Annotated in this window: 106 protein-coding genes, 2 tRNA genes and 2 pseudogenes (2 of these 110 only partly in view); 51 read left to right on the top strand and 59 right to left on the bottom strand. The window is 58.8% G+C overall.

What is annotated here, in order from left to right; genetic code table 11:
* Positions 1-162: the 3' portion of a chromate efflux transporter gene (gene chrA, locus GH722_05800; protein ID MRG71271.1), read on the top strand. 1,155 nt of this gene lie to the left of the window's left edge; only the last 162 of its 1,317 coding nucleotides appear in the window; its start codon lies off the left edge, out of view; it ends in the stop codon at positions 160-162.
* A 62-nt stretch (positions 163-224) separates the two neighbouring features.
* Here chrA and atpC read toward each other — a convergent pair whose 3' ends face one another.
* From atpC to GH722_05760, 8 genes are all read right to left on the bottom strand, one after another.
* Entirely contained in the window at positions 225-596 is a 372-nt protein-coding gene (gene atpC, locus GH722_05795) for an ATP synthase F1 subunit epsilon (GenBank protein ID MRG71270.1), read from the bottom strand.
* 12 nt (positions 597-608) lie between these two features.
* Complete coding sequence (atpD, locus tag GH722_05790) at positions 609-2,030, bottom strand: F0F1 ATP synthase subunit beta (protein ID MRG71269.1); 1,422 nt, start codon at positions 2,028-2,030, stop codon at positions 609-611.
* A gap of 23 nt (positions 2,031-2,053) precedes the next feature.
* Positions 2,054-2,950 carry a F0F1 ATP synthase subunit gamma gene (locus GH722_05785; GenBank protein ID MRG71268.1) on the bottom strand — a complete coding sequence of 299 codons (897 nt, stop codon included), beginning with the start codon at positions 2,948-2,950 and terminating at the stop codon, positions 2,054-2,056.
* A 29-nt stretch (positions 2,951-2,979) separates the two neighbouring features.
* Positions 2,980-4,509 (bottom strand): F0F1 ATP synthase subunit alpha, encoded by a 1,530-nt coding sequence (locus GH722_05780; protein MRG71267.1) that lies wholly within the window; start codon positions 4,507-4,509, stop codon positions 2,980-2,982.
* Positions 4,509-5,165 (bottom strand): F0F1 ATP synthase subunit delta, encoded by a 657-nt coding sequence (locus GH722_05775; GenBank protein ID MRG71266.1) that lies wholly within the window; start codon positions 5,163-5,165, stop codon positions 4,509-4,511. The genes GH722_05780 and GH722_05775 overlap by 1 nt, the downstream gene beginning before the upstream one ends.
* A 183-nt stretch (positions 5,166-5,348) precedes the next feature.
* The gene (locus GH722_05770) at positions 5,349-5,978 is read right to left on the bottom strand and encodes a DNA-3-methyladenine glycosylase I (GenBank protein MRG71265.1); all 630 of its coding nucleotides are present in this window, start codon (positions 5,976-5,978) and stop codon (positions 5,349-5,351) included.
* 69 nt (positions 5,979-6,047) lie between these two features.
* Positions 6,048-7,175, bottom strand: coding sequence for a cell division protein ZapE (zapE, locus tag GH722_05765; GenBank protein ID MRG71264.1), 1,128 nt, complete (start codon positions 7,173-7,175; stop codon positions 6,048-6,050).
* Positions 7,172-7,918, bottom strand: a complete 747-nt coding sequence (locus GH722_05760) for an SDR family oxidoreductase (protein MRG71263.1) — start codon at positions 7,916-7,918, stop codon at positions 7,172-7,174. The genes zapE and GH722_05760 overlap by 4 nt, the downstream gene beginning before the upstream one ends.
* A gap of 149 nt (positions 7,919-8,067) precedes the next feature.
* On the opposite strand from GH722_05760, the gene GH722_05755 reads away from it, so the two are divergent.
* Both GH722_05755 and GH722_05750 read left to right on the top strand, forming a co-directional pair.
* Positions 8,068-8,274, top strand: a complete 207-nt coding sequence (locus GH722_05755; protein ID MRG71262.1) for a hypothetical protein — start codon at positions 8,068-8,070, stop codon at positions 8,272-8,274.
* A gap of 88 nt (positions 8,275-8,362) precedes the next feature.
* Entirely contained in the window at positions 8,363-8,710 is a 348-nt protein-coding gene (locus GH722_05750; GenBank protein MRG71261.1) for a hypothetical protein, read from the top strand.
* Positions 8,711-8,766: 56 nt separating this feature from the next.
* Here GH722_05750 and GH722_05745 read toward each other — a convergent pair whose 3' ends face one another.
* Genes GH722_05745 through GH722_05725 form a run of 5 tightly spaced genes read right to left on the bottom strand, consistent with a single transcriptional unit; the run spans position 8,767 to position 11,048 of the window.
* Entirely contained in the window at positions 8,767-9,252 is a 486-nt protein-coding gene (locus tag GH722_05745; protein MRG71260.1) for a F0F1 ATP synthase subunit B, read from the bottom strand.
* A 2-nt stretch (positions 9,253-9,254) separates the two neighbouring features.
* Positions 9,255-9,749 carry a F0F1 ATP synthase subunit B' gene (locus tag GH722_05740; protein MRG71259.1) on the bottom strand — a complete coding sequence of 165 codons (495 nt, stop codon included), beginning with the start codon at positions 9,747-9,749 and terminating at the stop codon, positions 9,255-9,257.
* Positions 9,750-9,796: 47 nt separating this feature from the next.
* Positions 9,797-10,021, bottom strand: coding sequence for a F0F1 ATP synthase subunit C (locus tag GH722_05735; protein MRG71258.1), 225 nt, complete (start codon positions 10,019-10,021; stop codon positions 9,797-9,799).
* A 45-nt stretch (positions 10,022-10,066) separates the two neighbouring features.
* Positions 10,067-10,798: a F0F1 ATP synthase subunit A gene (locus GH722_05730; GenBank protein ID MRG71257.1), complete on the bottom strand. Its 732-nt coding sequence runs from the start codon at positions 10,796-10,798 to the stop codon at positions 10,067-10,069.
* 16 nt (positions 10,799-10,814) lie between these two features.
* Positions 10,815-11,048 carry an ATP synthase I gene (locus GH722_05725; GenBank protein MRG71256.1) on the bottom strand — a complete coding sequence of 78 codons (234 nt, stop codon included), beginning with the start codon at positions 11,046-11,048 and terminating at the stop codon, positions 10,815-10,817.
* A gap of 275 nt (positions 11,049-11,323) precedes the next feature.
* Between GH722_05725 and GH722_05720 the strand changes: the two genes are divergently transcribed.
* Genes GH722_05720 through GH722_05710 form a run of 3 tightly spaced genes read left to right on the top strand, consistent with a single transcriptional unit; the run spans position 11,324 to position 15,313 of the window.
* Positions 11,324-12,595 carry a hypothetical protein gene (locus GH722_05720; GenBank protein ID MRG71255.1) on the top strand — a complete coding sequence of 424 codons (1,272 nt, stop codon included), beginning with the start codon at positions 11,324-11,326 and terminating at the stop codon, positions 12,593-12,595.
* Positions 12,592-13,896: a pentapeptide repeat-containing protein gene (locus GH722_05715; GenBank protein ID MRG71254.1), complete on the top strand. Its 1,305-nt coding sequence runs from the start codon at positions 12,592-12,594 to the stop codon at positions 13,894-13,896. The genes GH722_05720 and GH722_05715 overlap by 4 nt, the downstream gene beginning before the upstream one ends.
* A gap of 13 nt (positions 13,897-13,909) precedes the next feature.
* On the top strand, positions 13,910-15,313 hold the full coding sequence (locus GH722_05710; GenBank protein ID MRG71253.1) for an FAD-dependent oxidoreductase: 1,404 nt from the start codon (positions 13,910-13,912) through the stop codon (positions 15,311-15,313).
* On the opposite strand, the gene GH722_05705 is transcribed toward GH722_05710, so the two are convergent.
* The 9 genes from GH722_05705 to GH722_05665 all read right to left on the bottom strand — a co-directional run bounded on the left by GH722_05705 (position 15,310) and on the right by GH722_05665 (position 26,005).
* Positions 15,310-16,089 (bottom strand): RNA methyltransferase, encoded by a 780-nt coding sequence (locus GH722_05705; GenBank protein ID MRG71252.1) that lies wholly within the window; start codon positions 16,087-16,089, stop codon positions 15,310-15,312. The two genes, GH722_05710 and GH722_05705, sit on opposite strands and share 4 nt — an antisense overlap.
* On the bottom strand, positions 16,089-17,735 hold the full coding sequence (locus GH722_05700; GenBank protein MRG71251.1) for a citramalate synthase: 1,647 nt from the start codon (positions 17,733-17,735) through the stop codon (positions 16,089-16,091). Before GH722_05700 ends, GH722_05705 begins: the two co-directional genes overlap by 1 nt.
* A gap of 138 nt (positions 17,736-17,873) precedes the next feature.
* On the bottom strand, positions 17,874-18,659 hold the full coding sequence (locus GH722_05695) for an aldolase (protein MRG71250.1): 786 nt from the start codon (positions 18,657-18,659) through the stop codon (positions 17,874-17,876).
* A 98-nt stretch (positions 18,660-18,757) separates the two neighbouring features.
* Positions 18,758-20,254, bottom strand: coding sequence for an AMP-binding protein (locus GH722_05690; protein ID MRG71249.1), 1,497 nt, complete (start codon positions 20,252-20,254; stop codon positions 18,758-18,760).
* Positions 20,251-21,012, bottom strand: coding sequence for an enoyl-CoA hydratase/isomerase family protein (locus GH722_05685; protein MRG71248.1), 762 nt, complete (start codon positions 21,010-21,012; stop codon positions 20,251-20,253). The genes GH722_05690 and GH722_05685 overlap by 4 nt, the downstream gene beginning before the upstream one ends.
* A gap of 4 nt (positions 21,013-21,016) precedes the next feature.
* Positions 21,017-22,330, bottom strand: coding sequence for a TRAP transporter large permease subunit (locus GH722_05680; GenBank protein ID MRG71247.1), 1,314 nt, complete (start codon positions 22,328-22,330; stop codon positions 21,017-21,019).
* A 4-nt stretch (positions 22,331-22,334) separates the two neighbouring features.
* Complete coding sequence (locus GH722_05675) at positions 22,335-22,949, bottom strand: TRAP transporter small permease subunit (GenBank protein ID MRG71246.1); 615 nt, start codon at positions 22,947-22,949, stop codon at positions 22,335-22,337.
* A gap of 111 nt (positions 22,950-23,060) precedes the next feature.
* Complete coding sequence (locus GH722_05670; protein ID MRG71245.1) at positions 23,061-24,047, bottom strand: C4-dicarboxylate ABC transporter substrate-binding protein; 987 nt, start codon at positions 24,045-24,047, stop codon at positions 23,061-23,063.
* A 248-nt stretch (positions 24,048-24,295) separates the two neighbouring features.
* A complete protein-coding gene (locus GH722_05665; GenBank protein ID MRG71244.1) occupies positions 24,296-26,005 on the bottom strand; it encodes a thiamine pyrophosphate-binding protein in 1,710 nt (569 codons plus the stop codon).
* A gap of 112 nt (positions 26,006-26,117) precedes the next feature.
* On the opposite strand from GH722_05665, the gene GH722_05660 reads away from it, so the two are divergent.
* Both GH722_05660 and GH722_05655 read left to right on the top strand, forming a co-directional pair.
* Positions 26,118-26,831, top strand: a complete 714-nt coding sequence (locus tag GH722_05660) for an FCD domain-containing protein (GenBank protein MRG71243.1) — start codon at positions 26,118-26,120, stop codon at positions 26,829-26,831.
* The gene (locus tag GH722_05655) at positions 26,828-27,568 is read left to right on the top strand and encodes an aspartate/glutamate racemase family protein (GenBank protein ID MRG71242.1); all 741 of its coding nucleotides are present in this window, start codon (positions 26,828-26,830) and stop codon (positions 27,566-27,568) included. The genes GH722_05660 and GH722_05655 overlap by 4 nt, the downstream gene beginning before the upstream one ends.
* 33 nt (positions 27,569-27,601) lie before the next feature.
* On the opposite strand, the gene GH722_05650 is transcribed toward GH722_05655, so the two are convergent.
* Together GH722_05650 and GH722_05645 are read right to left on the bottom strand one after the other, a co-directional pair.
* Positions 27,602-29,500, bottom strand: coding sequence for a bifunctional glutathionylspermidine amidase/synthase (locus GH722_05650; GenBank protein ID MRG71241.1), 1,899 nt, complete (start codon positions 29,498-29,500; stop codon positions 27,602-27,604).
* 92 nt (positions 29,501-29,592) lie between these two features.
* Positions 29,593-31,194 (bottom strand): choline dehydrogenase, encoded by a 1,602-nt coding sequence (locus GH722_05645; GenBank protein ID MRG71240.1) that lies wholly within the window; start codon positions 31,192-31,194, stop codon positions 29,593-29,595.
* A 575-nt stretch (positions 31,195-31,769) separates the two neighbouring features.
* Between GH722_05645 and GH722_05640 the strand changes: the two genes are divergently transcribed.
* The 7 genes from GH722_05640 (at position 31,770) to GH722_05610 (ending at position 38,902) form a co-directional block, all read left to right on the top strand.
* Entirely contained in the window at positions 31,770-32,873 is a 1,104-nt protein-coding gene (locus tag GH722_05640; GenBank protein MRG71239.1) for a C4-dicarboxylate ABC transporter substrate-binding protein, read from the top strand.
* Positions 32,874-33,037: 164 nt separating this feature from the next.
* Positions 33,038-33,637, top strand: coding sequence for a TRAP transporter small permease subunit (locus tag GH722_05635; protein MRG71238.1), 600 nt, complete (start codon positions 33,038-33,040; stop codon positions 33,635-33,637).
* 1 nt (position 33,638) lies between these two features.
* Positions 33,639-34,973 (top strand): TRAP transporter large permease subunit, encoded by a 1,335-nt coding sequence (locus GH722_05630; protein ID MRG71237.1) that lies wholly within the window; start codon positions 33,639-33,641, stop codon positions 34,971-34,973.
* A 13-nt stretch (positions 34,974-34,986) separates the two neighbouring features.
* Positions 34,987-35,787 carry a helix-turn-helix domain-containing protein gene (locus GH722_05625; protein ID MRG71236.1) on the top strand — a complete coding sequence of 267 codons (801 nt, stop codon included), beginning with the start codon at positions 34,987-34,989 and terminating at the stop codon, positions 35,785-35,787.
* A 21-nt stretch (positions 35,788-35,808) separates the two neighbouring features.
* Positions 35,809-37,113 carry a histidinol dehydrogenase gene (hisD, locus tag GH722_05620; GenBank protein MRG71235.1) on the top strand — a complete coding sequence of 435 codons (1,305 nt, stop codon included), beginning with the start codon at positions 35,809-35,811 and terminating at the stop codon, positions 37,111-37,113.
* A 6-nt stretch (positions 37,114-37,119) separates the two neighbouring features.
* A complete protein-coding gene (locus GH722_05615; GenBank protein ID MRG71234.1) occupies positions 37,120-37,881 on the top strand; it encodes an SDR family oxidoreductase in 762 nt (253 codons plus the stop codon).
* Between the two features lie 28 nt (positions 37,882-37,909).
* Positions 37,910-38,902, top strand: a complete 993-nt coding sequence (locus GH722_05610) for an alcohol dehydrogenase catalytic domain-containing protein (protein MRG71233.1) — start codon at positions 37,910-37,912, stop codon at positions 38,900-38,902.
* An 18-nt stretch (positions 38,903-38,920) separates the two neighbouring features.
* Here the strand turns inward: GH722_05610 and GH722_05605 are convergent, their stop codons facing one another.
* The 3 genes from GH722_05605 to GH722_05595 form a co-directional block, all read right to left on the bottom strand.
* Entirely contained in the window at positions 38,921-39,622 is a 702-nt protein-coding gene (locus tag GH722_05605) for an RES domain-containing protein (protein ID MRG71232.1), read from the bottom strand.
* Positions 39,619-40,038: a DUF2384 domain-containing protein gene (locus GH722_05600; protein ID MRG71231.1), complete on the bottom strand. Its 420-nt coding sequence runs from the start codon at positions 40,036-40,038 to the stop codon at positions 39,619-39,621. The genes GH722_05605 and GH722_05600 overlap by 4 nt, the downstream gene beginning before the upstream one ends.
* A 175-nt stretch (positions 40,039-40,213) precedes the next feature.
* Positions 40,214-40,288: transfer RNA gene (locus tag GH722_05595), tRNA-Gly, on the bottom strand.
* 154 nt (positions 40,289-40,442) lie between these two features.
* Here GH722_05595 and GH722_05590 point away from each other — a divergent pair.
* The 5 genes from GH722_05590 to GH722_05570 all read left to right on the top strand — a co-directional run bounded on the left by GH722_05590 (position 40,443) and on the right by GH722_05570 (position 43,341).
* The gene (locus GH722_05590) at positions 40,443-40,979 is read left to right on the top strand and encodes a prolyl-tRNA synthetase associated domain-containing protein (protein MRG71230.1); all 537 of its coding nucleotides are present in this window, start codon (positions 40,443-40,445) and stop codon (positions 40,977-40,979) included.
* Positions 40,980-41,063: 84 nt separating this feature from the next.
* Positions 41,064-42,020: a thioredoxin gene (gene trxA, locus GH722_05585; GenBank protein ID MRG71229.1), complete on the top strand. Its 957-nt coding sequence runs from the start codon at positions 41,064-41,066 to the stop codon at positions 42,018-42,020.
* A 13-nt stretch (positions 42,021-42,033) separates the two neighbouring features.
* A complete protein-coding gene (locus tag GH722_05580) occupies positions 42,034-42,705 on the top strand; it encodes a peptidase S16 (protein ID MRG71228.1) in 672 nt (223 codons plus the stop codon).
* Between the two features lie 17 nt (positions 42,706-42,722).
* On the top strand, positions 42,723-42,950 hold the full coding sequence (locus GH722_05575) for a Trm112 family protein (GenBank protein MRG71227.1): 228 nt from the start codon (positions 42,723-42,725) through the stop codon (positions 42,948-42,950).
* 7 nt (positions 42,951-42,957) lie between these two features.
* Positions 42,958-43,341, top strand: coding sequence for a DUF971 domain-containing protein (locus GH722_05570; GenBank protein ID MRG71226.1), 384 nt, complete (start codon positions 42,958-42,960; stop codon positions 43,339-43,341).
* A 180-nt stretch (positions 43,342-43,521) separates the two neighbouring features.
* Here the strand turns inward: GH722_05570 and GH722_05565 are convergent, their stop codons facing one another.
* From GH722_05565 to ilvE, 3 genes are read right to left on the bottom strand one after another with little or no spacing between them, the layout of a single operon-like run.
* Positions 43,522-45,600 carry a hydantoinase/oxoprolinase family protein gene (locus GH722_05565; GenBank protein MRG71225.1) on the bottom strand — a complete coding sequence of 693 codons (2,079 nt, stop codon included), beginning with the start codon at positions 45,598-45,600 and terminating at the stop codon, positions 43,522-43,524.
* Positions 45,597-47,231 carry a hydantoinase B/oxoprolinase family protein gene (locus GH722_05560; protein MRG71224.1) on the bottom strand — a complete coding sequence of 545 codons (1,635 nt, stop codon included), beginning with the start codon at positions 47,229-47,231 and terminating at the stop codon, positions 45,597-45,599. The genes GH722_05565 and GH722_05560 overlap by 4 nt, the downstream gene beginning before the upstream one ends.
* Positions 47,232-47,236: 5 nt before the next feature.
* Positions 47,237-48,193, bottom strand: a complete 957-nt coding sequence (gene ilvE, locus GH722_05555; protein MRG71223.1) for a branched-chain-amino-acid transaminase — start codon at positions 48,191-48,193, stop codon at positions 47,237-47,239.
* Positions 48,194-48,248: 55 nt separating this feature from the next.
* Between ilvE and GH722_05550 the strand changes: the two genes are divergently transcribed.
* Positions 48,249-49,037: an aldolase gene (locus GH722_05550; protein MRG71222.1), complete on the top strand. Its 789-nt coding sequence runs from the start codon at positions 48,249-48,251 to the stop codon at positions 49,035-49,037.
* Between the two features lie 6 nt (positions 49,038-49,043).
* Here the strand turns inward: GH722_05550 and GH722_05545 are convergent, their stop codons facing one another.
* The 5 genes from GH722_05545 to GH722_05525 all read right to left on the bottom strand — a co-directional run bounded on the left by GH722_05545 (position 49,044) and on the right by GH722_05525 (position 55,042).
* A complete protein-coding gene (locus GH722_05545) occupies positions 49,044-49,877 on the bottom strand; it encodes an ABC transporter permease subunit (protein ID MRG71221.1) in 834 nt (277 codons plus the stop codon).
* Positions 49,874-50,650 carry an ATP-binding cassette domain-containing protein gene (locus GH722_05540; GenBank protein MRG71220.1) on the bottom strand — a complete coding sequence of 259 codons (777 nt, stop codon included), beginning with the start codon at positions 50,648-50,650 and terminating at the stop codon, positions 49,874-49,876. The genes GH722_05545 and GH722_05540 overlap by 4 nt, the downstream gene beginning before the upstream one ends.
* 73 nt (positions 50,651-50,723) lie before the next feature.
* The gene (locus GH722_05535; protein MRG71219.1) at positions 50,724-51,812 is read right to left on the bottom strand and encodes a hypothetical protein; all 1,089 of its coding nucleotides are present in this window, start codon (positions 51,810-51,812) and stop codon (positions 50,724-50,726) included.
* A 228-nt stretch (positions 51,813-52,040) separates the two neighbouring features.
* Complete coding sequence (locus GH722_05530) at positions 52,041-52,685, bottom strand: ribulose-phosphate 3-epimerase (protein ID MRG71218.1); 645 nt, start codon at positions 52,683-52,685, stop codon at positions 52,041-52,043.
* A gap of 83 nt (positions 52,686-52,768) precedes the next feature.
* Positions 52,769-55,042 carry an NADP-dependent malic enzyme gene (locus GH722_05525; GenBank protein MRG71217.1) on the bottom strand — a complete coding sequence of 758 codons (2,274 nt, stop codon included), beginning with the start codon at positions 55,040-55,042 and terminating at the stop codon, positions 52,769-52,771.
* A 173-nt stretch (positions 55,043-55,215) separates the two neighbouring features.
* Here GH722_05525 and GH722_05520 point away from each other — a divergent pair, with 173 nt between their 5' ends.
* A complete protein-coding gene (locus GH722_05520) occupies positions 55,216-55,503 on the top strand; it encodes a cupin (GenBank protein ID MRG71216.1) in 288 nt (95 codons plus the stop codon).
* Between the two features lie 127 nt (positions 55,504-55,630).
* Here the strand turns inward: GH722_05520 and GH722_05515 are convergent.
* The 9 genes and pseudogenes from GH722_05515 to GH722_05475 form a co-directional block, all read right to left on the bottom strand.
* A pseudogene (locus GH722_05515) lies at positions 55,631-56,216 on the bottom strand (DDE-type integrase/transposase/recombinase).
* 84 nt (positions 56,217-56,300) lie between these two features.
* Complete coding sequence (locus tag GH722_05510; GenBank protein ID MRG71215.1) at positions 56,301-57,536, bottom strand: hypothetical protein; 1,236 nt, start codon at positions 57,534-57,536, stop codon at positions 56,301-56,303.
* A 27-nt stretch (positions 57,537-57,563) separates the two neighbouring features.
* On the bottom strand, positions 57,564-58,034 hold the full coding sequence (locus GH722_05505; GenBank protein ID MRG71214.1) for a DUF4411 family protein: 471 nt from the start codon (positions 58,032-58,034) through the stop codon (positions 57,564-57,566).
* Positions 58,031-59,164, bottom strand: coding sequence for an ImmA/IrrE family metallo-endopeptidase (locus tag GH722_05500; GenBank protein MRG71213.1), 1,134 nt, complete (start codon positions 59,162-59,164; stop codon positions 58,031-58,033). The genes GH722_05505 and GH722_05500 overlap by 4 nt, the downstream gene beginning before the upstream one ends.
* On the bottom strand, positions 59,164-59,739 hold the full coding sequence (locus tag GH722_05495; protein MRG71212.1) for a recombinase family protein: 576 nt from the start codon (positions 59,737-59,739) through the stop codon (positions 59,164-59,166). Before GH722_05495 ends, GH722_05500 begins: the two co-directional genes overlap by 1 nt.
* Before the next feature lie 225 nt (positions 59,740-59,964).
* Positions 59,965-60,263: pseudogene (locus GH722_05490) on the bottom strand (DDE-type integrase/transposase/recombinase).
* Positions 60,264-60,388: 125 nt separating this feature from the next.
* Positions 60,389-60,476: transfer RNA gene (locus tag GH722_05485), tRNA-Ser, on the bottom strand.
* Between the two features lie 102 nt (positions 60,477-60,578).
* Complete coding sequence (locus tag GH722_05480) at positions 60,579-61,232, bottom strand: dienelactone hydrolase family protein (protein ID MRG71211.1); 654 nt, start codon at positions 61,230-61,232, stop codon at positions 60,579-60,581.
* Between the two features lie 144 nt (positions 61,233-61,376).
* Positions 61,377-62,825, bottom strand: a complete 1,449-nt coding sequence (locus GH722_05475) for a potassium transporter TrkH (protein MRG71210.1) — start codon at positions 62,823-62,825, stop codon at positions 61,377-61,379.
* 186 nt (positions 62,826-63,011) lie between these two features.
* Here GH722_05475 and GH722_05470 point away from each other — a divergent pair, with 186 nt between their 5' ends.
* Both GH722_05470 and GH722_05465 read left to right on the top strand, forming a co-directional pair.
* Entirely contained in the window at positions 63,012-64,358 is a 1,347-nt protein-coding gene (locus tag GH722_05470) for an HlyD family efflux transporter periplasmic adaptor subunit (protein ID MRG71209.1), read from the top strand.
* Positions 64,355-67,483, top strand: coding sequence for an MMPL family transporter (locus GH722_05465; protein ID MRG71208.1), 3,129 nt, complete (start codon positions 64,355-64,357; stop codon positions 67,481-67,483). The genes GH722_05470 and GH722_05465 overlap by 4 nt, the downstream gene beginning before the upstream one ends.
* Here GH722_05465 and GH722_05460 read toward each other — a convergent pair.
* Positions 67,474-68,226 (bottom strand): glycerophosphoryl diester phosphodiesterase, encoded by a 753-nt coding sequence (locus GH722_05460; protein MRG71207.1) that lies wholly within the window; start codon positions 68,224-68,226, stop codon positions 67,474-67,476. The genes GH722_05465 and GH722_05460 overlap by 10 nt on opposite strands.
* Before the next feature lie 334 nt (positions 68,227-68,560).
* Here GH722_05460 and coxB point away from each other — a divergent pair, with 334 nt between their 5' ends.
* The 10 genes from coxB (at position 68,561) to GH722_05410 (ending at position 79,368) form a co-directional block, all read left to right on the top strand.
* The gene (gene coxB / locus GH722_05455) at positions 68,561-69,451 is read left to right on the top strand and encodes a cytochrome c oxidase subunit II (protein MRG71206.1); all 891 of its coding nucleotides are present in this window, start codon (positions 68,561-68,563) and stop codon (positions 69,449-69,451) included.
* A gap of 19 nt (positions 69,452-69,470) precedes the next feature.
* A complete protein-coding gene (gene ctaD / locus GH722_05450; protein ID MRG71205.1) occupies positions 69,471-71,075 on the top strand; it encodes a cytochrome c oxidase subunit I in 1,605 nt (534 codons plus the stop codon).
* Positions 71,076-71,090: 15 nt separating this feature from the next.
* Positions 71,091-72,038, top strand: a complete 948-nt coding sequence (locus GH722_05445; protein MRG71204.1) for a protoheme IX farnesyltransferase — start codon at positions 71,091-71,093, stop codon at positions 72,036-72,038.
* 133 nt (positions 72,039-72,171) lie between these two features.
* The gene (locus GH722_05440) at positions 72,172-72,792 is read left to right on the top strand and encodes a cytochrome c oxidase assembly protein (GenBank protein MRG71203.1); all 621 of its coding nucleotides are present in this window, start codon (positions 72,172-72,174) and stop codon (positions 72,790-72,792) included.
* A 41-nt stretch (positions 72,793-72,833) separates the two neighbouring features.
* On the top strand, positions 72,834-73,628 hold the full coding sequence (locus GH722_05435) for a cytochrome c oxidase subunit 3 (GenBank protein ID MRG71202.1): 795 nt from the start codon (positions 72,834-72,836) through the stop codon (positions 73,626-73,628).
* A 94-nt stretch (positions 73,629-73,722) separates the two neighbouring features.
* Positions 73,723-74,460, top strand: a complete 738-nt coding sequence (locus GH722_05430) for an SURF1 family protein (GenBank protein ID MRG71201.1) — start codon at positions 73,723-73,725, stop codon at positions 74,458-74,460.
* Positions 74,457-75,950 carry a carboxypeptidase M32 gene (locus GH722_05425; protein MRG71200.1) on the top strand — a complete coding sequence of 498 codons (1,494 nt, stop codon included), beginning with the start codon at positions 74,457-74,459 and terminating at the stop codon, positions 75,948-75,950. The genes GH722_05430 and GH722_05425 overlap by 4 nt, the downstream gene beginning before the upstream one ends.
* An 87-nt stretch (positions 75,951-76,037) precedes the next feature.
* Positions 76,038-77,441 (top strand): threonine synthase, encoded by a 1,404-nt coding sequence (locus tag GH722_05420; GenBank protein ID MRG71199.1) that lies wholly within the window; start codon positions 76,038-76,040, stop codon positions 77,439-77,441.
* On the top strand, positions 77,438-78,694 hold the full coding sequence (locus tag GH722_05415; GenBank protein ID MRG71198.1) for an insulinase family protein: 1,257 nt from the start codon (positions 77,438-77,440) through the stop codon (positions 78,692-78,694). Before GH722_05420 ends, GH722_05415 begins: the two co-directional genes overlap by 4 nt.
* Complete coding sequence (locus GH722_05410; protein MRG71197.1) at positions 78,694-79,368, top strand: arylsulfatase; 675 nt, start codon at positions 78,694-78,696, stop codon at positions 79,366-79,368. The genes GH722_05415 and GH722_05410 overlap by 1 nt, the downstream gene beginning before the upstream one ends.
* On the opposite strand, the gene GH722_05405 is transcribed toward GH722_05410, so the two are convergent.
* Positions 79,361-80,266, bottom strand: coding sequence for a hypothetical protein (locus tag GH722_05405; GenBank protein ID MRG71196.1), 906 nt, complete (start codon positions 80,264-80,266; stop codon positions 79,361-79,363). The two genes, GH722_05410 and GH722_05405, sit on opposite strands and share 8 nt — an antisense overlap.
* Before the next feature lie 111 nt (positions 80,267-80,377).
* Between GH722_05405 and GH722_05400 the strand changes: the two genes are divergently transcribed.
* From GH722_05400 to GH722_05390, 3 genes are read left to right on the top strand one after another with little or no spacing between them, the layout of a single operon-like run.
* Positions 80,378-81,820, top strand: a complete 1,443-nt coding sequence (locus tag GH722_05400) for a PAS domain-containing protein (GenBank protein ID MRG71195.1) — start codon at positions 80,378-80,380, stop codon at positions 81,818-81,820.
* 59 nt (positions 81,821-81,879) lie between these two features.
* A complete protein-coding gene (locus GH722_05395; protein MRG71194.1) occupies positions 81,880-82,761 on the top strand; it encodes an EamA family transporter in 882 nt (293 codons plus the stop codon).
* A gap of 48 nt (positions 82,762-82,809) precedes the next feature.
* Positions 82,810-84,048, top strand: a complete 1,239-nt coding sequence (locus GH722_05390; protein ID MRG71193.1) for a M24 family metallopeptidase — start codon at positions 82,810-82,812, stop codon at positions 84,046-84,048.
* A 9-nt stretch (positions 84,049-84,057) separates the two neighbouring features.
* Here the strand turns inward: GH722_05390 and GH722_05385 are convergent, their stop codons facing one another.
* The 3 genes from GH722_05385 to GH722_05375 are packed head-to-tail and all read right to left on the bottom strand — an operon-like array spanning position 84,058 to position 87,570.
* Positions 84,058-84,936: a DUF3445 domain-containing protein gene (locus GH722_05385; protein MRG71192.1), complete on the bottom strand. Its 879-nt coding sequence runs from the start codon at positions 84,934-84,936 to the stop codon at positions 84,058-84,060.
* Entirely contained in the window at positions 84,933-85,811 is an 879-nt protein-coding gene (locus tag GH722_05380) for a DUF1848 family protein (protein MRG71191.1), read from the bottom strand. The genes GH722_05385 and GH722_05380 overlap by 4 nt, the downstream gene beginning before the upstream one ends.
* A gap of 58 nt (positions 85,812-85,869) precedes the next feature.
* Positions 85,870-87,570 carry an EAL domain-containing protein gene (locus GH722_05375; protein MRG71190.1) on the bottom strand — a complete coding sequence of 567 codons (1,701 nt, stop codon included), beginning with the start codon at positions 87,568-87,570 and terminating at the stop codon, positions 85,870-85,872.
* 392 nt (positions 87,571-87,962) lie between these two features.
* Between GH722_05375 and GH722_05370 the strand changes: the two genes are divergently transcribed.
* The 3 genes from GH722_05370 (at position 87,963) to GH722_05360 (ending at position 90,630) form a co-directional block, all read left to right on the top strand.
* Positions 87,963-88,175, top strand: coding sequence for a hypothetical protein (locus tag GH722_05370; protein ID MRG71189.1), 213 nt, complete (start codon positions 87,963-87,965; stop codon positions 88,173-88,175).
* A gap of 65 nt (positions 88,176-88,240) precedes the next feature.
* Positions 88,241-88,906, top strand: coding sequence for a response regulator (locus tag GH722_05365; GenBank protein MRG71188.1), 666 nt, complete (start codon positions 88,241-88,243; stop codon positions 88,904-88,906).
* Positions 88,907-88,908: 2 nt separating this feature from the next.
* Entirely contained in the window at positions 88,909-90,630 is a 1,722-nt protein-coding gene (locus tag GH722_05360) for a 2Fe-2S iron-sulfur cluster binding domain-containing protein (protein MRG71187.1), read from the top strand.
* A 14-nt stretch (positions 90,631-90,644) separates the two neighbouring features.
* On the opposite strand, the gene GH722_05355 is transcribed toward GH722_05360, so the two are convergent.
* Positions 90,645-91,220: a YqgE/AlgH family protein gene (locus GH722_05355; GenBank protein ID MRG71186.1), complete on the bottom strand. Its 576-nt coding sequence runs from the start codon at positions 91,218-91,220 to the stop codon at positions 90,645-90,647.
* Between the two features lie 129 nt (positions 91,221-91,349).
* On the opposite strand from GH722_05355, the gene GH722_05350 reads away from it, so the two are divergent.
* Complete coding sequence (locus tag GH722_05350) at positions 91,350-93,455, top strand: copper resistance protein (protein ID MRG71185.1); 2,106 nt, start codon at positions 91,350-91,352, stop codon at positions 93,453-93,455.
* An 83-nt stretch (positions 93,456-93,538) separates the two neighbouring features.
* Positions 93,539-94,018 (top strand): redoxin family protein, encoded by a 480-nt coding sequence (locus GH722_05345; GenBank protein ID MRG71184.1) that lies wholly within the window; start codon positions 93,539-93,541, stop codon positions 94,016-94,018.
* Positions 94,019-94,128: 110 nt separating this feature from the next.
* Here the strand turns inward: GH722_05345 and phoB are convergent, their stop codons facing one another.
* The 5 genes from phoB to pstC are packed head-to-tail and all read right to left on the bottom strand — an operon-like array spanning position 94,129 to position 99,073.
* Positions 94,129-94,818, bottom strand: coding sequence for a phosphate regulon transcriptional regulatory protein PhoB (gene phoB, locus GH722_05340; GenBank protein MRG71183.1), 690 nt, complete (start codon positions 94,816-94,818; stop codon positions 94,129-94,131).
* A 13-nt stretch (positions 94,819-94,831) separates the two neighbouring features.
* Positions 94,832-95,548: a phosphate signaling complex protein PhoU gene (phoU, locus tag GH722_05335; GenBank protein ID MRG71182.1), complete on the bottom strand. Its 717-nt coding sequence runs from the start codon at positions 95,546-95,548 to the stop codon at positions 94,832-94,834.
* 5 nt (positions 95,549-95,553) lie between these two features.
* Entirely contained in the window at positions 95,554-96,372 is an 819-nt protein-coding gene (locus GH722_05330; protein MRG71181.1) for a phosphate ABC transporter ATP-binding protein, read from the bottom strand.
* A gap of 24 nt (positions 96,373-96,396) precedes the next feature.
* Positions 96,397-97,695: a phosphate ABC transporter permease PstA gene (pstA, locus tag GH722_05325; protein ID MRG71180.1), complete on the bottom strand. Its 1,299-nt coding sequence runs from the start codon at positions 97,693-97,695 to the stop codon at positions 96,397-96,399.
* Complete coding sequence (gene pstC / locus GH722_05320) at positions 97,688-99,073, bottom strand: phosphate ABC transporter permease subunit PstC (protein ID MRG71179.1); 1,386 nt, start codon at positions 99,071-99,073, stop codon at positions 97,688-97,690. The genes pstA and pstC overlap by 8 nt, the downstream gene beginning before the upstream one ends.
* A gap of 150 nt (positions 99,074-99,223) precedes the next feature.
* Between pstC and GH722_05315 the strand changes: the two genes are divergently transcribed.
* Complete coding sequence (locus tag GH722_05315; protein ID MRG71178.1) at positions 99,224-100,198, top strand: TAXI family TRAP transporter solute-binding subunit; 975 nt, start codon at positions 99,224-99,226, stop codon at positions 100,196-100,198.
* Positions 100,199-100,209: 11 nt separating this feature from the next.
* On the opposite strand, the gene GH722_05310 is transcribed toward GH722_05315, so the two are convergent.
* Positions 100,210-101,580, bottom strand: coding sequence for an adenylate/guanylate cyclase domain-containing protein (locus tag GH722_05310; GenBank protein ID MRG71177.1), 1,371 nt, complete (start codon positions 101,578-101,580; stop codon positions 100,210-100,212).
* Positions 101,581-101,597: 17 nt separating this feature from the next.
* Here GH722_05310 and GH722_05305 point away from each other — a divergent pair, with 17 nt between their 5' ends.
* The 8 genes from GH722_05305 (at position 101,598) to GH722_05270 (ending at position 111,358) form a co-directional block, all read left to right on the top strand.
* Positions 101,598-102,800: an aminotransferase class V-fold PLP-dependent enzyme gene (locus tag GH722_05305; GenBank protein ID MRG71176.1), complete on the top strand. Its 1,203-nt coding sequence runs from the start codon at positions 101,598-101,600 to the stop codon at positions 102,798-102,800.
* Positions 102,801-102,908: 108 nt separating this feature from the next.
* Positions 102,909-103,733 (top strand): mechanosensitive ion channel, encoded by an 825-nt coding sequence (locus GH722_05300; GenBank protein MRG71175.1) that lies wholly within the window; start codon positions 102,909-102,911, stop codon positions 103,731-103,733.
* A gap of 131 nt (positions 103,734-103,864) precedes the next feature.
* Complete coding sequence (locus GH722_05295) at positions 103,865-105,703, top strand: ABC transporter substrate-binding protein (GenBank protein MRG71174.1); 1,839 nt, start codon at positions 103,865-103,867, stop codon at positions 105,701-105,703.
* A gap of 134 nt (positions 105,704-105,837) precedes the next feature.
* The gene (yejB, locus tag GH722_05290; GenBank protein ID MRG71173.1) at positions 105,838-106,947 is read left to right on the top strand and encodes a microcin C ABC transporter permease YejB; all 1,110 of its coding nucleotides are present in this window, start codon (positions 105,838-105,840) and stop codon (positions 106,945-106,947) included.
* A 1-nt stretch (position 106,948) separates the two neighbouring features.
* On the top strand, positions 106,949-108,010 hold the full coding sequence (locus GH722_05285; GenBank protein MRG71172.1) for an ABC transporter permease subunit: 1,062 nt from the start codon (positions 106,949-106,951) through the stop codon (positions 108,008-108,010).
* Positions 108,007-109,632 (top strand): dipeptide ABC transporter ATP-binding protein, encoded by a 1,626-nt coding sequence (locus tag GH722_05280; protein ID MRG71171.1) that lies wholly within the window; start codon positions 108,007-108,009, stop codon positions 109,630-109,632. Before GH722_05285 ends, GH722_05280 begins: the two co-directional genes overlap by 4 nt.
* Before the next feature lie 25 nt (positions 109,633-109,657).
* Positions 109,658-110,500 carry an S-formylglutathione hydrolase gene (fghA, locus tag GH722_05275; GenBank protein ID MRG71170.1) on the top strand — a complete coding sequence of 281 codons (843 nt, stop codon included), beginning with the start codon at positions 109,658-109,660 and terminating at the stop codon, positions 110,498-110,500.
* Positions 110,501-110,503: 3 nt separating this feature from the next.
* Positions 110,504-111,358: an amidinotransferase gene (locus GH722_05270; GenBank protein MRG71169.1), complete on the top strand. Its 855-nt coding sequence runs from the start codon at positions 110,504-110,506 to the stop codon at positions 111,356-111,358.
* Positions 111,359-111,365: 7 nt separating this feature from the next.
* Here GH722_05270 and GH722_05265 read toward each other — a convergent pair whose 3' ends face one another.
* The 3 genes in view from GH722_05265 to GH722_05255 are tightly spaced (at most 48 nt apart) and all read right to left on the bottom strand, a layout consistent with a single transcriptional unit that may run on beyond the window.
* Positions 111,366-112,097, bottom strand: coding sequence for a cyclic nucleotide-binding domain-containing protein (locus GH722_05265; protein MRG71168.1), 732 nt, complete (start codon positions 112,095-112,097; stop codon positions 111,366-111,368).
* A 48-nt stretch (positions 112,098-112,145) separates the two neighbouring features.
* Positions 112,146-113,660: a hypothetical protein gene (locus GH722_05260; protein ID MRG71167.1), complete on the bottom strand. Its 1,515-nt coding sequence runs from the start codon at positions 113,658-113,660 to the stop codon at positions 112,146-112,148.
* Between the two features lie 7 nt (positions 113,661-113,667).
* On the bottom strand, positions 113,668-114,073 hold the 3' portion of the coding sequence (locus GH722_05255; protein MRG71166.1) for a dihydrofolate reductase. It continues 110 nt past the right edge of the window; 406 of the gene's 516 nt are visible here — the last part of the coding sequence; its start codon lies off the right edge, out of view; the stop codon is at positions 113,668-113,670.

Genomic DNA, 114,073 nt, shown 5'->3' with positions numbered 1-114,073 from the left:
CTGAAGCTGCTGGTCCCCGATTTGGGCAGCATTGATCTGGCCATGCTCTCAATCGCCCTTGTCGCCTGTTTCATGATCCTTGTGCGACATATGGGCATTATCACCACACTGGTCGTTGCCGCTTGTCTGGGCCTCGCCTGGCGTTACTGGCTGGGTGCCTGAAAGCCCAACGAAAAACGGCGCCCCGTGGGAGCGCCGTTTTGTCTTCAATTCTGTGAAGCCACTCAGTGTGCGAGGGCAACCCGCATGGCTTCGGCCACTTTGCGGCCCTGATCGTCATCATCTTCGTCCGCCTGTTTCTGGCGGGCGTCGGCAAGTTCGACTGTCAGGTCGCTGAGCGGCATCGCTTCTTCAGCAAGCACGGTGCAGCGTTCCGGTGTGACTTCGGCGAAGCCACCGGCGACGAAGATCTTTTCCTTCACCTTGCCGCCTTCGTGGATATCGATCACACCCGGTCGCACTGTACCAATCAGCAGTGAGTGGCCCGGTAACACACCGATATCGCCGTCACCGCCGGGTACCACGACCATTTCGACCGGCTCTGACATGAGCAGGCGTTCGGGTGAAACCAGTTCGAATTCGAGTGTGTCGGCCATAGCGATCGCTCCTTAAGCGGCTTCCGCCATCTTCTTGGCTTTGGCAATGGCGTCATCGATGGTGCCGACCATGTAGAATGCCGATTCCGGCAGATGGTCATACTCACCTTCAACAATGCCCTTGAAGCCACGAATGGTTTCTTCCAGCGAGACCAGCACGCCCGGTGAACCGGTGAACACTTCGGCCACATGGAACGGCTGTGACAGGAAGCGCTGGATCTTGCGGGCGCGGGCAACGGTCAGTTTGTCTTCTTCCGACAGTTCGTCCATGCCCAGAATGGCAATGATGTCCTGCAGCGACTTGTAGCCCTGCAGCACCTGCTGGACCTTCGTTGCAACACTGTAATGCTCTTCACCGATGATCCGCGGATCAAGCATGCGCGAGGTGGAGTCGAGCGGATCAACAGCCGGGTAAATACCCAGTTCTGCGATCTGACGCGACAGCACCGTGGTGGCATCGAGGTGAGCAAAGGATGTGGCAGGAGCCGGATCGGTCAAGTCATCGGCCGGCACGTAAATGGCCTGCACCGAGGTGATCGAACCCTTCTTCGTCGAGGTAATACGTTCCTGCAGGGCACCCATATCAGTCGCCAGTGTCGGCTGATAGCCCACAGCGGACGGGATACGACCCAGAAGTGCGGACACTTCGGAACCGGCCTGCGTGAAACGGAAGATGTTATCGACGAAGAACAGCACGTCCTGGCCTTCTTCATCACGGAAATATTCAGCCAGTGTCAGACCGGAAAGGGCGACACGGGCACGGGCTCCCGGCGGCTCGTTCATCTGGCCATAAACCAGGGCGGCTTTTGATTCGCCGTCCGGAACGATAACGCCGGATTCCATCATTTCGTGGTACAGATCGTTCCCTTCACGGGTACGTTCGCCGACACCGGCAAACACGGAATAACCACCGTGGCCTTTAGCGACGTTGTTGATCAGTTCCATGATAAGCACGGTCTTGCCAACGCCCGCACCGCCGAACAGGCCGATCTTGCCGCCCTTTGCGTAAGGGGCGATCAGGTCAACAACCTTAATGCCGGTGGAGAGAATTTCCGTTTCCGTCGACTGCTCATCGAATGTCGGAGCTGAACGGTGAATCGGGAGGGTCTTGTCGGTATCAATCGGACCACGTTCGTCGATCGGCTCGCCGATGACGTTGATGATACGGCCAAGCGTACCCGGACCGACCGGCACCTGAATCGGTGAACCGTTATCGGTGACTTCCTGACCGCGGACCAGACCTTCGGTCGCATCCATGGCGATGGTACGGACCATGTTTTCGCCGAGATGCTGGGCGACTTCGAGAACCAGCCGCTTGCCGTCGTTGGTGGTTTCAAGCGCGTTCATGATCGCCGGCAGTTCGCCGCCAGCGAATCGCACGTCCACGACCGCCCCTGTTACCTGGGAGATGGTGCCAACGTTATTTTTTGCCATCGTGTTGCTCCGATTGCCGTTCGTTAGAGCGCTTCCGCGCCCGAGATGATTTCAATAAGTTCTTTGGTAATCACAGCCTGACGTGTCCGGTTGTAGGTCATCGTCAGTCCGTCAATCATGTCGCCCGCGTTCCGCGTTGCGTTGTCCATGGCGGTCATACGCGCACCATGTTCAGACGCTGAGCTTTCCAGCAGAGCCTGGAAAACCTGCGTGCGGATGTTGCGCGGCAGCAGTTCTTCCAGAATTTCCGTTTCGTCCGGCTCGTAAGTGTAGATCGCGCCTGACGCCGTTGCCGGTGAGGCTTCTTCTGCCTCCTCCGCTTCGGTTCCGGTAAAGGGAATCAGCTGCTGACGGGTGATGATCTGGCTGATGGCTGACTTGAACCGGTTGAAGACGACCGTGCAGACATCAAACTCGCCTGCCTCGAACATCTCAACGATCTTGTCTGCAACCTGGACAGCCTCACTGTAGACCACGACACGGCGACCGAGACCGGAGATAACCCCGGCAAGATCGTTCGGGAAGCGGCGCTTCAGGATGTCATGACCCTTGCGGCCAACGCAGAGGATCTTCACGGTCTTGCCGTCAGCCTTGAGCTGATTGGCGAGACGTGTGGTTTCACGAATGATCGAGCCGTTGAATGCGCCGCAAAGTCCGCGGTCACCGGTAAAGGCAACCAGCAGCTGGACCTTGTCGTCGCCGGTGCCGGCCAGCAGGCCCGGTGCACCTTCAACGCCGTCGAAAGAGCCGGCCAGTGACCCCAGCATACGATCCATCCGGACAGCATAGGGCCTTGCAGCCTCAGCGCCTTCCTGAGCGCGGCGCAGCTTGGCAGCTGCGACCATTTTCATTGCCGAGGTGATCTTCTGCGTCGATTTGACGCTGTTGATCCGTGCTCGTAGGTCTTTGAGATTAGCCATGAATCAGGCCTTCATTACCTTGTCCGGGATCAGGCGAACTTCTTGGAAAAATCTTCCAGGAAGGCGGCAAGCTTCTTGTCGAGCTCATCCGTAAGGGCTTTTTCCTTGCGGATACCCTCAAGAATGTCGCTGCCTTTGGCCCGCAGATCGTCGAGATACTGCTTCTCAAAGCGGTTGATGTCAGACACCGCGATCTTGTCGAGGTAGCCCTTCACACCGGCATAGATTGCGCAAACCTGCTCTTCAACCGGAAGCGGCGTGTACTGCGGCTGCTTCAGGAGTTCGGTCAGACGCTCGCCACGGGCCAGAAGCTTCTGGGTGGCCGGGTCAAGATCGGAGGCGAACTGCGCGAAGGCAGCCATTTCACGATACTGGGCAAGTTCCAGCTTAATGGAACCGGCAACCTGTTTCATGGCCTTGATCTGCGCGGCTGAACCAACGCGGGACACGGACAGACCGACGTTCACAGCCGGGCGAATGCCCTTATAGAACAGATCGGTTTCCAGGAAGATCTGACCATCGGTGATCGAAATCACGTTGGTCGGAATATAGGCAGACACGTCACCAGCCTGGGTTTCAATCACCGGCAGGGCGGTCAGTGAGCCGAGACCGGCTTCTTCACCCATTTTCGCGGCGCGTTCCAGCAGACGGCTGTGGAGATAGAAAACGTCACCCGGATAGGCTTCACGTCCCGGAGGACGACGCAGCAGCAGGGACATCTGACGATAGGCAACAGCCTGCTTTGACAGATCATCATAGAAGATAACCGCGTGGCGGCCGCTGTCGCGGAAGAATTCGCCCATGGTGCAGCCGGTATAGGGTGCGAGGAACTGCAGCGGTGCAGGATCCGACGCGGTAGCAGCCACAACGATGGAATATTTCATGGCGTCATAGTCGGTCAGCGTCTTGACGAGCTGAGCAACCGTGGAACGCTTCTGACCGACGGCGACATAGATGCAATAGAGCTTCGAGCTCTCATCCTTGCCTTCATTGACGGCCTTCTGGTTCAGGATGGTGTCGATGATGACGGCGGTCTTGCCGGTCTGACGGTCACCAATGATCAGCTCACGCTGGCCACGACCAACCGGGATCAGGCTGTCAATTGCCTTGAGGCCGGTCTGCATCGGCTCATGAACCGATTTACGCGGGATAATGCCCGGTGCCTTGACTTCAACGCGCTGGCGGGTGGCACCTTCAATCGGGCCCTTGCCGTCGATCGGGTTGCCGAGGCCGTCAACGACGCGGCCAAGAAGGCCTTCGCCAACCGGAACGTCAACGATGGCGCCGGTCCGCTTGACGGTGTCGCCTTCCTTAATGCCCCGGTCATCGCCGAAGATAACGATACCGACATTGTCGCTTTCCAGGTTGAGCGCCATACCTTTGACGCCGCCCGGGAATTCAACCATTTCACCGGCACGGACCTGATCCAGGCCGTACACACGGGCGATGCCGTCACCGACTGACAGTACCTGGCCAACTTCGGCTACTTCGGCTTCCTGACCGAAATTTGCAATCTGGTCTTTCAGAATGGCGGAGATTTCCGCGGCGCGGATGTCCATCATCCAACCCCTTTCATGGCGAGTCGCATTTGTTGAAGTTTGGTGCGTATCGATGTGTCGATCATGCGTGATCCAACACGAATAACCAGTCCGCCCAGCAAGCCGGGATCAACACTGGTTTCGACCGCAACCTTGCCGCCGGCCTCACCCTTGAGGGCGTTGGCGACAGCCGTTTCCTGAGCCTTTGTCAGTTTAACGGCAGAGGTGACCTGTGCGGTCACTTCGCCCCGACGGCTCGCAAGTAGTTTGAGGTAGGCGTCGCACATGTCGGCCAGCGCAAAAAGGCGGCCATTACGGGCGACTACCCCGATGAAATTTGTGACGAGTTCCGTTGCACCGGCTTTCGACAGGACGGCGGACATGGCTTTGCCCTGTTCGTCCCGGTCGCTGAGCGGAGAGCGGACCAGTCTGGTCAGATCAGCCGAATCTGTCAGCATCTGCTGCAAACCGCGCAAATCGTCTGCGACCTCGTCCAGTTTCTTGCCGGTGTCGGCAAGATCATACAATGCTGTGGCGTAACGCCCTGCGATCTCCGAAGACACGAATGCTTGCCCTCTCGGTTTCTCTGACGACCGTCCCCGGACGGCCTTTTTTCTGAACGCACCCAACGCCGTCCCCGAAACAAGTTTCGACGAAGTGCGCGGGGTAACTATCATCTAGCCGGGGGGCGCGCAAGTCGCACAGCCGCGATTTTTCGCTGCCGGCGAAGGCTTTTTCACCACGGCCGATGGATTGTGGCCCGGCTTCTCTCCGATGGAACCGGAGAGGACTGGTTTTCTGCGTGTCAGGGCGATGATCGCAGGGCGGCAAAAATGGTGTGGAACGAGGCCGGAATTTCTTCAGGAACCGGCCTGCAGGGACCGGCGTGCGGCCAGCAGATCATCGCGGCGATGACAGCCTTCAAGATGGTCGTTGACCAGTCCCATTGCCTGCATGAAGGCATAGGCCGTGGTTGGTCCGACAAAGCTCCAGCCGCGTTTCTTGAGGGCCTTGGACAGGGCAACGGATTCCGGAGATTTGCCGATGACGGACATGGAAGCGTGATCGATCACCGGGGGGCGACTTGCTGGGTCAGGCTCAAATGACCAGAAGAAGGCCGACAGCGACCCGGCTTCCTCCACCAGCTCGATGGCACGCTTTGCATTATTGATGGTCGATTCAATTTTGCCGCGGTGACGGACGATACCCGCATCCCCCAGCAGGCGCTCAACATCCTGTTCGTTGAATTCAGCGATCCTGCGGAATTCAAAATTCGCGAAACCAGCCCGGAAATTCTCCCGTTTGCGCAGAATGGTGATCCAGCTCAGGCCGGACTGAAATCCTTCAAGGCAGATTTTCTCGAACAGGGTACGGTCATCAGTGATCGGATTGCCCCATTCATTGTCGTGATAGCCCTGATAAAAATCGTCATCACCGCACCACCAGCAGCGGCTGACACCATCGCTGCCAACATTCAGGCCCTTGGTCATCTTTCTTCCCCCGTTATTTCCGAACTGATTAGCATGAGGCGCTGACAGGGTCTGTCAGCAGCAACAGGATCAGGTAGCGTGCGGCGCTGCGATGTAATCATCGGCCTGCATCTCGATCAGCCGTGAGGCCGTACGTTGAAATTCAAAGGCGGTATCACCGGCGGGATGCAGATCGACGGGGCTGGCATCGGCGGCACAGATGAATTTGCAATGTGCTTCATAGAGCGCATCAACCAGATGAACGAAACGCCGGGCCTCGTTCCGGTTTTCCGGCCCGAGTTTTGGTATGCCATCCATGATCACGGTATCGAAATGCTGTGCCAGCACCAGATAATCAGCCGCTCCCAGTGCCTTTGCGCAGAGATCTTCGAAGGAAACGAAGGCGACGTTGCGGGCGGCGCGGGGAATCTGAAGTTTACGTCCCTGAACTTCCAGCGTCACCGGCTCACCCTGTTCCGTGTCGGTCAGGTCGAAAAAGGTTCGCTCCAGCTCCTGCGTGGCCTCCGGGCTTAGCGGCGAGTGATAGACCTGCCGGCCCTGAATGCGTCCGAGACGATGATCCGAACCGTCATCAATCTCCATCACGGTCATATGCTGCTTCACCACATCGATGAAGGGCAGGAAGCGATCACGTTGCAGGCCATCCTTGTAGAGGTTGTCCGGCATGACATTCGAGGTGGCGACGACCACAACCCCGGCCTCGAACAGGGCGGTGAACAACCGTCCCAGAATCATCGCATCCGTGATGTTGTTGACCTGAAATTCGTCAAAGCAGAGCAGCCAGGCCTTGTCGACGATCACCCGGGCCAGTGCCGGCATGGGATCGCGATCAGCTTCAACCTTACCCGCCTTGGCGGCCTGCCGGAACCGGTGCAGCCGGTCATGGACTTCCAGCATGAAGGCATGAAAATGAACACGCTGTTTATGCTCGACCGGGGCCGTTTCGAAAAACATGTCCATCAGCATGGATTTTCCGCGTCCGACCCCGCCCCACAGATAGAGACCTTTCGGCGCGGTTTGCTGCTTGCGGCGATCAAACCAGGCTTTCCAGCTGGATTGTCCCGTGGCGGGGACATAGCCGTTCAGCGCATCATGCATTTTCTGGAAAGCAAGAACGGCAGCTTTCTGCCCGCTGTCCGGCTGTATCTCGCCACTGTCGAGCAGTGCCTGATAGCGATGTTGCGGATCGTCTGTCATCGACCGCCCGAAACCTTGATGTTCGACCCGGTGCAATAACTGGCTGCGTCAGACAGCAGCCACAGGGTTGCTTCGGCGATCTCGTCCGGCAGTCCGGGCCGTTTCATGGGAATGGCCGGGGCCTTCTCGGTCAGCCGCTCGGGTCGGCCGGCATCGGCATGAATATCGGTTTCGACCATGCCGGGGGATACGGCATTGACGCGGATCCCCTGTTCGGCGACTTCCCGGGCGAGACCTACGGTCATGCTGTTGACCGCGCCCTTGGTGGCGGCGTAGTGGACATATTCATGCGGTGAGCCAAGTTCTGCGGCAACAGAAGAGATCAGCACGATATTGCCGCCTTTGCCTCCGCGCTCCGTACTCATCCGGCGGACGGCCTCACGACAGCCTAAAATCAGGCCAAAAATATTGATGTCGAGGGTCCGGCGCAGCATCTCCGCGTCGATATCCGCCAGTTCTGTAAAGGCCCCGGTGACCCCGGCATTGCCGACAAAGGCATCAAGCCGCCCGAAATGGCTGTCTATGGCGGCAAAGGTTTCCAGCACGCCGGCTTCTGTGCCGGCATCTGCTTTCAGGGCCAGACCCCGTCGCCCGGCGGCCTCGATATCGGCGACGACGGACGCGGCTGCTTCATCGCGACCGGCATAGGTCAGACAAACGTCATATCCGCGCCTGGCGCCCTGTCGGGCAATTGAGGCCCCGATTCCACGCGCTGCGCCGGTTACCAGCATGACAGGTGCCATGAAGGGCCCTCCCGGTTGTTTCAGTCGATTCTGGCGGCAGTCTAATGCCTGAAGCGGGCAACGCAACGAAGCTTGAATCAGGTGTCAGAGTGCGTATCTGTCGAAATCGGGTCAGTAACGGCTGACCTGCAACGGGGAAGGAAACCACAATGAATGATGATCAGTTCGGAATGTCGGTCAGGATGTTTCTCAAGAAAGTCGGCATTACTTCGCAGCGCGAGATCGAAACTGCCGTCCGGGCAGCCATTGACTCCGGCAGGCTGCAAGGTAACGAAAAGCTGGCGGCCAGCATGCATCTGACGGTCAATGGTGTGGAGCTTGATTGCCGGATTGACGGAGAGATTGCGCTCGAATGACATCGGCTGATGCTCGGGATTCGCCAGATACTATGATTTCTGCGGGTTCTGCGATATCCTGATACCAACGCCGAGGCAGGAGGATGCTATGCATATCATCTTGAAGGGGTTATCGGGATTGGCGGGTGCGGCCTTGTTTGCGATTTCCGCGACCGCCTTTGCGGCGCCGGATTGTACCTGCCGCTACAGCGGGGCCGACTTTAATGTCGGTTCCTGTACCTGCATGGTCATCTCCGGAGAGCTGAAACGGGCCTGCTGTGGCCGCGTGCTGAACAATACATCCTGGAATTTCAATGCCGGGCAATGTCCGGTATCGGACGCACCGCAATCAACTGTTCCGGTTACGGACAGGGCTGCGGTCAAAGCGGATATGAAACAGCAGGCGGCGTTGCCGGACCGACAGATCGCAGACGGAACTGGAAAACCCGGGCAATAAAAAAGGCCCCTGCTGTCGCAAGGGCCTGATTTATGTCTTTACCGCTTGTGGCGCACTTAGTTGAGCCGGTTGGGTAAATCCTTGATAGCGGCGGTAATCAGTGCCGATGACTGCTTGGCGTCAAGCTGTTCGACAATCAGCTTTTCGGTTGCGGACAGGGCAATGTCGGCTGCCTGATCACGAACCTGCTTGATGGCCTGCTGTTCGGCCTGGGCCAGACGATCCATGGCCTGCTGTTCGCGGCGCTTGATCGACTCTTCAAGCTTCTGTGCACCCTGTTTGGCCATGCGTTCGGCTTCTTCCTTGGCATGGGCAACAATGGCCTCAGCTTCCTTCATCGCTTCGCGCTGCTTGGCCTTGTAGCTGGCCAGCAGATCACTGGCTTCCTCGCGGAGGCGCTCGGCCTCTTCGATTTCCTGCCGGATCTTGACGGAGCGACTGTCCAGTGCCGTGGCTACTTTCGCCGGTACCTTGAGGTACAGGAGAACACCAACGAACAGGACGAAGGCAACGGCAACCCAGAATGTGGGATCAGAAAACATTCTCAGCCCCTTTCCTGCAGAGTTGCATCGACGGCCTTACCGAGGGCTTCGTCTTCCGGTTTGGTACCAATCAGACGTTCGGTCGCAGACCGTGCGACGTCGACAGCCACATCACGAAGAGAATTCATTGCTTCGTCACGTGCAGCGGCAATCCGGCTTTCGCCTTCTTCGAGCTGTTTTGCGATCTTGGCAGCGACTTCAGCTTCGCGCTTGTCAGCCTTCTTCTGCAGTTTGGCGTTGGTGTCAGCTATCTCTGCCTGGGCGCTGGAACGCGCTTCGGCAAGGGCGGCCTCATAGGCCTTCAGGGCTTCTTCCGCTTCCTCACGCAGTTTGGCGGCGCGGTCGAGATCATGAGAGATCTTGTCCTGGCGTGCTTCCAGAACCTGACCGATCCGCGGCAAGGCCACCTTCCACATCAGGATAAACATCACACCAAAGGTGATGAGCAGCCAGATGAGCTGAGGCGCAAACGGTGTCGCCGGATCTAGTTGCGGCATAGGACGTTCCTGTCATGCGCAATCCGGCCGGAGCCGGATCGCCGGTATCAGGTGAACAGAATGACGAGTGCGATAACCAGCGCGAAAAGCGCGATGGCTTCAACGAGGGCGAAGCCCAGCATGGTCATTGGGAACACGGCGGACTGAGCAGCCGGGTTGCGGCCAACAGCCTGAATGAAGGAGGCGAAGATCGAGCCAATGCCGATCCCGGATCCGATAACGCCGATAACCGCGAGGCCAGCGCCGAGCATCTTTGCAGCTTCAAGTTCCATAATAGATTTCCTTTTTTCGAAGGGTGGTTTCCAGCGCTCTGCGTTTTAGTGGAGGTGCAGGGCGTCGTTCAGATACAGGCATGTCAGAATGGTGAAGACATATGCCTGCAGGAAAGCGATGACGAATTCGAGGCCGGTCAGTGCGGTCACGAAGGCCAGCGGCAGAACACCGGCGACACCAAGTGAGGCAACAAACCCGGCAAACACCTTAAGCAGGGTGTGCCCGGCCGTCATATTCGCGAAAAGCCGGACCGAAAGACTGATCGGTCGCGAGAGATAGGAAATGATCTCGATCGGAACCAGCAACGGGGCCATTGCAATGGGAACCCCCGGCGGCATGAAGAACGAGAAGAAGTGCAGGCCATGTTTTGCAACAGCAATCACGGTCACACCGACAAACACCACCAGCGCCATGGCAAAGGTCACGGCAATATGGCTGGTGAAGGTAAAGCTGTAGGGCATCATGCCGAGCAGGTTGCCAAACAGGATGAACATGAACAGGGAGAAGATGAAGGGGAAATATTTCGCGCCTTCGGTACCAACGGTGTCGCGGATCAGATTGGCGACGAACACATAGCTGAGTTCGGCCATGGACTGCCAGCGACCCGGTACCATCTCGCCTTTACGCATGCCGCCGACCAGAAAAACGGTCGCAAGCAGCACGGAAATGACCATGAATGCGGATGAGTTTGTGAAAGACGCATCGAACGATCCGAGATCAATCGGAACAAGGGTTTTGATCTCGAACTGTGCGAGCGGGCTATGATTTTCCGCCATCGATTACACTCTTTCCCTACGCATCTGGCGCATCCTCTTTGGACGCGGCCTTTTTATACCCAACGGTACCGCCAAACCCGGCGGCAAATCTGTATACATTCATGATTCCGGCAACGCCACCCATGACGACGCCAACAATCATGATCCAGGGGCTGGTTTCCAGCCATTTGTCCAGTCCCCACCCGGCTGCCGCACCGACGGCCAGAGCAGAAACAAGTTCCAGACCCATACGAAGCGCCAGACCAAGCATGCCATATTTTGGCGGCTGGCCGGGTTTTCCGCTGTCAAACGGTGAGCGGTTATCCCCGCGCGCCGCCTTCAGGCGTCTGTCAAACTCCGAAAGATCTTCGCCATCCCTGTCGGTCACGGCTGACCCTTTCAGACCCTGTGAATCGCGGCGCAATCTATTGGGGTGATTCCCGCGAGTCAAGCGACCGACAGGCCTGCGGAGATAATTTCCGCCTGTGATCGTTCAGAGGGCCGATCTTCGGAAACTACGTATTTCAGGGGATATATCCAAAGCTTATGTTCAGGGCCGAATTTGGAGTAGCCAGAATGGCCCGGATAGATCCGCAGGAACTTGCCACAACGGTGAAGTTGCACTACCGCTTCATCAAGGGGCTAAACGGCGGACGTCGGGCAATGATGATGTTGCGCAACGTCACGAAATACCGCCTGCCGAAGATCAATTTCTCAAACTCCATTCTGGCCGGTTCCAGCTTTGGCGGCTGCAATCTGGAAGAGGCGGATTTCTCCGCTTCCGACCTGTTCGGCGTGGATTTCTCGCGCGCGAATCTTCGTAATGCGATTCTTGTTAAGGCTGATCTGCGGGGAGCAACTTTTCTTGGCTGCGATTTTTCCGGTGCCGACCTGAGTGGAGCAGATATGCGTCCGGGTGCCCTGATGGACGCGAAAATGAAGCTCAGCAAGGCGGATATGACGGAGGATGAAGCCGAGCGTGCAGCCGTCATCAAGGAACAGATTTCCAAAGGGCAGGGACCGCTGGGCAGTTTCGATGCAGCAGAGAAGACGACTGAATATTCAGTAGATCTCAGCAATACCAAACTTGTCGGGGCGAATCTGAGCGGCGCGAAATTACAGAATGCAAATCTGGCCAATGCGGATCTGGCTAATGCCAATCTGGAAGGTGCCCGGCTTGATAATGTCAATATGAGCGGTGCATTGCTGTATCAGACAAAACTTGGCGGGGCATCACTGGCGGGTGTGGAGCTTCCGGCAAGTCTCGATGATCTGAAGCAGGATCTGGCGATGAAGGTCATCCGTCATAACCGCTGGATCACGACCAACGGGCGGGATGGTGAGCGGGCTGATTTCAGCGGCATGGATCTGACGGGTGTTTCTCTCAGGGGTCTTAACCTTTGCGGTGCAAAACTGGTTGAGACGACCCTGCGGAACGCTGATCTGACCGCAGCGAAACTTATTCTGGCCGACCTCAGCGGATCAATCCTGAGTGGTGCCGTTCTGGAACGGGCAGAACTGGATGGTGCAAACCTCACACAATGCACAATGGCCAAGACCAATTTCCGCCGGGCCCGGCTGCGTCCCGCAGAACTGGCGCCGGGGGATGCCAATACTCCGGCGCGGATGTGGAGTGCCAATCTCTCCGGCGTGGATGTCATGGGTGCGGACCTCAGCGAGGCCGATCTGACATCAGCCAGACTCGATGGCGTGGATTTCGCGCAATCCCATTTCAGGGATACCCGGTTTGATGGCTGTATTCTGACAGAACAACAGTCAGAAGCGCTTCTGGCTCATGGCGGTATCATCACGGCATGAGAGGCGCTATAGTCCGCTCGCCGGGTGAACTGACCGGCGAAGATACACTGCCCGGAAGTGCGATGAGTACGATTCAACCAGATGAAATCGCCGTCATTCTGAAACGGCATCAGGCTTTTCTGCTGGGAAAACCCGGCGGCCAAAGGGCAAATCTGACATTGCGTGATCTGTCCGGCGTCCGGTTCGGGCGGGTTAATCTGGCATCGGCAAATCTGTCCGGGGCCAAGCTTGACGGGTGTAATTTTGTCGGCGCAAACCTGTCCGGTTGCGATCTGTTCGGGGCTGATCTGAGCAAGGCTGATCTGCGGAACGCCAATCTGTCAAAATCCGACCTTCGGGGGGCGCTGCTCTATCGGGCTGACCTGACGGGCGCCAATCTGGCCTCGGCGGATATGCGTCCCGGAGCCCTGATGGACGCAAAGTCAAAACTGACCAAAAAGCAGATGACCGATGAGGAGCGCATGCGGGCACAGATGGTCGCTGCAGAGATCGGTCGCACGAATATGGCCAGTGCGACCCTGAACGCGGCGAATATGTCGAGCGCGGATATGTACAAGGCCAATCTGCATGAGGCGAAACTGGCCAATGCGAATCTGACATCGGCCAGACTGAAGGATGCGGATATCAGCAGCGCCGATCTTTCCGGTGCGAATTTCGAAGGGGCAGAACTGACGGGCGCAAACCTGAAGGGTGCGCTGATGGTCGGTACGAACCTGCATAATGCAGACCTGACAAATGTCGAGATGCCGGCGATGTCAGAGGAACTGGCTGAAGATGTGCAGAAACTGCTCAGCGATCACATGTACTGGATCAATTCAGATGGGCGTAAAGGAAAATGCGCCGACTTTTCCGGTCGTGACCTGAAGGAAATATCTCTGGAAGGCGCTAATCTCAGCGGTGCGAAATTTCGCGGTGCCAAGCTGAAATTTGCCAATCTGTCCGGCACCATCCTGATGTTCTGCGATTTCACAGAAGCCGATTTGTCGGGGGCGGACTTCAGCAAGTCGATCATGAATGGTGCGAACCTGACCGGTGCCCGTCTGGCGCGGGCGAAACTGCATGATACCTGCCTGAAACCGGCTGAGCTGGGGTCGGCGGCAGATGCCATCCAGGAGCTCTGGCCGGCAAATCTCCGGCGGGCAGATTTCACCGGTGCCGATCTTACCGGTGCCGATTTTGAATCCGCACATATGGATGATGTCATTCTGCGGCAGGCAACGGTAACACGGGCCAGCTTCAAGGATTGCCGGCTGAGTGAAGAACAGTCGAAATTCGTGCGCGCGGGTGGTGCTACAGTCTGATAGTCTCAGCGGTATGTCTGAAATCATTCATGAAATCCCTGCTTTTGACATAACGGTTCCGGTCATCGTCATCGGGGCGGGTGCCTGTGGCTCGATTGCCGCACTGGCAGCTCGCGACCGGGGTGCAGAGGTTCTGGTGCTTGACCGGGACAGCTCTCCCGGTGGCTCGACTGCCCTGTCGTCCGGTTTCATTCCGGCCTGTGAAACCCGGTGGCAGACGGCCATTGGCGAGACCGATTCTGTTGCCATTATGTCCGCTGACATTCAGCGCAAGGCGAAAGGCAGGGCCGATCCTGTTTTGACCGACCTTGTTGCCCGGACTTCCGGCCCGACACTGGAATGGCTGGCTGACCGGCACAACATCCCCTTTGTGCTGCTCGAAGGTTTCAAATATCCCGGTCATACGGCGCTGCGCATGCATGCGCATGCGGAACAGACAGGTCGCGGCCTGATTACCGCACTGCATGGTGCCCTGTCGGCCGCAGAAATCGACATCATGACGGACGCCCATGTAACCGCCCTGTATGCGGAGAGGGATGGACAGGTTCGCGGGGTCAGGGTTGCCAGACCGGATGGGTCGGTAGAGGCCATCGGCTGCGACGCACTGGTGCTGGCCTGCAACGGATATGGCGGCAGCAGGGAGATGCTGGAAAAGCATATTCCGGAGATGGTTTCCGCAATCTATTTCGGCCATGTCGGCAATCAGGGCGATGCGGTAAAATGGGGAGCGGGCCTTGGTGCCGGGCTGGCGGATATGGGGGCCTATCAGGGACATGGCTCTGTCGCCTGGCCGCACGCGGTTCTGATCAGCTGGGCGCTGATGATGGAAGGCGGCATTCAGGTCAATCTGGCGGGCAAGCGGTTTTCCAACGAGAATCAGGGTTACTCCGAGCAGGCCGTCGATGTTCTGGCCCAACCGGAAGGTATCGCCTGGGATATTTACGACCAGCGTCTCCATGATCTCGGCATGACCTTCGATGATTATCGTCAGGCGGAAAAGGCCGGGGCGGTCCGCAGGGCCGATGACCCGGTGGCGCTGGCTGCGCTGACGGACCTGCCTGCCGAGGCTTTGCAGAAAACCCTGGATGAGGTTGCCAGATTGCAGGCGGGTGAGGGAGAGGATGCTTTCGGTCGTGATTTCACGCAAAAGCCGCCGCTTTCAGGGCCGTTCTACGCAATCCGGGTGACCGGCACGCTGTTCCATACGCAGGGTGGGCTGACGGTTGATGACCGGACGCGGGCCATGCGGCCCGACGGCTCGTTACTGCCCAATCTGTTTGCCGGTGGCGGCGCGGCACGCGGTGTCTCCGGCCCGGCGGTCTGGGGTTATCTTTCAGGGAATGGTCTGCTGACCGCTGTGGCCCTTGGCCGCATCGCCGGTGAAGCCGCCGCTGAACTGGTGACGACGGGCCGTTAATCGGTTTTCCGGTAACGTCCGCCATATTTGACCAGCCCGACGATCACGCCGCGCAAGGTGCGGACTTCCTGTTCCGTCATGTTGGCGCGCAGGAAAATATTCCGGATGTTGCGGGTCATGGTCGGGCGTTTCTCGACAGGCAGCAGAAAACCGCAATCATCGAGTTCCCGTTCCAGATGTTCGAACAGGCCGATCAGCTCTTCGCGGTTGGCCGGGCGGGTATCGCCCATGACCTGCTCAACCGGCGCCTTCTCGACACCGGCCTGATACCATTCATAGCCGACTAGCAGAACAGCCTGTGCCAGATTGAGCGAGGAAAAAGCCGGATTCAGCGGGGCTTCCACCACCACATCAGCCAGCGCCACATCGTCGTTATGCAGCCCCTTGCGTTCTGCCCCGAACAGAATGCCGATCTGCTGGCCGCTATCAACCCGGGATCGCATGTCGGTTGCCGCCGCACGCGGGGTCATGACCACCTGGGTCATGGCGCGGGGGCGGGCCGTGGTGGCATAGACCCCCTGAAGGTCAGCAATGGCTTCGGCTGTTGTCTCGAACACCTTTACCTCGACACCTTTCTCCAGCGCACCGGAGGAGGATGCCACGGCCTTTTCGCTGGGCCAGCCGTCACGGGGGCGGACCAGCCGGAGATCTGTCAGCCCGTTGTTCAGCATGGCACGGGCGCACATGCCGATATTTTCCCCCAGCTGCGGATCGATCAGGATAATCGCCGGGCCGCCGGACCCTGCCGCCGCAGATTTGCCGTCAGTCCCTGCCATCAGTCGAAAGTCCGCCGGGGCGAAGTATCTTTCAGATGCTCGGTCGCGACTCCGTCCTTGAACAGTTTGTAGGTAATGGAGTCGCGCAACGCGTTGAATGAGGCTGAAATGATGTTGGTGGAAACACCGATGGTCGACCAGCTATGGGCCGACCGGCCACGGCCACTGGCACTTTCGATGCGGACGCGCGTTACCGCCTCGGTGCCGTCATTCGGGGTCAGAATACGTACCTTGTAGTCGACAAGACGCAGGTCGGTCAGTGTGGGATAGCAATCAATCAGCACCTTGCGCATGGCCCCGTCGATGGCATTGACCGGACCATTACCTTCGGCGACGCTCATGAATTCATCATCGCCGACCTGCAATTTGACGGTTGCTTCCGACAGGGTGACTTCTTCCGCACGGGCGTTCCAGCGACGTTCATCAATGACCCTGAAGCTGGAGAGCTGGAAATAGGTCGGCATGTCGCCCAGCAGACGCCGGGCCAGCAGTTCGAAACTGGCTTCTGCACCATCATAGGCATAGCCCTGGGCCTCGCGTTCCTTCACCACTTCAACCAGTCGCGTCACCCGCTTGTCCTTCGGGTCGATCTCCACCCCGATCTCGCGGAACCGGGCGAGGATATTTGACCGCCCGGCCTGATCCGAGACAACAATATGACGGTTGTTGCCGACCACAGACGGGTCAATATGTTCGTAGGTCCGGGGATCTTTCTCAACCGCGGAGACATGCAGCCCGCCTTTATGGGCAAAGGCGCTTTCGCCAACGAAAGGTGCACCGCGATTGGGCGCACGGTTCAGCCGCTCGTCCAGCATGCGCGAAATATGGGTCAGTTTCGCAACGCCCGCATCGCTGATGCCGACATCCATACCCATTTTCAGCTTCAGGTTGGCAATCAGCGTGATGATATCGGCATTGCCGCAGCGCTCTCCCAACCCGTTCAGGGTGCCCTGAACCTGTCGCGCCCCGGCGCGCACGGCGGCCAGTGAGTTGGCGATCGCATTACCGGTGTCGTTATGACAGTGAATGCCAAGATGGCTGCCGGGAATATGCTGACAGACCTCGCCGACAATCCGTTCGATTTCGTCCGGCAGGGTGCCGCCATTGGTATCGCAGAGCACGACCCAGCGGGCGCCGTTATCATGGGCGGCCTTCAGGCAGGACAGGGCATAGTCCGGGTTGTTCTTGTAGCCATCGAAGAAATGCTCGGCATCATACATCACCTGTTCCATCCGGCCCGTGGCATGGCGGACGGAATCGGCGATCATCTCGACATTTTCCTCACGCGGGATTTCCAGAGCCACATCGACATGGAAATCCCAGGACTTGCCGACGAAGCAGACGGAACGGGCACCGGTGGTCAGCAGGGCCTGAAATCCGGGATCATTCTCGACGGAGCGCCCGGGACGCCGGGTCATGCCAAAGGCAACCAGCTTTGCGGTCGACAGTTCCGGCGGTTCGGCGAAGAAGGCATCATCTGTCGGGTTGGCACCGGGCCAGCCACCTTCGACGTAATCTACACCAAGGGCATCCAGTTCCAGGGCAATGGCCTGTTTGTCGACGGTGGTGAAATCCACCCCCTGCATCTGCTGGCCGTCGCGCAGTGTGGTGTCGAACAGATAGACGTAATTTTCATTGCCCGCCATCGCGGTGCTCCCGGTGTTGCTCAGGGTCAGTCGGCGAAGGGCGCGATTTCAAACCCATCCCGCCGGGAACCGCAAGGATTCTGTCGGCTGAACCGTAAATCCGGGAAAATGTCCGGTATTTTCCCGGAGCCGCCGGCCTCAGGCCTGAAAGCGGCTGAGGAAATTCATGCGGTCACGTCCGGCACTCATCATCAGGGAATGATCGCCGCCCGCCAGACAGAAGCGGACTCCCATCCCGATATATTTTTCCATCAGCGGATGAGCATAAACGCCACCCATACCCGGATATTTGTTATGCCGGGCACAGGCCTCGATCACGGTTTTCAGGGCGGCCTCGATCTTCGGATCACCCAGTTTTCCGGCAATCCCCATGGTGGCCGCCAGATCGTTGCAGCCCACCATGACACAATCAATGCCGGGCACGGCAGCGATGGCGTCGGCATTTTCGACGGCTTCCGGTGTTTCAATCATCACCGTGACGAAGGTCAGGTCATTCAGAATCCGCGTCGCTTCATCCATCGGTGTCGGCTGATAGCCGAGCTGTGGCGACAGGCCGGTCAGTGACCGCAGACCGAGCGGCGGGAACCGGCAGTTGGTGACAACGGCCTGTGCTTCTTCGACCGTATTTACATGCGGTACCACGACACCCATCGCACCACCGTCGAGAACGCGGGAAGCATGGAAGGATTGATGACCGGGTACGCGGACAATCGGTGTCACCCCGGTCGGCAGGGCGGCAACGCAGAGCGCCGAGACGGTATCCACGTCCATGCTGCTATGTTCGGTGTCGATGAACAGCCAGTCGAAACCGCATTCCTTAGCCATCAGCGCGATACCCGGCTGACGCATGGCCGAGGCGGTCAGTGAGAAGACACAGCCTCCGGCTTCCAGCTTCTTCTTCATGGTATTTTCAAATGCGGGCATTGGTCGCTCCTCCCCTGTAATGCAGATATGTCCGGACAGGATAGCCCTATTCCGGAGGGATGGTCACGGGCGGTCTGCATCTGACCGTCACGGGAGGGTCAGAATATCTCCGCGTCGCTGGTATCGCGCGGCAAACCACCCTTCCTGATCCGTTCTGACGGTGTGAGGTCAAAGGCTTCGACCCGGCGGATATAGCGGGGCATCTGGAAGGCGGCGAGGCGTTCCGCACACCAGGCCTTCAGTTCGGTCAGGTCCAGTGTGGTGCCTGTGGCGGTGCGCAGGAATGCCATGATATCCTCTTCACCCAGGGCACCGGGAACGCCGATGACGGCACTTTCCGCGATGGCGGGGTGGTCGTTCAGCACGCGCTCAACTTCCCAGGCGGAGACGTTCTCTCCCTTATGGCGGATCATGTCTTTTGACCGGCCCGAGAAGAAATAATTCCCGTCTTTATCCCGCCAGGCGATATCACCGGTATGGAGGCCATCGGATTGTAGTAGTTCCGCCGTTGCCTCCGGGTTACCCAGATAGCCGGGGGTCATCAGTGTTGGCGGGTCAGTCCGGAGCACAATCTCGCCCCGTTCACCGTCTGGCACGACGCGACCTTCCGGGTCGCGCAGGGTTATGGTAACGCCGGGGGCTGCCTTGCCGATGGAGCCCGCAACACCGTCATGATTGATGGTCGAGAAGCTTGAAGCTTCGGTCATGCCATAGACTTCGACCAGCCGGACACCAAAACGTTCGCGAAAGGCGGCATCGACTTCCGGGCGTGCCCCGGCACCGAAGGCCAGCTCCAGCCCGTGATCCCGGTCCTTCGGGTCCGGCGGCAGTTTCAGCAGGATATCCAGCACGCCGCCCAGATAATGCGCCCGGCTGACGCGTCCGTCGCGAACCTCGTCCCAGAACCGGCTGGCGGAAAACCGGGGAACCATCACCAGCGTCGCCTGCTGTTCCAGCGCCAGTGCCAGCATCTGCGCACCGCCGACATGGATCAGCGGTTCCCAGAAATGAAACCGGTGGCCGGGTTGTGCACCGGATGCCATGGCGGCAAAGCGGCTGGCCGATAACAGCATCCGTTCGGTCACGATGACACCCTTGGGCGCGCCGGTGGTGCCGGAGGTAAACAGGATGGTGCGGGTGCTCTCTCCGGTCAGACCTTCACCTGTGGGCGGGGTGGTGCCGGCAGCCGTGGCCATCAGGTCTGCCAGCGTCAGGACGGGACGGCTGAAGCCGGTTTCCCTGATATCGGCGGCATGGTCATCGTCAGCGACGCCAAGGACCGGGTCTGTCACCTGAATGATGTGACGGATTGCCGGGCCTTTCAGCTTCGGGTTCAGGGGAACCCAGACAGCGCCGCTGAGGGCCAGGGCAAAGATCAGCGCGACATGGTCAGGATGGTTGTCGAGCATGAGCGCGACCGCATCACCGGCCTGCACCCCTGCGGCCCGCAGACCGGCGGCCAGAGCCTGCGCCTGTTGACAGACTTCATCAGTGGTGATTGCGCGCCCCTGCCAGTCCAGCAGGACATGATCGGGCCGGGTGGCTGCCGCGCTGATCAGCAGCGCGGCATGGGTTTCTGCGCGTTCCCCGCTCACGCCTTTTTCTTGGTGACGAACCCGGCTGTTTCACGCTGTGGTTCGCCGGATTCATAGGCTTCACGATGGTAGCGCCGGGCGGCCTCGAACGCCGCATCGAAACCGGGCTGGGTCATCTCGGCCAGCCAGCGTTTGGTCAGGCCGAAAGCTGTGCCCGGCAGGTTGCCCATTTCATCGGCAAGGCGCAGTGCCGTCGGCATGACCTGACCCTGTTCGACGAGATGATGGACAATGCCGGCATTCGTGGCTTCATCGGCCATCATCAGGCGACCGGAAAGCGCTAGTTCCGTTGTCCGTGACAGGCCGAACATGGCATTCATGATCCACGGCCCGGTAATGCTGGCGATACCGGATTTCACTTCCGGCTGGCCCAGTCGTACCCCCGGATGGGCGACGCGGATATCCATCATCAGACAGGCCTGAAAGGCCGAGCCTGCGGAGACACCGTTCAGGGCTGCGATCACCGGTTTCGGGAAGGTCCGGAAAGCGGTGTAGAGGGTGCGCCATTCCTCAATCCATTCGACGGCGGAATCCGGATCAAGATCCTTGGCTTCATTAAGGTCCTGACCGGCACAGAAGGCGCGGTCTCCGGCACCGGTGAAGATCAGTGCCCTGATGGCATTGTCCTTTGCGAAGCCCGCCATTGCGGTCAGAATTTCTTCCCGCATCCGTGTATTCCAGGCGTTCATCACCTCCGGTCTGTTCAGGGTGATGATGGCTGTCGTGCCACGGGTCTCGGTCTTGATAAAGTCAGGCATATAGTCAGGTTCCCGGTCTGGTTCGCATATTGTCCGGCAGCCAGGTGGCAATTTCCGGGAAGATGACAAGGATCACGACCATGATGCACATCAGGAAGAACAACGGCAGGGCGCAGCGCGCGATATAGCCGATCTGATGTTCCGTCATGCCTTGCAATACGAACAGGTTGAAGCCGATGGGTGGCGTGATTTGCGCCATTTCCACCACGACGACGATGAAGATGCCGAACCAGATAACATCGATTCCGGCGGCCCGGATCATCGGCTCGACCACCGCCATGGTCAGCACCACCGACGAGATACCGTCGAGGAAACAGCCGATGATGATGTAGAAAATGGTCAGCGCGAAGATCAGCACATAAGGCGACAGATGCAGGGAATCAATCCAGGCGGCGAGCGCCCGGGGCAGCCCGGTAAAGCCCATCGACAGGGACAGGAAGGCTGCACCTGACAGGATAAGCGCGATCATGCAGGAGGTGCGGGTGGCCCCCAGCAGGCTTTCCCGGAAGGTCGCAAAATTGAGCGATCCCTGCAGGGCAGCCAGTACCATCGCCCCGATGACGCCGATAGAGGCGGCCTCTGTCGCGGTGGCGATACCCATATACATCGAGCCGATGACAAAGATCACCAGACAGATGACCGGAATCAGGAAGCGGGCCTCGCTGATCCGGTGCATCAGTGTCATTGACGGTTCGGCGGGCGGGACTTCCTTGCGGTAGACAACCGACCAGTAGGCCACATAACCCATGAACAGGGCGGCCAGAATCAGGCCGGGAAACACACCCGCCATGAACAGTTTGGAGATCGATTCATTGATGGTAACGCCATAGACAATAAGCGTCAGGGACGGCGGGATCATCAGGCCGAGAGTGGCTGATCCGGCGAGGGTGCCGATAATCATCCGTTCCGGATAGCCGCGGCTCCGCAGTTCCGGGATCGACATCTTGCCGACCGTGGTCAGGGTGGCGGCAGAAGAGCCGGACACCGCAGCAAAGATCGTGCAGCCGACCACATTGGTATGCAGCAGGCGACCGGGAAGCGGGGCCATCCAGGGGGCCAGCCCCCGGAACATGTCTTCGCTCAGCCGGGTCCGGTAGAGAATTTCACCCATCCAGATGAACAGCGGCAGGGCGGTCAGCGACCAGCTGGAGGATGAGGTCCAGATGGTCGTGATCATGGCATCGCCAGCCGGACGGTTGGTGAACAGTTCCATGCCGATCAGGGCCACGCCGAGCAGTGACAGCCCGACCCAGACGCCGGAACCGAGCAGGAAGAACAGCGTGAAGAGGAAAATCGTTGTGAGCAGTGCCTGTTCCATCGATCTATTCCCCCTTGTTTTCAGCAACGCGTTCGGCAGACAGGTCGGTTTCACCGACGAAGATCACGCGGATAAGATGATCCAGCAGGGCAACTGCCAGAATGGTTGTTCCGATGGCCATCGGAACCTGGGGGATCCAGACCGGTGTCGCATCCTGCCCCTGACTGATGTCATGCAGTTTATGCGACCAGTAGGTGGCGCGGATGGCGTACCAGGCAAAGTAGGCAGCGAAGAAGAAGCCGATGCCGAAGCACCAGATATCACCGATCCGGCGGGGCAGTCCGTGCAGCTTGCTGAGGACCAGGCTGACCCGGATATGGGCGCCATTGTTGAGGGTATAGGCCATCGCGAAAAAGGACGCCGCCGCCATTGAATAACCGGCATAATCGGTCGATCCGGGGAACTGGTAGGCCATGTTGGTGAGAACCCAGTCTGCCGCACCCTCACCGAAGAGGCTGCGCATGAGCTGGGCCAGATCGAGCATCCAGCGGGAGATCATCTGGACGACGATGATCGTCAGGATGATGAGCAGGAAGCCGGCAGCCAGAAAACCGCAAAATTTGTAGATGAAGTCCAGAATCGGGCGCAGCGTCCGACCGACTGAGCGCAATGCAGACATGTATTCCCCCTTGGAATGACATCAACGGCGTCGGACCCCCTCCTTCGCCCGGCAGATCGGCCCGCAGGGTTTGAGACCTGCGGGCCGGTTAACCTGATGCAGTATCAGAAACTACATCTTCTTGTAGGCATCGACGACGGACTTGCCGGATGCACCGGCTTTTTCCAGCCATTCGGCAGCCATGGTCTCACCGATTTTCTGCAACTCGCCTTTCAGCTTGTCGCCGGCAACAGCCACAGTCATGCCGTTTGCCTTGAGCTCACCCTTGTACCAGTCCGTGAGCTTTTCGGATTCGATCGTGCCCGAGCGTTCGGCCAGTTCGGCAACACCAAGAACGATGTTCCGGGTCTCTTCGTCGAGGGCGTTCCAGGCGTCCTTGTTGGCAAAGATGTAGTTGCGCGGCAGCCAGGCGTTCACTTCATAGAAGTGACTGACATGTTCCCAGATTTTCCGGTCATAACCGGTTGAGCCGGAGGAGATCATGCTTTCGGCAACGCCGGTGGCGAAAGCCTGCGAGATTTCAGCAGCTTCAACCTGAACCGGAGCCATACCCATCAGAGCGGCAATACGTGCCGTTGCGGTTGAGTAGGAACGGAACTTGACGCCCTTCGCATCGGCAACCGAATTGACTTCCTTGTTGAAATAGAAGCCCTGCGGCGGCCAGGGAACGGAATAGAGCAGAACCAGGTTCTGTTCATCCATCAGCTTGGCGAGTTCCGGCTTCGCTGCTTTCCACAAATTCGCCGCATCTGCGAAGGAAGTGGCGAGGAACGGAATCGAATCGACACCGAACATCGGGTTTTCGTTTTCGTGGGCGCTCAGCAGGCGCTCACCGATCGGTGCCTGACCGGTCTGAACAGCACGCTTGATTTCGTTACCCTTGAACAGTGAACCCGACGGATGGACGGTGATCACAAGCTTGCCGCCGGTGGCTGTTTTCACGGCGTCGGCGAAGGCAACGGCAGTCTGGGTGTGGAAGTTACCGGCCGCATAGGCGACAGGCATATCCCATTTCGTCTGGGCTTGCGCCGCTACGGCGAAGCTGGCAACCGACAGACCAACAATGGCTGCCGTCGTGGTTTTGATGAAAGTCGACATGAAGGGGACCCCCTTTTCCTGTTGTGTGCCAGAACGCCGGGGCGTCCTGCTCCCTGTGTCATCCTGCTGGATGACACCTAACGTTGGCAATTTATCGATAAATTGTCAACGAAGCTCTTCTCGCCGGTCCAACCGGCTGATTTTAACCGTGAATCACGCCTTCCCGGCGTAATTTTTCATATCCTGATCAGCATATCAGGGCGATCTCCGGAAACGCTAGCCGATTCGCCGGACTTTTTTTATCGTCATCAGGCAATCCATTCGCTGACTGGTGCTGCGGCATCCTGTAGTGGCTGGCTGATGACATCAACCAGTGACGGCCCGTCATGGGCCAGCGCGGCGGTCAGGGCAGCATCCAGTTCCCCCGGCTGTTCCACGCGCCATGACTTGATGCCATAGGCCGATGCCACGGCAGCATGGTCGGTGCGGTTGAAGTCAACCGAGAAGAAGCGTTTGCCGAAACCGGATTTCTGGCCGGCCTTGATCCAGCCGAAGACGCTGTTGGAGAAGACAATGAAGGTAATCGGCATGTTGCGACGGACCACGGTTTCAAATTCACCGGCGGTGAAGGCAAAGCTGCCATCGCCCATGATGGAAACAGTTTTTGCATCGGGACGTCCGATATGCGCCCCCATGGAAGCCGACAGCGCATAGCCCAGCGCGCCATGCGCCCGGTTGGTGATATAGCGCCGGCCGGGTTTTTTCATGGTCAGATAGGCAGACATGTAGGGGCAGGGGGTGCCGGGATCGGCGACAACCACGGAATTGTCCGGCAGCAGGCGGTTCAGGGCATCAACCACCCGTTCGGGCAGGATCGGGGTGGCGTCGGATGTGGCCAGTTCGCGAAACCGGGTCTGCCGGGCGGTCTGTACTTTCGCGGCGACGGCACCGCCGTTGAAGCCGCCGGGCATATCCCGGTCACCCAGACCATCCAGCAGCATGTTGAAGGCGGCCAGCGCCAGACGGGCGTCACCGACAAGGGCGACATCTGTGTCAAAGCTGGCACCGATGACCATCGGGTCGGAATCAATATGGATGATCTTTGCCCCGGCCTTCGGGATCGACCAGCGTTCAGTAGTGACCGAACCGGCACGGCAGCCGATGAAGATCACCAGATCAGCGGCGGCAACTGCTGCCGTGGCCGCATCACAACCACCGTTCGAGCCGACAACACCAAGGCAGTTCGGATGGGTCTCGGCGATCACCCCCTTGCCGCTGACCGAGGTGGCAACCGGCAGGTCGAGGCGTTCAACGAAACGCTGCAACTCGTCCATGGCACCGGAGATCACCGGTCCGCCGCCGCAGATGATCATCGGTGAGGATGATTTCAGCAGCAGTTCAATGGCAATGGCCACATTCGCCGGGTCTGGCGCGGACGCCCAGGCCGGGTAGCTCTGATGCGCCGGGTCGGCCCAGAGTTCGTCCGGCGGCGTCTCTGCCCGCTGTACATCAATCGGAAAAGCCAGATGGGCCGCACCGGGGCGGCCGGTTGTCATGGCGCGAAAGGCGGTGCGGACCATGCGGGGCAGGGTTGCGGCGTTATCCAGCACACCGTTCCATTTGGTCAGTGGCCGGAACAGGGCCTTCTGGTCCAGTTCGGTCAGCGGATACCGTCCGGTCGAGGTGGTGGAGACATCGGAATTGATCGCCAGAATCGGAACAGAGGATTCATTCGCCTCAACCAGGCCCGGTGCAATATAGGTGGCACCACCACCGCTTGGCCCCTCACAGACGCCAATGCGATTGGTAACCCGGGCATAGCCGTCCGCCATGTAGGCCGCACAGCGTTCGTCACGGGTCAGGATATGGTCGATGCCGTGATCCAGCCGGAACAGGGCATCATAGAACGGCAGCGATGTATCGCCGCAGAGACCGAAGATATGCTTCACGCCATAGGCCTTCAGCATATGAACCATGGCTTCCGCGCCGGTAAGGCTGTTCGGGCGTTCCTGAGACATTTTCACCGTGTTCCATTCTGTATTTTAAACTGTATACAATACTAAGCAGCTTCGTTAAAATCGGTCAAGGGCGCTGATCGACAGGGTGCCGTTGCAGGAAAGAAGCCGGAAGATGACAGCGAGCAGCGTTAATCGCGTCTATGAGACGGTCAAGGACATGTCCGTAGGGTTTGAGATGCGTCCCGGTGAGCGTATCAACGAGGTGCTGCTGTCCGAGCAGCTGGGTGCAAGCCGTACGCCGCTGCGGGAAGCCCTGAACCGGCTGGTGGCAGAAAACCTGCTGTCGTTCGAACGCGGGCGGGGGTTCTTCTGCCGCGATCTGAACCCGCAGGAAATTCTGGACCTGTATGAGTTGCGCCGGGTGATCGAGGAAGCAGCCGTGCGCCGGATCGCAGAGACCGGCCCGGCGGAGCGGCTGGCCGGGCTGATGCAGTTTCTGAAGGAAACCGGTCCGGATGAAGGTGACCGGGATGTCCGGGAACTGGTCCGGCTGGATGAACATTTTCATGAGGCGCTGGTTGATTGCGCGGGAAATGCGGAGATGACCCGCACCCTGCGTGGCCTGAACGAGCGCATCAGATTCGTCCGCTGGATCGATATGGAGAACCGCCGCCGGGAGACCCAGGGCGAACATCTGGCGCTGTTGCAGGCATTGCTGGACGGCAACCGTGACCTTGCCCTGCAACGCCTCGGCAGTCATATCGGCAAACGGCAGGACCAGATCATGGAGGTTGTGCGGGAAAGCCTGGCGCGGATTTATCTGCAGCCGGGATCGCTGAATCAGAAATCCGGGTCCGGTGACCTGGCAACGCGGGAGAGCAAATGATGAAAGTGCATGGCGGCAAGACAATCTACGGCGCAGCCGTGGGAATCCTGATGCTGGAAACCCGGTTTCCCCGGATTGTCGGGGATATGGGCAATGCGGCGACCTGGCCGTTTCCGGTCTTCTACCGCACGGTTCGCGGGGCAACCCCGGATCTGGTGGTGCGCAAGGGCGCGGCCGGCCTGAAAGACGCCTTCATCGAGACGGCAAAATCGCTGGTCGAGGAAGGCGTGGACGGTATCACCACGACCTGCGGGTTTCTGTCGCTGTTTCAGCAGGATCTGGCGGCGGCTGTCGGCGTGCCGGTTGCCGCCTCGTCACTCTCCCAGATATCGCTGGTGCAGCGTTTCCTGCCGCCGGACAAGCGGGTCGGGGTGATCACGATTTCCAGGGAAAGCCTGACCGAACAGCATTTGATCAATGCCGGTGCGCCGGTCGATGTGCCGGTTGTCGGCACAGAATCAGGGCGCGAATTTACCCGCGTCATCCTTGATGACGAGCCGGATCTGGATGTGGATCTCGCCCGCCTTGATCTGCGTGATGCCGGGCGTGAACTGATGACGAAGCATCCGGATGTCGGTGCCATTGTGCTGGAATGCACCAACATGGCCCCCTATGCCGCCGACCTGCGGGCCGAACTCGGCGTGCCGGTCTACAGCATCTATACGCTTGTCAGCTGGTTCCAGGGCGGTCTGCTGCCGGCACGTTTCTCCGGCGCCATGCACGATTCCAGATACTGACCCTTATGGCGGTGACCGGCGATCTGGCGCCGGTCAGAGCTCCAGAAACTCATCATCCGGGACGACGCGGAGCGCCAGAACATCACTGTGCTGGTTGATGATCAGCGACGGATCGACGCGGACGCCGGCTGCGGCATAGCTGCCGGCAGCGGTGAAGGTCTGGATCTGGACATTGTGGTTACCGGCTTTCGGCAGCGGATGCAGTTCCTGAAATATCTGATCCCGCTCCTCAAACTTGCCGGATGATTCTGCCAGCAGATCGTCATGCCGGTTGAAGATGGCGATATTTGCCCCGCAGCGCCCGACGATAGGTTTCGACACATAGCCGGTCCGGCGCAGATCATCAGTCAGCTCGTAGAAGGTGTCGAGCAGGAACCGGCTGCTGGGAAACATCGATTTGATGACCGGCAGGATTGCCTTGTTGCTGGTAATCAGCGTCCAGAGCGGTTCATACACCATCACCTCCTGGCGCAGCAGCACATCGACCAGCCGTGGTTTGCGGGTTGCGTGATCAAGCGTACGATGCAGCCGCAGGTTTTCCGCATCTTCCTCCAGCTGGTCGCGAATCTGGTCGAGTGCGGTCTCCCAGGCCCAGGTCTTCCAGACCCAGTTGATCGGCAGACCGTCGGCATCGCAGACCATGGTGCCGTCACCCCATTGCAGGCTGTCCGTCCCGGTGATGATCTTGCAGGTGACGCCGGCAGCTTCCAGCGCCTCCTTCATGAACAGGGCATGGTAGGTTTCCTCAAGGTCATCGTCCTGCATGATATGCAGAACGTCATCGACAGCTGCGGCTTCCCAGGCCGAGATCAGGGCATCCTTCAGACCCTCGCCGGGGCACCAGCCCAGGTTACAGCCGAACTGCTGCGCCCAGAGTGCCTGGATTTGGCCTGACTCAAGATAACAGGAGGCTGAATCGACGTTATACTCGTAGGCTTTGACGCCGCGTGGCGAGACAGCAAAATCGAACCGGCCGGTGATGACCTCGTTCCGCCGGCTGTTCCATGACTGGTGGATGCGCGGCCACAATGCGGGCGGAAGATTGAATTTAGTCAGCAGCCGGTCATCTTCCAGCACATGGTTGGTCGCATGCAGAAACATCCGGTGCAGTTCGTTTGTCGCCCGCCGCAGTTCGTTATGCGCGGTCTCGCTGATGCAGTAATAATCCAGTAACTCGCTGTCATCGGTGGCCAGCCGGTGCCCTTTCATCAACTCGACATAGGCGGCGTACTTGGGGTCCGAGATATCCAGCCAGGGCTCAGAAAGCTTGCCATTGTCCGGTACTGTCCGGCGCAGAACCCGGAACAGCGCCGGATTATCTTCCAGTTCTTTTTCAGCATGGGCATCGTCCGCCGTCTGGATCACCCAGCCAAGCAGGGTGGTATCGTCAAAACTGCAGTCGACATGATAACCGCCATCAGACCCGCGATGCAGACGCAGTTCGCGTGACCAGGTCTGTCCGTCCGGCCAGACCGCATGATCGACGTTCTGTTCGATAATGCGTACAGCGTTATCCAGCACTTCCGTCACCACCGCGACATGGCCGGTGACCTCAAACTCGCCGCCTTCAGCCCAGATCAGCAGGGCACCCGGTTCCGGCGGTCGCTTCGCCCCGTTCCGGAACGAATGCAGCGGCAACAGACTGTCATCGGCAATCATCCTTACCGTTCGCAGCCGGAAGATGTCGTAGGCCATAGCGATATCGTCAAAAATGTAGCCCTTGTTCAGGTACATCCAGCGACGGGCCAGTTCCACACACTGCCATTTGTGGCCCATATAGACATCATCGATCTGGCTCCGGAAGGACTGTCGTGTCGGCAGTTCAGTCCGGTCAACGCTGTCATAGTCGGAGGAATAGACGGGAACATTGCCGGGGCCGATACCGAGAAGGGCACCGAACGGGGCGGACCGGGGATAGTGATGATTGGACATGCTGGCTTTCGGCTAAGCAACGACGACAGAACGTCGATCATAGAGTATCGCCATTTTTGAGAAAGCGGCATTCTGTCCCTTCGGACTGCCGGTTACCTCTTTGCATCCCCGAGGATCATCTCAGCGGCTTTTTCGCCGATCATGATGGCCGGGGCGTTGGTATTGCCCGACGTGATGGTGGGCATGATCGAGGCATCTGCGACGCGCAGGCCGTCGATACCCCTGACGCGCAGGCGCGGATCGACGACGGCATGGTCGTCGGTGCCCATGCGGCAGGTGCCGACGGGGTGATAGATGGTCTGGGCAATGCGGCGTGCGGCGGCGAGATACTGCTCGTCGGTCTGCACATCCGGACCGGGCAGCCATTCTTCGGAAATCGCTTCTGACAAGGCTTTGGTCGCGGCAAATTTCCGGCTGAGCTTCATGCCGTCAACCGCGGCCTGCTGGTCAGTATGGGTGGCCAGATAATTCGGGTGGATCTTTGGATAATCATGCGCATCCGGCGAGGTGACGTCCAGATGACCCCGGCTTTCCGGCCGCAGCTGGCAGGTCGATGAGGTGAAGGCGGAAAACTTGTGCAGCCCTTCGCCGGGCTTGTCGGCACTCAGCGGCTGGACATGGAACTGGATGTCCGGCGTGGCAACTTCCGGCCGGGATTTGACGAAGGCACAGACCTGACTGGCCCCCATGGTCAGCGGACCGCGCCGGTGCAGCAGGAATTCCAGCCCCATCATCGCCTTTTTGACCGGGTTGTTGACCTGATCGTTCAGGGTAATCGGCTGCTTCGTCTTGAACACCATGCGAACCTGCAGATGGTCTTGCAGGTTGCTGCCGACATCACGGGATTCTGCGGCTGGTGTGATACCCAGTTCCTGAAGTTTACTGCCCGGACCGATGCCGGAAAGGGTCAGTATCTGCGGCGAGCCGATGGCCCCGGCAGACAGCACCACCTCGCCGCGTGCCCGGGCCTCCCGCAGCTTGCCCTTCACATCATAGCGAACCCCGACGGCCCGATTGTTTTCAATCAGAATCCGGTGGGTATGGGCATGGGTCTCGACGGTCAGGTTTTCGCGGCCCTTTGCCGGGCGCAGATAACCGACGGCGGTGGAACAGCGCAGTCCGTCGCGGGCGGTCAGCTGGAAATAACCGGCCCCTTCCTGTTCCTCGCCATTGAAGTCGTCGCGGGCGGGATAGCCAAGTTCGACCGCAGCGTCGATAAAGCGGTCGCAGATTTCACGCCGGATACGCATGTCGGAAACCGCCAGCGGCCCGCCCGTGCCATGCATTTCGTCGGGGCCGCGTTCCTGGTCTTCGGCGCGTTTGAACAGCGGCAATACGTCGTCCCAGCCCCAGCCGACATTCCCCATCTGGCGCCAGCCATCGAAATCCTGTGGCTGACCACGGACATAGAGCAGGCCGTTGATGGCGCTGGACCCGCCAAGCGTCTTGCCGCGCGGCCAGTCTAGTGCCCGCCCGCCAAGGCCCGGGTCTGGTTCTGTCTTGTAGCGCCAGTCGGTCAGCGGATTGTGCATGGTCTTGAAGTAACCGACGGGAATGTGAATCCACGGATACCAGTCCTTGCCCCCGGCTTCGAGCAGCAGGACACGGTTTTTCGGGTCAGCCGACAGCCGGTTGGCCAGCACGCATCCGGCAGAGCCGGCGCCGATGACGATGTAATCGTAGGATTCGGTCATGTTGCAGCCTCGTTATCGCCAGACAGCCGGTCAAGCCACCCATTTTTGTGCAGAGCAGCAGGAAAAAACCATCCTATGCTGCATCTGCGTTATAATCATACAAAACAATGACTCCAGACGCATCACTATATCAAAGATTTGCATTTGAAAATTATATTTGCAATAATGAGATTGTGATGCTCATTAATGAGACAGTGAGAATCTTCGATAAACGAAGACGCGGAGGAAACATGGGGGATAGCAGGGGTGCTGTCTGGTGGCGCGGTCGTGAGTACCAGCCCGGTGGCTAGGGTTCATCAGAACCCGGCATCGTGGCGGTTGCCCGTGCGGGAAACTCTTCGGGAAAGTTTTCTTTGCCCGGATGCAGTGATGCTGCATCCGGCTTTTCGTGTTTTCGACATGCCGGCGGAGTGCCGGACCAGTTCTGCTACCAGGTGCGGCACAGATCGCGCCAGGCAGATCGCAGTGGATGCCTGTCATGCCACTGTACGACCACGCCCCTCAGGCACCGGCATTGCCGGATTGGCATTTCAGGGGCCAGAACCCACTGGGAGGATACATAGACAATGTCGATTATGACCAGACTGCTGGGCGGTGCCGCCGCCACAGCAATGACAGCCGCAATCGTTCTGACGCCTGCGGTTGCTGAAACCATCAAGATCCGGGTCCAGTCGGTGATTCCGACGAAAGCCGATGAAGTGACGATGCTGAAGGACTATGCCGACACGGTTGCTGCGCTGACCAATGGTGAAGTCCAGATTGAAGTGCTGCCGGCCGGCGCCGTTGTCGGTGTGCAGCAGACGCTTGAGGCCGTTGATCAGGGACTGATCGAAGGCGGATTTGCCTGGACGCATTACTGGTCCGGCCTGCATCCCGCCGCCACCCTGTTCGGATCACCGACGGCCGGTGCCGGTCTCGGGATCGACAATATCGCCTGGGTAAGCTGGTACATGTATGGCGGTGGCCGTGGCCTGTATGAAGAACTCTGGAAAGAAATGGGCGTCAACGTGAAGGGGTTCATGTTGCAGCCGGTCGGACCGGAAGCGCTGGGCTGGTTCAAGGAGCCGATCGAGACGATGGCTGATTTCCGTAAATATCGTTTCCGCACACCACCGGGCATCCCCGGCCAGACCTACAAGGATATCGGTATCGCCGCAGTTGCCATGGGCGGCGGTGATATTCTGCCGGCACTGGAAAAAGGCGTCATCGACGCGGCTGAATGGTGCTGCCCGAAGCCGGACAGCGTGTTCGGTTTCCAGAAAGTACTGAAACACTACTATCTGCAGGGTCTGCATCAGGTGGTCGTCAATGCCGACATGTATCTGAATGGTGATGTCTGGGCCAAGCTGACCCCGCACCAGCAGAAAGCCATGGAAGTGGCCGCCGATGCCTCGCTGATGAAGGCGATGTCCTATCGCATCTATGAAAACGGCAAGGCCCTGAAGGATCTCGTCGATAATCATGGTGTCATCCTGCATGACACGCCAAAGGACTACTTCACCGAATATATGGCTGCGGTGAACAATTCCATGGATCGCTACAAGAAGGAAAATGCCTTCTTCCTGAAGGTCTGGAACTCCATGAAGGAATTCGCGGATATCGCCGTTCCCTACTGGGCCGGTTCACAGACCACCAATGCGAATCTTGGCAATGCCTACGCCAATCAGCTGAAGAAATAATAATATCAGCAGGGTTCCGGGGCGGCTGTTTGAGGTCGCCCCGCAATCCCTCATTCCAGACCCGTTTCACATGACCGGATGACAAGCCGGGTTTCTGTGAAATATCCGGGACGGGTCCGGAATGAGGCGATGAAGTTCTCAGGAAGGCGGCAAGGGGGAGGAATATGGCGGATCTGAAACTTGATGAATTTGCCGATGAGCTGATTGCTGAACGGCGATCCGGTGACGGCAACATGCCGGATGACATGGCGCCCTGGATGGCGTCAACGATCACCGGGATCGACAGGTTCTCGAAATGGACGGGCTATGTCATCTGCTGGCTGGTCATCCCCCTGTTTCTGGCCATGGTCTACGAAATTTTCATGCGCTACGTCTTTGTGGCACCGACCCTCTGGGCTTATGACATCAGCCGCTTTCTTTATGGTGGCATGTTCATGCTGGGGGCCGGGTACGCCTTGTCAAAGGGCGTCCATATCCGCGCCGATTTCATTTACCGGAACTGGGAGCCGCGCAATCAGGGGCGGGTCGACCTGTTCCTTTATATCGTCTTTTATTTCCCCGGTCTGGTTGCTTTCCTGATCACGGCGATGGATTTCGCCTGGAAGGCATGGGAGCGCGGCGAGAAGGGCATGGATACAGCCTGGATGCCGCATGTCGGCCCGATCAAGACAGCCCTGCCGCTCGGTGTGGCCTTTCTCCTCATCCAAGGCGTTTCGGAAGTGCTGAAAAGCTACTACGCCGCCAAAAACAACCGGTGGCCCTGATATGCTGTTCGATTTTCTCTCTCCGGAGATTCTCGGCCTGGTCCTGATCGGGGTCATGCTGTTTGCCATTTTCGTCGGATTTCCGATCTCCTTTACGCTGATCTTCCTCGGCTTCGTGTTTGGCTATCTCGGTTTCGGCAAGGTCGTCTTCTATCTGATGACCTTCCAGTTCTATTCGGTGATGTCTGAACAGACACTGGCGGCTGTCCCGCTGTTCATCTTCATGGGGATCATGATGGAACAGGCGGGACTGATGGAACGCCTGTTCCAGGCGGTGCAGCTGATGCTGTCGCGGGTGCGCGGCTCACTCTATGTGGCGGTGCTGTTCGTCTCGACCATCTTTGCGGCGGCGACCGGTATCGTCGGTGCGTCGGTGACGATTCTCGGGATCATGGCGGCCAAGACCATGAACCGCTCCGGTTATGACGTAAAGCTGGCGGCGGGGACGATTACCGCCGGCGGTACGCTGGGCATCCTGATTCCGCCCTCGATCATGCTGGTGGTCATGGGGCCGGTGATGGAAGTGCCGGTCACCGATCTGTTCGCGGCGGCAATCATTCCCGGCATCATGCTGGCTTTCATGTATATGGCCTATGCGCTGATCCGCTGCTGGCTGAACCCGGCACTGGGTCCGGCACTGGCGATGGAAGACCGGGCCGAAAACATGGGTGTCATCTGGCGCGAATTCCTGCTTGGGCTGGTGCCGCCGGCCGCCCTGGTTGCCTTTGCGCTGGGCAGTATTCTGTTCGGTCTCGCGACACCGACCGAAGGGGCGGGCTGCGGGGCGCTGGGGGCAATGTTGCTGACGCTCGCCTATCGCAAGATGACGCGCAAAAAGCTGTTCGATGCGCTGGTCAAGACGCTCGAAATATCGGCCCTGATTCTGTTTCTGGTCGCGGCGTCAAATTTCTTCGGGGCTGTTTTCTCACGGCTTGGTACGCCGACCATGCTGACCGAGTTCCTGCTTGATCTGGAACTGAACCGCTATGTGATCCTGTTTATTATCATGGCGCTGATTTTCCTGCTGGGCTGGCCGCTCGAATGGGTGCCGATTGTTCTCATCATCGTGCCAATTCTGATTCCGCTGGTGGAAAAGCTTGGTTTCAACCTGACCTGGTTCGGCATTCTGGTTGCGGTAAATCTCCAGACCGCCTGGCTGTCGCCACCGGTGGCGCTGTCGGCTTATTTTCTGAAAGGGGTCGTGCCGGAATGGCCGCTGAAGGATATCTATCTCGGGATGATGCAGTTCATGGGCATTCAGTTGCTCGGCCTTATACTGATCATCATCTTCCCGGCGATCGCACTCTGGTTGCCGGAATATATCTACGGCAACTGAGGGTCATAAAAACATGCCGGACGGTCCGGATAAGATATCACGCTCGATCAGGGCACTGGAACTGGTTGAAATGGTTTCCGCAGCAGGTCACCCCGTCTCGGTCCCCGAGATTGTTCAGGGGACAGGTCTGCCGCGGGCAACCGTGCATCGCCTGGTCAGCATGCTGGAACGTGAAGGCTTTCTGCAACGCGATATGGTCGGTCGCGGCTTTATCGAAGGTCACCGTCTGATCCGCCTCGGCAATTCGGTGATCGGTGGCTCCGGGGCCCGGGCGCTGCGCCACCGGATCATGACCGACCTGTCGGCAGAGCTGGGGGAGACCTGCAACCTCGCCGTGCCGGAAGGCGGAGAGATGGTCTATTTTGACCGGGTCGAGGCGAAATGGCAGCTTGGCGTCCGTTTTGCCATTGGCAGCCGGGTGCCGCTGCATTGTACGGCCAGCGGAAAGCTCTACCTCAGTTCACTGCCGCCGGATCAGCGCCGCCGGATGATTCGCCGGCTCGACCTGCATCCCTTTACCGCACAGACGATCACTTCTGCCGACAGGCTGGAAGCCGCGCTGGACGTGATCGCGGAGACCGGGATCGGAACGGACGATCAGGAACTGCTCGACAGCATGATCGCGGCATCGGTGCCGGTCCTTGATGGCAGCGGCCGCCTGTGCGCCACCCTGTCTGTTCATGCGGCGGTGATGCGGATGGACATTGAACAGGCTGTGGCCTGCGCCCCTGCATTGCGCCGGGCAGCGGCGGAACTGTCGATGCTGAATATGGATATTGTTGCAACCGGTCTGCCGGACGGGGCGGCTGGTTAATCCCTCACCAGGAGACGAAGAATGGCCATCACCTACATAAAGAAGGCGGAAAAAACCTCGGCTACCGGCGAAGATGACACCCGGCGTATCGTCGGGGAGATGCTGGCTGAGATTGAGGCAAAAGGAGAATCGGCCGCCAGAATCTACAGTCACAAGCTGGACGGCTATGACGGTGAGGTCATTGCCACCCGTGAGATGATTGAAGCCGCATCGGCACAGGTGCCGCAGCAACTGAAGGATGATCTGCGTTTCGCCCATGACCGCATCCGGGGATTTGCCGAACGGCAGAAAGCCAGCATGTCGGAATTCGAGGCCGAATTGTCGCCGGGCCTGTGGGCCGGTCAGAAGCTGATTCCGATGGATTGTGCGGGCTGTTATGTCCCCGGCGGACGTTATGCCCATGTCGCCTCCGCGATCATGAGTATCACCACCGCCAAGGTTGCGGGCGTGCGCAATATTATTGCCTGTTCGGCCCCGAAACCCGGACAGGGGATCAATCCGGCGATCCTCTACACCATGGATATGTGCGGGGCCGACCATATCCTTGCGATGGGGGGCGTGCAGGGGATTGCCGCCATGACCTTTGGCCTGTTCACCGGTCACAAGGCGAATATTCTGGTTGGTCCGGGCAACCGGTTTGTGGCAGAGGCCAAGCGCATGCTGTTTGGCCGGGTCGGGATTGACCTGTTTGCCGGTCCGACGGAAATTGCCATCATCGCCGATGACAGCGCGGACGCGGAAGTGGTTGCGGTTGATCTGGTCGGACAGGCCGAGCACGGCCCGGATTCCCCGGCCTGGCTGGTCACCACCTCGCGCCGGCTGGCAGATGATGTGGCATCCCGCATGGACCGGCTGATTGCGGCCCTGCCGGATGTACAGGCAAAGGCGGCCGAAGCGGCCTGGCGTGATTATGGTGAAATTGTCCTCTGTGATTCTGATGAAGAGGCGGCGACCGTTTCCGATAATTACGCCCCCGAACATCTGGAGGTCCAGACCACCAATCTCGACTGGTATGTGGCGCGACTGCGCAATTACGGCTCGTTGTTTGTGGGCGAGGAAACGACGGTTGCTTTCGGGGATAAATGCTCCGGCACCAATCATATCCTGCCAACCAAGGGTGCGGGCCATTACACGGGCGGGCTGTCGGTGCACAAGTTCATCAAGGTGGTCACCACCCAGCGCATGACGCAGGAGGCCAACCGTGATGTGGCGGCCGTAACTGCCCGGATATCCCGGCTGGAAGGCATGGAAGCCCATGCCCGCACCGGCGATGTGCGGCTTGATAAATATTTCCCGGATGAGACCTTCACCACCAGCGCGGTCTGACCTGCGATGGCAACCCTGTTTGATCTGAAGGGAAGGCGGGTGCTGGTTACCGGGGCGGCATCCGGCATTGGCCGGCATTTTGCTGACGTACTGGCAGCGGCGGGTGCTTCGGTGGTGCTGCTGGCCCGGCGCCGGGACCGGCTGGAACAGGCGGCGGCGGAAATCACGGTTGCCGGGGGCAAGGCGGCAGTGTTGGAGGGGGATCTGCTGGATCGCAACAGCCTGCCCGGTCTTGCGGCAGGTGCGGCCGATGCCTTCGGCCCGATTGATATTCTCATCAACGCGGCGGGGATCAATCATCGCCAGCCGGTTGAGGACATCACCTGGGAAAGCTGGGATTCGACGATCAACCTCAATCTCGCCGCGCCGTTTTTTCTGGCCCGGCTGCTGGTGCCGGGCATGCAGAAACAGGGCTGGGGGCGGGTCATCAACTTCGCTTCGTTGCAGACTGAACGGGCGTTTGCCAATGGTCTGGCCTATGGCGCTTCAAAGGGTGGCGTTGGCCAGCTGACCCGTGCCATGGCAGAAGCCTGGAGCCGTGACGGCATCGGCTGCAATGCCATTGCACCAGGCTTTTTCCCGACGGAGCTGACCGGCCCGGTCTTTGATGATGCGGCGATGTCAGAGCGGCTGGCCAGTCAGACGGCGATTGGCCGCAATGGCCGGATGGCCGACCTCGACGGCACCATTCTCTATCTCACATCACCGGCCTCCGACTATGTGACTGGCCAGATCATCTATGTGGATGGTGGCTTTACGGCGAAATAACCCCTGATAACCAGAGGACAGGCTGACCATGAAAGCGCTGGTTTACACAGATACCCTTGAAGTCACCTATCGTGACGAGCCGGAACCGGACCCGGCAGCAGGGGATGCGGTTGTCCGTATTGATGCGGTGGGGGTTTGTGGATCTGACATGCATGCCTATCACGGTATGGATGCACGAAGGGTGCCGCCGCTGATCCTCGGTCATGAAGCCGCCGGGCTGGTGCAGTCCGGCCGGATGCAGGGCCAGATGGCCATTCTCAATCCGCTGATCACCTGTGGTGTCTGTAACCATTGTCTTGGCGGTCGCCCGAATCTCTGCGGCCAGCGCGAGCTGATCGGCATGCGCCTTCCCGGTGCCTTCGCACAATATATCTCAATCCCTGAACAGAACCTGATTGCGATGCCCGGGGGCATGGACCCGGTGAAGGCGGCGGTTACGGAGCCTGCGGCAACCTCACTGCATGCGGTTCTGCTGGCTGAGCGTATTCTCAGCCGTCCCGTCAGTGAATGCCGGGCGCTGATTCTCGGTGGTGGCTCGATCGGCCTGCTGGCCGCCCTGTTTCTGCATCACAAGGGCTGTCGCGACATCATGCTGGGCGACACCAACGCGCTGCGCCGCCAGACTGTCGACGCCGAAGGCTGTGCCGCTGTCTACAACCCGCTCGAGGGACCGCAGCCGGAAGATGACGCTTACGATCTGGTCATTGATGCGGTCGGCAGCAGACATACCCGCGCTGCCGCCTCACAGAAGGTGGCGTCCGGCGGGGTCATCAGCCATGTCGGTCTGCTGGATAATGACGGCGGCCTCGATACCCGCCGCCTGACCCTGCAGGAAGTCACCTTCATCGGCAACTACACCTACACCCCCGTCGACCTCCGCGCCGCCCTGACAGCGATCCACCGGGGCGACCTGGGTGATCTGAACTGGGTGGAAACACGTCCGCTGAGTGAAGGCGCGGGCGCCTTCGCTGATCTGCATGAAGGACGCTCTGCCGCAGCGAAGATTGTGTTGCTGCCGTGAGGATCAAATGTGGCGTAATCAGGTAACTTCCGGAACCCGGTCGCCGGTCCAGGTGAATATCCGGGTTGCTCCCTGTCTGATGTTCTGAATTACCGATGGTCTCAGGGCAACGAGGCAGCGGCCTTCCGGATGACGTGCGGAAGGGTAGAGAATACCGTTTGAATTTGCCTCCTGCCGCAGTGACCGGGCGAGGGCTTGCCCCGCAGGATAGGCGATGGCGGGGTCGGAGTTGAGGCAGGGGATTTCGGGCAGACCTGTGAGGTCATGCATCTGTGATGTGAAGCCGGAGAGCAGTTCCCGGTAGGCTGTGATGTTTTCATAAATGCCAACTGCATCCAGTTCCCGTGTCAGATGCCAGATGACCTCTGCCTGTGCGGTCTCGGATGCATAGCTTCCCCAGGCCGCATACCAGGCCCCCCTTTCCGCTCCGTTGAACCGGTTGCCGGTCGGACGGGTATAGCAGAAGGCAGCATTGATGTAGGTCCAGCCAAAGCCGTCGGCTTCTGTGCGCAGTTCATTTCTGCGGAGGCCGGGGGGCCGCGGCATTATGCCGGCCTGCCGGGCGGATGTCCGGCTTTCCAGCTCTTCCAGAATGGCGCGATCAGCGTCCGAGTCTGCCAGCGGACCGAGCGCGGGTTCTTTGATATAGGCAGTGGAAATCAACCGTATTGTGTCGGGTTCCGTGAAACTGACGGACGGAATTGCCGAAAGATCGGTCATATACCACCCCGTAAGGCGTCAATATGCTGACGGACGCTCGACAGACCGGGAATGCCGTGGGCGATCATGAAGCTGACAGGCGATGACCCCTCAAAGAATGGCCCCTTGTTCGGCAGTTTTGGCCAGCCGTTCTGCAGGGGGCCGTTGAACAACAGGCGAAGGCCCTTGAAGATGCCAATGATCAGACTGGCCCGGGTCATCTTGTCCTGATCGAGACTGCCCCGGAATGTTCCTGCTTTCATTCGGCTCCATGTCGCGGAAGGAACGTCAAACAATGCAGCAGCTTCGGCATTGCTCAGCCCCCAGTTCTCGGCAACCCGGACGACAGCCCTGATGATGACGGTAATCTGTTCACGCTCACCCATTGGGGAGGGAGCGATGAACTCTGCGACCTGTTCGCCAAATCCGCCTGACATGAATCACCATATGAAATTTCATACCTTATCATATGATAATATCTATGATTGTTCAAGTCAGACCGAAAGCGCCTGCGAGGCAGGGGCAGGTGGCCAGAGCTTTTGATCACACGCAAATGCATCACCCGGCCGAATTGGTCGGGGGAGGCAGATCTGACTGTCTGGAAAGTCTCAATGGAGCGGGCGAGGCGATTCGAACGCCCGACCCTAACCTTGGCAAGGTTATGCTCTACCCCTGAGCTACGCCCGCTTCCTTGAGGGCGCGGAATATGGCGCAAGATGGTTTCCTTTGCAAGCCGGTTTTGACAGTTATTTTGATGGGGTGAAAATGGTGGCCGGGCTTGCCCGCCAGAGGCCACGGACCTAAGGTTCCGGTCTCACCCGAGACGACAGGAAATCAACAGATGTCAGAAATTCCCTGGACCCCGCCCGGTCCGGCCCCGACGACGCCTGAGGCCCTGCTGGCACGGCTGACGGCTTTGGGTATCGAGACTGAAAACCACACTCACCCGCCGTTGTTCACGGTCGAGGATTCCAAGGCTCTGCGCGGCGACCTGCCGGGCGGGCATTGCAAGAATCTGTTCCTGAAAGACAAGAAGCAGCAGCTGTGGCTGGTAGTCACGCTGGAAGACCGCCCGATTCGCATGAAGGCGTTGGAAGGCGTCATCGGCGCGGCGCGGCTGAGTTTCGGCAAGCCCGATCTGTTGTGGGATGTGCTGGGTGTCATTCCGGGCTCGGTGACACCTTTTGCGCTGATCAATGATACGGATCTGCGTGTCCGCCCGGTCATTGATGCGGGGATGCTGGAGTATAGCCCGCTGAATTATCACCCGCTGACAAACGAGATGACATCGGCCATTCGCCCGGACGATCTGATGACCTTTATCCGTGCCTGCGGACATGTCCCGATTATTGAAGACCTGTCAGGCTGCGGCGGCTGAATCTATCCTCTTGCCGGGTCCGAACCTTGTTTCAGGCCCTGTGCACCTCTATCTCTCATCCAACACAATGAAGGCTGAAGACACATGACGGATATCCTGCTCAACGGCGACGGAACACCGGTCACCCCGACCGGAACACAGGCTGGTGCTGCCGCCGGCGACCTCATCAAGGACTCGGACAGTGCCGGTTTCATGGCTGATGTCATCGAGGCCTCGAAGACGGTGCCGGTGATCGTCGATTTCTGGGCGACCTGGTGCGGTCCCTGCAAAACGCTCGGGCCGACGCTGGAAAAGGCCGTAATGGCGGCGAAGGGTGCTGTCCGTCTGGTGAAGGTTGATGTCGACAAGTCACCGGAGATTTCTCAGCAGCTGCGTATCCAGTCCATCCCGACGGTCTATGCCTTCTATCAGGGCCAGCCGGTTGACGGATTTCAGGGCGCGGTGCCGGAAAGCGAGATCAAGGCCTTCATCGACAAGCTGGTAACCCTGTCCGGCGGGACGGCGCCGGGTGAGGATCTGGCTGCCGCACTGGAGCAGGCGGGTGAGTTGCTGGCTGCCGGTGATGTGGAGAATGCGGTCGCCGTCTATACGCAGGTGGTTGAGGTCGAGCCCGAAAATGCAGATGCAATCGGTGGTCTTGCACGGGCCTATCTTGCAATGGGCGAAGGTGAGGCCGCGAAGGAAATGATCGGTGGCCTGTCGGAAAGCCTGAAACTGGCGGCGCCGATACAGGCCGCCCTGTCCGCGATTGAACTGGCGGGTCAGGCTGAAGCCGCTGCCGGAAATCTTGCCGGTCTGAAAGCCGCAGTAGAAGCCAGCCCGCGCGATCATCAGGCCTTGTTTGATCTGGCGATGGGGCTTTATGCGGTCGGTGAAAATGAGGCGGCGGCAGACCATCTGCTGCGCAGTATCGAGATCGACCGTACCTGGAATGATGAGGCAGCGCGCAAGCAGCTGGTCAAGCTGTTCGAGGCATTTGGTCCGATGGACCCGGTGACCATTGCAGCCCGTCGCCGTCTGTCTTCTGTCCTGTTTTCCTGAATCAGGATTATTCATGACCCGCCCGGCCTTCCATCCCGATTTCGAGAAACTGCCGCAGACCCTGCCGGTCTTTCCGCTGACGGGGGTTCTGTTGCTGCCGGGCGGGCAGTTACCACTGAATATCTTCGAGCCGCGTTATCTCACCATGACGCAGGATGCGCTGGGTGAATCGCAACGCCTGATCGGAATGATACAGCCGCGGGATGAAAATGCTGGCGGAGAGAAACCGGCGCTCCGTTCTATCGGCTGTGCCGGACGGCTGTCAGCTTTCCAGGAAACCGATGACGGTCGCTATCTGATCAGCCTGACCGGTGTCATCCGTTTCCGGATCAGCGAGGAAATCGACACGCTGCGCGGCTATCGCCGGGTCGTGCCTGACTATACGGCTTTCCGGGATGACCTGCGGTGCTATGACGGGTCAGCGGAGTTTGACAAGGAACGGCTGGTTGCCGCCCTGAAACCCTATTTCGACCTGAAGGGGATCGAGGCGGATATGGACAGCCTGAAAACCTGCGCAGATGAGACGCTGGTGACAACGCTGGCGATGTCCTGTCCTTTTTCACCGACAGAGCAGCAGGCGCTGCTGGAATTTGATACGCTGGCAGAGCGGGCCGATGCGCTGAGCGCCATGATGGAAATGGAAACGCTTGAGACTGGCGGCCCGCGTAGTACAACCCGTCAGTAGCTTCACGTCTTTCACAGATGAGGGTAAACGCCATGTCCACGGGCGCAGCAAAAAGCGGGGTCGACCCGAAACTGCTCGAAATTCTGGTCTGCCCCGGCAGCCATGAGCCGCTGGAATATGATGCGGAGAAAGCGGAACTGATCGCCCGTAAAACCGGCCTTGCCTTTCCGATTCGCGACGGAATCCCCATCATGCTGATCGACGAGGCGCGGGAACTGACCGACGCTGAACGTAACGGGCGCTGATCCGGCCATGGGTGATTTTGACATTGACCGCAGCCCGTCTGAAATCCGGGTAAAACGCGAAGAACGCTGCATCGAAATCGATTTCGAAGACGGCAAAAGCTTCCGTCTTCCCGCCGAACTGTTGCGCGTCGAAAGCCCTTCAGCGGAAGTACAGGGCCACGGCCCCTCGCAGAAGAAGATCATCGACCAGCGCCGCCATGTCGGCATCATGAAGGTCGAGGCGGTAGGACATTACGCGATCCGGATCACTTTCGACGATCTGCATGACACGGGTATCTACAGCTGGGACTATCTCTATCATCTCGGTGAAAACCAGACCGAGATCTGGCAGACCTATCTCGACAAGCTCGAAGAAAAAGGCCTCAGCCGCGACCCCAAACGCCGCCACTAGACCAGCACGGGCAGGGATCCTGAAACAAGTCCAGGATGAGATGAGTGGGGAACGCAGAGCAGCTGCCTTGCGTCCACAGGACCAGCCAGCAAGTTGACCGCACGCCGCCAATATAACCCCTCCCTCATCCTGAATTTGTTTCAGGATCAGGGAACTGGTGGCTCACTCCGCAGATGCCCCTTACAGCAAGTCGACGACGATGGCGCCGGAGGGGTCGATGGTGGCTTTGGCGGCGGGGGGGATGACCAGCGTTGATTCACGGGCTTCCACCAGTGCCGGGCCATCGAAGCTGTCGCCGGTAGCCAGTTTTGCAGCGTCATAGACCGGGGTATCGACAAAGCCGTCACTGCTGAACCAGGCCTTGCGATGTCCTTTCAGGGCCTGACCGGGTGTTGTGCCGCTGCCTTTCAGGGTTAGCTCCGGGACCGGCCCGGCGACAACGACGCGCCAGGAAATAATCTCGACGGCCATGTTTTCCGCCCGGCCAAACAGGGCCTTGTAGGCAGTATCAAATCGCTGACGCAGGTCATCTGCGCTGGCGCTGACGGCGACATCGCGGGGCGTCGGTGTCTCCACCTCATAGCCCTGCCCGACATAGCGCATCAGGGCGCTGACAGTAGTCACAGCATCGGCATCGGCGACACCGGACAGGCGCAACATGTCACGGCCACGGGCTTCCATGTCATCCAGAGCGGTGGCCACGGCAGGCCAGTCGGCTTCATCAAGGCGGCGCATATCGGCCTGAACGAATTCGAAAGACGGCGGTGAGGCGATCATGCCGAGAGCGGAGGCAACACCGGCTGCCGCCGGGGCAACAACACGTTTGGCTCCCATCTTGCGGGCCAGTGAGCAGGCATGGACAGGCCCGGCCCCGCCGATTGCGACGATGCTGTAGCGGTCGATGCGACGGCCTTTTTCCAGCGCATGAATGGCGGCTGCCTGCGCCATGTTTTCGGTGACCGTTTCATGCACGCCCCAGGCAGCCTGTTCTGCGTCAAGGCCAAGGGGTGTGCCGATCCGGTTCTGCAGGGCAGCGCGGGCGGCCTCGACATCCAGGGCCATGTCACCGCCCAGAAAGTTGCCGGGGTCCAGATAGCCAAGCACCAGATCCGCGTCGGTGACTGTCGCGTCTTCGCCGCCCTGACCGTAACAGGCCGGGCCGGGCTGGGCGCTGGCGGAATCCGGGCCGACCTGAATCAGTCCCATGCCGTCGATGCGGGCGATACTGCCGCCACCGGCACCGACTTCGATCATGTCGACGACCGGCACCTGAAGGGGCAGGCCGCTGCCTTTCGAGAAACGGTGCATGCGGGCGACTTCAAAGTCACGGGCACGGGTCGGGCGTCCGCCTTCGATCAGGCAGGCTTTGGCCGTGGTGCCGCCCATATCGAAACACATGACATCGCCCAGACCGGCGGCTTGTCCAAACAAAGCAGCGGCCTGTGCGCCGCCGGCGGGGCCGGACTGTACCAGCCGGATCGGATAGGTGACGGCCGCTTTCGCATGGACCGCGCCACCATCTGACAGCATCAGGAACAGGTCACGGGTAAAGCCTGCCTGTTTCAGGCCGCTTTCCAGCCGCGCCACATAATCCCGGAAAACAGGGTGGACATAGGCATTGGCGACGGTGGTCGAACTTCGCTCATATTCACCGATCTCCGGGGTCACTTCACTGGACAGGCTGACCGCAAGTTCCGGTGCCTCCTCAGCCAGAATTTCGCCGATCCGAACTTCATGATCGGAATTCCGGAAAGCATGCAGCAGAACAACGGCGACCGCACGGGTGCTGCTGCCGGCCAGCTGGCGGGCCAGACGGCGAACCGCATCTTCATCCAGCGGGGTGACGACGGCGCCATCCGGACCAACACGTTCCGGTGCTTCAAGGCGACGGGCACGCGGGACCAGCGGGGTCGGCGGGTCAATGGTCAGGTCGAACAGGTCATAGCGCCATTCCCGGCCGAATTCGAGAATGTCACGGAAGCCCTCGGTCGTAATCAGCGCCGTCTCGACGCCCTTTCGTTCGATCAGCGCGTTGGCGACCAGCGTGGTACCATGAATGACGGATTTCAGCGATTCCGGGCCAAACCCTGCCTTTGCGAGGATTTTGCCGACACCTTCCAGTACGGCACGTTCCGGTGCGTCCGGTGTGGTCAGAACCTTTTCCAGGACAATCCGGTCTGCCGACGGATCATGCAGCACCAGATCGGTAAAGGTGCCGCCGATATCAACGCCCAGACGCAGGTCAGCGGTCGCACTCATAGATCAGCTCCATAGACAGATTTTGCCTTTGCCGGGCTCAGCAGGCCGCTGGCGACATCGGCTTTGACATGTGCGGGATTGCGCTTTTTCGGATCCCCGATACCGCCCCCGCCCGGTGGCTGGAAGGTAACGGTCTGGCCGGGCTGCACCATGGTCTCGCTTTTTGCCGGGATCGGCTTGCCATCGACCAGATCAAGTCCGGGTGCGCCGTTGGTACCGCCTTGCAGACCGCGCGGCGGATAGGTGATGCGCTCATGCCGGATCGTCATCAGCAGGGGTTCTTCACCGACATTCAGAAAGGATAACCGCTGCGACGGACCACCGCGGAAGGTGCCGTCACCACCGGAATCGGTAACGAAGGCCTTTTCGGTGACCAGCAGGGGCACCTGATTTTCAAACTGTTCGATGGACTGGTTCGAGACGTTGGAGGGGAAGGACAGGCAACCCGGTCCGTCACTGCCAGCCCGTGCACCATGACCGCCATTCATGAAAAACATTTTGACGAAACGCCGGTCATTGCGGCTGTCGCGTCCGCGGAAATAGACGTTCCAGAGAGGCGATCCGGATTCAGCCGCAATGCGGTCGGGGGCACATTTTGACAGCGCCCCGAAAACCGCGGGCGGGACATAATGGCCGGAGAGATGACGACCCCAGACCGGGGCCGGGCGGGCGGCATTCAGCAGGCTGGCTTCCGGTGCGGTGACCGTGATCGGCTGAAATGATCCGTCATTATTGGGGGCATGCGGATCAAGCGCACATTTCAGGGCATAGCAGGCATAGGCGCGGGTATAGTTCAGCACACAGTTCACCGGCCGGTCGATCTGGCCGGAGGTGCCTTCAAAATCGACGGTGATGCCGTCGCCCCTGACGATCAGGCTGCATCGGATGGTCAGCGGATGGTCGAATCCGTCGACGGTCATTTCATCTTCATAACGGCCGTCCGGCAGGTCAGAAATAACCTTGCGCATGCTCTGTTCCGATCGGGACAGAATTTCGTCGATGACGGAATCGATTTCTTCCAGTCCTTCATCATCCATCAGCTGGAACAGCCGGGCCTCTGCCTCGCGATAGGCGACAAGCTGGGCGCGGATATCACCGAGGGTTTCTTCCGGTTCGCGCAGGTTCTCGTTCAGGAAGTCAAGGATTGTCTGATTTTCCTCACCGGCGACAACCAGTTTGGAAACCGGAATGCAGAGCCCTTCCTGATAGCAGTCACGGGCCGTCGGTGACGGTGCGCCGCCGATATCAACCGTATGGGCGGTGCTGCCGGCAAAAGCCACGACGCGACCGTTACGGAACAGGGGTGCGGCCAGCGAGATATCATTCAGATGGCCGGTGCCAAGCCAGGGGTCGTTCGAGATCAGCACATCACCGGGCTTCAGTGTTTCCAGCGGGAACTTGTCCAGCATGGCCCGCAGGGTGGCCGGCAGCGTGCCGATAAAGGAAGGGATGCTCTTGCGGGTCTGGATGAACTGGCGGCCGGTGCGGTCGAGCAGGCTGAAGGCCAGATCGTGATTTTCGCGCACCACCGAGGAAAAGGAGGTGCGGATAAAGGTCTCGGCGACCTCGTCCACCATACCGGCGAGACGACGCCAGACCAGTCCGAGCCGGACAGGATCAAGTTCAGTCATGACTATCAGCTTCCCTTGTTGAAGACGGGTGTGCGCCAGACCGGATGCCCGGTATCCAGGCCGCGCACGGTCCGGTCATAGACGTCTTGCAGGCGGCGGGTGACAGGGCCCGGTTTACCATCGCCCAGTGCCAGGTCATCGACAGACAGCATCGGGGTCATTTCCTGCCCGGTGCCGCAATAGAAACCTTCGCTGGCGAGATGCAGTTCGGTTCTGCCGATGCGTCGTTCTTCCACCGGAATGCCCATGTCGCGGGCCAGTTCCAGCAGGGTGGCGCGGGTGACACTTTCGAGAATGCCATCGGCAACGCTGGGGGTCAGCAGTTTCCCGTCGCGCAGGATGAACAGACAGCCGCCCGGACCTTCGGCAAGGCTGCCGTCCGGGTTCAGCAGGATCGCGTTGTCATAACCGGCGGCTTTCGCCTCCAGCCCGGCAAGGCGGCTGTTCAGATAGTTGGCAGAGGCCTTGATGCGGGGCGGGCTGGCATCGTCTGCCAGACGGCGCCAGCTGGAAACCTTGAAGCGGCGGCCTTCATGGAAGGCGGCAATCCGGGGGCGCGGGCGGACAATGACATCCCAGCCGACCGGGCCGGTTGAATTCATGTCGCCCCAGTCATCGATATAGACCTGAATACGGATATAGACATCTTCATGGAAATCATTGCGGCGGATCGTTTCCGACACGGCGACGGCCAGTTCTTCAGCCGTGGGAGCGCCGTCGAAGCGCATCATCCGGCAGGAGAAGGCGAGGCGGTCCAGATGTTCCTTCAGCCGGAACACATAGGTCTGGTCGTCATTGTCATTCCGATAGCCACGGATGCCCTCAAAAACCAGCAGGGCGAATTCCAGCCCGGGCGCGGTGACACGGATGGTCGCCTGGTCCGGGGCGACATAGTCGCCGTTGTGACAGATCACCCTGATGCGGGATTTCGCATCAGGGGCAGCAGTAAGATCAGCCGGCATGTTGGGCCTCGCCTGTTGTCGATGAGATGGTTAGACTGGGGCAGGTTGTATTGAAATGCAGACAGGACCAGTGGACATGAATCTTTCCCTTCGTCAGCGCCTTGAAGACGGACAGCCCTGTCTTGGTGTCAGCCTGCGGCTGGCCCGGACGATGGACTGGGCGGCAATCATGCGCGACGCCGGTTATCACTGGCTGTTCCTGGATCTGGAACATGGCACGATGTCCTTCGACACCCTGTCCCAGATGGCGCTGGCGGGTATCGAGGCGGGTATCTTTCCGCTGGTCCGCACACCGGATCATGACCCGGCCCCGATGAACCGGATATTGTCGAACGGCGGTATGGGAATCATTGCGCCGCATGTCGAGACGGCGGATCAGGCCCGTGCCATTGCCCGCGCCTGCCGTTTTGCGCCGCTGGGCGAACGGTCGGTTCCCGGCGCTTTTCCGGCACTTGGCTATCAGCCGCTGGGCTTCGACAAAGGGGCGGAAATTCTCAATCGGGAGACGCTGGTGGTGGTGATGATTGAATCGCCCGCAGCGCTGGAGAACGTGGATGAAATTGCGGCGGTCGACGGTGTGGATGTCCTGCTGGTCGGAGCCAGCGACCTGACCTTTGCCATGGGACTTCCATCGCAATACGGCCATCCCCGTATCCGGGAGGCGATGCAGCAGGTGGCCGACGCCGCCCGGAACGCCGGTAAATTCTCCGGGTTTGGCGGCGTGGCCGATGCGGCGCTCGCGCGGGATTATATGGCCTTCGGACATCAGCTTGTGCTCGCTGGCAATGATCTCGCAATGGTACTGCGTGGTGCCCGGGGGCGGGCGGAAGATCTCATCGGTTAAACGGGATCACCGCCAGCGCAGGGTGTGAGCTTCAAACTTTTTGAGCGCGGCACTGATAATGGCGCCCGATGCGGCGAGAACCATGAGACCGGCAAAAACCGAAGCTGTATCAAAGATGCCGGAAGCCTGTGCAATCAGGAAACCGATACCCCGGTTTGACGACATGAACTCACCCACCACGGCACCGATCAGCGCATAGGGTACGGAAACCTTCAGTCCGGTCAGCACCCAGGCGGAAGCTGACGGCATGATGACGGATCGCAGCAGCTGCCATTCGTTCGCACCCATGATCCGGACCGTATTGATATAGATCTGTGCGACATCCCGGACACCGCCAAAGGTGTTCAGGAAGACCAGGAAGAAGACGATCACCGCACTCATGGCGATCTTGGATTCAATACCGATGCCGAACCACATGATGAACAATGGGGCCAGCGCGATTTTCGGCAGGCAGTAAAGTGCTGTTACATAGGGATCGAAGATCGTGGCGATGGCATCCCAGCGGCCGAACAGAAAGCCGAGGGTAAAGCCGATGACCGAGCCGATCAGGAAACCGGCGAAGGTGGCATAGAGGGTGATCCACAGATGTGTCGCCAGCGTGCCGTCCGTAATCCATTCATAGAGCCGGAGAATAACGGCGGATGGCGAGGAGATGAAGAACGGATCAATCAGGGCGCCGGAAGCATATTCCCAGAAACTGATGATGAAGACACCAAAGGCGATCTGCAGCGCAAACAAAACCCAGCGTCGCCGGGCGGCTGCGGCTTCATGCGCAACCACGGCGTCAGTGCGAAAATTCGGGCGGTCTTCCGAATGTTCGACAATCTCTGTCTTGCTCATAGATCCTCTCCCTTGTGGATCTCTGGCGCGAGTTCGGCCCAGAGTACTTCGTAATAATCCTGGAACTTCTTTTCAAAGCGGTCTTTGAAGACGTTGCGTTCTGCGCCGAGGTCAATTTCGCTGATATGTTTGACCGTGCCGGGCTGGCCGGTGAAGACGATGACACGCTGGGCCAGTGAAATGGCCTCGGCGAGATCATGGGTGACAAACACCACAGTCTTTTTGGTGTCGGCCCAGATTTTCAGCAATTCAGACTGCATGACCAGTTTCAGCTGCGCATCAAGCGCGCCAAAAGGCTCGTCCATCAGGATCGTGCCCGGTTCATAAATCAGCAGCTGCGCCAGCGCCGCGCGCTTGCGCATGCCGCCGGAGAGTTCTTTTGGAAAATGGTTCCGGAATTTGGACAGGTTGACCATCGACAGCATCCGGTCAAGACGGTCTTCAACCTCGCCCCGTCCGATACCCTGAATCTGTAGCGGCAGACGAACATTCTGTTCCACGGTGCGCCAGGGCAGCAGTGAATCCATCTGCGTCATATAGCCGACGGCCCGGTTCACACCGGTGATTTCGGCTCCGTCATGGGTGATGGTTCCGGTTGTCGGCTGGAAAATGCCGGCGATCATGTTCAGCAATGTCGATTTACCGCAGCCACTGGGGCCGACAAAGGCGACGAATTCGCCTTCTTCGATGGTCATCGAGGTTGGCTGGAGCGCATGTACTTCCTGGCCGCGTGCGATGAAACGCTTGGTGACCTGATCAACGACAATCGCCATCTGGACTTCCCGTTCGACTGATAAAAACAAGAACAGGGGGCCACGCCGAAGCGCAGCCCCCTGGAAAGAGTGGTCAGAGCTGCTTCATGGCTTCTTCGGCAATCGACGGGTCGTAAGCGTCGAGGAAGGAGAAGCTGGCCGGCATCGGATCCTTGTTCAGCGTCTTGAAGCTGAGATTGACGAATTCGATGTTCTTCTTGAAGTGATGCTCCCGCGGGGTCGGGTCCGGCATGTAGATCTTCGAGTTGCTGTCGAAAGCCTTCTCGAAGACGGCCGGGTCGAGACCCTTGAACCATTCCTGTGACCAGGTCTTGAAGGCTGCCGGGTCAGCATTGATGGCCTGTTGTGCCATAGCCAGACCCTTGACGTAATTGACCAGCGTTTCGCGTTTGGTCTTGATCGCTTCTTCGGACACGGCAACGGAAATATAGAGGTAGTCATTCAGTTCCGGCGGCGGGTTCTTCGCCATGTTGAACAGATAGGCACCGCCGAACTTGGCGATAGCAATGTCAGAGGTCGGTGATGACAGGCAGAAGCCGTCAATCACGCCACGTTCCATAGCTGCGAGAATGCCGGTACCGCCACCCTGAAGCGGGGTCAGTTCGGCTTCCTTGTCTGGCTCCAGACCAACCTGGGTCATCATGTAGCGCAGCAGGTTGTCCGGTCCGGCGCCCGGGCCGGTGGTGCCCATTTTCAGGCCCTTCAGCGCTTTGGCCTTGGCTTCAAAGGGGGATGACTCGTCAACGCCGAGCTTGTCGAGAATGTCTTTCTTCACAACGATGTTGGAAGCGTATTTGTTGACCAGACCTGCGATCAGTTTCACCGGCTGGTTCTGGACCTGCACCTTGATGGTCTGGTCAGGTGCTCCCAGCAGAATGTCGGCATTGCCGCTGAGCAGGGCGGAGGTGTTCACGCCACGGCCAGTGGAGGTGATGTTGACGTCGAGGCCGGACTTGTCAAAGAAGCCGCCACCCTTGGCGTAATCTTCTGCTGCCCAGAGCCAGGATTTGGCGGTCGAACGAAGGCTCTGCACGGTCGTCGCGGCAGAGGCTTCGGATGATGCAAACATGGTGAAGGCTGATGCGGCGCCCTGAATTGCTGCTGCGCCACCGACGGCTCCGAGGGCCTTCATGGCCGAGCGTCTTGAAACTTCGTATCCCATTGAATTTCTCCCTGTTGGTGCGCTGGCGGGTCAGGCCTGACCCGGCTGCTGCGCAAAGCTCCCGAACGGCGATAATTGAGGGACAGATGACGTGTTTTTCCGGCCAGCTTTTATCGCCACATCACATATTGTTATAACTTTAGTTCAATTGCAACAAAGGACATCTGTCCGGGGCTGGCCTTTCATCCCGGGAGACCGGTCAGGAAAACGGGTGGCTATCCGCGAAAATCAGGGGCGCAGGGCAGCGATATTCTCGGCGTAGCTGCCCTTGCCGTTGAACACGGCAGAACCGGCAACCAGCACATCGGCGCCGGCGGAAATGACATCCCGGACAGTCGCATTATTGACGCCGCCATCCACTTCCAGCTCAATCGGCCGGTCACCGATCATTTCCCGGATGCGGGCGATTTTCTGGAGTGAGGAAGGGATAAAACCCTGTCCGCCAAACCCGGGATTGACCGACATGACAAGAATCAGGTCGAGGCGGTCGAGCACATAGTCGAGCACGCTTTCCGGCGTTGACGGGTTCAGTGACACCCCGGCCTTCTTGCCGAGATCCCGGATCGCCTGCAGCGAGCGGTCGAGATGCGGTCCGGCTTCGGCATGAACGGTAATGATGTCGGCCCCGGCCTTTGCAAAAGCCTCGAGATAGGGGTCCGCCGGTTCGATCATCAGGTGCACATCAAGCGGCTTGGCAGTATGGGGCCGGATGGCCTGCACCACCATCGGGCCGATGGTCAGGTTGGGAACGAAATGGCCATCCATGACATCGACATGCACATAGTCGCATCCGGCTTCGTCAATCGCCCGGATTTCCTCACCCAGACGGGCAAAGTCGGCAGAGAGGATCGAGGGCGAAATCTTGACGGTCATGGCGGCGCTCCGGCGCTGAGAGAATGATGAGAGTTGGATAGCCCGTGCGGTCAGAGGCTGTAAAGACTCCTCTGCCGCCCGCTTCAGCCTTTGCGCTGTGCCTCGACCACAGCGACGGCCGTTGCATTATGAATGCCCCGTGCGGTCACTGACGGGGTCAGCACATGTGCCGGTGCGGAAGTGCCGATCAGCATGGGCCCGACCGAAACCGCGCCAGACATGGTTTTCAGCGCATTGAAGGTGATGTTGGCGGCATCCAGATTCGGGAAAATCAGCAGATTGGCGGTTCCGGTCAGCCGGCTGTTCGGGAATACCCGGTCGCGGCTTTGCGGATTCAGGGCGGAATCCGCATGCATTTCCCCTTCGACCTCAAGCTCCGGATAGCGTTCATGCAGCATCTTTGCGGCTTCCCGCATCTTCACCGCCTGCGGATAGTTCGTGGTGCCGAAATTGGAATGGGCCAGCAGGGCGATTTTCGGTTCGATCCCGAAATTCCGGACCTCGTTGGCGGCGAGCACCGTCATCTCGACGATTTCCTCGGCTGACGGGTCGGGGGTGACATGGGTGTCGCAGAGGAAAATACTGCCCTGGGGCAGGATCAGCAGGCTGAGTGCAGAGACATCATGCACACCCTTGCCGAGGCCAAGCACATCCATCACATGACGCAGATGGAACCGGTACTGACCATAAACCCCGCAGAGCATGGCATCGGCCATGCCCTTGCGGACCATCATCGAGCCGATGACGGTGGTGTTGGTCCGCATGATGGTCCGTGCCGCATCCGGTGAGACGCCGCCCCGTTCCATGATTTCATGATAGCTGCGCCAGAAATCCGTGTAGCGTTCATCCTGTTCCGGATTGACCACTTCAAAATCACGGCCCTCGCAGATCCGCAGGCCCATTTTTTCGATCCGTGAGGCAATCACCTCGGGCCGGCCGATCAGAATCGGCATGGCGATGGCATCATCGACAATGGTCTGCACGGCACGCAATACGCGTTCATCTTCACCTTCGGCATAGGCGACGCGGCGCGGGTCCTTGCGGGCGCTCTCGAAGATCGGTTTCATCACCAGCCCGGAGCGGATGACAAAGCGGCTGAGACTGTCGCGATAGGCCTGCATGTCCTCGATCGGACGGGTGGCAACACCGGAATCCATCGCAGCCTGCGCCACCGCTGAGGAGACTTCGACGATCAGCCGGGGGTCGAACGGTTTCGGAATCAGATATTCACGGCCAAACCGCAATTCCTCGCCACCATAGGCGGCGGCAACAATATCCGAGGATTCGATCATCGCCATATCGGCGATGGCCCGCACACAGGCGGCTTTCATTTCCTCGTTGATGTCGGTCGCGCCGACATCCAGCGCGCCGCGGAAAATGAACGGGAAGCAGAGCACGTTATTGACCTGGTTGGGATAGTCCGACCGGCCGGTGGCAATGATGCAGTCCGGACGGACTTCCCGTGCATCTTCCGGCCAGATTTCAGGTGTCGGGTTGGCCATGGCAAGGATGACCGGCTGGCTCGCCATCTTCGCGACCATTTCCTTTTTCAGGACATTCGGGCCGGACAGGCCAAGGAACACATCCGCGTCTTCGATCACGTCGCTCAGGTTGCGCAGATCGCTGTCCTGGGCATAGGCTTCCTTCTCGCGGGTCATCTCGTCATTGCGGCCCCGCCAGACCAGCCCGGCAATATCGCAGAGCCAGACATTCTCACGTTTCAGGCCAAGACTGACCAGCTGGTTCAGGCAGGCGATACCCGCTGCCCCGCCGCCGGTCGAGACCAGTTTCACATCCTCGATTTTCTTGCCGGTGATGCGTAAGGCATTGAGGATCGCCGCCGCCGTGACAATGGCCGTGCCATGCTGGTCATCGTGGAAGACCGGGATGTTCATCCGCTTGCGGCAGGCCTGTTCGATGATGAAACATTCCGGTGACTTGATGTCTTCCAGATTGATGGCACCGAAGGTCGGTTCCAGTGCGGCAATGATCTCGATCAGCTTGTGCGGGTCGGTCTCGTTGATTTCGATATCGAAGACATCGATCCCGGCAAATTTCTTGAACAGGACGGCCTTGCCTTCCATCACCGGCTTGGCAGCCAGCGGACCTATGGCGCCCAGACCCAGCACCGCGGTGCCGTTGGTCACGACGCCGACCAGATTGGCCCGGGCCGTGACGGTTGCCGCTTCCTTCGGGTCTTCGACAATGACCCGGCAGGCGGCTGCGACGCCGGGGGAATAGGCCAGCGACAGGTCGCGCTGGGTGGTCAGCGGCTTGGTCGCCATGATCGCCAGTTTGCCGGGTTTCGGCTCACGATGATAAATCAACGCCGCTTCATGCAGCTTCTCGTCGTCCATTCAAATCTCCCGTTCGCAGCAGGGCTGTATGGTAAGACGCCGGGGGCGGAAGGCCAAACCCGGAATGCGGATTTTCTGGTCCGCTTCGTTGTCCCGCTGTGGCTCTGGGCAGGGCCGGTCTGCGAAGGCCAGTCTTGTCAGGAGACAGACAAGAAAACCCGAGGGAAACCGCAATGACCCGAGATGCTGCCAGCCCGACCACCCATATCGATAACAGCCGGACCCGCGTGACCGAATGGCATTTTGCGCCCGGCGCCCATACCGGCTGGCATCGCCATGACCATGACTATGTCATTGTGCCGATGACCAACGGCTTTCTCGACATCGACACAGGCGGCGGCGTCATCACTCGCGCCGAGATGAAAACAGGCATCCCCTACTTCCGCGAAACCGGCGTCGAACATGACGTCATCAACGCCAACGACTATCCGTTCAGCTTTATTGAGGTTGAGTTTTTGTGAGGGGGAGTGAATGCTCAGGGACTGCGGTGACAGGACCAGGATCTTGGATGGCTCGGCTTGGTGCTGTCAGATGATTTCAAACCTGTCTCAGTTAGCAGACAGACGCCGGAACTTATGCTGAACGAAGCTAACGCCATTCGGCAAGAGCCGTGGTGCGATTCAACTTAAAATCTGATCGGATATGGAGATGGCACTCCTGTTGAGAGAGTTGTGAGCTAAGGCATGAACGGAGATGAATTTCTGTAAACTTCGCCTGCGTCGGAAGTTCAGCATCGCCCGTTCTCGCCTTCGAAATGGCTGGTGCGAATTTCACCCCGATTGTTCAGCCAACGGCTGGTTGCCTGTCGGGCGATATTGCCAATCTCTTTCATTGCAGCACCATAAGAACGCAAACGATCGGTAGCGGGCACATCAACCTTGCCATAGCGTTTCAGCGTTTTCTTGAGGAATTTCAACGCTGCCTTACAGGCTCGGCGCTTTGTGGCGAAGCTTTCCAGAACTTTTCCTTCATGATCCACTGCCCGCTAAAGATAATGCGTCTCGCCGTAAATCTTCATGAAAACCTCGTCCTGATGACACTGCCAGTTCGAGTGCGAATGATGATGGACCGGACGTTTCCGCAGCGAAAGCGGGAAACGCACATACATCATCACGGCGAGGCGGATGATTTCAGGAGACGTCTTGAAGTACCGAAATGGGCTGCGTTTTGTTATTCTCAAACGCTACGAGACATCCTTACCCATCTCAAGAAAGTTTCCTCTGACAGTGCCAGCATAGGGTTGAGTCATATCCCAAGGTCACACGCGAACCTCCAAGGCGCGGAGAATGCGGCTTCCCTCGGCAAACAGGATCAACTGATCTGTTCTGACCAGTGGCCGGTTGTGGCCAATGGTATTTCTTACAGGCGCAAGTCGTTGCATCGAAACTTGGAAGTCCGGCTTCGAGACAAAGAACCGTTGAAACGCATCATTCCAGTTTCTGCCTTCGATAATGATGTGCATTAACTCCATAAAGTCAGCGTAGTAGAGGAGGGGGAAGGAATCCCCGCGCTGCTCGTGTTCTGCTGCCTTTCGGTCCTGCCACTTCTTCCGAAGGTCACCATGAACCCTCCGCCGCAACCATGCATCTCCCTCGATCCGCCGAAGCTCAGTCTCGATCACGATGCGAAGCCGGTTCTCGATCTGTCCAAGCAAGCTGGCGTGCTGCGGATCGTATCTGCCGATCTCGCCGCCGTCTGTCCTGACCGGTGCAACAGTCTCGATGCGCAGTTCGAAACCCGCAGAAATCAAAACTTGCGGATAGGCATCTTGCGGGAAGGCGACAACTTCAGCGTTCAACCCGGCATCAAACTGCGCGGTTTCTCGATCTGCCGAGGATTGGTCTTCGTCAAAAGCAATCGGTTCCCCCAGTTCTTCTGCAAATACCTCTTGGCCCGCAGGGTCGAACGGCTCGGCACTGCTGGAAATGTCGTGCAGGCGGGCGATACGGGCAAAGCCAACTGTCGAAACGCCAAGGTGATCCTCAAAAGCCCACGGATTGTTAAGCTGCGCCATCCTGTCAGCAAGCGATGCTTGCCAAATCTCCATGTGCTGGAAATGCTCATGAAGAGGGTGAATCGCCTGAGCTGCCGCAATGGAAAAGCTCTGTAGCTGATCCGCCAACGGGACAATCGCGTGATGCTCATTCGAAACCAGGTGCTTCAAATTTGCGTCGATCCGTTGCAGCGCGTCGAAGGTTTCTGGCCTCGCCAAAAACTTGTGTGCGGCTGCAACCACGCCGGACATTTCTGCCCATTGCTGCGATCTGGTGAATGTCTTGAACGCGGCATGGGTTGTAGTAACGGAATCCATCAATCTTTGGATGTCTTTCTGCTCAAGCATCTGCACTGCCTGAAGGGCGGGGGAGTTTTCAAGCTCGCGAAGCATCCTTGTCGCCGGACCGTTTTCCATCTGGCGCATGAGTCTTTGTGCCGGACCTTCACTCAGTTCCAGCGCGCGGCGCATTGCATCGCTATCGAATGGATCTCTGGTCATGTAATTTCAGCGCAAAATATACCTTCGTTAAAAAGTCCAATCTTCAGCCTCCATAAAACCTTCCAGTGACATACACGGGATACCGAAATGGCGGCAAATGTTCGGAATTTTTGCGCCGTTCGGCGGCTCGCCTTCAAGAGTTACAACCGTCGCGCCAATGGCGTGGGCGCGTGCGATAATGAACGGATCAGCGTTCAGTCCTCCCTTCAGAAGCTTCTTTCGCTCGATGAGGTGTAGGAAATGCGGCACCGCAAAAATTTGCCCCACGAAACCTGCCTCCGCCGCATTTGGTGCAGGAAACAGGTCACGTTGGACCGCAGCCCAATCGCGCAAGGCGGCAACCCGGTCTCCCTCAATTTCTCGGTACACCTCGCGGGTCGATGTGATCTCACCGTTTTCGATCAGCTCGTCAAACTGCTCCCAAAGGGTCGGGAACCGGTTGCGATAATAGCTGTGGAAAAGTTGGGAAAATGCGTTCGTATCGAAAACGTAGCTCAAGGCGCTCTCCTTGAGACATATTCTTCAAGGCGGGTCAGGTTCTTGGGTTTGGTGTCGAGAATGTCAGCAAGTTGATTGTAGTCGATCCGGTTCTGGTAGAACCGCCGGAAAGCTAGGTTGATATACTCAGTCCCAAGATACGCAATTTTGGTGTTGTAGTGGTCTCCTCCCGTGCCGTGATGGCCTTGTTCGGCCCATCGCCGTGCGGCCTGATCATACTCGCCCGGAGTGATCAGGTCGCGGTCGAGAAACTTTCTAAAGATGAACTCGCGACTGACGCTAAACAGTTGTGCCAACTCAGTCGCTGTCGCCTCCGTCGGTGCCTGACCGGCAAAAGTAGCATCGAAGGCATCTTCTGGCACAAGAAGACAAGCCGCCATACGATTGCAGATGACCTCGATCCGCTGATTATCTCCGACCAGCTCATCCACGAAGCCGTCGCCGGTCCGGTCGATGCCACTTGTATGGAAGAGCAGGTGCGCAAGTTCATGGAACAGCGTGAAAATTTGCCGGGTCTTCGCGGTAGTGTTGTTGACGTAGATGATCGGAAATTCGTCATCATAGAGGCAGAACCCGGAATAACCCGGCTCCCGGAAAGAGTCCTTGAAAACATAGACACCGACACCCAGAAGCACCTTGCGCCACTCCTCCAGCGCCGTCTCCACATTGCCCCACGCGAACTGCTGCTCCATCGTAACGCCCAGATAAGCCCGGACCTCAGCTGCGATTTCCTCAATGCGGTCTGTCGGGCGGAACGCCAGATCATGGATAATCAGCCGCTTGGCGGGATTGCGGCCCCCGCTCAGCTCTTCAACGCTCATCTGGAACGTCCGGGCCTTGCGCAAAAGCAATCGGATGCGAGGCGATATCTCGGCAATCTGGTCTGGACCCAAGGTGCGGAAGGTTTCTTCGATTGGCGGCAGATCGGGCGGAGCCGGAAAGAAGAATACCGCAACCGGCACCTTGAACTTTTCGGCCATCCTTTCGAGCTGCGGATAGCTCGGAAAAGACTCGCCGGCTTCCCATTCTACGATCTTGCGAAAGTCCGATATTGCAGCATCCATAGAGTACCCGGCTCGCTCCCGTGCCCAGGTCACAACTGCCGGAGTAATTGGCATAGCTTCGGCCATCAGACCGAAACCCCGACTTCCCGGTTCATGGCACGCTGCAATGTGCTGCGGTTCACGCCCAAAATCTCGGCCATGCCAGAAACGGTTTCCCACTTGGTCTCGATGGCGGTCTTCGCCTGGATGATCTGCGTCGGGGAAAGCGCCGGTGGACGCCCCAGCCGCTTGCCGCGCTTTTTGGCCGCGCGCAGCCCTGCCTTTGTCCGCTCTTGGGTAAGATCGCGCTCGAACTCGGCCAGCGCGCCCATGATATGAAAAACCAGTCGCCCTCCAGCGATCGTCGTGTCGATCCCATCTGTCAGACTGCGGAACTCGATGCCGCGTTCCCCAAAGAGATTCAGAAGATGGATTAGGTCGGCAATGGATCGGCCTACACGGTCCAGCTTCCAGACCACCAGAAGGTCGCCGGAACCTAACAGCTCCAACGCCTCGAAAAATCCAGCACGGGTCTCGGCTGCCTTCACACCGCTCTGCGCCTGGTCGGTAACGATCCGGTCGCAACCGGCCTCGGTCAGCGCCTCGATCTGTAGATCAAGGTTCTGTTCCTCTGTGGACACCCGTGCGTAACCGATTTTCATGGATTCTTTTTGCACGAGGTTTTTGCGGCGGTCCAGCACCAATCAGATCAATGACTTGGCGGGAGGCGAAAAACTGCCGCAAAAAGGATCCTTTTCGTAGCAGTTTGGTTGAGACCGATCATTCGCAGCGCTTTGCAAGAACTCACAGAGTGCGGATTATCTACCGTAGGACAGTGCTGTCAGACCAATTCGAACCAGTCTCCGTTAGCCACCAGACGCCGTAACCTATGCTGCACGAAGCTGAAGCCATTCGGCAAGAGCCGTGGTGCGATTCACTTGAAATCTGATCGGTTGTGGAGATGGCGCTCCTGATTGAAATGGTTGTGAACTGAGGCATGAACGGAGACAAATTTCTGTAAACTTCGCCTGCGTCGTAAGCGAAGCATCGCCCGTTCTCGCCTTCGAAATGGCTGGTGTGAATTTTCACCCTGATTGTTCAACCAACGGCCAGTTTCTTGTCTGCCAGCATTGCCGATCTCATTCATTTCAGCGGTATAGGAACGCAGACGGTCGGTGACGAGGATAGGAAGAGCGTTGTGGGTGGCTGGAGAAAGCCCGCACCGTCACCGCTCTCGCCGTTTCTGCGAAACGGCTGACGCTACATTTTATGCGGAGGATGTTCTGACCCCTTCGCGGAGCGAAGGGGTGATGGCGGAGGGACGGGGATTCGAACCCCGGACACCTTTCGGTGAACACGATTTCCAATCGTGCGCCTTAAGCCACTCGGCCATCCCTCCGCAGGGAGGCAGCGTTTTAGCGGAGCGGGAGGGCGGCTGCAAGAGGGGTTTGCTGCGGAAAGTGCTGACCCTTGCTGCCGCCACGGCAAACAGATGCTCCGGTCAGGCGGTCACGCGGGCGAGAAACTCCCGGGTCCGGCCATGGGCGGTGTCCGCTGCGGCCTTGTTATAGACCGTCGGCCGGGCGTCGTTGGCGAAGGCGTGGCCGGTGTCATAGATGTGGCATTCCGCCTGCGGATAGGCGGCCTGAACGGCAGCGATGACTTCTGGCGGGGAATGATCGTCGGTGGCCCCGAAATGAAACTGCATCGCTGTCTTCAGCGGCGTCTCCAGCAGTGAGTCCAGCCGGGTGCCGTAGAAGGCGACGGCACCGGCAATGTTCAGGTTCTGGGCGGCGCGCAGGGCCAGGCCACCACCCCAGCAGAAACCGATAACCGCAACCTTGCCGCCGGACCGCACGGCGTCTGCTGCTGCCGTGATATCCAGCAGCGCATCTGCCGGTGCCACTTTCAGCATCAGGTCGCGCCCGTCCGGGGCCTTGTCGAAAGGCACGACAGTTCCCGGCTGAACCCGGTCGAACAGGGCGGGAATGGCAACATCATATCCGTCAGCAGCATAGGCGGCGGCGACGGATTTCAGCTGGTCGGTGACACCGAAAATTTCCTGCAGGATGACCAGCCCGCCGCGCCGGGTCGCGGTGGTGCGGGTGATGTGACAGTCGAAGCTGTGGCCGTCACTGGCGGTGATCTGCTGCATGCCGTTGCTGTTTGTCATGATGTTCTCTCCCTGAACCGATGAGACCGGATGGTCATGTTATCGCTGTTTCCATGTCCGGACATATATAAAGGTGTCGGGGCCATGAAGCGAACCTGAATGCAGTGGGCTGACCCGCTTGGACGATCAGGGGCGCCAGAAGGCGGGTGACAGCAGCACCAGCACGGTGAGAATTTCCAGCCGTCCAATCAGCATCCCGGCAGAGAGGATCCATTTGGCGCTGTCCGGCAGACTGGCGAAATTACCGGACGGGCCAATGATGTCCCCCAGTCCCGGGCCGACATTGGCAATCGCCGTAGCCGCCCCGGTGAAGCTGGTGACCAGATCAAGGCCGGTCAGGGAGAGCATCAGGCTCAGCAATACCGTGATAAAGGCGAACTGGAACACGAAAACACCGACTGAACGGATGACATCATCCGGCAGTTCCCGCGAACCGTAGGTCAGGATTCTGACGTCGCTGGGTGACATCATGATATGCAGCTGACGGCGGACGATGCGGTACATCATCTCGAACCGGAAAATCTTGATGGCGCCGGAGGTCGAACCGGTACAGCCGCCGACAAAGGTCAGGATCAGGAAGGTGATGACCGGCAGGGTGCCCCAGAGGGTATAATCGGTGGAGGCAAATCCGGTGGTGGTCACGACGGAAACCACATTGAAGGCGACCAGTGTCACGGCATCGGGGATGGCCAGCCCATCGACCCGCCAGACCCAGCAGGACAGGCCGGCCGTCACGAGGACAAGGAAGATCAGGAAAACCCGGACCTGACTGTTCTCTGCCAGATCGCGCCACCCTCCCTTCAGGGCCCTGACATAAAGCGCGAAAGGCAGGCTGCCGAGCAGCATGAACAGAACTGAAATCCACTGGATGGTGAGTGAGTTGAAATGCCCCATCGAGGCGTCGGATGTTGAGAACCCGCCGGTGGAGATGGTGGTCATGGCGTGGTTGATGGCCTCGAACGGGGTCATCCCGGCGAGATCATACATCACGGCACAAAGGATGGTGAGCAGCAGATAGATCAGGCTGATGGCACCGGCAATCTGCCCGGCGCGGGGCAGGATTTTCTCCGTCGTGTCGGAGGATTCCATCCGGAACAGCTGCATCCCGCCGACCCGCAGGAAAGGCAGCAGGGCAACCGCGGTGACGATGATGCCGATACCACCGACCCATTGCAGCATGGACCGCCAGAGCAGAAGGCCCGGCGGCATATGGTCAAGGCCGGACAGCACGGTCGAGCCGGTGGTGGTGAGGCCGGACATCGCCTCGAAAAAGGCGTCGGTATATCCCAGCCGCAGATTGGCAAAGACAAACGGGATGGCGGCTATGGCGGAAACCAGAATCCAGCTGGTGGTGGTCAGAAAGAAACCCTGCCGGATATCGAGATCGATTTGCCCGCCGCCCGCACTGGTGACCATCAGGCCGCCGATGGCCAGGGCGACCCCGGCGGAGATCAGGAAGACCTTCCAGTCCGGGTTGCCGGCCAGCCCGTCAATCAGCGCCGGTGCCAGCATCAGCAGGCTGACAAACAGTACAAAAACGCCTTCAATGAAGATGACGGGTCGAAGGTCGCGCATATAAAACCCCGACAGATAGCAGATATCGTCAAATGATCACTGCAGGAGAAAGAACCCTGCTGGACGTGACTGCAAGTCGAAAAGACATGTTATCGTCGGTTCCGGGCAGCGATGTTGCGACAGTTTGCGACAGACAGTTACAATTTTGCGGCTGAAACGGTCCGCAAAACCGCATAGGGTCCGGCAATGATGAAGAAACTGCTTATCCTGCCGCCGGTTCTGGCTGGCATTATCCTGCTGGTCCTCGCAATCCGGGGCTCGGCTCCTCCCGAACAGGCTGCGGTATCCGAACGGGCAACGCCGGTACGGGTTGTAACCCTTCAGCCGATGGCTTTCAGGCCCCGTATTCTGGGATATGGAACGGTTGAGCCCGCACGTGTCTGGCATGCTACGGCAGAGCTGGCCGGGCAGATCGAATATACCAATCCGAAGCTGCGGCGCGGCGCGGTGATGCGCCGGGACGAGGTGCTGGTGCGCATAGCCCGTGCGGATTACGAGATTGCCCGTGACCGGGCGATGGCTGATCTGGCGAAGATCGATGCCGACCTTGCGGAGCTGGGGCAGGGGGAAGAAAACGCCCGGCAGTCTCTCAAAATTGAAGAAGACGCACTTGCCGCCTCCCGCCGCGAACTGGAACGTCAGCGCCAGCTGGTCGAGCGTGGTGTTTCGGCCCAGCGGACGCTGGATGAACAGGACCGTGCCTATCTGACCCAGCGTGCACGCACGCAGGATGCACGCTCGACCATCAGTCTCTATCCCTCGCAGCGCCAGGCGCTGACGGCCGACCGGGCGCGGCTGGCGGCGGAACTGCGGCAGGCGGAAGTCGACCTCGACCGCACCATCATCCGTGCGCCCTTTGACGGACGGGTGGCAGAGGTCAATGTCGAGGAAAGCCAGTATGTCACGGTCGGTGAAGTCACGGCCAGGCTGGACGATATCCGGGCGTCCGAGATTGATGCCCAGATCCCGCAGTCGCGGATGCAGGCCCTGATGCAGATCGCGTCTCCGGAGCAGGCACCGGCTATCGGCACGATGCCTGATCTGGCGGCCATGGTCGGGCGGCTCGGGCTGAAAGCCACGGTGCGGCTGATGGTGGGTGACCGGGTGATCGAATGGCCGGGTGATGTGGTCCGGATCAGCGATACCGTTAATCCCCAGACACGGACGGTGGGGACGATCATTCAGGTCAATGATACCTATACGCTGGCCAGACCGGGCAGCCGCCCGCCGCTGATCAAGGGCATGTTTGTCGAGGTGGAACTGTCGACTGACCCGGTCGCAGATGCCTTCGTCGTTCCGCGTCCGGCACTGGTCGAAGGCCGGCTGTTTATCGCTACGGCGGAAAACCGGCTGGATATAAGAGAAGCCGCAGGCGCAGAGGTTTTTGGTGATGTCGCCATCGTGACGGGCCATGTCAGCGCCGGTGAGCGGGTTGTGACCAGCCGGCCCTCGCCGGCAATCCCCGGTATGCTGCTCAGGCCCTATGAAGACCCGGACAGCAATCTGACGGCGGATAAGGTTGCGCCGCGATGATCCGTTTTTTTGCCGCCCATCCGACGGCAGCCAACCTCATCATGCTGGTGCTGCTGGGGGCTGGGGCAATTTCCATCCCCTCCCTGCAGCGGGAAACCTTTCCCCGCATTGAACCGCGTCGGGTTGAGGTACAGGTGCCTTATCCCGGTGCCCGTGCGGAAACTGTCGAAGATGCGATCTGCCTGCGCATTGAGGACGCCGTTGATGGCCTGACCGACCTGAAGGAACTGACCTGCGAGGCGGTGCAGAGCCTTGGCAAGGCGGTGCTGGAAATGCGGGAGGGTGGCGATCTCGACAGTTTCTATGCGGATGTGAAAACTGAAATCGATGCCATTGATGATTTCCCGGAGAAAACCGAACCCCCGGTCATCCGCCAGCTTGGGATGATCGACTTTGTTGCTTCGGTCGCGGTCACCGGTCCGTCCGCCCGGCGCGAACTGAAGGTTCTGGCGGAAGATATCAAGACCCGGATGTTGCGCTGGGGCGGTATTCCGCAGGTTGAGGTCGCCGGGTTCTCGCAATCACAGATCCGGATCGAACTGGATGACATCGCGTTGCGCCGTCTTGGTCTGTCGATCAACGATATTGTCGATGTGGTCAGCCGCCAGAGTGTCGATCTGCCAGCGGGAGAAATCACGACCGGGGATGGCGTTCTGTCGCTGCGATTTGCTGACGAACGCCGGACGGCGGATGCCTTCCGGGAGCTGGTTATTGTCGGCGGTGATCTTGGCGGGCAGATCACACTGGGTGATCTCGCCACGATCACCAACCGTTTCGAGAATGATGAAGACCGCTATGTCTTCAATGGCCGGAATGCGGCACAGCTGAACATTAACAAAAGTCACAGCGATGATACGCTGGAGGTCATCGCGGCGGTTCGGGCCTTTATTGATGATGAACTGAAGCGCCTGCCGCCCGGCGTTGACATCGTCGTCATCAATGATGTGGCATCCGTTGTTGATGACCGGCTGACCATGCTGGTGAAGAATGGCGGACAGGGCATCCTGCTGGTGTTCTTCGCCATGTGGCTGTTCTTCGGGCTGCGCTATTCGTTCTGGATCGCGGCTGGACTGCCGGTATCCCTGTTCGGTGCCATCGCGGTGATGCAGGTCGCCGGCTATTCCCTGAACCTGCTGACCATGGTTGGTCTGCTGATGGTGATCGGGATTGTCATGGATGATGCCATTGTCATTTCCGAGAACATCATGGCCCGCAGACGACGCGGTGACATCGGACTGGAAGCGGTGGTCAACGGCACGCAGGAAGTGTTGCCGGGCATTGTGCTGTCCTTCACCACAACGGTGGCGGTGTTCGGGTCGCTGGTTTTTCTGGAAGGCGATATCGGGCATATACTGGCGGTGATACCGGCCGTCATGATCGCGGTTCTGGCGGTGTCCCTGATAGAAGCCTTTATCATCCTGCCGAACCATCTGTCGCATTCGGTGGATGCGCTGGATGGCCGGGTACAGGCACGTGTCGACGGCTGGATGCGCCGGTTCCGGGATGAACGGCTGACCCCGCTGGTCGAACGGGCGGTCCGGTTTCGTTATCTGACCGTGGGAGTGGCGGTTGGTCTGTTGCTGCTTTCAATGGCAGCCTTTGCCGGCGGGTTTCTCAAATTCTCGGTCTTTCCGGAAACGGATGGCGACACGCTGGAAGTTCGTATTCTGCTTCCGAAAGGCGCGACCCTCGGTGATACCGAGGCCGTTGTCGGGAAAACCCTTGCGGCGCTTCGACGGATCAATGACCGGCTGACACCGGAACAGCCGGAGGGCGCGACGCTGGTCCTCAATGTTATCGAGCGTTATGGCTATAATCTCGATGTTTCGGAAACCGGGCCGCATCTGGCGACTGTCAGTGTGGACCTGCTGACCGCCGACCGGCGGACGATAACATCTGATGAACTGCTGACCCTCTGGGCGGAAGAAGTCGGCGAGGTTCCCCAGGCGCTGAACCTGCGTTTTACCCCGGCCCAGCTTGGCCCGGCGGGCAAGGCGATCGAGTTGCGGCTGAAAGGGGATGATCTGGATCAGTTGCAGTCTGCCGCCACCGAGATGGTGGAATGGTTCACCCGCTATGAAACTGTCCGCAATGCCCAGCATGATCTTCGGGTGTCTGAACCGGAGATCGCCCTGACCCTGAAGCCGGGGGCGAAAAGTCTCGGCTTTGACGCGACCATGATCGCCGACCAGCTTCGCTCGGCCTTCTTCGGGCGCACGGCCGCAGAATTTCAGATCGGGCCGGAGTCCTATGAAGTCGATGTCCGGCTTGCCGGTCGAGATACAAACAGCCTTGGTGACCTTGACTACTTTACGGTGGTTTCCCCGGACGGAGACAATGTTCCGATCTCTGCCGTGGCTGACCTGCGGGAAGAACGTGGCTATACCCGCATCACACGGATTGATGGTCGCCGGACAGTGACCGTCGACGGGGATGTGGATACCACCACCGGCAATGCCAATGAAATCGTCTCCGATGCGCTGGCCCGCCTGATTCCGCAGATGAAGGCGGACTATCCGGATATTCAGGTGGTTGTCGAAGGCCAGAAAAGCGAAGGCCAGAAGACTCAGGGGTCGATGGTTATCGGTTTTCTGGTCGGGCTGGCACTGGTGTTCTTTCTGCTCAGCTTCCAGTTCCGCAGTTATATAGAGCCGGTCGTGGTGATGGCGATTATTCCGCTGACACTGGTCGGCGCTGTTGCCGGCCATCTGTTGCTGGGGCTGGATTTCACCATGCCGTCGATGCTGGGGCTGGTCTCGCTGAGCGGCATTGTGGTGAATGACTCCATTCTGCTGGTGATGTTCCTGAAGCAGGCCCGCAATGAAGGGGCCAGTGCACTCGAAGCGGCAACCGAGGCATCCCGCCGCCGGTTCAGGGCGATTTTCCTGACCTCGCTGACAACCGTTGCCGGGCTACTGCCTATTCTGTCGGAAACCAGCCTGCAGGCGCAGGTGCTGATTCCGCTGGTTGCCAGCCTGTCCTTTGGTCTGATTGCGACAACTCTGGCGATCCTGTTCGTCGTGCCGTCCTTCTATGTCATTCTGGATGACATGCATCTGACGGAGTGGCGTCGGAACGCAAAGGCCGGGCCTTCCGGTGGCCAGCCCGAAGCCGGTCAGCCCTGATCGGTAACCGCGAGAATGGCAGCGGGATCGTCAGTGAAGACGGCGGTGACGCCCCAGCCGAACAGCTTGCGGGCTTCCTGCGGGTCGTTAACCGTATAGGCTGCAACTTTGAGATCTGCTGCGATGGCGGTTTCCACATCGGTCTTTCTCAGGTTACGCCGTGAGAAATGGACCGACATGGCGCTGATATCTGCGGCAAGCTCCTGCCACCATGATTTGTCCTTCCAGACCAGTACGCCCAGGGGAATCCCCGATGACCGCTTACGGCAGACCCGCAGGACTTCGGGAGAGAATGACGAGATGACCGGACCGGTGGCATCGAAACTCCAGACGGCTTCGATATCTTTCAGCACCAGATCAACGGCACGCGCCACATCCGGCAGGTCCGGCTTGATCTCGACATTGGCGCGCAGCCCGAGCTCGCCGCAAAGCCGGAGAGCCTGAACCAGCGTTGGCGCAGGCTCGCCGGTAAAGTCGGCGGCAAACCAGCTTCCCGCATCCAGTAGGGAGAATTGCTCATAGGTCATGTCTGCGACAGGGCCGGCACCGTTACTGGTGCGGTTGACGGTGGTGTCATGCATCAGCACGACAGTTCCGTCGCGGGTCGGCTGGACGTCGAATTCGACCATGCGGGCACCAAGCCCGGCCCCCTTGCGAATTCCGGCAAGCGTGTTTTCAGGTGCGAAGCGGGCAGCGCCGCGGTGGCCAATAACGGGAGGCAGCATCATCTTCGGTCGATCCATCGGTCAGATTGTTCCTGTATAACGGGGTGATGACTATGTGTTTTCACCGGCATCTTCTATCCGAAATGCTGTAGTTTCGCGTAAATCCCGGGATTTTCCGACAGAAAGGATTGTTGTCCGGTATTTTTCAGCTTGAAGCCCAAAGACCTGCGCCACACCTACAGGCTTGGTTTTGTTGTATTTACATTCCGACAACTATGAATTCATCAGTCGAAATTTGTGTTGGGTTTGGCTGGAAAAGCCTGTAAAACCCGGCTGATACGGAAGGGTAGCTTGATCTTGTCTGCGCGCTGTGGGCTCGGGAAGGCTTTTATCACGAAGAAAGAGGCACGGAATGAAGCCCTTGAAGGCTCTTAAAGCTGTATTCAGTTTTGCGGCAGTGGCGTTGACGTCAACGGCTGCGTTTGCTCAGCAGCCACATCCTTGGCAGTTCGGATTGCAGGCACCGGCGACACCGGTCGCAGAAGACCTGCAGTTTCTGCATAATATTGTGCTGAACTCGACCATCACCATCATCACGCTGTTTGTGCTGGCACTGATGATTTATGTGGTTTTGAAGTTCAATCGCAAAGCCAACCCGAACCCGGGCAAGACGACTCATCATGTCGGTCTGGAAATCGCCTGGACTCTGATCCCGGTGGCTATTCTGGTTGTTCTGGCGGTTCCCAGTGCGAAGCTGCTGTACAAGCAGGATCGCGCGGTTGATGCGGAAATGACCATCAAGGCAGTTGGTAACCAGTGGTACTGGACCTTCGAATACGCCGATCTGAAGAACGCCGATGGCGAGGTGCTCAGCTTTGACGCGATCATGAAGAAGGAAGACGAGTTGCAGCCGGGCGAGCCTCGTCTGCTGGCCGTGGACAACAATGTGGTTGTGCCGGTGGGGACGAAAATCCGGGTTCTGGTGACGGCGGCGGATGTGCTGCATTCCTTTACGATCCCGTCCTTTGGTTTCAAGACCGATGCAGTTCCCGGTCGCCTGAACGAAACATGGTTCATGGTGAACGAGGGCAAGGAAGGCATCTATTACGGTCAGTGCTCCGAGCTTTGCGGCAAGGACCACGCCTTCATGCCGGTTGCGGTTGAAGTGGTGTCGAAAGAGACCTACGCCGCATGGGCCAAGAAATCTCTGGAAGCCGGTGAACCGCAGAAGGTTGCCGATATCCGGAACGAGATGAAACAGACCAAACAGGTAGCGGCGCTTGCATCCGCTGCTGCCAACTAAGCGAACGAGGAGAGGCAAAATGGCGTACGGAGCCGCTGACGCACACGACGATCACGCTGATCACAAGCCGGGTTTCTTTGTTCGCTGGTTCTGTTCAACGAACCATAAGGACATCGGAACCCTTTATCTTCTTTTCGCTATCGTTGCCGGCCTGATCGGTGGCGCGTTTTCTGTCTGGATGCGTATGGAGCTGGCCGAGCCGGGTCTGCAGCATCTGACAGGTGACGAAGGCAAAAGCCTGTTCAATGTACTGGTGACCGCCCATGGCCTGATCATGGTGTTCTTCGCGGTCATGCCGGCGCTGATCGGCGGTTTTGGCAACTGGTTCATTCCGCTGATGGTGGGTGCGCCGGATATGGCCTTCCCGCGGATGAACAATCTCAGCTTCTGGCTGCTGGTTCCGGCATTCCTGCTGCTGGTCCTCTCCGCTGTTCTCGGCGGTGGTGCCGGTACGGGCTGGACGATCTATCCGCCGCTTTCCTCGTCGCTCGGACATCCCGGGCCGGCGGTTGATATGGCGATTTTCGCTCTCCATCTGGCAGGTGCCTCCTCGATTCTCGGGGCGATCAACTTTATCACGACGATCTTCAACATGCGTGCCCCCGGCATGACGCTGCACAAGATGCCGCTGTTCATCTGGGCGATGCTGGTAACGGCATTCCTGCTGCTGCTGGCAGTTCCGGTGCTTGCCGGTGCCATCACCATGCTGCTGACCGACCGTAACTTCGGTACCTCCTTCTTTATTCCGGAAGGCGGCGGCGATCCGATCCTGTTCCAGCATCTGTTCTGGTTCTTCGGTCACCCGGAAGTCTACATCATGATCCTGCCGGCATTCGGTATTGTCAGCCAGGTGGTCTCCACCTTCTCGCGCAAGCCGGTGTTTGGTTACATGGGCATGGCCTACGCGATGGTTGCCATTGGCGGCGTCGGTTTCGTGGTCTGGGCGCATCACATGTACACGGTCGGCATGGATGTCGATACGCGGGCCTACTTCATGTTCGCCACCATGGTGATCGCGGTGCCCACGGGCGTTAAGATCTTCTCCTGGATTGCGACGATGTGGGGCGGCTCGATGACATTCGAGACCCCGATGCTCTATGCGCTCGGCTTCATCTTCCTGTTTACGGTTGGTGGTGTGACCGGGGTTGTGCTGTCGAATGCGGGCGTCGATGCCTCGCTGCATGACACCTATTATGTGGTGGCGCATTTCCATTATGTGCTGTCGCTGGGTGCGGTCTTCGGCATCTTCTGCGGCTTCTACTACTGGTTCGGAAAGATGTTCGGTGTGATGTACAACGAAACACTGGGCAAGATTCAGTTCTGGCTGTTCTTCCTTGGTGTGAACATCACCTTCTTCCCGATGCATTTCTCGGGTCTTGCCGGCATGCCGCGTCGTTATGTCGACTATCCGGATGCGCTGGCGGGCTGGAATCTGGTGTCTTCCATCGGCTCCTATCTCTCCTTTGCGGGTTTCATTCTCTTCATCATCGTTTGTCTCGAAGCGCTGGCGAAGAAGCGTAAGGCCGCAGACAATTACTGGGGTGAAGGTGCCACGACTCTGGAATGGACGCAGACCTCACCGCCTGCTTTCCATACCTTCAATGACCTGCCGGTCATCAAATAAGGTCTGGTCAGTCTGATGCGTGACAACGCAACTACCCTGAATGCGACCGGAGCCGCTATCCCTGATAGCGGCTCCATCGCCGTTGAATCTGCAGCGGGTGATTACATCGCCCTGCTGAAGCCAAGGGTGATGGCTCTGGTGGTGTTTACCGGTATTGTCGGCCTGCTGCTGGCACCGGGTACGATCCATCCGGTTATCGGTCTGGTGGCGGTGCTCTGCATCTCCGTTGGTGCCGGTGCGTCGGGGGCAATCAATATGTGGTTTGATCGTGATATCGATCAGATCATGACCCGGACGCAGAATCGTCCGGTGGCTGCCGGACGGGTGTTGCCGGGTGATGCGCTGGCCTTTGGTGTCATCCTGTCGATGGCATCCGTGATGGTCATGGGGCTGGCGGTCAATCTGACCGCAGCCGCCCTGTTGGCGCTGACCATCGGTTTCTATGTTTTTGTCTATACAATGTGGCTGAAACGCCGCACGCCGCAGAACATTGTCATTGGCGGTGCCGCCGGTGCTTTTCCGCCGATGATTGGCTGGGCCGCTGTGACCGGTGATGTGTCGCTGTCCAGTATCGTGCTGTTTGCAATCATCTTCTTCTGGACGCCGCCGCATTTCTGGGCACTGGCGCTGTTTCGCAACAGTGATTACACCGCAGCCGGTGTACCGATGCTGCCGGTGGTCGCGGGCAGCCGTGAGACCAAGCGTCAGATGCTGGTCTATACGCTGATCATGCTGCCGCTTTCAGTTGCACCGGCTTTCCTTGGCATGGCGAGTATCGTTTATGGCGGTGTCGCGGCTGTCATGAGCCTGTGGTTCATTCGTCATTGCATCATGGTGATGCGGGCGGACGAAGATGATTTCGGTCCGGCGCGGCGGATGTTCGCCTATTCCATCTTTTATCTTTTCGGCCTGTTTGCAGCGTTGCTGATTGACGCGGCAGTCCGGACAACAGGACTCTGGTAATCATGGGCAAGAACGATCAAAGCGAAATGCACCGCAGCCGTCGCGGCAAGAATATCGCACTGGGGCTGGCCCTGGTGGGGTTCTGCGTGCTGTTCTATGTGATCACCATCGCCAAGATGGGAATGTCCGGCTGATGAGCATACAGAAGGCTAAAAACCGGAAGATGCTGATCAGTCTGGCGACATTCGTTGTCGCCATGGTCGGTGTCGCCTATGCCTCGGTACCGCTTTACAAGCTGTTCTGTCAGGTGACCGGATTTGGCGGGACGACGCAGGTTGCAGAAAAGGCACCGGGCGCTGTTGACGGGCGCATGATTACGGTGCGCTTCAACGCGGATGTTAATCTCGGCCTGCCATGGAAGTTCCGTCCGGAGCAGACGGAAATCCGGGTGCCGGTTGGTGAAGAAACACTGATTGCCTATGAGGCGGAGAATTTCGCCAAACGGCGGACGACCGGCACGGCGATTTTCAATGTCACGCCGCCGAAGGCCGGTATTTATTTCTCCAAGATTGCCTGTTTCTGCTTTGACGAGCAGTCGCTGGCGGCTGGCGAGAAAGTTTCCATGCCGGTGTCCTTTTTCGTCGATCCGGCGATTCTGGAAGACCGGAACACCCGGGACGTGACGACAATCACGCTTTCCTATACTTTCTTCCCGTCGATGAGCGAAGAATCACCTGAGCCTGAAGACGAGAAGAGCGAAAAAACAACATCCAGTCTGGACGCTGGCGAAAAGCCGGTTAAAACAGGCGGGTAATCGACAACCGAACGAATAAGATCCAGGGGACATAAGAAATCATGAGCGACGTTCACGCAGTCAATCATCCCTATCATCTGGTTGAGCCAAGTGTCTGGCCGATGGTTGGTTCCATGGCCGCCGGCCTGCTGACCGGTGGTGGTGTGATGTGGCTTCATGGCCACCCGGCAATTGGTATGATCCTCGGCTTTGTCGCGGTTATGGCGACAATGTTCTTCTGGTGGCGCCAGATCGTCCGTGAAGCACTGGATGGCCACAGCCATACACCGGTGGTCCGGCTTGGCCTGCGCTATGGCATGATGCTGTTCATCTGCTCGGAAGTGATGTTCTTCGTCGCTTTCTTCTGGGCGTTTTTCCATTCCAGCCTGCTGATCTTCTCTCCGGCGTCAACCGTATGGCCGCCGGAAGGCATCATGACCTTTGATGCCTGGGACCTGCCCTTCATGAATACCCTGATCCTGTTGCTCTCCGGTGCAACGGTGACCTGGGCGCATCATGCGCTGATCGAAGGCGATCGCGACGGCATGCTCAAGGGCCTTGGCATTACGGTGCTGCTCGGCATCAGCTTTACCGCCCTGCAGGCTTATGAATACAGCCATGCCGCTTTCGGCTTTACCGATGGCATCTATTCCTCCGTGTTCTACATGGCGACAGGTTTCCATGGTGCGCATGTCATCATCGGTACCATCTTCCTGGCGATCTGCTGGATCCGCGCCTACAAGGGACATTTCAAGCCTGACAGTCACTTCGGTTTCGAAGCCGCCGCATGGTACTGGCACTTTGTTGACGTGGTCTGGCTGTTCCTGTTCATCTGGGTTTACTGGTGGGGCGCCTGATCGCCCTTCCGCCCGCTATCAGCGCCGCCCCTTGTGGGCGGCGCTTTCGTTTCAGGGGCTTTATTTGCCCCACCCGAATGACCAGATTGGCGGTATGAGCAGATCAAAACCTTTTCCGGTCTGGCTGAGTCTGTTTACGCTGGCCATCGTTGCCGGATTGTTCAGCCTTGGCGCATGGCAGGTTCAGCGGCTCGGCTGGAAACAGGCGCTGATGGCAGAACGTGACGCTGCCCGACAGGGAACTCCGCTGGATGCCGCCGGATTGATGGCTGTGCCGGACCCCGCTCTCATCGATTTCCGCCCGGTCCGGCTGCAGGGTGTGCTGCTGCATGGCAAGGAGCGTCCGGTCTATGCCTCTTCCACGGATGGCAAGGCGGGCTACCATATATTCACCCCGCTTCTGGTGCCGGATGGCCCGACCCTGCTGATCAACCGGGGCTGGGTTGATCCGGAACATCTCGAACAGGCCAGCCGTCCCCAGTCGCTGATTGCCGGGCCGGTGACGGTGAGCGGAAATATCCGCCTGCCGCAACGACGGGGCACCTTCACCCCGGATGACAATCCGGACGGAAACCTGTGGTATACGGCTGACCCGCAAACACTGGCCTCGGGCCTCGGGTTGCCAGCGGTCGAGACCGGGTTCTATGTGGTGGCAGACATGGCCTCCACGCCTGAGGGCGGATTTCCGCTTGGCGGGCAGATCAAGGCAACCCTGTCGAATAATCACCTGATTTACGCGATCACCTGGTTCTCGACGGGCTTTGCGGTTCTCGTTGCGTTTATCTTCTTCATCCTGGCGTCACGTCGCCGTCACAGGGGGGCAGCATCATGACCGGGTTTGCCAGATTATCGGAACAATTCCGCAGATTGTCGGTGCTGGGTGATGTCAGTGGCGTGCTGCACTGGGATGCCGCGACAATGATGCCCTCCGGTGGCGCAGCGCAGCGGGGCACTGAATTGTCGGTTATGGCCCGGCTATCTCATGATCTGCTGACCGGCCCCGGGATGGGTGACCTGCTGGATGCGGCAGAACAGGAAACAGACCAGCTGGATGAACTGCAACGTCGTGACCTTTACTGGATGCGGTGGCGTTATACCCATGCCTCGGCCCTGCCGGGCGACCATGTGGAGGCGGCGTCGAAGGCCAATTCTGCCTGCGAGACACTTTGGCGCCAGGCGCGGGCAGAGAGTGATTTCACACTGGTGCGCGATGCACTGACCGTGGTCACGGAGTTTGTTCGTGAGGAAGCGGTGATCAAGGCAGAGGTGCTGGGGCTTGGTCAGTATGATGCCCTGCTGGACAGTTATGATCCGGGACGGCGGTCTGCGGATATTGATGTTCTGTTCGATGATCTCGCATCCTTTCTGCCGCCTTTGCTGGCTGACATTCAGGAACGCCAGGCCGCACTGCCTGCGGCAATCCGGCCGACGGTTGCGACACCAGTCGCCGCACAGCGGAAGCTGGCGGACCGGCTGCTGGAAATCATTGGCTTTGATTTTACCCGTGGACGGCTCGACGAAAGCCTGCATCCCTTCACCGGTGGTGCAGGCGATGATATCCGGATTACCACCCGGTTCAGCGAGTCTGAACCGGCGGACGGGTTGATGGCGGTGGTCCATGAATGTGGACATGCGCTGTATGAACAGGGACTTCCCGAAGATCTGCGGCATCGTCCGGTCGGGGAAAGCCTTGGGATGACCATTCATGAAAGCCAGTCACTGCTGCTGGAAATGCAGGCAGGTCGCTCTGGCGAATTCATGGAACTGCTGTCGCCGCTGTTCAGGGAAGCCTTTGGCGAAGATCCGGCCTGGTCGCCGGAAAATCTGGGTCGGCTCTATCTGGCTGTTGAGCCCGGTTTCATCAGGGTCGAAGCCGATGAAGTGACCTATCCGCTGCATGTCATCCTGCGTTATCGCCTCGAAAAGGCGATGCTGTCCGGTGATCTTGCGATTACGGACCTGCCGGCTGCCTGGAATGACCTGATGCAGGATTTGCTCGGCGTCCGCCCGGATCGTGATGCAGTGGGCTGTCTGCAGGATATTCACTGGTATGACGGGGCGTTTGGTTATTTCCCGACCTATACGCTTGGCGCAATGACGGCAGCGCAGATGTATCAGGCAGCCTGTCGTGCAACCCCCGCCATCCCGGAGGCAATTGCCGGCGGAGACTTTAAACCGCTGTTTGGCTGGCTGCGGCCAAATGTACATGAGATGGCCCGCCGGTATCAGCCGGATGACCTGATCGAACGGTCGACGGGCACCCCCCTTGGAACGGCAGCCTTCAAGGCCCATCTGCGTCGTCGATATCTCCCGGATGGCTGACCTTGCCCGCCTTGCCGGCAATGGCTAAGGTCGCCCGCAGATCACCTGATCGGAACAGTCCGATCCAAACCGGAGCATGAGGAACCGTTGAAATACATCTCGACACGTGGCGCTGCGCCAGTTCTTGACTTTGATGATGTGCTGCTGGCCGGGCTTGCCCGCGATGGCGGCCTCTATCTGCCGGAAAGCTGGCCGACATTTTCTGCTGATGAGATACGCGCCCTTCAGGGTAAACCCTATACCGAGATTGCCCGGAAGGTGATTACGCCCTTTGTGGCCGGCAGTATTGATGATGCAGATCTGAAACGCATTATCGAGACCACCTACGCCGCCTTTCGTCATGATGCGGTCGCTCCCCTGAAACAGCTTGGCCCGAATGACTGGCTGCTGGAACTGTTTCATGGCCCGACGATTGCCTTCAAGGATTATGCCCTGCAGATGGTCGGGCATCTGTTTGACCATGTGCTCAGTCAGCGCAAGGAACGGGTAACAATTGTCGGGGCGACTTCCGGTGATACCGGCTCCGCTGCGATTGAGGCCTGCCGGGATCGTGACGCCATTGATATCTTTATCCTGTTCCCGAATGGCCGGGTTTCGGATGTACAGCGGCGGCAGATGACCACGGTGGCCTCCGGCAATGTGCATTGCATTGCCATTGAAGGTGACTTCGATGCCTGTCAGGACATGGTCAAGGCGATGTTCAATGACGGAGACCTGCGCGACCGGCTTCGGCTGTCGGCGGTGAATTCGATCAACTGGGCCCGGATCATGGCCCAGATTGTGTATTACTTCCATGCGGCGGTTGGTCTGGGTGCGCCGGACCGGCGTCTTTCCTTTGCGGTGCCGACCGGGAATTTTGGCAACATCTTTGCCGGCTATGCAGCCCGGGCAATGGGTCTGCCGATTGAAAAGCTGGTCGTTGGTTCCAATTCCAATGATATCCTGACCCGTTTCTTTGAAACGGATGAACTGAAGATGACCGGTGTCGTACCGACAATCTCGCCCAGCATGGATATTCAGGTTTCGAGCAACTTTGAACGTCTGCTGTTTGATGTCTATGGCCGCGATGCCGGTGAACTGGCAGAAGCCATGACCCGTTTCCGCAAGACCGGCAGTCTTGCCGTCTCCGGTAACCGGCTGACTGAAATGTCGGCATTGTTCTCTGCCTACCGGTTTGACGACAATCAGACCCGCGACATCATTCGTGATTTGTACCAGCGCACGGGTGAACTGCTTTGTCCGCACAGTGCCATCGGCGTTGCTGCCGGACGGGCCGGGCTTGAAGAAGACGGGGCGACGATGGTTTCGCTGGCGACGGCACATCCCGCGAAGTTCCCGGCGGCGGTTGAAGAAGCCTCCGGTATTCACCCGCCACTGCCGCCACATCTGTCAGATCTGTTTGACCGGGAAGAAAAGTTCACGGTGCTGCCAAATGACATTGCGGCGGTCAGCGCCTTTGTCACTGCGCGCACCCGGGCTGTACCGGCATGAAAGTAAATATCACCAGTCTTGATAACGGGCTGACCGTTGTTTCGGAAACGATGCCCCATCTGCAGACGGCAACTGTCGGCGTATGGGTTGGCGTCGGTGCGCGTGATGAACGGGCAGATCAGAACGGGGTCTCGCATATGCTGGAACATATGGCATTTAAAGGCACGTCACGCCGGGATGCCTATGCCATTGCAGCGGAGATCGAGGCTGTCGGCGGGCATCTGAATGCCTATACAAGCCGCGAGAATACGGCCTATTACGCCAAGGTTCTGAAGGATGACATGCCGCTGGCGACCGATATCATCGCCGACATTCTGCAGCATTCAGCCTTCGACCCGGTAGAACTGGAGCGGGAACGCACGGTCATTCTGCAGGAAATCGGACAGGCAGAAGATACGCCTGACGACATCATCTTTGATCATTTTCAGGAAACGGCCTTCCCGAATCAGTCGATGGGACGTCCGATTCTAGGCAGTGCCGAGCTTGTCCGGAGCTTCTCGCGGGACCAGGTCGCGGGCTACATGTCACAACATTACGCCGCGCCCGGTATGGTGCTGGCGGCGACGGGTAATCTGGATCACGCGGCACTGATTGATCTGGCCGAGACCCATTTTACCGGACTGTCATCAGATCCGGCGACCTTGCGCGAGGCCGCAGCCTATCAGGGTGGTGATTTCCGCAAAACGGACGATCTGGAACAGGTGCATTTCCTGCTGGGTTTCGACGGCGCGTCCTACGCCGCAGAGGATTATTATCCGGTTTCCGTGCTGGCCACCCTGCTGGGTGGTGGGATGTCGTCGCGGCTGTTCCAGGAAATTCGCGAGAAACGCGGACTGGTCTACAGCATCTACAGCTTTGCCTCCTCCTTCAGTGATAGTGGCATGTTCGGTGTTTATGCGGGCACCAGCCCGTCGGATATCGCCGAACTTGCGCCGGTGGTCTGTGACGAGCTGATGAAGGTGACACAATCGGTCGAGGACGAGGAAGTGGATCGTGCGAAAGCACAGCTCAAGGCTTCGATCATGATGTCGATGGAAAGCTCGGGCTCGCGCTGTGAGCAGATCGCACGGCAATGGCAGATATTCGGTCGTATTCTCGGTCCTGAAGAGATTCTTGCGCATATCGACGAGGTCGATGCCTCGATGGTCATCGCTGCGGCCCGGCGGGTTTTTGCCTCGCGTCCGACAGTGGCGGCGATGGGTGATCTGCGCGGGCTGGAATCCTATGACCAGATCACAGCCCGGCTCAGCTGATGTCAGGTCCGGTTGTCGCCCTGTTTCATACGGCGGATGTACATGTCGCAACCTTTGACCGGTTGTTCGGTGAACAGACTGTCGATGTGACGGTTCAGCATACGGTGCGCGCCGACCTGCTGGCTGATGCGGAAGCCGCAGGCGGGCCGACGGCTGAAATTCTGGCGGAGGCGGCGCGGGCAATGGCTGACCATGCCCTGCAATCCGGAGCTTCTGCTGGCCTTTGTACCTGTTCGACAATTGCCGAGGCTGCTGAACTGGCAACCCTGAGAGCCGGAGTACCGTTTCTGCGGGTGGATCGCGCCCTGGCAGAAGCGGCCTTCACCGCCGGATCACGTATCCTGATCGCTGCCTGTGTTCCGACCACCATCACGCCGACACTGGCGCTGTTTGAGACGGTAGCCGGTGAACGCGGCCTTGATCGGGACCTGCGCATCCTGCTGCTGGAACAGGCATGGCCTTTTTTCAAGGACGGGAACGAGGAAGCCTACGTAACGGCGATTGCCAGCGGGGTGTTTGAAGCCTTTGCTGAACGGCCCTGTGATGCGGTTGTTCTGGCGCAGGCATCGATGGCGATGGCTGAGCCGTTGCTGTCGGATCTGCCGGTCCCCGTTTTCTCCAGTCCCCGTCCCGCCGTTGCTGCGGTTCTGGAGCGGATAAAGAAATCTACCTGACGCCGAGTATCCCGACGCTGTGGACAATAATATCTGAGTCCGCATTGCTGACGGCCAGACCGCTGAAGGCATCCCGGAAAGCCACGTCGGTCACTTTCAGAACCTCCTTGCCATCCAGCATCACCTGCATCTGGCCGCTGGTCTGTCTGGTCCATTCCAGCCGGTGGGTCTTCTGGTCTTCAATGGTGATGGCGCTCTGGCCGCGTTCAATAACGGCCGTGCCGCGGCGGGCGGAAAGCCGTTGCAGCTCCAGCGGCTGGCCGGGGCTGTAGACAAGCCGGTAGCCGTTATCCGGGTTCTCTCCCTGATAGGGACCAATGGCGAACTGACCCTGTGCTTTCCATGAACTGAATTCCAACGTCAGGGCGAAGGCGTTGCTGATGGCGGCACTGGTTGTGATGACTGCCGGGCCGGAGGTGGTTGTGGTGGAGGTGCCATTCTGTGTCTGCTGGCCGCTTGCGGCACCAAGCAGGGCCCCAAGAATGGCAACCGCAGCATCCTTGCCGTCGACCGTCTGGTTTGATTGTTGCTGCCGGGTGCCACTCTGGCCTTCACTGCGCAGGCCCCAGTTCTGTTCGATGCGATATGTGCCACTGCGCACAACCCAGACAGGGGAGCGGGTGAAGTCGCCATCCGTAAAGCTGTCGTTCAGCACCGGCGACTGCCATGGCCGGTTGAAGCCATTTGCCAGATCGCGCAGGTCACGGAGAAAGCGCGGATCGGCCGCTTTGGCTTTTTCCGCTTCGTCGACCAGTTTGTTCAGCCGGTCCACAAAGCTCTGTACCTCGCCATTGTCGTTTCCGGAGCCGGGCGGCGACCATTTGGTATAGCCGGTCTGCGCCGAGGCGGGCAGGGCGATCAGGCAGCTCAGGGTCAGGATGCAGATAATTCGTAACATGATTATACTATAGCTTGTTTTGCGTTTAAGTGCGCCTGTAATTCAGGATAACCCTGTCTGATAGCTGCGCCGTAATCAATTTTTGACGATAACCGGATTCGGGAACAGTTAATGTCGCAACCCAGAGTGCCCCTCAGCCGTCTTTTCTACGCGATGGTGGTCATCACAGCGCCACCGGCGGTAGCGATTGTTGTGTTGCTGGCCGCCCGGCATATCGAACCCCTGATGGGTATCCTGATCGTCGCTTTTGTGGCAATTGCGGGAACGTTGCTGGTGCGTCCCTATCTCGCAGATGTGCGGGCCGCGGCCCGCTATGTCCGGCAACTGGCAGATGGTGAAACCCCGGAGACGCCGAAATTTACCTATTCAACCAGTGCTGAAGACCTGATCTCGGCGGCGGTTTATCTGCGCCGCACCATGCAGGCAAAAGCCATTGAAGCCGAGTTACGGCTGGGTGAGGAAGAAGCCCTGCTCGACAGCCTTCCCGACCCGCTGATGGTGCTCGACCGGCAGGGACGGATACAGCGCGCCAACAAGGCTGCACGCAACCTGTTTCTGGGCAGCCGGGGCGAGGTCAACCGGGAGCTTGCGGGCTTTGGCATTGCGGCTGTGCTGCGCGACCCGATGGCGCTGGAGGCAGTCGATGAGGTGCTTTATGGCGGTCAGGGCCGGACTGTGGATATCCAGCTGATGCAGTCACAGTCTGTCGAACGCAGCTTCAATGTGCGCATTGAACCGCTGCGGACGGACAAGACACCGGAAAGCAGCGCCATTCTGATCTCTCTCCACGATCAGACCGCTCTGAAGAAAGCGGACCAGATGCGGGCGGACTTCGTCGCCAATGCCAGCCATGAATTGCGGACGCCACTGGCCAGTGTCATGGGGTTCATTGAGACACTGCAGGGTCCGGCAAAAAATGACCCGGAAGCCGCCGCCCGGTTTCTGGAAATCATGTCGGGGCAGGCTCAGCGTATGTCGCGGCTGGTGCAGGATCTGCTGTCACTGTCACGTATTGAACTGAATGAACATCTGCCGCCGACCGAAGTGGTCGACCTTGCCCGGATCTGCGAGACGGTGGCTGACACGCTTCGTCCGCAGGCCGCAACCAATGAGATGCAGGTGATCATCGATTCCGGTCAGCAGGACAAAGTTGAGGTGCTGGGCGATGCGGATGAACTGACGCAGGTCTTTCAGAATCTGGCCGACAATGCGCTGAAATATGGCCGCAACGGTACGGAAGTGACGATCCGGCTGGAAGCCGACGCGGCTATACCCGCGGGGCACCGGGGCTATTTTCCTGCCGGGGCGACGCGGGTCTCCGTCATTGACCGGGGCGAGGGCATTGCTGAACAGCATCTGTCGCGCCTCACCGAACGCTTCTACCGGGTGGATACGGCCCGTTCGCGCCAGCTTGGCGGAACGGGGCTGGGGCTTGCGATCGTGAAACATATCATCAACCGGCACCGGGGTGTGCTGACCATCGACAGTGTTGCCGGTGAAGGCTCGGTTTTCAGTGTATTGCTCGCCCGTCCTGATCATCTGGCTGACGAATGAACACGTAATAATATTATAAAATTCTGGATTTCAGGGGGAAGTCCGGCATAGATGCCCCCATGACTGATACGCAAAAGATGGCTGAAACCCGACAATATGCCACGGGTGTTTTCATGCTCATCGCTGCGGGCCTGATTCTTGGTGCGGGTGGTCTTACCTACCGTGTGCTTGATACATCAGACCCCTGGGCGGTGGCTTTCGGACGTTCCCTGTTCTTCTGCATTGTCCTCGGGATTATTTGCCTGATCCGTTATGGCCGTCGTTTGCCGGCCCAGTTCATTGCCGCCGGCCTGCCGGGGCTGGTTGCCGGAATAGGTTTGTCGATGGCCTTTACCGGCTATACGGCGGCGATGCTGTCGACTACGGTTGCGGATGTGATGTTCATTCTGTCCGCTGGTCCGTTCTATGCGGCAGGCCTTGGCTGGCTGATCCTGCGCGAAAGTGTCAGCCGCCGCTCGATCCTGTTCATGCTGGTCGCGTTTTCCGGAATCATGGTGATGGTTGGCGGCGGTGTTGGCGGTGGCCGGCTGGAAGGTAATATCTGGGCGCTGATGGCATCACTTGGGTTTGCCATCGCGGTGGTGTCTATCCGGTTCCGCCCCGCAGTCGAGATGTTGCCGGCGGCGCTGCTGGGAGGTTTTATTGCCCTGATACCGGGCTGGGTGCTGATGTCGGATGCGCCGCTGACGGCCTGGGACTGGCAGTTGTTCGTGATCATCGGCGGTGTTCAGCTGGCGCTTGGTTTTGTGCTGATCACTTTTGGGTCACGCCATGTGCGGGCGGCTGAAACCCCCCTGCTGCTGATGACCGAAATCATCACGGCACCGCTCTGGGCGTGGGCTGCGGTTGGTGAAACACCCTCAGTCTCAACCCTTGTCGGTGGCGGAATCGTCTGTTTTGCCGTCATGGCGCAGGCAGTGATGCGCCTGCGGGAGAGCTGACCACAAGGCAAATGGTTTGACCGGGTTGCGGCCCCGGCTTATCTGGGAATGGGGGGTACAGACAAGCTAAGGGGAAATAACGTGGACAATCTGATCACGATTGAAAACGGCGAGCGTGTCACACCGACATTCTCGGTCGCGGAAATGACGCGCAGACTTGAGGGATTACGGAAGATCATGGCGGCACGCGAGCTTGATGCCGTGCTGTTTACCTCAATCCATAACATCAATTATTTCAGTGATTTTCTCTACTGCACGTTTGGCCGGACCTATGGTCTGGTGGTCACGGCGAACAGGGCGGTGACGATCTCTGCCAATATTGATGGCGGACAGCCGGGTCGACGTACTTTCGGTGATAATCTGGTCTATACCGACTGGCAGCGTGACAATTACTTCCGGGCCGTGCTGAAACTGATTCCGGATGGATCCCGGATCGGGATTGAAGCCGATCATCTGACCCTGCAGAACCGGGATAAGCTGGGGACGGCGCTTCCGACGGCAGTGTTCGAGGATGTCGCCGCTGATTGCATGCGGTTCCGCATGATCAAGTCGGATGAGGAAATCGCCCTCATTCGTCAGGGTGCACGAATTGCAGATATCGGTGGTGCAGCCTGTGCCGGGGCCATTGCGCCGGGCGTTCCGGAATATGAGGTGGCGCTTCAGTCGACACAGGCGATGGTGCGCGAGATTGCCCGCACATTCCCGCATGCGGAACTGATGGACAGCTGGACCTGGTTTCAGTCCGGGCTGAACACAGACGGGGCACATAACCCGGTTACCTCGCGCAGAATCGAGGCGGGAGATATTCTCAGCCTGAACTGTTTTCCAATGATCGCCGGTTACTATACGGCGCTGGAGCGGACCTTGTTTTCCGATCATGTCAGCGATGACCATCTGAAGCTGTGGAACGTCAATGTCGAGGTGCATCGCCGGGGACTTGAGCTGATCCGGCCGGGTGTGCGCTGTTGTGATATTGCCCGCGAACTCAACGAAATTTATGCGGCTCATGACCTGCTGCAATACCGGACCTTCGGTTACGGACATTCCTTTGGTGTCCTGAGCCATTATTATGGCCGGGAGGCCGGGCTGGAACTGCGCGAGGATATCGAGACGGTGCTGGAGCCGAATATGGTCATCTCCATGGAGCCGATGATCATGTTACCGGAGGGCCTGCCGGGAGCCGGCGGTTATCGTGAGCATGATATTCTGGTTCTGACTGAAGACGGCGCGGATAACATCACAGGTTTCCCGTTCGGGCCCGAGCATAACATTATCGCAAAGAACTGAACCGGCCTGTCAGGCAGAATCCAGCCAGCGGACGACATCATCCCGCCAGGGTCGCATATTCTTGTAGTCCAGCATTTCGTCGGGAAAAGCGGCCAGTGCGGTCGCCATTTCCCGGCGTGATGGTCGGTCATCGCTGATTGAGTTCAGCGGGTCGACAAAGGTTCTGATGGTGAACAGAACATCACCGCTGGTCAGCCGTTGCAGGCACTGTCGCTCGACACGGATCCAGAGACCATCCGGAATGTCCGGTGCGGCGGTGATGCCTGTGCGGAAATGGCCGCCGGGCTGGTACAGTTCCGGGTCCTGATGGAGGGACCAGTTGGCGCGCCAGACCGGGCGTTCCGGTTTCAGCATGTCGAAGAACCGGTCAACCGGGCGGGCCAGCTCCGCTTCATAATCCGGGACCGGTCCATGGATCGCGCGCAACGGCTTTCCGGCCTTTTCGGCAAGTGACCACCGACTTGGAAAACAAACCACGGCTGCGGCCAGTGCGTAACCCTCTGTTCCGACGCGCAGCAGGCAAAGGTCTTCCTGTACAAGCCGGGCCGCGGTGAGCAGCGGGTCATCCTGATCCAGCCGGATCTGGCGACCCGTCGCAGCACAGACCGCCAGCCGGCCTGAAAATCTATAGCTGTCCGGATGATGCCGGGTGAGCTGGTCAATCAGCCGGTCGAGGACTTCCTGTCCGGCAGCCCGGGTTTCTGCGGGGCAGAACGTGACATCAGAATGCTTGTTCTCCAGTAACTGTTCCCGCTGCATCATCTGGTCCCGGAAATCCGGTCCGGGTTGCAGCCAGTCCGCGATATCCAGCGGGCGCAGGCCCATGGCCGTTGCGCCGCGTCCTGACCGCCAGGGGTGATGGCGGGGGCTGAGCCCTTCACCGGTCATCGGGCGGGTATCAGCAGGGGGGCTGCGGGGTCATGGCGTCGCCAGTTCTCCAGCGCGGCAGGGCGGGATCTCACGGCATAGCAATAGGCGCAGCCATGCGGGCAGCTGTCATAGGCGCCAATATCCCGGGATTCGGCACAGAGACATCCCGGCCGGTTGCCTTTGGTCCGCCCTTTAAGTTCCTGCCCGGCGATCTCTGACAGCCGGTCCGCATCAATGCAGCGGGCGGGCGCGACTTCAGGAGAAGTCAGTTCCGATTGGGAACAGATGGTCAGGCGTTGCCCGTTTCCGGACGCAATATCTGCCAGGCGATGCAATATCTGGTGTTTCTCATCGACCGGGGGGTCACGCCAGCCAATCTTTTCAGTCGCCAGCTGCTGTTTCAGATTCCGCTCGGTCTTTTGGTAGAAGGTTGCGAAAGAGGTCGTCACTTCATCACAGACGCCACGCAACCGGTCAGAAATCGCTCTGAAATTGCTTTCATGCCAGTCCGTCGGGGTGATGTCGGTCAGCAGAATGGGGTCGTAGCGCCAGACAACACAGCGGGGATGGAGCAGGGCCAGTTGCCTGACCTGTTCGATGGCCTGTTCGACGGGAATGACCCGCTGATCGATCTGGCGGGGATAGCCGATGATTGTAAAGCTGACGGAAAACGGACGCTTTGCCGCAGACAGCCTGGTCAGTTGCGGCATCAGCGGGCCCGCATTGCGGGTCCAGAAGACAAAAGCACGGGCATCTTCTGCGGTCAGGGAGACGCGATAGGGTTTGCCGCTATAGGGGTTGGTTACTTCGCAAAATCCGGCCTTCAGGCGGGCCGAAAACCAGTCTGCATAAAAGGCCGGAATGTCAGTACGATAACTTGCCGAGATGATCATGACCGGCTGGCAGTCTATCAGAAAGATTGCGCGAAGACGATCTTCGGCGGGGTGATGATCAGCCCCAGCTCGATTTTTCACCGGCCCGTTTGGTGCTGACTTTGTACTCCGGCTTTTTCGGCAGGTTCGTCATGGTCGTCTCCTTCATCGGTTTGCCGAAGTAATAGCCCTGACCATAATCGATAAAGGAGTTCCGTAACAGTTCGACGGTTTTCACATCCTCGACATATTCGGCGATTGTCTTGATGCCGAGGTCGCGGCACATGGTGCCGATGGCGCGGATGAAGGGCTCACCGTGACGGGTGCCCTTGGCCGCGTCCCGGACATAAATGCCGTCGATCTTCACATAATCCACATCCAGTGCCCGGAGATACTGGAAAGTGGCGGCGCCGGCACCAAAGTCGTCGATACAAACCTTGCAGTTCAGCCCGCGGAACTGCTGGAGCGCTGCATTGCAGAGTTCGAGATCGGTGATTTCGGCAGATTCGGTCACTTCGATCAGCAACTGGTTGCAGATGGCACGGTTCTTGGTCAGCAGGCGTATCAGTTTTTCGATGAAGCTGCGTTTCGACATGGATATGCCGGACACGTTGACAGCAATATGTGCATCCTTGTTGCCCTTGATGCCCTGCGTCAGGATCCGCACGGCGTTTTCGCAGACGCTGACATCCAGTTCAGGGACGATACCGAATTCTTCTGCAAAGGTTACGGCTTCGAACGGGGCCTTGTATTTGCCATCCGTGAGCACCCGGCCAAGCGCCTCGTAATGATGCACTTTCCAGTCTTCCAGATGCACGATGGGCTGATAGAAAAAATGGAACCGGTTGTTGGCGATCATCTGCCGGAAGTCAGTTACCTGGGCCAGCGCCTGAACCATCATGTCTTCATAGCCGCTGGTCAGGTTTTCCATTGTGACCGGCTTGTTCGGGTCAGCAATGAACTTGCTGATGGCGTAGGTCAGCGCCTTTTCCATATCTTCATCGGACAGATCACCGCCATCGAGGCCGATGTCGCCGGTGCTGACTTTTATTCCCTCTCCCGTCGGGTCAAGGGTAACGGATGTTTCGGTAATTCTGGCTTTCAGGCTTTCCGTGGTCACGCTGGAGTCGTGAATGACACCGTACGTGCCATCGGCCAGTTTACCGACGGAATTGCCACCCACTGACCAGGCGCGCATCTGACTGCGCAGACCGTCGACCATGGTGCTGGCCTGATCGGCATCCATGCGTTTGTTCAGTGCGGCTTCATCCAGGGAAACCAGTGTCATACGGTAGTCTTCACCATATTCACCGCTTTCTTTCGCCCGTCTTTTGGCGATCTCGGTAAAGGCATCCCGGTCGATCTTGTCGAGATTTGAGATCTCATTGCCACGGGCCCGGCTGACCGTCAGGTGAGCACCACCGGATCCGGGCATTGTGAGGCCGGACAAACGGATGACGACAGTTGTGCCGTCAGCCTTCGGAATACGCAGAAGAACGCCGTCGCTGCGTCCGGCAGCCGTAATCCGTCGCAGGGTTTCATCGATGATCAGAACGTCGGTCGGATCAACCAGAGAGCGAACCTTTTTGCCGATCATGGCAGGTTCCGGATGGCCGAAAATCGCAGCTGACCGGCCAACACAATAGGTGATGATACCTTCAGAATCGATCTCGATCAGAACGTCAGACGCAGCAAAGGAGAAAGCGAGAAACCGGTCTCGCTGGGCCCGCATCGTTGCGTCGACATCTTTCGGGGACTGCATCTCTTCGACCACGTTCATTAAATCCAGAGAGTAAACTATACCGCTTGCCGTGCTTAAAAAACTGCGAGAACTGCCTAGATGCAATCCCCCAGGCTGAAGTTTTCTCCCTTTTCTGCATTGCTGCAAGAGATCCGACCATGCCGATAGACAGGTGACAGGCTGTACAATTCAGAACAGCCAGCACTTTTTAATTGAGTGGTGTACCGGAATAAATGATGTTTGCATGTTCGTGACGAAACATTTCCGAGAACAGTTCATACAATAAAAGTCTGTGAAATCAGGTTGGAAGGGAGATGCATCGGGCTGTCGGATGTGGCAATCTGGTGGCAGGTCATATTTGTGACAGAACCTGGGCAGGGTGTTCTGTCAGCAGAATATGCTGGCAATCGATTCATCCCGAAGGAGGTTTTATGTCAGAAGAAACGGTTTATTTTGTTATTGGTGCTGAATACAGAGACACGGATTTCCAGAACCTTGTCCCCGGAACGAGCGCAGTTCACGGCCCTTACAATAAGGCAAAGGCCGACAAGGTTTGGCAGGAACTGTCGATGGCGCGGGTTGATGAATGCATGGTGCGCTATCGTGTTGTTGACCGGGACCGGCTGGTAAACGGCCGTTTTTAACACAGATATACGCTAAAAGTTGCTCGCTGTCGGTCCTGCCGTCAGAGTGTGGCGAAGAGGACGTCATGGCAGAACGCATCAGTATTACGAACGTGAACTTTCTGGTCATTGACCGGAACGTGCATATGCGTGAGCTGCTGGTCAGTGTTTTGCGGACCCTGGGGGGCAAGGATATCCGTGCCGTCGGTACCTATGACGCGGCAAAAGAAGCTCTAAGTATCAAGCCACCGGAAATCATGTTTACCAGCTGGAAACTTGATCCGACGAACGGTGTCGAACTGACGCGCGAAATCAGGTGGTCCGGCAAGGAAGCGTTGCAGTTCACGCCGATCATCATGGTCAGCGGTCATGGTGAGGAAGAGAAGGTGCTGAAGGCGCGGGAAGCCGGCATCAACGAATTTGTTGTCAAACCTTACGCTGCAGCGACAATCCTGTCGCGCATGCATGCGGTGATTATGAAGCCACGGCAGTTCGTCAAGACGGAACAGTTCTTCGGGCCGGACCGTCGGCGGACAACAGCATTCGAATATTCCGGTGACGAACGGCGCTTCAGTGCAGATGACGAGAATGTTGTCAAAAAGCCCAAGAAAAAGGGTGAAATGTCGCAGCAGGAGATTAATGACCTGATGAACCCGGATGATGTTGAAGCGTCCCCGGAAGAGGACGGCGCGCATTTCGAAGCGGATGCCACCACGTCAGAAAAAGACAAACCGGCGGTTCAGGACGCCTGACGATGTGGGTCCGGACCCTGAGGACCTGGAGCGGGGTGATCTTCGCGACTTACGTTGTCGCGCATCTCATGAACCACAGTATCGGTATTTTCTCGCTTGAAGCGATGGAGCGGGCACGGCCTTATTTTCAGGCACCGTTTACCAGTCCGGTTCTGTTCCCGCTGCTCTATCTGTCGATGTTCGTGCATATGGCGCTGGCTCTGACGGCAGTCTATCGCAAACGAACCCTGAAGATGCCGGTCTGGCAGGCTGTGCAGCTGATTCTGGGGCTGCTGATCTGGCCGCTGATTGCCCTGCATATTGCCGGAACCCGGCTGGTTGACCTGATCAGCGATATCGAGCCGAACTATCCTGCCGTGATCAACTCGATCTTTGCCTCAGGCAATCTGGTTGTCGTCAAATATGTCTTCCTGATTTTCGTTGTCTGGTTTCATCTGGTGGTGGGGCTGCATTTCTGGCTCCGGATCAAACCCTGGTATCCACGGGTGATGCCCTGGCTGTTTGGTGTGGCGGTTCTGCTACCGGTTCTGGCGACGTCCGGTTTTCTGCGTGCCGGGATGGAACTCAATGCGATGATGGCGGCCAATCCCGGCCTGAGAGCGCGCATTCTCGAACCCATTCAGACATCCCATCTGCCGATTGTCAGAATTGTCTATGACGCTGAATCTGTCATGGTGATTGCCGGACTGTCGCTGGTGATCATGATTTTTCTTGCCCGGTTTGTGCGGGGAATCTGGCGGAACAAGAGCGGCAGTTACCGGATTACCTATTATAATTCCGGTCAGAAATTCCGGTCACCGGTCGGACAAACCGTCCTTGAAACCCTGCAGGAGTTCGGCGTCGAGCATCCTGCTGTCTGCGGCGGTCGGGGGCGCTGTACGACCTGCCGGGTCCGGGTGAATGCGGGCATGGAGAAGCTGGCCGAACCGAACGAAACCGAGGCGCGTGCGCTGGCCCGTATCGGGGCCGATCCCAGTGTCCGCCTGGCCTGCCAGATTACCCCGGTCAGTGACATTGAACTGACACCGGTATTGCCGCCAAATACCAGTGCGGCGGATGCCCGGCGACCGGGCGGGGTTTCCGGCCACGAACGTCTGGTTGCCTGCCTGTTCATCGATTTGCGGGGTTCGACATCGCTGGGCGAACAGAAACTGCCCTATGATGTGGTTTTCATCCTCAACCAGTTCTTCGCAGAAATGTCAGAGGCGCTGCGGATGACCAATGGCCATTACGCCCAGTTCGCCGGTGACGGGCTGATGGCGCTCTATGGGCTGAAGTCCGATATCCGTGATGCGGCCAGGCGGGCTATCGAGGGTGGTATTGAAATGCATCGCCGGATCGGGAAGCTGAATGAAATTCTTGGCGGGGAACTGAAGGAGCCGCTGCGTATCGGTGTCGGCCTGCATGCCGGTGAGGCGATTGTCGGGGCCATGGGCCCCCCGGCAGCACCGATCATCTCGGCCATCGGTGATAATATCAATATTGCCGCCCGGCTGGAGGCGAAGACCAAGGAGTTCGGGGTTCCGCTGATCCTGTCAAAAGCCCTTGCTGATTACGCCGGACTGGAACTTTCAGATTACCCGCTGGAAACAGTGCCGGTCCGTGGTCGTGATGAGAATCTCGACGTCTACCTGATCCCTGAGCCGGAAAGCCTCAGGGCAGCGCTCGACAGCACGGCTGCACCTCCGGTCAGGGGGCAGGTTGCGGGAACGGCCGAAAGCTGATCATAACCGGTCGCTCAGGCGTGCCCGGCATCCGTGGTCAGCATGAAAGGGTCGACGCCGATCTTGTGAATGGCCCTGTCCCATTTTTTCTCGATATCACGGGAAAACAGCAGATCGGTATCAGCCGGTGCATGCAGCCAGCCGTTATGGATGATTTCCGCATCCAGCTGTCCGGGTCCCCAGCCGGCATAACCCAGCGCCATGATGGACTGCCGGGGGCCGCTGCCATCAGCGACATCGCGGAGCACATCAAGGGTAGCGGTCAGCGCGACACCTTCGTCAATGACCATGCTGCTGTCCTGCAGATATTCATCAGAATGCAGAACAAAACCACGACCTGATTCGACCGGACCGCCAAAATGCACCCGGATATCACCAGCCTGTTTCTCCGGCTTGATATCAAGCTGTTCCAGCAGTTCAGGGAAGGTCAGGGAATCGATCAGCTTGTTCACAACAAGGCCCATCGCGCCTTCTGAAGAATGGGCGCAGAGATAAATCACCGCCCGCTCAAAACGGGGGTCAGACATGCTCGGCATGGCGATCAGTAATTGTCCGGGAAGATAACCCGGTTCGGCTACAGCGTCTTTCATTCAGCAAAGATAATGCGGGCAGGGCCGCTGCGCCAGTGCCTGCGTCGAGGTCACAGCAGCCTCAATATCACGTGAGAGGTGATCGACCGGATTGACTTCACTAGCCCTTGGTCGATTTATAACGTCGATATGAAACATCTGATCACTTTGTTGTCCGGCCTGCTGGTCTGTCTGGGTCTCCCGATCATCGCTTCTGCCGCCCCGGCAGGGGACTGGCAGCGTACGAGCGAGGTCGATTACCGTCTGATTTCCGCCACCAATGCAACAGGCGGGCTGGAAACGATTCGCATGGGAATCGAATTTGATCTCCGGCCAGGCTGGCATATCTACTGGCGGTCCCCCGGTGATGCGGGCTTTCCGCCGGAATTGCGGTTGCGTGAGGAGACGAACGCAGCGGATGTCACCTTTCGCTGGCCGCGGCCGGAACGCTTTCTGCTGCTCGATATCGAAACCATCGGATATTCCGACCGGGTGATTCTGCCGCTCGATGTAAAGCCCGCACTGCCCGGCCAGTCCCTGAACTTTGCAGCAGACCTGAATTTCCTGATCTGCAAGGAAATCTGCATTCCGGTCACCAACCAGCTTTCGCTGTCGCTTCCCGGTGGCGATCCGACTCCTTCCGAATTTGCACATGATATTGACCGGTTTGATGGTCTGGTGCCGCCGTCAGGTGGCTGGCCGGGCCTCGAACTTGCGGGTCTGGCACTGAAGGCACCGGCAACGGAGGGTGAGCCGGCGGTACTTGAGGTGCGGCTTGCCAATGAGACGCCTCTGATCGATCCGGATATTCTGGTCGAGGCGACACCGGATTTCTGGTTTGGCCGTCCGGTGATCCGCCAGACGGGAACCGAGACCGTGTTTTCTGTACCGGCGACGGGACCGGGGGGTGAAATTGACGGGCTGACCGGGCAGATGCTGACCCTGACCGTGATGCAGGAAGGCGCCGCGGCAGAAATAACCACGCCTGCGCCGGACACTATCGGCCCGGCGGCGACGCTGGCAGAGGACGGACAGGGTATCGGCACTTTTCTGCTGCTGGCCTTCCTTGGCGGGCTGATTCTCAATCTGATGCCCTGCGTGTTGCCGGTTCTTTCCATGAAACTGGTCAGCATCGCCGGCTATGGCGGCGCGGAACGCCGGGTGATCCGGCTGGGTTTTCTGGTCTCGGCGGCAGGTATCATTACCACGATCATGGTGCTCGCCGGGGGGGCAATATTGCTGAAACTTGGCGGGGCAGCAGTGGGCTGGGGCATCCAGTTCCAGCAACCGTTATTTCTGGCCTTCATGACATTGGTCGTGCTGCTGTTTGCCCTGAACCTGTTTGGCCGGTTTGAGGTTGCGCTGCCGTCCTGGCTTGGCCGCGCAGCGACCGGAACCACGGCACCGGGACTGGGTGGTCATTTTATGACCGGCGTTTTTGCAACCTTGCTGGCGACACCCTGTTCAGCACCCTTCCTCGGTTCAGCGGTCGGCTTTGCGCTGGCTGGCTCACCGGTGGATATCGCGCTGATTTTCCTGCTGATCGGGCTGGGGCTTGCCGCGCCTTATCTGGCGGTGGCCCTGCTGCCCGGCCTCGCTGCCGTTCTGCCGCGTCCCGGTCCCTGGATGATCCGCCTGAAACAGGTGCTGGGGATCGCCCTGCTGCTGACGGCAGTCTGGCTGCTTTCGGTGCTGATGGTGCAGATTGGCAGCCTCGGGACGGGGCTTGTTGTGGCTTTGCTGGCGGTCATGTCTGCGGTGATTGTTTTCAGACCGGCTGTCACCGCAATCGCGTCGGCCGGTGGTCTGGCTGCGGTCCTGCTTGCGGCGGGGCTGTCTGAGGGCGGACCGGCCGGAAAGGTGCAGACGGACCTGGCGGCCAGCTATCAGTGGGTGCCGTTTGACCGCACATCTCTGGCCGGGCATATCGCGGCGGGTCGTACCGTGCTGGTTGATGTCACAGCGGACTGGTGTGTGACCTGTCAGGTGAACAAGAAACTGGTGCTCGACCGGGGTCAGGTCGCAACCCTGCTGGCGTCGGGTCAGGTGGTGGCCATGCAGGCAGACTGGACCCGCCCGAATGACGATATCGCTGCCTATCTCGCCAGTTTCGGACGCTATGGCATTCCCTTCAATGTGATCTACGGACCCGGCTCGCCGGACGGTTATGTGTTGCCGGAGCTGCTGACGTCGGATCGTGTGCTGACCGGCTTTGAAGCGGCGTCCGGTGGCCAGATACGGGTGGCGGACCGGTAACAGGACTTTCAGGGGGGATGACAGAAGCGGGCGCAGGTACTATCTAATGCGTGAGTTTAATCATACCCTTCAGGGAGACTGACATGACAATCAAGGTTGGCGACAAACTTCCCACCGTAACTCTGGCCCATATGACGGCTGACGGCCCGGCCCAGGTCACCACGGATGAACTGACCAAAGGCAAGAAGGTCGTGATTTTCGCCGTTCCCGGCGCCTTCACCCCGACCTGCTCCGCGGCCCACCTGCCGGGCTTCGTGAACAATGCCGCTGCCATCAAGGCAAAGGGTTTTGACACCATCGCCTGCCTGTCCGTGAACGACCCGTTCGTCATGGGTGCATGGGGTTCCGATCAGAATGTCGGTGATAATGTTGTCATGCTGGCTGATGGTTCCGGTGACTTCACCAAGGCAGTCGGTATGGAATTCGACCTTTCCGGCCGTGGTCTCGGCCTGCGCTCACAGCGCTACTCGATGGTTGTTGAAGACGGTAAGGTTACCGCACTCAATCTCGACGAGCCGGGTCAGTTTGAAGTTTCCAGCGCCGAGAAAATTCTCGAAGGCTGACAAGCAACCAGACGATAAAACTGAAAAGGCCGCTCCTTCGGGGGCGGCCTTTTTGTGTTCAGATACAGGCAGGTTCAGGGCGGAGCGGCAGAGCAGATAGCCGGTCGCCTTCAGACATCTTCATCCAGCGCGTAGCCGGCGGAACGCACGGTGCGGATGAGGTCGAGTTCCTCCGGGCCGTTCAGCGCCTTGCGCAGGCGCCGGATATGAACGTCGACGGTGCGTGGCTCAATGGCAGCATCATAGCCCCAGACCTTGTCGAGCAACTGCTCGCGCGAGAACACGCGGCCCGGCTGTTCCATGAAACAGCGCAACAGCCGGAATTCTGTCGGCCCCAGCTTCAGCGCGCGCGGGCCGCGACTGACCTTGTGGGCCGCAAGATCCATGTTGATATCGCGATATTGCAGGGCTTCGGAATCAAACGACGGATTGGACCGGCGCAGGACAGCCCGCAGCCGGGCAATCACCTCGCGGGGAGAAAACGGCTTGGTGATGTAATCATCGGCACCGGTATCAAGCCCCCGGATACGATCACCTTCCTCGCCTCTGGCGGTCAGCATGATGATCGGCAGATGCTTGGTGTCCTGGCGGCGGCGCAGTTGCCGGCAGACTTCGATGCCGGAGAGTTCCGGCAGCATCCAGTCCAGCAGTACAAGGTCCGGCTGGCATTCCTCGACCAGCGTCATCGCTTCTTCGCCGTCGAGGGCTGAGAAGGTGTCGAAGCCTTCTTTCTGAAGGTTGTAGGAGAGCAACTCAACGAGAGGGGGCTCATCCTCCACGATCATGATTCTGGGATTCATGGTCTGGTTGTTCCTATGTCTTGTCCACCACCGTAAAGCTGGTGGTATCGGTTTTCTTGCGGTCTTCGGGCATGGCCTTGCCGGTTGCCATGAAATGAACGATTTCGCAGATGTTGGTGGCGTGGTCGCCCATGCGTTCAATGTTCTTGGCAATGAACAGGACATGGGTGCAGGCGGTGATGGTCCGCGGGTCTTCCATCATGTAGGTCAGCAGTTCGCGGAACAGGCTGTTATAGAGATCATCAACTTCCGCATCCCGCTGCCATGCGGCGGTCGCGGCGGCCGGGTCGCGGGTGATATAGGCATCCAGCGTCTGCTTCATGATCTGCTGTACCAGCCAGCCCATGCGCGGCACTGAGCGCAACGGCTCAACCGGCGGAACCTGCGCCAGGGCAATGGCCCGTTTGGCGATATTCTTGGCGTAATCCCCGATCCGCTCGATATCGGATGAAATCTTCAGGGCACCGACGACGGCGCGAAGATCCGACGCCATGGGCTGGCGCAGGGCCAGTACCTTGACAGCCAGTTCTTCCAGTTCGCGTTCCAGCTGGTCGATCTTCTTGTCATCCTCAACGACAATCCCGGCGCGTTCCGTGTCGCGCTTGATGACGGCATGAATGGAGGAGTTGATCTGTGCTTCGGCCAGTCCGCCCATCTGGATGATGATGTCATTCAGCTTGGCAAGTTCCTGATCGAAGGCGCTGACGATATGTGTGTTTTCACCGGTCATGTCGATTATCCGATCCGTCCCGTTATGTAATCCTGCGTCCGTGGGTCCGAGGGCGAGGTAAAGATTTGCGGTGTCTCCCCCCATTCGACCAGCTCTCCGAGATGGAAGAAGGCGGTGCGCTGGGAAACGCGGGCAGCCTGCTGCATGGAATGGGTGACGATGACGATCGTGAAGTTTGACCGGAGTTCATCGATCAGTTCTTCAATCTTCGCTGTGGCAATCGGATCCAGCGCCGAACAGGGTTCATCCATCAGAATGACTTCCGGGCTGACGGCGATGGCGCGGGCAATGCAAAGCCGCTGCTGCTGACCACCGGAAAGGCCGGTTCCCGGCTCCTCCAGACGGTCCTTCACCTCTTTCAGAAGACCGGCCTTCTCAAGGCTGACATGGACGATTTCTTCCAGCTCGGTCCGGTCACGGGACAGGCCATGAATCCGCGGGCCGTAGGCGACATTGTCGAAGATCGATTTCGGGAAAGGGTTTGGTTTCTGGAAAACCATGCCGATCCGGGCGCGCAGCTGGACCACGTCGATCTTGCGGTCATAGATGTCCTGATCGTCGAGGGTAATGTTCCCCGTCACCCGGCAGCCGTCGATGGTGTCATTCATCCGGTTGAGGCATCGAAGAAAGGTCGATTTTCCGCAGCCGGAGGGGCCGATGAAAGAGGTTACCTGATTGGCCGGGATACCCAGATCAATACCGAACAGGGCCTGCTTTTCACCATAGAACACGTCCAGATTTTTTGCCGTCAGCTTGGAAGCCGGCTCTTTTGTGACCGGGGCGACCGGCGTATCGGCGGCGGTTTGGGTCTGTGTCTCGCTCATCTGTACAACCTTGCTCATTGTTTTTTACCAGCGCCGTTCGAAGCGTTTACGCAACAGGACCGCTACGCCATTCATAAGGACCAGAAATCCGAGAAGCACCATGATGGCTGCGGATGTCTTTTCGACAAAGGCGCGTTCCGGGGAATCTGCCCAGAGATAAATCTGCACCGGCAGCACCGTCGCGGCATCCAGCGGAGTACTCGGAATATCGACGATAAAGGCGACCATGCCGATCATTAGCAGAGGGGCCGTTTCGCCGAGAGCCTGGGCCATGCCAATGATGGTGCCGGTCAGGATGCCGGGCATCGCCAGTGGCAGCGTGTGATGGAACATCGCCTGAACCGGCGACGCGCCGAGACCAAGTGCGGCTTCGCGGATCGAGGGGGGAACCGCTTTCAGTGCGGCCCGGGAGGCGATGATCAGGGTCGGCAGGGTCATCAGCGCCAGCGTCAGGCCACCGACAACCGGGGCTGAACGGGGCAGATGCGCCACCTGAATGAAGACCGCAAGACCGAGCAGGCCAAAGACAATCGACGGCACTGCCGCGAGATTGTTGATATTGACCTCGACCAGATCCGTGAATTTGTTCTTCGGGGCAAATTCCTCAAGATAGACTGCCGCCAGAACGCCGACCGGGAAGGCAACGGCCAGTGTCACGATCAGCGTCAGGAACGAGCCGACGGCAGCGCCCCAGACCCCGGCCAGTTCAGGCTCCCGCGAGTCACCGGTCGAGAAAAACCGGGTGTTGAATTTCTTCTCCAGCTTTCCGGCATCGGACAGTTTCTGAATCCAGCCTCCGAGCTGTTCGCTGAAGCGATCTCCGTCGATCTCGAAATAGCCCTTTTGCAGCATGTCGATTTCATCATCGACCGGCAGCCAGACAGTCAGGGTCTGGCCGATCAGTGAGGGATCATCCAGAACCATGTCCTGCAATTCGTAATGTGCGCCCGGCGACAGGAGGGCATTAAGATTGCGGCGGTCCGTGCGGCTTTTCACGTCAGGGAATTCTGCGCGCAGGGCGTCCCGGGCAAGGGCACGGTAATCACCGGCACGCAGTGAGTCCTGTGACAGGTCACCGCGCGGGTCGAGTTTCGATCTGTCGAAAGTGATCTCAAGCGCGATATTTGTCTGCTGAAACGCCGACCAGCCGTTGCCGATGATGCTGGTCAGCAGGGTAGCCAGTGCCAGCAGGGCAATGCCGATGGCGGCCAGGCCAAAGAACTGTAACCGGCGGTTCGCGTTGTAGCGCTTGCGGACATTGCGATTGGATTCGTCGGCGGTCGGGCGATAGACCGGAATGACGGTTGAGGGGATATCAGTCATATTTTTCCCGGTATTTGCGAACAACGCGGAAGGCAATAACGTTCAGGGTCAGCGTTACGAAGAACAGCATCAGCCCGAGAGCGAAGGCGGCAAGCGTTTTGGCGCTGTCGAATTCCTGATCGCCGACCAGCAGGGTGACGATCTGGACGGTCACTGTTGTCACCGCCTCCAGCGGATTGATGGTCAGGTTTGCAGCCAGACCGGCAGCCATCACCACAATCATGGTTTCGCCGACGGCCCGGCTGACAGCCAGCAGAACAGCGCCGACGATACCCGGCAGGGCCGCAGGTACGATGACCTGCATCACCGTTTCGGCCTTGGTTGCCCCCAGCGCGGCTGAACCGTCACGCAGGCTTTGCGGCACGGCGTTGATGACGTCATCAGACAGTGAGGAGACGAAGGGGATGATCATGACGCCCATGACCACACCGGCGGCCAGTGCGCTTTCAGACGCAACATCAAGCCCGAGTGCCTCGCCCCAGCCCCGCACCTGTGGTGCTACGACAAGAGCGGCAAAAAAGCCATAGACCACGGTCGGAACCCCCGCCAGAATTTCCATCAGCGGCTTGACCACAGAGCGAACTTTCGGTGCCGCGAACTCGGTCAGATAGACGGCGCTGAACAGACCGACCGGTACGGCAACGACCATGGCAACGGCGGTAATCAGCATGGTTCCGGCGAACAGGGGAACCGCACCAAAGGCACCGCTGGAGCCGACCTGATCCGCCCGCAGGGCTGTCTGCGGGCTCCAGTTCAGGCCGAAGAAGAATTCCAGTGCGGAGACTTCCGGTTTGGCGAAGAAGCGGATTGTTTCAAAGATCAGTGAAAGCACGATACCGACAGTCGTGAAGACGGCGATACAGGCACAGACCAGCATCGTGATGTTGATGACCTTCTCGACCCGGTTACGCGCCCGGAAGTCCGGGGCAATGCGGTGACGGGCGAAGAAAAAACCGGCAGTACCGGCAGCAATCGACAGGACGCACATGGCATAAAACAGCATATCAGCTGTGTCATGCATGGCATCTGCGGCGGCGGGTAATGACGGGTGGGATGGTGCGCCGGCAGATTGTCCGGCGGCAATCCGGGCAACTTCGCCTAAAATCAGGCCAATACGCGCCGTGTCGGAGGTTACTTCCGGCGGCAGTACGGACAGCGCTGCACTCTCGGCGATACCGTTCTGGGTAATGACCCAGATACAGAAGACCGCAAGCGCGGGCAGAATAAACCATAGCGAGCTGTAAAGCCCGTAATGACCGGGCAATGAGTGCAGCGATGCAATATCCGGTCCTGCCAGCACAACCGAACGACGACGTCCCATCGCGAACCCTGCGTAGGTCAGGATAAGAATTACCAGAAGAAGAATGAAAGTTTGCATGGCTCCGAACTCTGATGACGCCGGTTGTCTATCATCAGGTAGTGACAGTTTTGTGACAAATGTGAAACCGCGACGTTTCAATTTTCTCATGCTAAAAGGTCTTGTCCGCCGTAGCAGGCGTGGCATGCATGTATTTAATCCGTCACCAGAATGGGCCAGCGTTTCGATATGAATATTCTGATCAGGTTTCCTGCCCGCTTTTTTGCCGTCTCCCTGACCCTGCTTGCCACGGTCTGGGCGCTTCCGTCCGACGCTGCAACAAAGCGGTTGCGTGTTGCCGGTGGCCCGGAAGGATCGCCGGAGATGGCGGCAGCGACAGGCCTTTGCAATTTCATGAATCAGGAACTGGATCTGTCAGGTTATGCCTGTGAGACGGTGGCGGCACCCGGACCCGAAGACGGTCTTCGCGCCCTGCGCGCCGGGGCCGTCGATCTGGCCTTTGTGGACAGTAATCTCGTTGATAATGCAACGGACCGGCTCAATCTTCGCACCGTTCTGACCATGTTTCCGAAATTGCTGACGGTTGCGACATCCAAACGCTCGGCCATCCGGATTGAGGATCTGCATCGCAGCAAGGTTGCGGTTGGTCCGACCGGAAGCCAGTCGGCACGCCTGTTCGATATCATGCAGGAAAACCGTCTGTTCCGGTCGCGGTTTGAACTGGAACGGGTGACATTATCCTCGCAGCAGGCACGGATTGAGGCGCTGTGCAGTGGCAGCGTTGATGCGGCGGCTTTTGTCGTCAGTCATCCGAGTGTCCGGATTGACGACCTCGCCGACAGTTGTGAAGTGGAGATCATCTCGGTTTGCTGTGACCGTAAACAGGATGAATTCCTGAAGGCAGGACCAGCCTATCTGAAGGGAACAATTACCGGCGGTTTTTATCCGGGTTCACGTCAGTCGGCCCGGTCAATCGGGGTACGTTCCCTGCTGGTTTCCGCCAAGGAGCTGCCGAACAGTGCTGCAAGACTGGTCGTGGATGTTGTGGCCGACGGCTTTGACCGGTTCCGGATGCTGGACCGTCCGCTGTTCAATACAACACCGGCAATCATGGCGACATCGGAGACGCCGCTGATCCGCCATCCCGGTGCCGTGCAGGCATTTTCGACCAAGGCCCTGAACTAGACCGGTGCCCGTTACTTACTGTGCGGCAGGAATTCGGGCAGGGTGAAGACTTCCTGCATGTCGGCAATGCCCTTGAATCTGTGCAGGCCGGCTGACGCCATTTCCAGCGGACTGATGGCGGCGAAGGCAGAGGATGTCAGCAGCGGGATACCGAGTTCCCGTGTCAGCGACTCAACCCGTGCCGCACGGTTGGCGGCAGGGCCGATCACGGAGAAGTCGAGCCGGGCCGGAGCGCCGACATTGCCGTACATCACTTCACCGATATGCAGGCCAATCCCGAAGTTTATGTCCGGTTCGGCATTGCGCCGGCGTTCTGCATTGGCTTCTGTCATATTGTCACGGGTCTGAAAGGCGGCCCGCAGGGCACGTTCGGCGGCGGCTGTTTCGCCACCGGTATCGTCGCTGACCGGGAAAATACCCAGCATTGCATCGCCGACGAACCGCAGCACTTCGCCGCCATTGTTCTGGATCGCCAGTGCCGATATCTCGAAATAGGTATTCAGCAGGGCCAGCATGCGGTTCATCGGAAGCTCTTCCGACAAGGCGGTGGAATCCCGCAGATCGTTGAACCAGACGACTGCGTTGATGGTTTCCCCGTCTCCCCGCCGGATATGGCCATCCAGCACCTTCCGGCCAGAGCGCTTGCCGATATAGGTTTCCATCAGAATCTGTGCTGTCCGTCGCGCTGAAATGGCTTCGATGACGGGCGCAAGAGCGGCGGATAACCGGTCAATCTGGAGCAGGTCATTGTCGGTCCAGCCTTCCGGCTTTTCGGTGCAGAATGTGAGGACACTGACAGCCCCGTCGCTGAAGATCAGCGGGCTGGCAAGATAGTCGGTATAGCCCTGATCCTTCATCTCCTGCAGGACGGGATAGTCAAACCGGGCGTCAGGGGTGTTCAGGCGTCGTCTGATATAGACGGATTCCTGGAAGACATGATGGATCGGGCTGAGCAGATAGGCCGGTGTATTCTGGGTGGCATGGTAGAAGGAGGCCTCAAGACCGGTTCCGTTCCGGCGTGTCCAGCGTAACCCCCAGCCGCGGATCAGCGGATGCAGGGTTGCAATGATCAGCGCAGAACGGCCAATGGGTGCTCCGTCCTCGGATAATCGCTGCATGAAGCTGTCAAATGCGCCGCGGACACTGTCATTGAACCGGCCTTCTGTCAGCAACCAGCTGATGGCAGAGTCGGGTGACCAGTCGGGCCGGTCAGTTACGGTCGGATCAGATATCATGTCGAGCATGTTACGGTGTTTTACCTCGGGCGGGAATGTCGGGAAATGGTGTGACGGACAGGGATTGTCAATAAACAGCGGTACGGGTGCCGGGAATCTGTTGAAGTGACGGCCCGTCTGTCTGTCTTCTATAATGCGGAACGGCATGAAAACAGGAGCCTGTGATGTCCGGAAATAGCCTCGCCAGTCTTGTCGATATCAGCCGGCCGCTGGTCGGACGCGAGCATTTTACCGCCTCGCTGCCGCCGGGTGCGCTGCATTTTGCGGCCCATAGCCATCATCCCCGGCCGGATGTGACCCGTCATGCAATGCTGGAATGCTGGGATGATGCGGCGCGTCTGCAAAGCGGTAAATGGGCAAAGGTGTTCGATGAGGTTTTACCGGAGGCGCAGGGCCATATCGCGGGTGTTCTGAATCTGCCGCAGCCGGAGATGATTGCGATTGCTGCCAACTGCCATGAATTTGTTGCCCGGCTGTTTACCTGTTTCGATCCGTCCCGCCCGATCCGCCTGCTGACAACTGACAGCGAGTTCGCCAGCTTCGGCCGCCAGATGCGCCGCGCGACCGAACGCGGCACGGTAACCGCAACGGTGGTTCCGGCCCGGCCCTTCGGCAGTTTCGCAGAACGGTTCCTGGCTGCCGCGCAGGCAGGTGAACAGGACCTGATTTTCTTCAGTCAGGTCCATTTCAATACCGGGTTCCGTGTCACCGGCCTGAACGACCTTTGTGCCGGACTGGCCGCGACGGGGGCAGAGGTTGTGGTGGATGGCTACCACGCCTTCATGGCGGTGCCGGAAGATTTCGGTCCGGCGGCGGCTGGCAGCTTTTATATGGCGGGTGGGTTCAAATATGCGATGAGCGGTGAAGGTGCCTGCTTTCTCGCAGTTCCGGAAGGATGTGATCTGAAGCCGGAGAATACCAGTTGGTTCGCCGATTTCCGTAATCGCTCGGGGGTCAGTGAAGGTGCGGTTGTCTATGGCGATGACGGAGCCCGCTTCATGGGATCCATCTTTGACCCGGTCGGATTGTATCGCCTGAATGCGGTGATGCGGCTGCTTGGCAGCCTCGGCGTCGGTGTGGCGGATATCCATGCTCATGTTCATGCCCTTCAGGGGCTATTTCTCCGGGCTGTCGATGATTTGAACCATCCGGTGATTTCCCGGGAAAACCTGGTGGTTGGTGGCGATGTGGCGCGGGGTAACTTTCTGGCATTCGATCATGCCGCGGCCCCGGACCTGTGCGAGGCGCTGGTGAAAAGCGGCGTTCGGGTTGATGCACGGGGGTCGGTTATCCGGTTTGGCTTCGGCATGTATCATTCCGGAGGCGATGTTGCCCGATTGATTGATCTTCTGCATGATCTTGACTGAAGCGGAACGAGAAAATCGTTTGCAAAGTGCCGTTTTTCACCACAATTACCGCCCGCGGGGAGCGAAAATCGTTAAATCTGAACAGGGGCTCTGAAGACTATGGATAAAATGAATTCTGTCGGCCAGGAGGTGATGACCGTCATTTCCACCTACGGCCTTGATGTCATTGGTGCGATTATCATCCTTGTTGTCGGCTGGTGGCTGGCCGGCAAGGTGTCCGGTCTGGTACGCAAGGCACTGAGCCGCAGCAAACATGTCGATGCGACACTGGAAGGCTTTTTTGCCAGTCTTGTTCGCTATGCGATCATCATTTTCACCATCATTGCTGTCCTCAACCAGTTTGGTGTTCAGACGACCAGCTTCATCGCGGTTCTGGGTGCTGCCGGCCTGGCAATCGGTCTGGCCCTGCAGGGGACGCTCTCGAACATTGCGGCTGGTGTCATGCTGCTGATTTTCCGGCCTTTTCAGGTTGGCGATTTCATTGACGGCGGCGGCGTTACCGGCACGGTCAAGTCGATCAGCCTGTTCATCACCGAAATGGCGACCCCGGATAACGTGAAGATCATCGTTCCTAATGCTGATCTCTGGGGCACGGCGATCAAGAATTTCAGCGCCAACCCGAAACGCCGGGTCGATTTTGTCTTTGGCATTGGTTACGGCGACGACATCAACAAGGCCATGAAGGAAATTCTGGCGATCGCCAAGAAAGATGAGCGTATTGATGCAGAACCGGCCCCGATGTGTGTTGTCGGCAATCTCGGTGACAGCTCGGTCGACCTGACGGTTCGTGTCTGGTGCAACGCTGCGGATTACTGGGGTATCAAGTTCGATACCACCAAAGCGGTGAAGGAACGCTTCGACAAGGTCGGCATTTCCATTCCGTTTCCGCAGCGCGATGTTCATATGATTCAGGACGCCGCTGCCGAGAAGTAAATTCTGAACCCCCCTCTCCCGGATAACGGGGGAGGGGTTATTTTGCCGGTCATCGCCTTACCACTTGAACTCCCGACAGGACGACCCACACTACAGGGAAATCGGGAGTGATCTGAATGGCATTTGACTGGATGAATCCCGGGCGACGGGATTTCCTTAAATTCTCCGGCGCGGCACTGGTTGCCTCGGCCTATCCCTTCACCGGCACCCGGGCCGCAGATGATATCTATCGCGGCCATGCGATGGGCATGTGGGAAGACCCGAAACACGGGCCGGATTTCACGCATTTTGACTGGGTCAATCCGGACGCCCCGAAGGGCGGCGAGATCGTTCAGCATGCGGTTGGCAGCTTTGACAGCTTCAACGGTTTTACGCTGAAAGGTGATTCTGCGCCGACCGGGTCGATTGAATCCCTGATGACCACCAATACGGACGAATCGAATTCCGAATACGGCCTGCTGGCAGAAAGTGTGGCCTTTCCGAAGGACCGGTCCTGGGTGGAATTTACCCTGAGGGCTGAGGCGCGCTGGCATGACGGCCAGCCGGTGACGGTTGAAGACGCGATTTTCAGTCTCGAAATCCTGAAGACCAAAGGCCATCCGCAGTACCGGTTTTATTACAAGAATGTACTGCGGGGCGAGAAGACGGGTGAACGGACAGTCCGGTTTATTTTTGACACTGCGAACAATCGTGAATTGCCGCTGATTACCGGTCAGTTGCCGGTTCTGCCGAAGCATTACTGGGAAAGCCGGGATTTCGAAAAGACGACACTGGAGCCGCCGCTGGGCAGCGGCCCGTACCGGGTTGAGAGCTTCGATACCGGACGTTCGGTGACGCTGGTGCGGGTCGATGATTACTGGGGCCGGGATCTGCCTGTCAATCGTGGACAGAACAACCCGGACCGCATCCGCTATGACTATTACCGGGACCGCACGGTGGCGTTCGAGGCCTTCAAGGCCGGGGCCTATGATTTCCGCCATGAACTGACCTCAAGCCAGTGGGCAACCGGCTATGATGTTCCGGCGATCAGAAGCGGCGAGATGAAGCGGGAGACGATTTCACACAGCCGCCCGACAGGGATGCAGTGTTTTGTCTATAATACCCGTCGGGAAAAATTTCAGGACCCGGCACTGCGCGAGGCGCTGGCCTATGCCTTCGATTTCGAATGGTCGAACAAGAACCTGTTTTACGGCATCTATGAACGCCCGAAGAGCTTCTTTGAGAATTCCGAACTGGCGTCAACCGGGCTGCCGTCAGCGGAAGAGCTGAAAATTCTGGAACCGATGCGCGGAACCATTCCGGACCGGGTTTTTACAGATGAATATCAGCCACCGGTGACGGACGGATCGGGCACGCCCCGCGCCAATTTGCGCAAAGGGCTGGATATTCTGCGAAACGCCGGCTGGAAGATTACCGGTGGCAAGCTGATTGACCCGAAATCCGGCAAGCCGCTGGAGATCGAGTTTCTGCTGAGCTCGCCCGCGTTCGAGCGGATTGTCCTGCCATTTACCAAAAACCTTGAGCGGCTCGGGGTGACCTCCACCGTTCGCACGGTGGATTCGGCTCAATACCAGAACCGTATGGACAGCTTTGATTTTGACGTGACGACGGATGTCTTTGGTCAGTCCTCTTCTCCGGGTAATGAACAGCGGGATTTCTGGGGTTCGGAAGCGGCGGACCGGCCGGGTGGCCGCAATACAATCGGCATCAAGGACCCGGCGATCGACAAGCTGGTCGATCTGGTGATCGCGGCACAGACCTGGGAAGACCTGGTGACACGCTGCCGGGCGCTGGACCGGGTGCTGCTGTGGCATCACTTCGTCATCCCGCAATGGGCGTCGACAAGCTTCAATATCGCCTGGTGGAACAAGTTCGGCCGTCCGGAGAAAACACCGAAATATGAGATCGGTTTTACCTCCTGGTGGGTTGACCCGGCGCTGGCGGCGAAGCTGAAAAAGAGCGGCGGTTGATGGCACCCGTTGCCATCCGTCGAGATGGCGCTTTGCGCCTCCTCGGGATGAGGCTTACCATACCCCCTCATCCTGAGAAGCGGCCTGCTGCGTCTCGAAGGATAACGGCCTGCTCCGAAAGACATGAATAACCCATGCTGAGCTATATCGTTCGTCGCCTGATGCTGGTGCCGCTGACCCTGTTCGGCATTCTGGTGATCAATTTTGCGGTGATCCAGTTTGTGCCAGGCGGCCCGATTGAGCAGATCCTGGCGGAATCTCAGGGCAAGGCAGGGGACACGGCGGGGCGGATCAGCGGTGAACAGAATGTGGATCTCGGCAATTCCGGGAACAGCAGCACGCTACCCGGTCAGACCAGTTCAAAATATCGCGGTGCGCAGGGGGTCGACCCGGAACTGATCCGCGAGCTGGAGCGCCAGTTCGGTTTCGACAAACCGGCCTGGGAACGGTTTGTCGATATGAGTGTCAATTATCTCACCTTTGATCTCGGCAACAGCTACTTTCAGGACCGGTCCATCGTTGATCTGGTGATCGAAAAACTGCCGGTTTCCATTTCACTGGGTCTGTGGACCTTTCTGCTGACCTATCTGATTTCAATCCCGCTGGGGGTTCGCAAGGCGGTGCGGGATGGCACCCGCTTTGATATTGTGACCAGCTGGGTTGTGATTATCGGCAATGCCATTCCGGGCTTTCTGTTCGCCATTCTGCTGATCATCATCTTTGCCGGGGGACGATATCTCGACTGGTTTCCGCTGCGCGGTCTGGTCTCGCATGATTTCGATCAGCTGTCCTGGTGGGAACAGGTGCTGGATTATCTCTGGCATATGGCGCTGCCGGTCCTGTCGCTGGTTATCGGCAGCTTTGCAGGGATGACGCTGCTGACGAAGAATTCCTTTCTGGATGAAATCAACAAGCAGTATGTGCTGACGGCGCGGGCCAAGGGGCTGACGGAAAGCCGGGTGCTTTACGGACATGTTTTCCGCAATGCCATGCTGCTGATCATTTCCGGTTTCCCGACCGCTTTCCTCAGCCTGATCTTTACCGGATCGTTTCTGATCGAGACGATTTTCTCACTCGACGGGCTGGGCCTGATGGGGTTCGAGGCGATCATCAACCGGGATTACGCCGTGGTGCTGGGCACGCTGTACGCCTTCACCCTGATTGGCGTCATCTTCGGGATTATCAATGACGTGATGTATCACATTGTCGATCCCAGGATCGACTTTGAAAGCCGGGAGGTCTGATATGACGGCACCCCCGACAGAAGACCGCTGGATGGGTCTGCGGATCACCCCGATCATGCGGCGGCGGATTAGCAATTTCCGGCGCAATCGCCGGGCTGTCTGGTCGTTGCGGATCTTCGGGCTGCTGTTTCTGGTCTGTCTTTTTGCGGAATTCATCGCCAATGACCGCCCGGCTTTTGTCTGGTTTGATGGCAAACCCTATTTCCCGTCTGTCGTCACCTATACCGAGACCGACTTCGGCGGCGATTTTCCGACGGAAGCAGATTACCGTGATGCCTATCTGGCCGAGCTGATTAACGAGAAAGGCTGGATTGTCTGGCCGCCAATCCGGTTTTCCTATGACACGGTCAATCTGGAACTGACATCACCTGCCCCGTCACCGCCCGATGCCGTGAACTGGCTGGGGACCGATGATCAGGGCCGTGATGTGGCGGCCCGGCTGATCTACGGATTCCGGTTGTCGGTGCTGTTCGGTTTCACGCTGACCATCATCTCCTCGATCATCGGAATCCTGGCCGGTGCGGTGCAGGGTTACTTCGGGGGCTGGCTCGATCTGATTTTTCAGCGCGTGATTGAAATCTGGGCGTCGATGCCGTCGTTCCAGATCCTGATTATCCTGTCGACGGTGCTGGTACCCGGATTCTGGACGCTGCTGATTGCGCTGACCGTGTTCAGCTGGATGGGGCTGACCGGGCTGGTGCGGGCGGAGTTTTTCCGGGCCCGGAATTTCACCTATGTCCGGGCGGCGCGGGCGCTGGGTGTTTCCGACACGGCAATCATGCTGCGGCATCTGCTGCCCAATGCGATGGTGGCAACCCTGACCTTTCTGCCCTTCATCCTGTCCGGGTCGCTGGTGGCGCTGACCGGCCTTGACCTGCTGGGGCTTGGTCTGCCGCCGGGGTCTCCGTCGCTGGGGGAACTGCTGGCGCAGGGCAAAGCGAACCTGCAGGCGCCCTGGCTCGGCATGACGGCCTTTTTTGTCATCTCGGCCCTGCTGGTGCTGCTGGTTTTTGTCGGTGAAGGCGTGCGGGACGCGTTTGATCCGCGCAAGGTGTATGGATGAGTGACCTGCTGGATGTCAGCGCCCTGGAAGCGCATTTCGGTGACGGACCAGATGCCGTCCGGGCCGTGCGGGGTGTCAGTTTCACGGTCGCTCCCGGCGAATGCGTGGCGATTGTCGGTGAAAGCGGTTCAGGAAAATCGGTTTCTGCGCTATCGGTTCTGCAATTGCTGCCCTATCCGTTTGCCCGTCATCCCGGCGGATCGATCCGGTTTCAGGGTCGCGAACTGCTGGGCGCTGCCGAAGCCGAGATGCGGAGCATCAGGGGCAACAAGATTTCGATGATCTTTCAGGAGCCCCTGAATTCCCTGAACCCGCTGCATTCGGTTGAAAAGCAGATCAGCGAGGTGCTGCTGGAACATCGCAAGATGCCGGCGGAACGGGCGCGGGCACGGGTCATCGAATTGCTGACACTGGTCGGGCTGGAGGCGCTTGTTGATCGCCTGACCGCCCTGCCGCATGAACTTTCCGGCGGTCAGCAGCAGCGGGTCATGATCGCCATGGCGCTGGCCAACGAACCGGATCTGCTGATAGCGGACGAGCCGACGACGGCACTGGATGTCACCGTGCAGGCACAGGTTCTGGCCCTGCTGAAGGATTTGCAGCAGCGCCTCGGCATGGGTTTGCTGCTGATTACCCACGACCTTGGCATTGTCCGGCGGGTGGCCGACCGGGTGTATGTCATGCAGGACGGTGCGGTGGTTGAACAGGGTGAGACAGAGAGTCTGTTCACTCATCCCCAGCATGACTATACCCGGCACCTGCTGGAGGCCGAACCGAAAGGCCGGCCGGACCCGGCCCCTCAGGACAGCGACGAGGTCATTGCAACTGATGACCTCTGGGTCTGGTTTCCGGTCCGCAAGGGCATCATTCGCCGGACGGTTGGTCACATCAAGGCGGTGGACGGGGTTACCCTGTCCGTCCGGGCGGGGCATACGGTCGGGGTGGTCGGGGAAAGTGGTTCAGGCAAGACAACGCTGGCGATGGCCCTGCTGCGGCTGGAACGATCGCGCGGTCCGATACGTTATCAGGGACAGGACATACAGGGCTGGAGTTCAAAACGCATGCGGCCGCTGCGCAGCGAGATGCAGGTTGTTTTTCAGGATCCGTTCGGTTCCCTCAGCCCCCGCCTCAGCGTGTTCCAGATTGTTGAGGAAGGATTGCGGGTTCACGGCGCTGGCAGGGATTATGACGAACGCCGCCAGATTGTTTCTGATGCGCTGGAGGAGGTCGGGGTTGATCCCCAGAGCATGGACCGCTATCCGCATGAATTTTCCGGCGGTCAGCGACAGCGCATCGCCATTGCCCGGGCACTGGCCCTGCAACCGAAACTGCTGGTGCTGGACGAGCCGACCAGTGCGCTGGATATGAGCGTGCAGGCGCAGATTGTCGATCTGCTGCGAAAGTTGCAGCGCGACCGGGGGCTGGCCTATCTGTTCATCAGCCATGACCTCAAGGTCGTTCGTGCCCTGTCTCATGACCTGATTGTCCTGCGTGGCGGCAAGGTGGTGGAGCAGGGTCCGGCGGCGGACATTTTCGATAACCCGTCACAGGATTATACCCGTGCCCTGATGAAAGCTGCCTTTGAGATCGAGGCCGACGACACTGGCGTGGTGGCGAACTGATACTGAATTGAAGAAGGATGCGAAGATGACCATTGAAACCCTCTCCGTGACAAAGACCTTTGGTGGTCAGCAGGGCGTCTACAGGCATGCGTCGGCATTGCTCGGCTGTGACATGACCTTTTCGGTCTATCTGCCCCCGGCGGCAGAACAGGGTCCGGTGCCGGTGCTCTGGTGGCTGTCAGGCCTGACCTGTACGCAGGAGAACTTTACCACCAAGGCGGGTGCGCAGCGTTATGCGGCGGAAGCCGGAATTGCGATCATCTGCCCGGATACCAGCCCGCGCGACAGTGACCATCCCGGCGAACATGACGCCTATGATTTCGGGTCCGGCGCGGGATTCTACCTTGATGCGACGGCAGCCCCCTGGTCGCAGAACTATCTTATGTACAGTTACATCACCAATGAACTGCCGGACTGCGTTTTCGGGGCTTTCCGGCTGGATCCCAACCGGCAGTCAATTTCCGGGCACAGCATGGGCGGTCACGGGGCGCTGACCATCGGTATCAAGAACCGTGATGGTTACAGGTCGGTTTCTGCCTTTTCGCCGATAGTGGCGCCGATGCAGGTTCCCTGGGGCCGGAAGGCGCTGGCCGGTTATCTCGGTGATAACCCGGATGCCTGGCATGCCTATGACGCCTGTGCGCTGGTTTCTGACCGTGGCTATGACCGGCCACTGCTGATCGAACAGGGGCTGGCAGATAATTTTCTGGCAGAACAGTTGCGCCCCGAACTGTTTGAAGCGGCCTGTGCCGGCGCGAATGTGCCGCTGACCGTCAATCGCCGGGAAGGTTATGACCACAGCTATTATTTCATCGCCAGCTTCATTGGCGATCATATCCGCTGGCATGCCGAACGGTTGCAGAGCTGACCGGTGAACGAGTATGGCCGTATTGAGCGGCTGGCACTCCGCCATGCGCGGACTGCTTTCAGAGATCAGCCCCGGCTTGATGATTGCTGTCCGGGTCTGAATTATCACGCCATACCGGATTTCCCGCAGGCGCTGTCTGATTATGATCGCTTCGCCGGCTGTTTTTCAGCAGCAGATATACTCTGGCTGGAAGATGATCCCGCCCTGACACCGGACGCGATCTACGTCCGGGATGCGGCGATACCGTCACCCCGTGGCATGATTTTGTGCAATATGGGCAAGCCGGAACGCCGCGCTGAACCGGGCCTGCATGGGGCTGCTTTCCGGCGGGCCGGTATTTGCGTGCTGGGCGAAATTACCGGTGAAGGATATCTCGAAGGGGGTGATTTCATCTGGCTGGATGCCCGGACCTGCGCGGTTGCAGAGGGCTACCGCACAAACCCGGAAGGCATTCGCCAGCTTCGGGACCTGCTGGGCAGTGATGTGCATGTCGAGGTGGTGCCTCTGCCGCACTATAAGGGCCCGGCTGATGTGTTCCATCTGATGTCGGTCATCAGTCCGCTGGATCATGATCTGGCGCTGGTCCATTCCCCCCTGATGCCGGTTCGTTTCCGGAACTGGCTGCTGTCGCGGGGGATGACACTGGTCGAGGTCGATCCGGGTGAATTCGAGACGCTGGGCTGCAATGTACTGGCGCTGGGGCCGCGCCATCTGCTGATGGCAGAGGGCTGTGACAGAACAGCGGACCGGCTGCGCAGTGCAGGCTGCCGGGTAGAGACTTATCCCGCAGAAGAAATCTCGCGCAAGGGTGAGGGTGGGCCAACCTGCCTGACCCGGCCGTTTCAGCGTCAGGGCTGAGGTTTCTTCATGCCTGCTTTGCCCAGGCCTGTTCAGCATCCATCAGGCGTTCAGGCGGCGCAGCTGGCTGGCTGTCATTGCTCATCAGGTCGTTGATATAGCTGCTCAGAATCTGTTTCTCTCTGCCGTCGATTTCAAAACAGATTCGGGTATGACCCTGACCGTTACCGACAATACGGGCTTTCAGCGGGTCCAGACGGCGCAGTTCGATTTCAACTTCGTCACCGATGTTGCCGGGCAGCTCAGGAACAAGCCGGGCCCCGCCAACGGAAATGTCGACAACAGTCGCGTCCATCATCGGTCCTCCGTTCAGACGATAAATGGCCCGCTCAGACAGTTTGTGCCGTTTTGATTTTCTCTGATCTCCGCCCCGTGCCTGCTCGGCCAGAATCTTGATGAGAGTGCGGACAAGCGGGTCAGCTTTAGCAATACGCTGGGCCACCTGCCGACGACTGATGGCAACTGCCAGAACCGGGGTCAGGGCGCGGGCGGAATTCTGTCTGGGCTGATCATCTTCCGCGATGGCGTTGACGCCAATCAGCGCGCCCTTCTCGCATATCTCAAGGACTTCCTCGCGACCATTCACTTCCCGGACGATTTCCACCGTACCGGACTGGATGATAAATGCTTCGCTGCCTGCCATTCCCTGCCGGAAAATAGAACTGCCGACGCTGAAGGTTCGCCGGTCCTGTACGTCTTTCATCGAGTTGCTTCCGTGTCTTATGTTGCTATGCAGCATAATAACGCCGGAGCAGTCTGAAAGTGACGGCCCGCACAGACTGAAACTTTATGGCGCGCGCCACAGGATGACGTAACCATCGGTCTGTTTCGGTGACAGGCCGCCATCCGGCTTGTCGACAATCGGGTCAATGGTAATCAGTCGCCCGCCGCGGACAGTAACCCCTGCAACGGCCAGCCCGTGTGCGACCCCGATGCTGTCAATCCGGGTATGGCTGCCGATTCCGCCTGCGGTCAGGGTCGTCCACCGGATGCGGCGCTGAAAGTCAGCCGAGACCACCAGCAGCGTCGGGTCTCCGCCATAGGTTCCGACCGCGGTTCCGGCGATGGTCTGCTTGTCCCGATCGGGAATGCCGAGGCCGCTGACCCCGCCAATGAAGACATTTCCCAACTCGTCCGCAGCGATGGCACGGGGCAGGAAGGTGTTGGTCCGGTTGAGTTTGTCCGGCCCCAGACGCGGAAAGGCATATTGTGCTTTCTTCAGACGCCCCGTCACGGGGTCCAGCCGGGCGAAGAAAGCGATGACGGCCCGGCCCGGCCCGACCGGTGTGTTGTAGCGGTCGCTGAAGATCAGCATGCCTTCGCGGGCCGGTGTTGTCGGATGTTTCAGGAACAGGCTGTCGCCGCCTGCGGCTTCACCGAGAAAATACAACTCCCCATCCAGCCCGAAGGTCAGCCGCAGCCCGTGGGTGTCTGCGGTCCGGTTGCCAAGTTCCGCCCCGGCATAGCCCCAGTTCTTCCAGACCCGGTTCATGTTGAAATCCCAGGCTTCGACAAAGGCACTCTGGACAGCGAGAGAATTCACGTCCCGGACATTGTTGAACCCGGTGACAAAGACCAGCCTGTTTTCTGAATCCACTTCGATATCGGTGACCACGGCATGGTCCAGATCGACCCGGCCCAGACGGCGGCCCGCCGGGTCATAGAGGCTGACCCGCTTGCCATCCAGCAGGGCAACACTGTCATCCCTGCCGATGGCCACCCGGCTGGCTTTCATGGGCAGATTATCGCGCCAGATGAATTCAGAAGCATCCCCGGAGAGGACGGCAACACCCAGATCACCGGCAATCGCAATCCGGCCACTGCCGGAAGACACGGCCATATCCGTCAGCTGATTGCCGACCCGGGTGTGAGACAAGATCGGTCTGCCATCTGGCGAGAGGATCAGCACCGATGCCGGACCATCCAGCAGATCAATGCGGCGTCCGCCGAGGGCAATACCCTGCAAACGCCCGGCGACAACCACATTGGCGGCGGGGGTTATGGCAACCGCAACCACGTCATCGACGCCCGGACCGGCAAGATAGGTGGCAAAATGGGCGGGAAGGTCGTTGCTGACGCTGGGGCCCTGCATCTCGTCGGATGGCGTCGGAGAAGCGGGCTCGGCCTCTCCGGGGGCAAGGGTCGCCCTGCCGTTTCCTTCCGGTTCTGCCTCACCCTCTGTTTCCGGCGGCAGAACGGTAGGGGCGGTTGGTGGGGTGGGTGCCGTGATGGTCTGCGCTGTGGCAAGCGGCAGCGACGCAAGGAACATCAGGCCAGCCGCAATCGCCACCCGCCGGGTCATGATCTGGCTACTCCCGCACCCGGTCCAGTGTCACGAAGGCGTAGGCCGGGCGGCCCGGTTCCTCGATCGGCTCGGTACGTCCGATTTCGCGCCATTCGGTCGTGCTGATGTCGGGAAAGAAGGCGTCGGCTTCCGGTTCTGCCTGTACTTCGGTCAGGTAGATGCGATCAGCCTGTGGCAGGACAAGCCGGTAAATTTCGGCACCACCGATCACCATGACCTCATCAGCGCCAGCGCCCCGGGCAATGCCGCGGGCCATTTCCAGTGCCAGTTCGAGACTGTTGATGACCTGGGCACCATCCGCCTTGTAGGACCGGTCCCGGGTGACAACGATATTGGTGCGGCCGGGCAGGGCACCGGGAAGGCTTTCCCATGTCTTGCGGCCCATCAGGATCGGTTTGCCCATTGTGGTC

It is taken from the genome of Alphaproteobacteria bacterium HT1-32 (assembly GCA_009649675.1).
Lineage (GTDB): Bacteria > Pseudomonadota > Alphaproteobacteria > Rhodospirillales > HT1-32 > HT1-32.
This window is presented reverse-complemented; position numbering and strand designations above follow the sequence as displayed.

What these genes read in the sequence shown, in the direction of transcription:
- atpC (MRG71270.1), bottom strand. Translation starts at nt 596, where the DNA reads ATGGCCGACACACTCGAATTCGAACTGGTTTCACCCGAACGCCTGCTC.
- atpD (MRG71269.1), bottom strand. Translation starts at nt 2,030, where the DNA reads ATGGCAAAAAATAACGTTGGCACCATCTCCCAGGTAACAGGGGCGGTC.
- GH722_05785 (MRG71268.1), bottom strand. Translation starts at nt 2,950, where the DNA reads ATGGCTAATCTCAAAGACCTACGAGCACGGATCAACAGCGTCAAATCG.
- GH722_05780 (MRG71267.1), bottom strand. Translation starts at nt 4,509, where the DNA reads ATGGACATCCGCGCCGCGGAAATCTCCGCCATTCTGAAAGACCAGATT.
- GH722_05775 (MRG71266.1), bottom strand. Translation starts at nt 5,165, where the DNA reads ATGATAGTTACCCCGCGCACTTCGTCGAAACTTGTTTCGGGGACGGCG.
- GH722_05770 (MRG71265.1), bottom strand. Translation starts at nt 5,978, where the DNA reads ATGACCAAGGGCCTGAATGTTGGCAGCGATGGTGTCAGCCGCTGCTGG.
- zapE (MRG71264.1), bottom strand. Translation starts at nt 7,175, where the DNA reads ATGACAGACGATCCGCAACATCGCTATCAGGCACTGCTCGACAGTGGC.
- GH722_05760 (MRG71263.1), bottom strand. Translation starts at nt 7,918, where the DNA reads ATGGCACCTGTCATGCTGGTAACCGGCGCAGCGCGTGGAATCGGGGCC.
- GH722_05755 (MRG71262.1), top strand. Translation starts at nt 8,068, where the DNA reads ATGAATGATGATCAGTTCGGAATGTCGGTCAGGATGTTTCTCAAGAAA.
- GH722_05750 (MRG71261.1), top strand. Translation starts at nt 8,363, where the DNA reads ATGCATATCATCTTGAAGGGGTTATCGGGATTGGCGGGTGCGGCCTTG.
- GH722_05745 (MRG71260.1), bottom strand. Translation starts at nt 9,252, where the DNA reads ATGTTTTCTGATCCCACATTCTGGGTTGCCGTTGCCTTCGTCCTGTTC.
- GH722_05740 (MRG71259.1), bottom strand. Translation starts at nt 9,749, where the DNA reads ATGCCGCAACTAGATCCGGCGACACCGTTTGCGCCTCAGCTCATCTGG.
- GH722_05735 (MRG71258.1), bottom strand. Translation starts at nt 10,021, where the DNA reads ATGGAACTTGAAGCTGCAAAGATGCTCGGCGCTGGCCTCGCGGTTATC.
- GH722_05730 (MRG71257.1), bottom strand. Translation starts at nt 10,798, where the DNA reads ATGGCGGAAAATCATAGCCCGCTCGCACAGTTCGAGATCAAAACCCTT.
- GH722_05725 (MRG71256.1), bottom strand. Translation starts at nt 11,048, where the DNA reads ATGCTTGGTCTGGCGCTTCGTATGGGTCTGGAACTTGTTTCTGCTCTG.
- GH722_05720 (MRG71255.1), top strand. Translation starts at nt 11,324, where the DNA reads ATGTTCAGGGCCGAATTTGGAGTAGCCAGAATGGCCCGGATAGATCCG.
- GH722_05715 (MRG71254.1), top strand. Translation starts at nt 12,592, where the DNA reads ATGAGAGGCGCTATAGTCCGCTCGCCGGGTGAACTGACCGGCGAAGAT.
- GH722_05710 (MRG71253.1), top strand. Translation starts at nt 13,910, where the DNA reads ATGTCTGAAATCATTCATGAAATCCCTGCTTTTGACATAACGGTTCCG.
- GH722_05705 (MRG71252.1), bottom strand. Translation starts at nt 16,089, where the DNA reads ATGGCAGGGACTGACGGCAAATCTGCGGCGGCAGGGTCCGGCGGCCCG.
- GH722_05700 (MRG71251.1), bottom strand. Translation starts at nt 17,735, where the DNA reads ATGGCGGGCAATGAAAATTACGTCTATCTGTTCGACACCACACTGCGC.
- GH722_05695 (MRG71250.1), bottom strand. Translation starts at nt 18,659, where the DNA reads ATGCCCGCATTTGAAAATACCATGAAGAAGAAGCTGGAAGCCGGAGGC.
- GH722_05685 (MRG71248.1), bottom strand. Translation starts at nt 21,012, where the DNA reads ATGCCTGACTTTATCAAGACCGAGACCCGTGGCACGACAGCCATCATC.
- GH722_05680 (MRG71247.1), bottom strand. Translation starts at nt 22,330, where the DNA reads ATGGAACAGGCACTGCTCACAACGATTTTCCTCTTCACGCTGTTCTTC.
- GH722_05675 (MRG71246.1), bottom strand. Translation starts at nt 22,949, where the DNA reads ATGTCTGCATTGCGCTCAGTCGGTCGGACGCTGCGCCCGATTCTGGAC.
- GH722_05670 (MRG71245.1), bottom strand. Translation starts at nt 24,047, where the DNA reads ATGTCGACTTTCATCAAAACCACGACGGCAGCCATTGTTGGTCTGTCG.
- GH722_05665 (MRG71244.1), bottom strand. Translation starts at nt 26,005, where the DNA reads ATGTCTCAGGAACGCCCGAACAGCCTTACCGGCGCGGAAGCCATGGTT.
- GH722_05660 (MRG71243.1), top strand. Translation starts at nt 26,118, where the DNA reads ATGACAGCGAGCAGCGTTAATCGCGTCTATGAGACGGTCAAGGACATG.
- GH722_05655 (MRG71242.1), top strand. Translation starts at nt 26,828, where the DNA reads ATGATGAAAGTGCATGGCGGCAAGACAATCTACGGCGCAGCCGTGGGA.
- GH722_05650 (MRG71241.1), bottom strand. Translation starts at nt 29,500, where the DNA reads ATGTCCAATCATCACTATCCCCGGTCCGCCCCGTTCGGTGCCCTTCTC.
- GH722_05645 (MRG71240.1), bottom strand. Translation starts at nt 31,194, where the DNA reads ATGACCGAATCCTACGATTACATCGTCATCGGCGCCGGCTCTGCCGGA.
- GH722_05640 (MRG71239.1), top strand. Translation starts at nt 31,770, where the DNA reads ATGACCAGACTGCTGGGCGGTGCCGCCGCCACAGCAATGACAGCCGCA.
- GH722_05635 (MRG71238.1), top strand. Translation starts at nt 33,038, where the DNA reads ATGGCGGATCTGAAACTTGATGAATTTGCCGATGAGCTGATTGCTGAA.
- GH722_05630 (MRG71237.1), top strand. Translation starts at nt 33,639, where the DNA reads ATGCTGTTCGATTTTCTCTCTCCGGAGATTCTCGGCCTGGTCCTGATC.
- GH722_05625 (MRG71236.1), top strand. Translation starts at nt 34,987, where the DNA reads ATGCCGGACGGTCCGGATAAGATATCACGCTCGATCAGGGCACTGGAA.
- hisD (MRG71235.1), top strand. Translation starts at nt 35,809, where the DNA reads ATGGCCATCACCTACATAAAGAAGGCGGAAAAAACCTCGGCTACCGGC.
- GH722_05615 (MRG71234.1), top strand. Translation starts at nt 37,120, where the DNA reads ATGGCAACCCTGTTTGATCTGAAGGGAAGGCGGGTGCTGGTTACCGGG.
- GH722_05610 (MRG71233.1), top strand. Translation starts at nt 37,910, where the DNA reads ATGAAAGCGCTGGTTTACACAGATACCCTTGAAGTCACCTATCGTGAC.
- GH722_05605 (MRG71232.1), bottom strand. Translation starts at nt 39,622, where the DNA reads ATGACCGATCTTTCGGCAATTCCGTCCGTCAGTTTCACGGAACCCGAC.
- GH722_05600 (MRG71231.1), bottom strand. Translation starts at nt 40,038, where the DNA reads ATGTCAGGCGGATTTGGCGAACAGGTCGCAGAGTTCATCGCTCCCTCC.
- GH722_05590 (MRG71230.1), top strand. Translation starts at nt 40,443, where the DNA reads ATGTCAGAAATTCCCTGGACCCCGCCCGGTCCGGCCCCGACGACGCCT.
- trxA (MRG71229.1), top strand. Translation starts at nt 41,064, where the DNA reads ATGACGGATATCCTGCTCAACGGCGACGGAACACCGGTCACCCCGACC.
- GH722_05580 (MRG71228.1), top strand. Translation starts at nt 42,034, where the DNA reads ATGACCCGCCCGGCCTTCCATCCCGATTTCGAGAAACTGCCGCAGACC.
- GH722_05575 (MRG71227.1), top strand. Translation starts at nt 42,723, where the DNA reads ATGAGGGTAAACGCCATGTCCACGGGCGCAGCAAAAAGCGGGGTCGAC.
- GH722_05570 (MRG71226.1), top strand. Translation starts at nt 42,958, where the DNA reads ATGGGTGATTTTGACATTGACCGCAGCCCGTCTGAAATCCGGGTAAAA.
- GH722_05565 (MRG71225.1), bottom strand. Translation starts at nt 45,600, where the DNA reads ATGAGTGCGACCGCTGACCTGCGTCTGGGCGTTGATATCGGCGGCACC.
- GH722_05560 (MRG71224.1), bottom strand. Translation starts at nt 47,231, where the DNA reads ATGACTGAACTTGATCCTGTCCGGCTCGGACTGGTCTGGCGTCGTCTC.
- ilvE (MRG71223.1), bottom strand. Translation starts at nt 48,193, where the DNA reads ATGCCGGCTGATCTTACTGCTGCCCCTGATGCGAAATCCCGCATCAGG.
- GH722_05550 (MRG71222.1), top strand. Translation starts at nt 48,249, where the DNA reads ATGCAGACAGGACCAGTGGACATGAATCTTTCCCTTCGTCAGCGCCTT.
- GH722_05545 (MRG71221.1), bottom strand. Translation starts at nt 49,877, where the DNA reads ATGAGCAAGACAGAGATTGTCGAACATTCGGAAGACCGCCCGAATTTT.
- GH722_05540 (MRG71220.1), bottom strand. Translation starts at nt 50,650, where the DNA reads ATGGCGATTGTCGTTGATCAGGTCACCAAGCGTTTCATCGCACGCGGC.
- GH722_05535 (MRG71219.1), bottom strand. Translation starts at nt 51,812, where the DNA reads ATGGGATACGAAGTTTCAAGACGCTCGGCCATGAAGGCCCTCGGAGCC.
- GH722_05530 (MRG71218.1), bottom strand. Translation starts at nt 52,685, where the DNA reads ATGACCGTCAAGATTTCGCCCTCGATCCTCTCTGCCGACTTTGCCCGT.
- GH722_05525 (MRG71217.1), bottom strand. Translation starts at nt 55,042, where the DNA reads ATGGACGACGAGAAGCTGCATGAAGCGGCGTTGATTTATCATCGTGAG.
- GH722_05520 (MRG71216.1), top strand. Translation starts at nt 55,216, where the DNA reads ATGACCCGAGATGCTGCCAGCCCGACCACCCATATCGATAACAGCCGG.
- GH722_05510 (MRG71215.1), bottom strand. Translation starts at nt 57,536, where the DNA reads ATGACCAGAGATCCATTCGATAGCGATGCAATGCGCCGCGCGCTGGAA.
- GH722_05500 (MRG71213.1), bottom strand. Translation starts at nt 59,164, where the DNA reads ATGGCCGAAGCTATGCCAATTACTCCGGCAGTTGTGACCTGGGCACGG.
- GH722_05495 (MRG71212.1), bottom strand. Translation starts at nt 59,739, where the DNA reads ATGAAAATCGGTTACGCACGGGTGTCCACAGAGGAACAGAACCTTGAT.
- GH722_05480 (MRG71211.1), bottom strand. Translation starts at nt 61,232, where the DNA reads ATGCAGCAGATCACCGCCAGTGACGGCCACAGCTTCGACTGTCACATC.
- GH722_05475 (MRG71210.1), bottom strand. Translation starts at nt 62,825, where the DNA reads ATGCGCGACCTTCGACCCGTCATCTTCATTGAAGGCGTTTTTGTACTG.
- GH722_05470 (MRG71209.1), top strand. Translation starts at nt 63,012, where the DNA reads ATGATGAAGAAACTGCTTATCCTGCCGCCGGTTCTGGCTGGCATTATC.
- GH722_05465 (MRG71208.1), top strand. Translation starts at nt 64,355, where the DNA reads ATGATCCGTTTTTTTGCCGCCCATCCGACGGCAGCCAACCTCATCATG.
- GH722_05460 (MRG71207.1), bottom strand. Translation starts at nt 68,226, where the DNA reads ATGGATCGACCGAAGATGATGCTGCCTCCCGTTATTGGCCACCGCGGC.
- coxB (MRG71206.1), top strand. Translation starts at nt 68,561, where the DNA reads ATGAAGCCCTTGAAGGCTCTTAAAGCTGTATTCAGTTTTGCGGCAGTG.
- ctaD (MRG71205.1), top strand. Translation starts at nt 69,471, where the DNA reads ATGGCGTACGGAGCCGCTGACGCACACGACGATCACGCTGATCACAAG.
- GH722_05445 (MRG71204.1), top strand. Translation starts at nt 71,091, where the DNA reads ATGCGTGACAACGCAACTACCCTGAATGCGACCGGAGCCGCTATCCCT.
- GH722_05440 (MRG71203.1), top strand. Translation starts at nt 72,172, where the DNA reads ATGAGCATACAGAAGGCTAAAAACCGGAAGATGCTGATCAGTCTGGCG.
- GH722_05435 (MRG71202.1), top strand. Translation starts at nt 72,834, where the DNA reads ATGAGCGACGTTCACGCAGTCAATCATCCCTATCATCTGGTTGAGCCA.
- GH722_05430 (MRG71201.1), top strand. Translation starts at nt 73,723, where the DNA reads ATGAGCAGATCAAAACCTTTTCCGGTCTGGCTGAGTCTGTTTACGCTG.
- GH722_05425 (MRG71200.1), top strand. Translation starts at nt 74,457, where the DNA reads ATGACCGGGTTTGCCAGATTATCGGAACAATTCCGCAGATTGTCGGTG.
- GH722_05415 (MRG71198.1), top strand. Translation starts at nt 77,438, where the DNA reads ATGAAAGTAAATATCACCAGTCTTGATAACGGGCTGACCGTTGTTTCG.
- GH722_05410 (MRG71197.1), top strand. Translation starts at nt 78,694, where the DNA reads ATGTCAGGTCCGGTTGTCGCCCTGTTTCATACGGCGGATGTACATGTC.
- GH722_05405 (MRG71196.1), bottom strand. Translation starts at nt 80,266, where the DNA reads ATGTTACGAATTATCTGCATCCTGACCCTGAGCTGCCTGATCGCCCTG.
- GH722_05400 (MRG71195.1), top strand. Translation starts at nt 80,378, where the DNA reads ATGTCGCAACCCAGAGTGCCCCTCAGCCGTCTTTTCTACGCGATGGTG.
- GH722_05395 (MRG71194.1), top strand. Translation starts at nt 81,880, where the DNA reads ATGACTGATACGCAAAAGATGGCTGAAACCCGACAATATGCCACGGGT.
- GH722_05390 (MRG71193.1), top strand. Translation starts at nt 82,810, where the DNA reads ATGGGGGGTACAGACAAGCTAAGGGGAAATAACGTGGACAATCTGATC.
- GH722_05385 (MRG71192.1), bottom strand. Translation starts at nt 84,936, where the DNA reads ATGACCGGTGAAGGGCTCAGCCCCCGCCATCACCCCTGGCGGTCAGGA.
- GH722_05380 (MRG71191.1), bottom strand. Translation starts at nt 85,811, where the DNA reads ATGATCATCTCGGCAAGTTATCGTACTGACATTCCGGCCTTTTATGCA.
- GH722_05375 (MRG71190.1), bottom strand. Translation starts at nt 87,570, where the DNA reads ATGAACGTGGTCGAAGAGATGCAGTCCCCGAAAGATGTCGACGCAACG.
- GH722_05370 (MRG71189.1), top strand. Translation starts at nt 87,963, where the DNA reads ATGTCAGAAGAAACGGTTTATTTTGTTATTGGTGCTGAATACAGAGAC.
- GH722_05365 (MRG71188.1), top strand. Translation starts at nt 88,241, where the DNA reads ATGGCAGAACGCATCAGTATTACGAACGTGAACTTTCTGGTCATTGAC.
- GH722_05360 (MRG71187.1), top strand. Translation starts at nt 88,909, where the DNA reads ATGTGGGTCCGGACCCTGAGGACCTGGAGCGGGGTGATCTTCGCGACT.
- GH722_05355 (MRG71186.1), bottom strand. Translation starts at nt 91,220, where the DNA reads ATGAAAGACGCTGTAGCCGAACCGGGTTATCTTCCCGGACAATTACTG.
- GH722_05350 (MRG71185.1), top strand. Translation starts at nt 91,350, where the DNA reads ATGAAACATCTGATCACTTTGTTGTCCGGCCTGCTGGTCTGTCTGGGT.
- GH722_05345 (MRG71184.1), top strand. Translation starts at nt 93,539, where the DNA reads ATGACAATCAAGGTTGGCGACAAACTTCCCACCGTAACTCTGGCCCAT.
- phoB (MRG71183.1), bottom strand. Translation starts at nt 94,818, where the DNA reads ATGAATCCCAGAATCATGATCGTGGAGGATGAGCCCCCTCTCGTTGAG.
- phoU (MRG71182.1), bottom strand. Translation starts at nt 95,548, where the DNA reads ATGACCGGTGAAAACACACATATCGTCAGCGCCTTCGATCAGGAACTT.
- GH722_05330 (MRG71181.1), bottom strand. Translation starts at nt 96,372, where the DNA reads ATGAGCGAGACACAGACCCAAACCGCCGCCGATACGCCGGTCGCCCCG.
- pstA (MRG71180.1), bottom strand. Translation starts at nt 97,695, where the DNA reads ATGACTGATATCCCCTCAACCGTCATTCCGGTCTATCGCCCGACCGCC.
- pstC (MRG71179.1), bottom strand. Translation starts at nt 99,073, where the DNA reads ATGCAAACTTTCATTCTTCTTCTGGTAATTCTTATCCTGACCTACGCA.
- GH722_05315 (MRG71178.1), top strand. Translation starts at nt 99,224, where the DNA reads ATGGGCCAGCGTTTCGATATGAATATTCTGATCAGGTTTCCTGCCCGC.
- GH722_05310 (MRG71177.1), bottom strand. Translation starts at nt 101,580, where the DNA reads ATGCCGTTCCGCATTATAGAAGACAGACAGACGGGCCGTCACTTCAAC.
- GH722_05305 (MRG71176.1), top strand. Translation starts at nt 101,598, where the DNA reads ATGTCCGGAAATAGCCTCGCCAGTCTTGTCGATATCAGCCGGCCGCTG.
- GH722_05300 (MRG71175.1), top strand. Translation starts at nt 102,909, where the DNA reads ATGAATTCTGTCGGCCAGGAGGTGATGACCGTCATTTCCACCTACGGC.
- GH722_05295 (MRG71174.1), top strand. Translation starts at nt 103,865, where the DNA reads ATGAATCCCGGGCGACGGGATTTCCTTAAATTCTCCGGCGCGGCACTG.
- yejB (MRG71173.1), top strand. Translation starts at nt 105,838, where the DNA reads ATGCTGAGCTATATCGTTCGTCGCCTGATGCTGGTGCCGCTGACCCTG.
- GH722_05285 (MRG71172.1), top strand. Translation starts at nt 106,949, where the DNA reads ATGACGGCACCCCCGACAGAAGACCGCTGGATGGGTCTGCGGATCACC.
- GH722_05280 (MRG71171.1), top strand. Translation starts at nt 108,007, where the DNA reads ATGAGTGACCTGCTGGATGTCAGCGCCCTGGAAGCGCATTTCGGTGAC.
- fghA (MRG71170.1), top strand. Translation starts at nt 109,658, where the DNA reads ATGACCATTGAAACCCTCTCCGTGACAAAGACCTTTGGTGGTCAGCAG.
- GH722_05265 (MRG71168.1), bottom strand. Translation starts at nt 112,097, where the DNA reads ATGCTGCATAGCAACATAAGACACGGAAGCAACTCGATGAAAGACGTA.
- GH722_05260 (MRG71167.1), bottom strand. Translation starts at nt 113,660, where the DNA reads ATGACCCGGCGGGTGGCGATTGCGGCTGGCCTGATGTTCCTTGCGTCG.